The sequence below is a fragment of the Streptomyces sp. NPDC032745 genome, assembly GCF_055579465.1.
In genome coordinates, this window is the sequence record NZ_JBVING010000009.1 from 166044 (window position 1) to 277709 (window position 111666).

The 111666-nt window shown below is 69.9% G+C and carries 100 protein-coding genes, 15 pseudogenes and 2 riboswitches (1 of these 117 cut by a window edge); of the genes and pseudogenes, 54 read left to right on the plus strand and 61 right to left on the minus strand.

Translation table 11 applies throughout. From position 1 onward, the window contains the following. Window positions 1-239 precede the first annotated feature (239 nt). Window positions 240-614, minus strand: coding sequence for a hypothetical protein (locus tag ACZ5WG_RS23945; RefSeq protein WP_468725763.1), 375 nt, complete (start codon window positions 612-614; stop codon window positions 240-242). 733 nt (window positions 615-1347) lie between these two features. Beyond that, the gene (locus ACZ5WG_RS23950; protein ID WP_468725764.1) at window positions 1348-1515 is read right to left on the minus strand and encodes a hypothetical protein; all 168 of its coding nucleotides are present in this window, start codon (window positions 1513-1515) and stop codon (window positions 1348-1350) included. Here ACZ5WG_RS23950 and ACZ5WG_RS23955 point away from each other — a divergent pair. Together ACZ5WG_RS23955 and ACZ5WG_RS23960 are read left to right on the plus strand one after the other, a co-directional pair. Continuing rightward, a pseudogene (locus tag ACZ5WG_RS23955) lies at window positions 1484-1651 on the plus strand (pirin); the annotation flags it as partial. The gene ACZ5WG_RS23950 and the pseudogene ACZ5WG_RS23955 overlap by 32 nt on opposite strands. Window positions 1652-2871: 1220 nt before the next feature. Beyond that, entirely contained in the window at window positions 2872-3006 is a 135-nt protein-coding gene (locus ACZ5WG_RS23960) for a hypothetical protein (RefSeq protein WP_468725766.1), read from the plus strand. A gap of 67 nt (window positions 3007-3073) precedes the next feature. On the opposite strand, the gene ACZ5WG_RS23965 is transcribed toward ACZ5WG_RS23960, so the two are convergent. Genes ACZ5WG_RS23965 through ACZ5WG_RS23985 form a run of 5 tightly spaced genes read right to left on the minus strand, consistent with a single transcriptional unit; the run spans window position 3074 to window position 10445 of the window. Then, a complete protein-coding gene (locus ACZ5WG_RS23965) occupies window positions 3074-3889 on the minus strand; it encodes an ECF transporter S component (protein WP_468725971.1) in 816 nt (271 codons plus the stop codon). Window positions 3890-3942: 53 nt separating this feature from the next. Next, entirely contained in the window at window positions 3943-5598 is a 1656-nt protein-coding gene (locus ACZ5WG_RS23970) for an ABC transporter ATP-binding protein (protein WP_468725768.1), read from the minus strand. Continuing rightward, window positions 5595-6782, minus strand: a complete 1188-nt coding sequence (locus ACZ5WG_RS23975; RefSeq protein WP_468725770.1) for an energy-coupling factor transporter transmembrane component T — start codon at window positions 6780-6782, stop codon at window positions 5595-5597. Before ACZ5WG_RS23975 ends, ACZ5WG_RS23970 begins: the two co-directional genes overlap by 4 nt. A 4-nt stretch (window positions 6783-6786) precedes the next feature. Next, window positions 6787-7716 (minus strand): hypothetical protein, encoded by a 930-nt coding sequence (locus ACZ5WG_RS23980; protein ID WP_468725772.1) that lies wholly within the window; start codon window positions 7714-7716, stop codon window positions 6787-6789. Continuing rightward, window positions 7713-10445, minus strand: a complete 2733-nt coding sequence (locus ACZ5WG_RS23985) for a prenyltransferase/squalene oxidase repeat-containing protein (protein ID WP_468725773.1) — start codon at window positions 10443-10445, stop codon at window positions 7713-7715. Before ACZ5WG_RS23985 ends, ACZ5WG_RS23980 begins: the two co-directional genes overlap by 4 nt. A 358-nt stretch (window positions 10446-10803) precedes the next feature. Then, a riboswitch (cobalamin riboswitch) is annotated at window positions 10804-10937 on the plus strand. Between the two features lie 97 nt (window positions 10938-11034). On the opposite strand from ACZ5WG_RS23985, the gene ACZ5WG_RS23990 reads away from it, so the two are divergent. Further along, a complete protein-coding gene (locus tag ACZ5WG_RS23990) occupies window positions 11035-12447 on the plus strand; it encodes a prenyltransferase/squalene oxidase repeat-containing protein (protein ID WP_468725775.1) in 1413 nt (470 codons plus the stop codon). Between the two features lie 522 nt (window positions 12448-12969). Here the strand turns inward: ACZ5WG_RS23990 and ACZ5WG_RS23995 are convergent. The 4 genes from ACZ5WG_RS23995 to aceA all read right to left on the minus strand — a co-directional run bounded on the left by ACZ5WG_RS23995 (window position 12970) and on the right by aceA (window position 17785). Next, a complete protein-coding gene (locus ACZ5WG_RS23995; protein ID WP_468725777.1) occupies window positions 12970-13458 on the minus strand; it encodes a DUF4430 domain-containing protein in 489 nt (162 codons plus the stop codon). Window positions 13459-13898: 440 nt separating this feature from the next. Continuing rightward, window positions 13899-14765 carry a 3-hydroxybutyryl-CoA dehydrogenase gene (locus ACZ5WG_RS24000; RefSeq protein ID WP_468725778.1) on the minus strand — a complete coding sequence of 289 codons (867 nt, stop codon included), beginning with the start codon at window positions 14763-14765 and terminating at the stop codon, window positions 13899-13901. 23 nt (window positions 14766-14788) lie between these two features. Further along, window positions 14789-16387 (minus strand): malate synthase A, encoded by a 1599-nt coding sequence (gene aceB, locus ACZ5WG_RS24005; protein ID WP_468725779.1) that lies wholly within the window; start codon window positions 16385-16387, stop codon window positions 14789-14791. A 111-nt stretch (window positions 16388-16498) separates the two neighbouring features. Further along, complete coding sequence (gene aceA, locus ACZ5WG_RS24010; protein ID WP_468725781.1) at window positions 16499-17785, minus strand: isocitrate lyase; 1287 nt, start codon at window positions 17783-17785, stop codon at window positions 16499-16501. 374 nt (window positions 17786-18159) lie between these two features. Between aceA and ACZ5WG_RS24015 the strand changes: the two genes are divergently transcribed. Beyond that, a complete protein-coding gene (locus ACZ5WG_RS24015) occupies window positions 18160-19566 on the plus strand; it encodes a short-chain fatty acyl-CoA regulator family protein (RefSeq protein ID WP_468725782.1) in 1407 nt (468 codons plus the stop codon). A gap of 9 nt (window positions 19567-19575) precedes the next feature. Here the strand turns inward: ACZ5WG_RS24015 and ACZ5WG_RS24020 are convergent, their stop codons facing one another. After that, a complete protein-coding gene (locus tag ACZ5WG_RS24020) occupies window positions 19576-20490 on the minus strand; it encodes a cobalamin-binding protein (RefSeq protein WP_468725784.1) in 915 nt (304 codons plus the stop codon). Between the two features lie 48 nt (window positions 20491-20538). Next, a riboswitch (cobalamin riboswitch) is annotated at window positions 20539-20723 on the plus strand. Between the two features lie 194 nt (window positions 20724-20917). Between ACZ5WG_RS24020 and ACZ5WG_RS24025 the strand changes: the two genes are divergently transcribed. The 5 genes from ACZ5WG_RS24025 to ACZ5WG_RS24045 are packed head-to-tail and all read left to right on the plus strand — an operon-like array spanning window position 20918 to window position 26322. Further along, complete coding sequence (locus tag ACZ5WG_RS24025; protein WP_468725785.1) at window positions 20918-22417, plus strand: CoA-acylating methylmalonate-semialdehyde dehydrogenase; 1500 nt, start codon at window positions 20918-20920, stop codon at window positions 22415-22417. After that, window positions 22414-23568 carry an acyl-CoA dehydrogenase family protein gene (locus tag ACZ5WG_RS24030; RefSeq protein ID WP_468725787.1) on the plus strand — a complete coding sequence of 385 codons (1155 nt, stop codon included), beginning with the start codon at window positions 22414-22416 and terminating at the stop codon, window positions 23566-23568. Before ACZ5WG_RS24025 ends, ACZ5WG_RS24030 begins: the two co-directional genes overlap by 4 nt. Further along, window positions 23565-24650, plus strand: a complete 1086-nt coding sequence (locus tag ACZ5WG_RS24035; RefSeq protein WP_468725788.1) for an enoyl-CoA hydratase/isomerase family protein — start codon at window positions 23565-23567, stop codon at window positions 24648-24650. The genes ACZ5WG_RS24030 and ACZ5WG_RS24035 overlap by 4 nt, the downstream gene beginning before the upstream one ends. Continuing rightward, window positions 24647-25549: a 3-hydroxyisobutyrate dehydrogenase gene (mmsB, locus tag ACZ5WG_RS24040; protein ID WP_468725790.1), complete on the plus strand. Its 903-nt coding sequence runs from the start codon at window positions 24647-24649 to the stop codon at window positions 25547-25549. The genes ACZ5WG_RS24035 and mmsB overlap by 4 nt, the downstream gene beginning before the upstream one ends. Then, on the plus strand, window positions 25546-26322 hold the full coding sequence (locus ACZ5WG_RS24045) for an enoyl-CoA hydratase (RefSeq protein WP_468725791.1): 777 nt from the start codon (window positions 25546-25548) through the stop codon (window positions 26320-26322). The genes mmsB and ACZ5WG_RS24045 overlap by 4 nt, the downstream gene beginning before the upstream one ends. A 70-nt stretch (window positions 26323-26392) precedes the next feature. Here ACZ5WG_RS24045 and ACZ5WG_RS24050 read toward each other — a convergent pair whose 3' ends face one another. Together ACZ5WG_RS24050 and ACZ5WG_RS24055 are read right to left on the minus strand one after the other, a co-directional pair. Beyond that, entirely contained in the window at window positions 26393-26686 is a 294-nt protein-coding gene (locus ACZ5WG_RS24050) for a S1 RNA-binding domain-containing protein (protein WP_468725792.1), read from the minus strand. 62 nt (window positions 26687-26748) lie between these two features. Next, a pseudogene (locus ACZ5WG_RS24055) lies at window positions 26749-26958 on the minus strand (S1 RNA-binding domain-containing protein); the annotation flags it as partial. Window positions 26959-27538: 580 nt separating this feature from the next. Between ACZ5WG_RS24055 and ACZ5WG_RS24060 the strand changes: the two are divergent. Together ACZ5WG_RS24060 and ACZ5WG_RS24065 are read left to right on the plus strand one after the other, a co-directional pair. Next, window positions 27539-27766, plus strand: a complete 228-nt coding sequence (locus tag ACZ5WG_RS24060; protein ID WP_401197331.1) for a CbtB domain-containing protein — start codon at window positions 27539-27541, stop codon at window positions 27764-27766. A 14-nt stretch (window positions 27767-27780) separates the two neighbouring features. Next, window positions 27781-28611 (plus strand): CbtA family protein, encoded by an 831-nt coding sequence (locus tag ACZ5WG_RS24065; RefSeq protein WP_468725795.1) that lies wholly within the window; start codon window positions 27781-27783, stop codon window positions 28609-28611. Between the two features lie 85 nt (window positions 28612-28696). On the opposite strand, the pseudogene ACZ5WG_RS24070 reads toward ACZ5WG_RS24065, so the two are convergent. Then, a pseudogene (locus ACZ5WG_RS24070) lies at window positions 28697-29251 on the minus strand (helix-turn-helix domain-containing protein); the annotation flags it as partial. A gap of 382 nt (window positions 29252-29633) precedes the next feature. Next, window positions 29634-29999 (minus strand): hypothetical protein, encoded by a 366-nt coding sequence (locus ACZ5WG_RS24075; RefSeq protein WP_468725796.1) that lies wholly within the window; start codon window positions 29997-29999, stop codon window positions 29634-29636. Between the two features lie 447 nt (window positions 30000-30446). On the opposite strand from ACZ5WG_RS24075, the gene ACZ5WG_RS24080 reads away from it, so the two are divergent. The 7 genes from ACZ5WG_RS24080 to ACZ5WG_RS24110 all read left to right on the plus strand — a co-directional run bounded on the left by ACZ5WG_RS24080 (window position 30447) and on the right by ACZ5WG_RS24110 (window position 34945). Further along, window positions 30447-31433, plus strand: coding sequence for a hypothetical protein (locus tag ACZ5WG_RS24080; RefSeq protein ID WP_468725798.1), 987 nt, complete (start codon window positions 30447-30449; stop codon window positions 31431-31433). Between the two features lie 22 nt (window positions 31434-31455). Then, the gene (locus ACZ5WG_RS24085) at window positions 31456-32004 is read left to right on the plus strand and encodes a GNAT family N-acetyltransferase (protein ID WP_468725799.1); all 549 of its coding nucleotides are present in this window, start codon (window positions 31456-31458) and stop codon (window positions 32002-32004) included. 293 nt (window positions 32005-32297) lie between these two features. Beyond that, a complete protein-coding gene (locus tag ACZ5WG_RS24090; protein WP_468725801.1) occupies window positions 32298-32762 on the plus strand; it encodes a TrmO family methyltransferase domain-containing protein in 465 nt (154 codons plus the stop codon). Window positions 32763-32772: 10 nt separating this feature from the next. Next, window positions 32773-33348, plus strand: coding sequence for a flavoprotein (locus ACZ5WG_RS24095; RefSeq protein ID WP_468725802.1), 576 nt, complete (start codon window positions 32773-32775; stop codon window positions 33346-33348). Next, window positions 33345-33749: an NUDIX hydrolase gene (locus ACZ5WG_RS24100; protein WP_468725804.1), complete on the plus strand. Its 405-nt coding sequence runs from the start codon at window positions 33345-33347 to the stop codon at window positions 33747-33749. Before ACZ5WG_RS24095 ends, ACZ5WG_RS24100 begins: the two co-directional genes overlap by 4 nt. A gap of 130 nt (window positions 33750-33879) precedes the next feature. Next, the gene (locus ACZ5WG_RS24105) at window positions 33880-34128 is read left to right on the plus strand and encodes a hypothetical protein (RefSeq protein WP_468725991.1); all 249 of its coding nucleotides are present in this window, start codon (window positions 33880-33882) and stop codon (window positions 34126-34128) included. A 412-nt stretch (window positions 34129-34540) separates the two neighbouring features. Beyond that, the gene (locus ACZ5WG_RS24110; protein ID WP_468725806.1) at window positions 34541-34945 is read left to right on the plus strand and encodes a hypothetical protein; all 405 of its coding nucleotides are present in this window, start codon (window positions 34541-34543) and stop codon (window positions 34943-34945) included. Between the two features lie 64 nt (window positions 34946-35009). Here ACZ5WG_RS24110 and ACZ5WG_RS24115 read toward each other — a convergent pair whose 3' ends face one another. Then, a complete protein-coding gene (locus ACZ5WG_RS24115; protein ID WP_468725973.1) occupies window positions 35010-36983 on the minus strand; it encodes a putative Ig domain-containing protein in 1974 nt (657 codons plus the stop codon). A gap of 281 nt (window positions 36984-37264) precedes the next feature. Between ACZ5WG_RS24115 and ACZ5WG_RS24120 the strand changes: the two genes are divergently transcribed. Then, complete coding sequence (locus ACZ5WG_RS24120) at window positions 37265-38110, plus strand: TrmB family transcriptional regulator (protein ID WP_468725807.1); 846 nt, start codon at window positions 37265-37267, stop codon at window positions 38108-38110. Here ACZ5WG_RS24120 and ACZ5WG_RS24125 read toward each other — a convergent pair. From ACZ5WG_RS24125 to ACZ5WG_RS24135, 3 genes and pseudogenes are all read right to left on the minus strand, one after another. Further along, a complete protein-coding gene (locus ACZ5WG_RS24125) occupies window positions 38069-38473 on the minus strand; it encodes a hypothetical protein (RefSeq protein WP_468725809.1) in 405 nt (134 codons plus the stop codon). The genes ACZ5WG_RS24120 and ACZ5WG_RS24125 overlap by 42 nt on opposite strands. A 68-nt stretch (window positions 38474-38541) precedes the next feature. Continuing rightward, entirely contained in the window at window positions 38542-38781 is a 240-nt protein-coding gene (gene rpsR, locus ACZ5WG_RS24130) for a 30S ribosomal protein S18 (protein ID WP_468725810.1), read from the minus strand. 49 nt (window positions 38782-38830) lie between these two features. After that, window positions 38831-39559: pseudogene (locus tag ACZ5WG_RS24135) on the minus strand (GTP-binding protein); the annotation flags it as partial. A 13-nt stretch (window positions 39560-39572) separates the two neighbouring features. On the opposite strand from ACZ5WG_RS24135, the gene ACZ5WG_RS24140 reads away from it, so the two are divergent. After that, entirely contained in the window at window positions 39573-40718 is a 1146-nt protein-coding gene (locus ACZ5WG_RS24140) for a tyrosine-type recombinase/integrase (protein WP_468725812.1), read from the plus strand. Between the two features lie 30 nt (window positions 40719-40748). Here ACZ5WG_RS24140 and ACZ5WG_RS24145 read toward each other — a convergent pair whose 3' ends face one another. Further along, window positions 40749-41342 carry an immunity 21 family protein gene (locus tag ACZ5WG_RS24145; RefSeq protein ID WP_468725814.1) on the minus strand — a complete coding sequence of 198 codons (594 nt, stop codon included), beginning with the start codon at window positions 41340-41342 and terminating at the stop codon, window positions 40749-40751. A gap of 382 nt (window positions 41343-41724) precedes the next feature. On the opposite strand from ACZ5WG_RS24145, the gene ACZ5WG_RS24150 reads away from it, so the two are divergent. After that, entirely contained in the window at window positions 41725-42552 is an 828-nt protein-coding gene (locus ACZ5WG_RS24150) for an ATP-grasp domain-containing protein (RefSeq protein WP_468725975.1), read from the plus strand. A gap of 774 nt (window positions 42553-43326) precedes the next feature. Further along, entirely contained in the window at window positions 43327-44013 is a 687-nt protein-coding gene (locus ACZ5WG_RS24155; protein WP_468725815.1) for an ATP-dependent DNA ligase, read from the plus strand. A 509-nt stretch (window positions 44014-44522) separates the two neighbouring features. Here the strand turns inward: ACZ5WG_RS24155 and ACZ5WG_RS24160 are convergent. The 4 genes and pseudogenes from ACZ5WG_RS24160 to ACZ5WG_RS24175 form a co-directional block, all read right to left on the minus strand. Beyond that, on the minus strand, window positions 44523-45665 hold the full coding sequence (locus ACZ5WG_RS24160; protein WP_468725817.1) for a cytochrome P450: 1143 nt from the start codon (window positions 45663-45665) through the stop codon (window positions 44523-44525). A 727-nt stretch (window positions 45666-46392) separates the two neighbouring features. Next, window positions 46393-47298: a S41 family peptidase gene (locus ACZ5WG_RS24165; RefSeq protein WP_468725819.1), complete on the minus strand. Its 906-nt coding sequence runs from the start codon at window positions 47296-47298 to the stop codon at window positions 46393-46395. Between the two features lie 441 nt (window positions 47299-47739). After that, window positions 47740-48141 carry a GNAT family N-acetyltransferase gene (locus ACZ5WG_RS24170; protein WP_468725820.1) on the minus strand — a complete coding sequence of 134 codons (402 nt, stop codon included), beginning with the start codon at window positions 48139-48141 and terminating at the stop codon, window positions 47740-47742. 62 nt (window positions 48142-48203) lie between these two features. Then, window positions 48204-48482, minus strand: a pseudogene (locus ACZ5WG_RS24175) (TetR/AcrR family transcriptional regulator); the annotation flags it as partial. On the opposite strand from ACZ5WG_RS24175, the gene ACZ5WG_RS24180 reads away from it, so the two are divergent. Continuing rightward, window positions 48366-48767: a cupin gene (locus tag ACZ5WG_RS24180; RefSeq protein WP_468725977.1), complete on the plus strand. Its 402-nt coding sequence runs from the start codon at window positions 48366-48368 to the stop codon at window positions 48765-48767. The pseudogene ACZ5WG_RS24175 and the gene ACZ5WG_RS24180 sit on opposite strands and share 117 nt — an antisense overlap. Before the next feature lie 98 nt (window positions 48768-48865). On the opposite strand, the gene ACZ5WG_RS24185 is transcribed toward ACZ5WG_RS24180, so the two are convergent. From ACZ5WG_RS24185 to ACZ5WG_RS24210, 6 genes are all read right to left on the minus strand, one after another. Further along, window positions 48866-49468 (minus strand): hypothetical protein, encoded by a 603-nt coding sequence (locus ACZ5WG_RS24185; RefSeq protein ID WP_468725822.1) that lies wholly within the window; start codon window positions 49466-49468, stop codon window positions 48866-48868. 119 nt (window positions 49469-49587) lie between these two features. After that, a complete protein-coding gene (locus ACZ5WG_RS24190) occupies window positions 49588-50997 on the minus strand; it encodes an MATE family efflux transporter (protein ID WP_468725823.1) in 1410 nt (469 codons plus the stop codon). Between the two features lie 4 nt (window positions 50998-51001). Then, entirely contained in the window at window positions 51002-52030 is a 1029-nt protein-coding gene (locus tag ACZ5WG_RS24195) for a cysteine synthase family protein (RefSeq protein WP_468725824.1), read from the minus strand. 67 nt (window positions 52031-52097) lie between these two features. Continuing rightward, complete coding sequence (locus ACZ5WG_RS24200) at window positions 52098-53468, minus strand: Y4yA family PLP-dependent enzyme (RefSeq protein ID WP_468725826.1); 1371 nt, start codon at window positions 53466-53468, stop codon at window positions 52098-52100. Beyond that, the gene (locus ACZ5WG_RS24205) at window positions 53459-54484 is read right to left on the minus strand and encodes an ornithine cyclodeaminase family protein (protein WP_468725827.1); all 1026 of its coding nucleotides are present in this window, start codon (window positions 54482-54484) and stop codon (window positions 53459-53461) included. Before ACZ5WG_RS24205 ends, ACZ5WG_RS24200 begins: the two co-directional genes overlap by 10 nt. Window positions 54485-54515: 31 nt before the next feature. Beyond that, window positions 54516-55511 carry a TauD/TfdA family dioxygenase gene (locus tag ACZ5WG_RS24210; RefSeq protein WP_468725828.1) on the minus strand — a complete coding sequence of 332 codons (996 nt, stop codon included), beginning with the start codon at window positions 55509-55511 and terminating at the stop codon, window positions 54516-54518. 312 nt (window positions 55512-55823) lie between these two features. On the opposite strand from ACZ5WG_RS24210, the gene ACZ5WG_RS24215 reads away from it, so the two are divergent. The 4 genes from ACZ5WG_RS24215 to ACZ5WG_RS24230 are packed head-to-tail and all read left to right on the plus strand — an operon-like array spanning window position 55824 to window position 60743. Next, a complete protein-coding gene (locus ACZ5WG_RS24215; protein WP_468725830.1) occupies window positions 55824-57383 on the plus strand; it encodes an ABC transporter substrate-binding protein in 1560 nt (519 codons plus the stop codon). Next, window positions 57371-58390, plus strand: a complete 1020-nt coding sequence (locus tag ACZ5WG_RS24220; RefSeq protein WP_468725832.1) for an ABC transporter permease — start codon at window positions 57371-57373, stop codon at window positions 58388-58390. The genes ACZ5WG_RS24215 and ACZ5WG_RS24220 overlap by 13 nt, the downstream gene beginning before the upstream one ends. Next, complete coding sequence (locus ACZ5WG_RS24225) at window positions 58387-59244, plus strand: ABC transporter permease (protein WP_468725833.1); 858 nt, start codon at window positions 58387-58389, stop codon at window positions 59242-59244. Before ACZ5WG_RS24220 ends, ACZ5WG_RS24225 begins: the two co-directional genes overlap by 4 nt. A 53-nt stretch (window positions 59245-59297) precedes the next feature. Further along, a complete protein-coding gene (locus ACZ5WG_RS24230; RefSeq protein WP_468725835.1) occupies window positions 59298-60743 on the plus strand; it encodes an ABC transporter ATP-binding protein in 1446 nt (481 codons plus the stop codon). Window positions 60744-60764: 21 nt separating this feature from the next. Here the strand turns inward: ACZ5WG_RS24230 and ACZ5WG_RS24235 are convergent, their stop codons facing one another. Both ACZ5WG_RS24235 and ACZ5WG_RS24240 read right to left on the minus strand, forming a co-directional pair. After that, window positions 60765-61238 (minus strand): hypothetical protein, encoded by a 474-nt coding sequence (locus ACZ5WG_RS24235; protein WP_468725836.1) that lies wholly within the window; start codon window positions 61236-61238, stop codon window positions 60765-60767. A 120-nt stretch (window positions 61239-61358) separates the two neighbouring features. Then, the gene (locus ACZ5WG_RS24240) at window positions 61359-62033 is read right to left on the minus strand and encodes a DedA family protein (RefSeq protein ID WP_468725837.1); all 675 of its coding nucleotides are present in this window, start codon (window positions 62031-62033) and stop codon (window positions 61359-61361) included. 153 nt (window positions 62034-62186) lie between these two features. Here ACZ5WG_RS24240 and ACZ5WG_RS24245 point away from each other — a divergent pair, with 153 nt between their 5' ends. Further along, entirely contained in the window at window positions 62187-62558 is a 372-nt protein-coding gene (locus ACZ5WG_RS24245; RefSeq protein WP_468725839.1) for a BlaI/MecI/CopY family transcriptional regulator, read from the plus strand. Beyond that, entirely contained in the window at window positions 62555-63493 is a 939-nt protein-coding gene (locus ACZ5WG_RS24250) for a M56 family metallopeptidase (RefSeq protein ID WP_468725841.1), read from the plus strand. Before ACZ5WG_RS24245 ends, ACZ5WG_RS24250 begins: the two co-directional genes overlap by 4 nt. Before the next feature lie 39 nt (window positions 63494-63532). On the opposite strand, the gene ACZ5WG_RS24255 is transcribed toward ACZ5WG_RS24250, so the two are convergent. The 5 genes from ACZ5WG_RS24255 to ACZ5WG_RS24275 form a co-directional block, all read right to left on the minus strand. Next, window positions 63533-64147 (minus strand): response regulator transcription factor, encoded by a 615-nt coding sequence (locus tag ACZ5WG_RS24255; protein ID WP_468725842.1) that lies wholly within the window; start codon window positions 64145-64147, stop codon window positions 63533-63535. A 1-nt stretch (window position 64148) separates the two neighbouring features. Next, window positions 64149-64763, minus strand: a complete 615-nt coding sequence (locus ACZ5WG_RS24260) for a phosphatase PAP2 family protein (RefSeq protein ID WP_468725844.1) — start codon at window positions 64761-64763, stop codon at window positions 64149-64151. A 38-nt stretch (window positions 64764-64801) separates the two neighbouring features. Next, the gene (locus tag ACZ5WG_RS24265; RefSeq protein ID WP_468725846.1) at window positions 64802-65407 is read right to left on the minus strand and encodes a phosphatase PAP2 family protein; all 606 of its coding nucleotides are present in this window, start codon (window positions 65405-65407) and stop codon (window positions 64802-64804) included. Further along, on the minus strand, window positions 65407-66075 hold the full coding sequence (locus ACZ5WG_RS24270; RefSeq protein ID WP_468725847.1) for a DedA family protein: 669 nt from the start codon (window positions 66073-66075) through the stop codon (window positions 65407-65409). The genes ACZ5WG_RS24265 and ACZ5WG_RS24270 overlap by 1 nt, the downstream gene beginning before the upstream one ends. A gap of 454 nt (window positions 66076-66529) precedes the next feature. Continuing rightward, window positions 66530-67366, minus strand: coding sequence for an undecaprenyl-diphosphate phosphatase (locus ACZ5WG_RS24275; RefSeq protein ID WP_468725848.1), 837 nt, complete (start codon window positions 67364-67366; stop codon window positions 66530-66532). A 234-nt stretch (window positions 67367-67600) separates the two neighbouring features. Between ACZ5WG_RS24275 and ACZ5WG_RS24280 the strand changes: the two genes are divergently transcribed. Beyond that, window positions 67601-68005, plus strand: coding sequence for a BlaI/MecI/CopY family transcriptional regulator (locus tag ACZ5WG_RS24280; RefSeq protein ID WP_468725849.1), 405 nt, complete (start codon window positions 67601-67603; stop codon window positions 68003-68005). A 695-nt stretch (window positions 68006-68700) separates the two neighbouring features. Here the strand turns inward: ACZ5WG_RS24280 and ACZ5WG_RS24285 are convergent. Further along, window positions 68701-69042, minus strand: coding sequence for a HopJ type III effector protein (locus ACZ5WG_RS24285; protein ID WP_468725850.1), 342 nt, complete (start codon window positions 69040-69042; stop codon window positions 68701-68703). A 300-nt stretch (window positions 69043-69342) separates the two neighbouring features. Here ACZ5WG_RS24285 and ligA point away from each other — a divergent pair, with 300 nt between their 5' ends. From ligA to ACZ5WG_RS24325, 8 genes are all read left to right on the plus strand, one after another. Next, the gene (gene ligA / locus ACZ5WG_RS24290; RefSeq protein ID WP_468725978.1) at window positions 69343-71394 is read left to right on the plus strand and encodes an NAD-dependent DNA ligase LigA; all 2052 of its coding nucleotides are present in this window, start codon (window positions 69343-69345) and stop codon (window positions 71392-71394) included. Between the two features lie 672 nt (window positions 71395-72066). After that, window positions 72067-72300: a helix-turn-helix domain-containing protein gene (locus ACZ5WG_RS24295; protein WP_468725980.1), complete on the plus strand. Its 234-nt coding sequence runs from the start codon at window positions 72067-72069 to the stop codon at window positions 72298-72300. 114 nt (window positions 72301-72414) lie between these two features. After that, window positions 72415-72780 (plus strand): hypothetical protein, encoded by a 366-nt coding sequence (locus tag ACZ5WG_RS24300; RefSeq protein ID WP_468725852.1) that lies wholly within the window; start codon window positions 72415-72417, stop codon window positions 72778-72780. Window positions 72781-73462: 682 nt separating this feature from the next. Next, window positions 73463-73852: a GntR family transcriptional regulator gene (locus ACZ5WG_RS24305; protein ID WP_468725854.1), complete on the plus strand. Its 390-nt coding sequence runs from the start codon at window positions 73463-73465 to the stop codon at window positions 73850-73852. After that, the gene (locus ACZ5WG_RS24310) at window positions 73849-74739 is read left to right on the plus strand and encodes an ABC transporter ATP-binding protein (RefSeq protein ID WP_468725855.1); all 891 of its coding nucleotides are present in this window, start codon (window positions 73849-73851) and stop codon (window positions 74737-74739) included. Before ACZ5WG_RS24305 ends, ACZ5WG_RS24310 begins: the two co-directional genes overlap by 4 nt. Further along, on the plus strand, window positions 74736-75659 hold the full coding sequence (locus ACZ5WG_RS24315; protein WP_468725856.1) for an ABC transporter permease: 924 nt from the start codon (window positions 74736-74738) through the stop codon (window positions 75657-75659). The genes ACZ5WG_RS24310 and ACZ5WG_RS24315 overlap by 4 nt, the downstream gene beginning before the upstream one ends. A 215-nt stretch (window positions 75660-75874) precedes the next feature. Beyond that, window positions 75875-76087, plus strand: a complete 213-nt coding sequence (locus ACZ5WG_RS24320) for an alpha/beta fold hydrolase (protein ID WP_468725858.1) — start codon at window positions 75875-75877, stop codon at window positions 76085-76087. Between the two features lie 300 nt (window positions 76088-76387). Further along, the gene (locus tag ACZ5WG_RS24325; protein ID WP_468725860.1) at window positions 76388-76819 is read left to right on the plus strand and encodes a DUF4190 domain-containing protein; all 432 of its coding nucleotides are present in this window, start codon (window positions 76388-76390) and stop codon (window positions 76817-76819) included. Between the two features lie 441 nt (window positions 76820-77260). Here ACZ5WG_RS24325 and ACZ5WG_RS24330 read toward each other — a convergent pair. Beyond that, window positions 77261-78444, minus strand: a pseudogene (locus ACZ5WG_RS24330) (IS701 family transposase). Between the two features lie 66 nt (window positions 78445-78510). After that, a complete protein-coding gene (locus ACZ5WG_RS24335; protein ID WP_468725862.1) occupies window positions 78511-79062 on the minus strand; it encodes an IS5 family transposase in 552 nt (183 codons plus the stop codon). 241 nt (window positions 79063-79303) lie between these two features. On the opposite strand from ACZ5WG_RS24335, the pseudogene ACZ5WG_RS24340 reads away from it, so the two are divergent. From ACZ5WG_RS24340 to ACZ5WG_RS24350, 3 genes and pseudogenes are all read left to right on the plus strand, one after another. Next, window positions 79304-79869 (plus strand): annotated as a pseudogene (locus tag ACZ5WG_RS24340) (GNAT family N-acetyltransferase). 244 nt (window positions 79870-80113) lie between these two features. Continuing rightward, a pseudogene (locus tag ACZ5WG_RS24345) lies at window positions 80114-80293 on the plus strand (transposase domain-containing protein); the annotation flags it as partial. A 343-nt stretch (window positions 80294-80636) separates the two neighbouring features. Further along, window positions 80637-81380: a transposase gene (locus ACZ5WG_RS24350; RefSeq protein WP_468725864.1), complete on the plus strand. Its 744-nt coding sequence runs from the start codon at window positions 80637-80639 to the stop codon at window positions 81378-81380. Here ACZ5WG_RS24350 and ACZ5WG_RS24355 read toward each other — a convergent pair. The 3 genes from ACZ5WG_RS24355 to ACZ5WG_RS24365 form a co-directional block, all read right to left on the minus strand. Then, the gene (locus ACZ5WG_RS24355; protein ID WP_468725866.1) at window positions 81370-81609 is read right to left on the minus strand and encodes a transposase; all 240 of its coding nucleotides are present in this window, start codon (window positions 81607-81609) and stop codon (window positions 81370-81372) included. The two genes, ACZ5WG_RS24350 and ACZ5WG_RS24355, sit on opposite strands and share 11 nt — an antisense overlap. Window positions 81610-81681: 72 nt before the next feature. Then, window positions 81682-82191 (minus strand): GNAT family N-acetyltransferase, encoded by a 510-nt coding sequence (locus ACZ5WG_RS24360; RefSeq protein WP_468725868.1) that lies wholly within the window; start codon window positions 82189-82191, stop codon window positions 81682-81684. Window positions 82192-82616: 425 nt separating this feature from the next. Continuing rightward, complete coding sequence (locus tag ACZ5WG_RS24365) at window positions 82617-83174, minus strand: hypothetical protein (RefSeq protein ID WP_468725869.1); 558 nt, start codon at window positions 83172-83174, stop codon at window positions 82617-82619. A 541-nt stretch (window positions 83175-83715) separates the two neighbouring features. Between ACZ5WG_RS24365 and ACZ5WG_RS24370 the strand changes: the two genes are divergently transcribed. Then, on the plus strand, window positions 83716-84156 hold the full coding sequence (locus ACZ5WG_RS24370) for a hypothetical protein (RefSeq protein WP_468725871.1): 441 nt from the start codon (window positions 83716-83718) through the stop codon (window positions 84154-84156). A 32-nt stretch (window positions 84157-84188) separates the two neighbouring features. On the opposite strand, the gene ACZ5WG_RS24375 is transcribed toward ACZ5WG_RS24370, so the two are convergent. After that, window positions 84189-85757 carry an alpha/beta hydrolase gene (locus tag ACZ5WG_RS24375; RefSeq protein WP_468725873.1) on the minus strand — a complete coding sequence of 523 codons (1569 nt, stop codon included), beginning with the start codon at window positions 85755-85757 and terminating at the stop codon, window positions 84189-84191. 438 nt (window positions 85758-86195) lie between these two features. On the opposite strand from ACZ5WG_RS24375, the pseudogene ACZ5WG_RS24380 reads away from it, so the two are divergent. Then, window positions 86196-86300: pseudogene (locus ACZ5WG_RS24380) on the plus strand (hypothetical protein); the annotation flags it as partial. 263 nt (window positions 86301-86563) lie between these two features. Here ACZ5WG_RS24380 and ACZ5WG_RS24385 read toward each other — a convergent pair. The 4 genes and pseudogenes from ACZ5WG_RS24385 to ACZ5WG_RS24400 form a co-directional block, all read right to left on the minus strand. After that, complete coding sequence (locus tag ACZ5WG_RS24385; RefSeq protein ID WP_468725993.1) at window positions 86564-86857, minus strand: hypothetical protein; 294 nt, start codon at window positions 86855-86857, stop codon at window positions 86564-86566. Further along, on the minus strand, window positions 86845-87078 hold the full coding sequence (locus ACZ5WG_RS24390; protein WP_468725994.1) for a hypothetical protein: 234 nt from the start codon (window positions 87076-87078) through the stop codon (window positions 86845-86847). Before ACZ5WG_RS24390 ends, ACZ5WG_RS24385 begins: the two co-directional genes overlap by 13 nt. Before the next feature lie 121 nt (window positions 87079-87199). Further along, window positions 87200-88702 (minus strand): hypothetical protein, encoded by a 1503-nt coding sequence (locus ACZ5WG_RS24395; RefSeq protein ID WP_468725875.1) that lies wholly within the window; start codon window positions 88700-88702, stop codon window positions 87200-87202. Between the two features lie 147 nt (window positions 88703-88849). Next, window positions 88850-89208, minus strand: a pseudogene (locus ACZ5WG_RS24400) (glyceraldehyde-3-phosphate dehydrogenase); the annotation flags it as partial. Between the two features lie 2 nt (window positions 89209-89210). Here ACZ5WG_RS24400 and ACZ5WG_RS24405 point away from each other — a divergent pair. Further along, window positions 89211-89441: pseudogene (locus ACZ5WG_RS24405) on the plus strand (IS5/IS1182 family transposase); the annotation flags it as partial. A gap of 331 nt (window positions 89442-89772) precedes the next feature. After that, entirely contained in the window at window positions 89773-90105 is a 333-nt protein-coding gene (locus ACZ5WG_RS24410) for a hypothetical protein (protein WP_468725877.1), read from the plus strand. Window positions 90106-91134: 1029 nt separating this feature from the next. On the opposite strand, the gene ACZ5WG_RS24415 is transcribed toward ACZ5WG_RS24410, so the two are convergent. The 3 genes from ACZ5WG_RS24415 to ACZ5WG_RS24425 form a co-directional block, all read right to left on the minus strand. Next, entirely contained in the window at window positions 91135-92028 is an 894-nt protein-coding gene (locus ACZ5WG_RS24415) for a phenylalanine 4-monooxygenase (protein WP_468725879.1), read from the minus strand. Between the two features lie 505 nt (window positions 92029-92533). Next, window positions 92534-93559: a hypothetical protein gene (locus ACZ5WG_RS24420; protein ID WP_468725880.1), complete on the minus strand. Its 1026-nt coding sequence runs from the start codon at window positions 93557-93559 to the stop codon at window positions 92534-92536. Between the two features lie 506 nt (window positions 93560-94065). Next, entirely contained in the window at window positions 94066-94212 is a 147-nt protein-coding gene (locus ACZ5WG_RS24425; protein ID WP_468725882.1) for a hypothetical protein, read from the minus strand. 318 nt (window positions 94213-94530) lie between these two features. On the opposite strand from ACZ5WG_RS24425, the pseudogene mobF reads away from it, so the two are divergent. After that, window positions 94531-95868 (plus strand): annotated as a pseudogene (gene mobF / locus ACZ5WG_RS24430) (MobF family relaxase); the annotation flags it as partial. Between the two features lie 434 nt (window positions 95869-96302). Here the strand turns inward: mobF and ACZ5WG_RS24435 are convergent. The 3 genes from ACZ5WG_RS24435 to ACZ5WG_RS24445 all read right to left on the minus strand — a co-directional run bounded on the left by ACZ5WG_RS24435 (window position 96303) and on the right by ACZ5WG_RS24445 (window position 100749). Further along, the gene (locus ACZ5WG_RS24435; protein WP_468725883.1) at window positions 96303-98195 is read right to left on the minus strand and encodes a protein kinase domain-containing protein; all 1893 of its coding nucleotides are present in this window, start codon (window positions 98193-98195) and stop codon (window positions 96303-96305) included. 451 nt (window positions 98196-98646) lie between these two features. Continuing rightward, window positions 98647-98997, minus strand: coding sequence for a transposase (locus ACZ5WG_RS24440; protein WP_468725885.1), 351 nt, complete (start codon window positions 98995-98997; stop codon window positions 98647-98649). Between the two features lie 501 nt (window positions 98998-99498). Then, a complete protein-coding gene (locus tag ACZ5WG_RS24445) occupies window positions 99499-100749 on the minus strand; it encodes an esterase/lipase family protein (protein WP_468725886.1) in 1251 nt (416 codons plus the stop codon). Between the two features lie 683 nt (window positions 100750-101432). Here ACZ5WG_RS24445 and ACZ5WG_RS24450 point away from each other — a divergent pair. The 5 genes from ACZ5WG_RS24450 to ACZ5WG_RS24470 all read left to right on the plus strand — a co-directional run bounded on the left by ACZ5WG_RS24450 (window position 101433) and on the right by ACZ5WG_RS24470 (window position 103028). Further along, window positions 101433-101573, plus strand: coding sequence for a hypothetical protein (locus ACZ5WG_RS24450; RefSeq protein ID WP_468725887.1), 141 nt, complete (start codon window positions 101433-101435; stop codon window positions 101571-101573). Window positions 101574-101736: 163 nt separating this feature from the next. Further along, window positions 101737-101949 carry a hypothetical protein gene (locus tag ACZ5WG_RS24455; RefSeq protein ID WP_468725888.1) on the plus strand — a complete coding sequence of 71 codons (213 nt, stop codon included), beginning with the start codon at window positions 101737-101739 and terminating at the stop codon, window positions 101947-101949. Next, window positions 101946-102221 (plus strand): WhiB family transcriptional regulator, encoded by a 276-nt coding sequence (locus ACZ5WG_RS24460; protein ID WP_468725890.1) that lies wholly within the window; start codon window positions 101946-101948, stop codon window positions 102219-102221. Before ACZ5WG_RS24455 ends, ACZ5WG_RS24460 begins: the two co-directional genes overlap by 4 nt. Before the next feature lie 136 nt (window positions 102222-102357). After that, window positions 102358-102483, plus strand: a complete 126-nt coding sequence (locus ACZ5WG_RS24465; protein ID WP_468725891.1) for a hypothetical protein — start codon at window positions 102358-102360, stop codon at window positions 102481-102483. Then, complete coding sequence (locus ACZ5WG_RS24470) at window positions 102480-103028, plus strand: hypothetical protein (protein WP_468725982.1); 549 nt, start codon at window positions 102480-102482, stop codon at window positions 103026-103028. The genes ACZ5WG_RS24465 and ACZ5WG_RS24470 overlap by 4 nt, the downstream gene beginning before the upstream one ends. Before the next feature lie 133 nt (window positions 103029-103161). On the opposite strand, the gene ACZ5WG_RS24475 is transcribed toward ACZ5WG_RS24470, so the two are convergent. The 4 genes and pseudogenes from ACZ5WG_RS24475 to ACZ5WG_RS24490 all read right to left on the minus strand — a co-directional run bounded on the left by ACZ5WG_RS24475 (window position 103162) and on the right by ACZ5WG_RS24490 (window position 106842). Beyond that, window positions 103162-104466, minus strand: coding sequence for a M48 family metallopeptidase (locus ACZ5WG_RS24475; RefSeq protein WP_468725892.1), 1305 nt, complete (start codon window positions 104464-104466; stop codon window positions 103162-103164). Window positions 104467-104615: 149 nt separating this feature from the next. Next, window positions 104616-105772: pseudogene (locus ACZ5WG_RS24480) on the minus strand (helicase associated domain-containing protein); the annotation flags it as partial. 150 nt (window positions 105773-105922) lie between these two features. Beyond that, window positions 105923-106219, minus strand: a complete 297-nt coding sequence (locus tag ACZ5WG_RS24485) for a hypothetical protein (protein ID WP_468725894.1) — start codon at window positions 106217-106219, stop codon at window positions 105923-105925. 371 nt (window positions 106220-106590) lie between these two features. Continuing rightward, complete coding sequence (locus ACZ5WG_RS24490; RefSeq protein ID WP_468725895.1) at window positions 106591-106842, minus strand: CU044_2847 family protein; 252 nt, start codon at window positions 106840-106842, stop codon at window positions 106591-106593. A gap of 94 nt (window positions 106843-106936) precedes the next feature. Between ACZ5WG_RS24490 and ACZ5WG_RS24495 the strand changes: the two are divergent. Further along, window positions 106937-107567: pseudogene (locus ACZ5WG_RS24495) on the plus strand (IS5 family transposase); the annotation flags it as partial. Window positions 107568-107703: 136 nt separating this feature from the next. Then, the gene (locus ACZ5WG_RS24500) at window positions 107704-109722 is read left to right on the plus strand and encodes an outer membrane protein assembly factor BamB family protein (RefSeq protein WP_468725896.1); all 2019 of its coding nucleotides are present in this window, start codon (window positions 107704-107706) and stop codon (window positions 109720-109722) included. A gap of 551 nt (window positions 109723-110273) precedes the next feature. On the opposite strand, the pseudogene ACZ5WG_RS24505 reads toward ACZ5WG_RS24500, so the two are convergent. Then, window positions 110274-110773 (minus strand): annotated as a pseudogene (locus ACZ5WG_RS24505) (IS5 family transposase); the annotation flags it as partial. A gap of 66 nt (window positions 110774-110839) precedes the next feature. On the opposite strand from ACZ5WG_RS24505, the gene ACZ5WG_RS24510 reads away from it, so the two are divergent. Then, window positions 110840-111001 (plus strand): hypothetical protein, encoded by a 162-nt coding sequence (locus ACZ5WG_RS24510; protein WP_468725898.1) that lies wholly within the window; start codon window positions 110840-110842, stop codon window positions 110999-111001. 246 nt (window positions 111002-111247) lie between these two features. Here ACZ5WG_RS24510 and ACZ5WG_RS24515 read toward each other — a convergent pair whose 3' ends face one another. Further along, window positions 111248-111666, minus strand: the end of a protein-coding gene (locus ACZ5WG_RS24515) for an SAM-dependent methyltransferase (protein WP_468725900.1). 424 nt of this gene lie beyond the right edge of the window; the window shows 419 of its 843 coding nt (coding positions 425-843); its start codon lies off the right edge, out of view; it ends in the stop codon at window positions 111248-111250.

Genomic DNA, 111666 nt, shown 5'->3' on the forward strand with positions numbered 1-111666 from the left:
GATGTCCTCGCTTTGGGGGGGTGCTCCTCGAGGAGACCGAGGAGCACCATCACCGCCCGCGCCTCGTCTTCGCTGATCAGTTGTAGGCGCGGTGCCTTGCGATGCACCGCATCTGACGCCGTGCGCTGATCCACCAGGGATTGCGGGACAGCCCTTGAGGACTGACCGGGGGGCGGCTGTCGCTTCCCCGAGGCCCCCCGGTCACCCCCCGCCTTCGAGAGAGTCTCTGACTCGGGTGGTTATCCGGCGGCCGGATGTCCTTCAACGGGTTCGTCGAAGCGGACCGAGCGTACGAGGAGGCGGTCGGAGGCCTGACGGCCGTGGGGCTTGAGCCTCCACTCGTCGCCGTCGCAGTTGGTGTCCGTGTAGACGGTCACCCAGGCGTCGGTCTCGTTGTGCGGGGCGTAGCCGGGCGGGTACTTGTAGGAGTCGACCGCGTAGAGGTTGATGCACTCGCCGCTGCGCGGGTCGGGCAGGGTGACGCTCAGTTCGTCGCCGGCGGTGTCGCTGAACTTGTAGTGGAACTCGCCGGTGGCGGCCAGCGCCGATCCGGACATCGACACGGTGAGCGCGAGGGCGCCGAGGACGGCGGCGACGGCATTGCGGAGCTTCATGCAGGGTGGATCCCTTCTGAAGATGATCAAGGGGTCACTACGGGACCGACCTTAGGAGGGCCGCGCCCGGCGAATCGATCCGCCGCGGGCCGTCGACTCGGCGCGTCTCCCATGGCCACTCGTTCGGGTCAGGTCCACCGGAAGCGGACCGATCGCCCGCAGTCGGCTACCAGCAGGGCCCACGGGGAAAATGGCCGGGCCGCGCACGTGCCTGGCGGCGCTATCGGCGTACGAGTCATATCGCCGCAGACCGGTGGGATGGCCGGTCCAGCTTCGGTGGCAAACGGTCCAGGTTCGCTGTCACAGGACAGTCGGGACCCAATGCGTCGGACGGCCCGCCCGACGCAGTGTCGGTGCCTTGCGGCAGAAGCCACTGGCCGCACGCCCGCTCGCTCCGCGCCGGGATCTGGGCTCCAGACGGCCGGTCCGCCGCGGCGCCACTCGATCAGCAGCGCGTCGTCCAGGTGGACGTCGTAGGGTTCCAGGCCGGCTCGCCGTAGGAACTCGAGGATGTCGCCTGGGCCCAGGGCGACCGAGGAGTGCTAGCGGAAGATGAGCGTGCTACCGGACCAGACCGGCCAAGTAGCACGCTCAGCCACACGTATGGCCGCCCCGAAAGAGTCTGCGAACCGTCCACATCGGGAGTTGCGGCGGGAGGCTTGGCGGGCCCGGCCCGGCCCGGCCATGGCGGGGCGTGTGCCTGGCCATGGCTGCCGTCCTCGTGTCGGGCGGGTCAGGTGCGGTGGTCCATCACGTACGCCTGCCCGTTGTGGTCGGCGACCGCGACCTCGCGCCTGGGGTTGATGTTCAGACTGCGGCCACCCGTCCACATGTCCTGGGAGTCCAGGTAGCGGCACGTGTGGATGACGATGTTGTTCTGGAACTGGATCGGCCGGAGCAACGAGGAGATCGTACAAGCCCGCAAGGACTGGATGGAAGGCACCAGGTACGGCGAAGTGAAGGGCTACGACGGCCCCCCGATCCCTGCTCCGCAACTCCCGCCTGTCTCCCTGAAGGCGCGGGGTCGGGTGCGCTGACCTGCGCTTTCTTGCAGTAGGTCGACCGGCTGACAGCGGCCGAGGAGAGACCGCATCCCGTGCGGAGATCGTTCCGGAGAGGCCCACGACGGGAGGCCCCGGGAGGCCCTCTCCGGGCCCCTGGCGTTTCCCAGGTATGACCAGCTGGGGTCAGCTTTGCCAGGACCAATGCTGACTTTGATGACAGTTCGTCAGCTCTGTTGGCGTCCTGTTGTTGGGTCGCAGTGGCGATCGAGACCTGACGCTGCTCGGTGTAACGCTCTGTAGCAAGGAGTAGGGCTCGCCTCGCCGCGGAAATCGGGCAGCGTGGCTTGCAACAGACGGGCGCCTTCGCGATCAGAATGCCGAATCGAAGGCACGGCAGTGACGTCGTAGGCATGAGTGCGGCGCCTCGAACCCGCGAGCGAGTACTGGCCATCATGTGTACGGGGCGCGGACGTCGAGGTTGTAAGCAGGTTCTTCGTCTCCTGGTGGTACAGCAATCGCACCCACCCTGACTTGCTCAAACGGCAGCTTACGCGGCCATCCGGCGGCGGCTGGTCCGGAAATGGTCCGGATCTTGGTAAGTGCTGATCCGGACGGTAGGGGTCGGTCAGGAGCGGGATGCCGTGGGAGCGATCTGCAGCGGCGAGGATGCCCCTCGGGTAGCGAGCTGTCGCCTATGGCCGGTGGTCGTTGCAAAGCCATCCGGCGGGATAGAGGCGCGCGGTGCCCCGCATGGCTGTACTCCTGCACCGCACTTGCCTCGGTAGGCGATCGGTGGTGCCCCTGTCACGGCAGGCCTTGTGCTCGGGAGGGACTTCGGTGAGCGGGGTGCCGGGATGTAGGGGAGTGGCGCCGTCTCGTGGTCCGGCGTGGCCGGCGGCCGGACCCGGCACGTGGGGTCGCCGTCCTCCATGGGGCGCCGGACCTGCCGTTGCTTCTGCATGACGGCGGGCGCTTCGCCTGATGTCGCGTCGAGGTACGCAGTGTGATCGGTAGTGGGGGTCCAGAACTCGAACGCCGCCCGCTTCACCTTGACGGTCGCTCGTACATAGAGCCCGGAGGCGGCATCTCGGATGAATTCGTCGAAAAAGCGTTCCGCAGGTCGCGTGGTCGGATGCCAGCCTCCGCATTTCCCGGTCCGCTTCTTTGGGCACGGCCCTGGGAACCGCTCGTCGCATTTGGCGGGCTCGATACGTCGGATACCACCTCGGAAGGGGATGGGGGAGTCTCGCTTCATGATCAGTTCCAGGGGAACCCGGTCCGTACGCAGCCACGGAACCTTCGTGTCCCGCGCCATGTCGTGGCTCCGCTTGAGCAAGCTGCGGGCGCCGGGCGCCCATGGAGTAAGGGGAGTGTCGCTGCTGCTGTGACCCTTGCCGTGCTCCGGTCAGTGATGGCTGTGTTGCTCAGTGATCCAGCAGGCCGCGAGCACCTGAGTCAACTGGACGGCTGGTCATGAGGCAGCCTCGAGCCATCCGTTGTCTCTGTGTCGCCCGTAGCCCTAGACGCAGCGGCAGTGGGCTGGAAGCGGATGGGGGCCTGGAAGCGGGCCTTGCGGGCGGCGCGGCGGAAGACCGTGAGGACCGCCGGCCCGGCGAGGCAGATGCAGAGGAAGTTGGTGACGGCCCGGCCGGTGTCCCAGCCGAGGGAGGTGGCCAGGTCGAAGGCGAGGTAGCGCTGGAACTGCTCGGTGAAGGGGAGGCCGGGCAGGTAGGCGATCGAGCTGTTCGGGTCGAGGGAGAAGGGCCAGAAGGAGAGGTTCAGGAGGAAGCCGAAGAGGTAGCCGGAGATGGAGCCGTAGGTGGCCAGGAGGGCGACCTCGCGGCGGCCGGTGGCCCGGGGGAGGAAGCCGGCGAGCATGCCGACGAAGGCGCAGCCGAACATCTGGTACGGCATCCACGGGCCGACCCCGCCGGTGATGAGCGCGGAGGCGAACAGGGACGTGCAGCCGAGGGTGAAGCCGAAGCCGGGGCCGAAGACGCGGCCGGCCAGGACGAGGATGAAGAAGACGGTCTCGATGCCCGCGGTGCCGGCCCCCAGGGGGCGGATGGCGGCGTTGACGGCGGAGAGGACACCCAGCATGGCCAGGGCTTTGGAGTTGATGCCGCCCTCGGCGATCTCGGAGATCACCACGGAGAGGACGATCACGAGGAGGACGCCGAAGATGAGGGGCGGGGCGTAGTTCGAGCCGAACTTCCCCGGGGCGACGAGGAAGGGCCAGAAGAAGGCGACGATGCCCAGGAAAGCGGCCATGGCGATGACGGCCGCGGCCCGCGGCCGGATCTTGATGGCGGGGCTCAGTGCTGTCACGAGGCGGTGTCCGTTCCGGTGTCGTCGCCGAGGGCTGCGACCGCCTGGGCGACGGTGAGGTACGGGAGCGGGGAGAGGATCTTCGCGGTCTGCGGGGCGAAGACGGGGGAGGCGACGATGACCTCGGTGGTGGGCCCGTCGGCCACGATGTCGCCCTCGGCCATGACGACGACGCGGTCGGCGGCGCGGGCCACGAACTCGACGTCGTGCGTGGAGATCACGACGGCCCGGCCCTCCGCGGCGAGGTCGTCGACGATACGGATGAGCTGTTCCTTGGCCCGGTAGTCCAGTCCCCGGGTGGGTTCGTCGAGGAGCAGCACCCGCGGGGCGGCAGCGAGTTGGATGGCGAGGACCAGCGCCAGCTTCTGCCCCTCCGACAGGTCGCGTGGGTGTGTGGTGTCGGGGATGTCGGGTGCGAGGCGATCCAGAATGACGCGGGCCGATGTGCCGGTGGCGGTCACGGCCGATTCCGCGTCGGCCTGGTCGAGTTCCTGTTTCACCGTCTCCAGGTAGAGGAGGTCGGTGGGGGTCTGCGGGACCAGGCCCACGAGCTTGCGGGCCTCGGTGGCGGAAAGCTTGCGGGGGTCGGCGAGCTCCGCCGCGTCCGTCGGTATGCGTACGGTGCCTGCTGAACGGGGGCCCGAGCCCTGGAGGGCCCAGAGGAGGGACGACTTGCCCGAGCCGTTGCGGCCCATGAGGGCGGTGACCTCGCCACCGTGCAGGGCCAGGTCCACCTCGCGTACGGCCGGCACGCCCTGGTAGCTCACGGTGACACCGCGGGCGGTGAGAAGGCTGGGCCGGTCCGCGTCGAGTGGTGGGCGGGCCGGACCGGGGGTGGTGCCGGTCAGCCGGGTGCGCACGGGCGCTGCGGCCCGGCGGGCGTCGCGGATGGAGAGGGGGAGCGGATCCCAGCCGGCAGCCCGGCCGAGCTCCACGATCGGCGGCGCGATCGACGTCGTACGGAAGATCTCGGCGGGCGGGCCGGAGACGACGAGGCCGTCGCCGGGGAGGTGGATGACGCGGTCGGCGTACTGGACGACGCGCTCCAGGCGGTGTTCGGCGAGCAGGACGGTGACGCCGAGGTCGTGGACGAGGCGGGTGACCGCGGCGAGGACCTCCTCCGCGGCCGTGGGGTCGAGGGCCGAGGTCGGTTCGTCCAGGATGAGGATGCGCGGGTGGGCGGTGAGGACCGAGCCGATGGCGACGCGTTGTTGCTGGCCGCCGGAGAGTTCGTGCAGGGCGCGGTGGCGCAGGTCGGCGAGGCCGAGGAGGTCGAGGGTCTCCTCGACGCGCTTGCGCATGGTGGCGGCCGGAATCGCCAGCTGCTCCATCGTGTAGGCGAGCTCCTCCTCCACGGTGTCCGTGACGAACCCGTCCAGCGGATCCTGCCCCACGACCCCCACCACGTCGGCCAGTTCGCGTGGTGGGTGGGTGGCGGTGTCGCGTCCGTCGACGAGGACGCGGCCGGAGAGGGTGCCGCCGGTGAAGTGTGGGACGAGGCCGTTGACGGTGCCGAGGAGGGTGGACTTGCCGACGCCGGTGTGGCCGACGACCAGGCAGAGTTCGCCTTCCTCGACCGTGAGGTCCACATCGCGCAGGACCGGTTCGGCCGTGTCCTCGTACTGGACGGAGACCTGGTCGAAGTGGATCACTTGGGTTCCTCGGTGCGCTGTGCGGGGACGGTCGGTCGGGCGGGTGGTGCCGGGGGAGGAGCCAGGAAGCCCGCGGTGCCGGCCAGCAGGATCGCGGCCGCCGGGACCAGAGGCAGGGTCGGCCAGCTGAGCGGGTAGATGGAGGGGTTCAGCTCGGCCGCGTTGAAGCCGACGTTGGCGAAGAGGAGCACGGCGGACAGCACTCCGCAGCCGGCCACGGCCCATTCGGCGGCCCGCCAGGGGTCGGGCCGGTAGGTGGTACGGGTGATGCGGCGGCCGCCCAGGCGCAGCCCCGCGAAGCAGAGCAGGGCGCCCGCGCCCATGGTGGGAAGGCCGAGCAGTTTGGGGGCGGTGGCGTCGAGGAGTCCGTACGCCCCGGCGCACAGGCCGCACATGCCGAGCAGCATCAGAGCGCCGGTGGCCCGGCGGGAGCGCCGGGTGGCGGTGCCGGCGCGGCCGTAGCCGCGGGAGTCCATGGCGGCGGCGAGGCGCAGGGAGCGTTCCAGGGCGTCCTCGAGGACGGGGACGACGATGCCGCGCAGGGCCCGCAGCCCCTTCGAGCGGCCTGCCCGCAGCCGCTTGGCGCGGTGGACGCGCTGCACGCTCTGTACGAGCTGGGGGGCGACGCTGAGGGAGACGGTGACGGCGACGCCGAGTTCGTACAGGGCGCCGGGCAGGACGCGCAGGGCGCGTTTGGGGTTGGCGAGGGTGTTGGCGGCGCCGATGCAACAGAGCATGCAGGCCAGGCGTAGTCCGTCCGTCGCGGCGGAGAGGAGGGCCTCCAGGGAGACGGGGCCGCCGAGTTGGATGCCCGCGTACCAGTCGGGGGTGGGGATGTGGGGGAGGGAGAAGAGGAAGTGGTCGCGCGGGGTGATGCCGGTGGCGAAGATCGCGCGGAAGGTCACGCGGATCGCGACCACGGTGAGGGCGAGGTACAGGTAGTACTTGAACCCGCGGGCCCAGGGCGCCTCGGTCCGACGCATGGTGATGACGTAGCCGAGGACCGCGAGGACGAGGAAGAGTAGCAGTGGGTTGTTGGTGCGGCTGACGGCGGTGGCCAGGGCCAGCGCCCAGACCCACCAGGCGACCGGGTGCAGGGTGCGGGGCAGGCGGCGGCCGCCCGTGTCCGGCGCGGGGCCGGACACGGGCGGCTTCGGCGCTGCCGCCGTGGTGGTGCGTGGCACGCGCCTACTCCGTACGCCGGCGGCGCTTGGCTGCGAAGACCGCTGCTGCGCCGATCAGCAGCACCAGGGCCCCGGTGGCGACGGCGGGCAGGTACGAGCCGACATCGTGCTTCGCATCGGCGGCGGGCGCTGCTTCGACTACCTGGAGGCCGGGCGACGGGGCCGCCATGGCGGGTGCGTCGGTCGACGGTGATGCCGACGGGGTCGCGGCGGATTCGGTCGGGCTCGCCGAAGGGGACGGGCTCTGCGAATCGGTGGGGCTGGGAGGCGGGGTCGTTGCCGGCGCTCCCTGGGGCGGATTCTCGGGCCTGGGACCGGTGTTGACGTTCGGCGGGAGCGGTTTGGCGGTGCGGGTGTCCTTGGGTGCCGGGCCGCCGGTCGGTTGGGTGTTGTGGGCGCGGAGCTGATCGGGAGTGACGGTCGGCTTGCCCTCGGTGCCTTCGATGTTCGTCCCGCCGAAGATCCACAGGTCGACGCTGCCCGGCTTGGGCTTGTAGAGCATGGCGCCGAGCTGGCTGTACTCCCAGGTGTTCTGGCCGGGGTTCGCGTGCCAGTACGACCAGTAGGCGGAGGCCGGCGGGGTCAGGACGCAGTCGTCCTGCTGCGCGGTCGGGAACTGCTTGCCGCCTTGGTACCCGCTGTAGCCGATGCGGCAGATGAAGGCGGGTCCGTCGTGGCCGGTGCCGGTGGTGGCCCAGCCGCCCTGGTTGAGCAGCTCGTACCCGGTGGTGGGCGTCGTACCGCAGGAGCGGTACACCGGCCCGCCCCAACGACTGAAGTCTACGGCGAGCACCACGCCCGACGACGTGGTGCACTGGCCCATCGCCTGCGGGGCGGCGCCGGCCGGGGCCGCGGTGGCGGCGAACGCCGCCACCGTCATGCCCAGCGCGGAGGCCGTCCGGGCCAGGGCCCGTACGAATCGGCCGCGGCTCATCCCTCGCTCCCCGGGGTCGCGCGGCGGCGCTTCGCTGCGCGGGTGAGGCCCCAGCCGCCGAGGACCAAGGCCAGGGCCGCGGCGGCGAGCGTGCCGACCTGGGCGCCCGTGGAGGCCAGCGGACCCCCGCCGGACCCGGCCCCGCCGGTGCCGGTGCCGCCCGAGTCCTCGCCCGGGGTCACGATGACGGGGGTGCCGCTGCCTCCTGAGGAAGTGCCCGCGGACCCGCCGCTCGTGCCGCCCGTGGGGGTGGGAATGGGGTTCGGGGTGGTACCCGTGAGGTCGCGCTTGAGCAGGGCGAAGGAGGTGCCGGTGGTCCCCCCGGCGGCCTGCGTCGAGGCGCGGACGTCGGAACCGGGCTGACCGCCCTTGATGACGTTGAAGCCGCCGTCGGTGTTCTGCTGGGTGGCCAGGAACTTGCGGGCCTTGGCGATGTTGTCCGCGTACTTGGTGCCCTCCAGGGACATGCCCTGGATCGCGAGGGCGGCGGAGTTGACGGAGTTGCCGGAGGCGCCCGGGAATCCGCCGTCCTCCTTCTGCTGGGCCACCAGCCAGGCGATCGCCTTGGAGACAGCGGTCTGGGAGTCGGCGTCGGGGAGCAGGTCGACGGCCATGGCGGCCATGGCGGTGGAGTCGACCTCGGGCGCGCTCTTCTCGCCGATCAGGCTGGGCCAGGCGCCCGAGGATTCCTGGAGGCTCTTGAGGTAGGCCATCGGTTCGGTTGCCGCAGCGCTCTCGCCGGCGCGGAGCTGGGCGATGACGCCGAGGGACTGGGAGAAGACCGAGGTGGCGTACGTGTAGTTGCCCTTGGCCGCACACTGTCGGGGGGTGTCCGTCTTCGCGGTGCAGGTGCCCTTGGCGAGGGCCGCGATCAGGTCGTGGCCGCCGAAGGCACGCGGGTCGCGGCCGACCGCCTCGGCGAGCAGGGCCGTCTTTCCGATGGAGCCGCCGCCGGCGTACTTGGTGCCGATGAGGGTGTAGTCGTCGATGGTGCGGCCCTTGCCGTCCTTGCCGCCCTTGTCGAGGAAGTCGACGATGTTGCGCAGGGTGGCGTCGTCGCCTCCGGTCGCCGCCAGCGCGTAGGCGCCGTCGATGGTCATCCCGTAGTCGGCGAAGCCGGGGCTGCTCTCGTAGTAGCGGCCCTGGATCAGCTGCTTGGGGGCGGTGAGGTAGGCCACCGCCTTCTTCAGGTCGGGGCCGTCACCGGCCGGGGGCGTGGTCGGAGGATCGCTCTTCTTGGTGGTCAGCGCGACGAGGTCGCTCTTGGCGGTGGCGACGGCGACGGGGGCGGTGGCGAAGAGACGCGATTCGGTGTCGTCCTCCTCGAAGCCGAAGCCGCCCGCGGGGAACTGGTGGCGGGAGAGCCAGGAGAGACCGGCATCGGCGAATGCGTCGTCGCCGAGGGCGCGCAGGGCTTGGGCGGCCCAGGCGGTGGAGGCGGGGCTGCCGGTGGTCATGTAGGAGGCGGAGGGCCAGGCGCCGGTCACCAGTTGGGATTTCTTGAGGTAGCCGCGGGCCTTCTGGACGACGGCTTCGTGGCCGCCGGCCCGCTTGAGGGCCAGCGTGATCAGGCCCGTGGAGTTGGCGTCGCTGTCGCACCAGCCACCGGTGCGGATGAGGATGCCGGTGAAGCCGCCGTCCTCGCACTGGAGGCCGGTCAGCCGGTTCACGGCGTCGGCGGGCGGGGTGACGCCGCCGTTCAGCAGGGCGATGACGGCCATGGCCTGGGCGTCGGACTGGCCGGTGGTGCGGAAGTCGCCCTTGGTGAGGCAGCCGTCGACCGGGTCGCCGTCGCCCGCGTCCCGGGGGCAGACGTACTTCAAGAGATCGCCGAGCAGGTCGTGCCCGCCGAAGGCGTGCGGGTCCTTGCCCGTGGACTCGGCGACGAGCGCGAGTCGGGCGGCTGCGGTGGCGTCCGGGATGCCGTCCTTGCCGGCCGGGTAGGCGTACGCGTCGGTCTGCGCGGGCGTGGCCAGGAAGTCGGCCGCCTTCTTCGCCGCCGGACTCTTCGGGTCGGCGGACACCAGGGCGAAGACCGCCTCGGTGGTGAGGAAGTGGTTCGGGGCGGTCGCCCCGTCGTCGACGACGCGCTCTCCGTCCGTGAGCTTCCCGGTGATCCAGCGGATCGCGGCGGGCGCGTCGACCTTGCCTGCCGGCACGGTGGGCGGAGCCGTGGGAACGGTCGGGTCGGGCGTGGTCCCGCCTCCGGCCCGCACGTCGTCGGGGGAGAACGAGGGCTTGCCGGAGGTGCCGCCGACGTCCGTGCCGCCGAACACCCAGGCGTCGACGTCGCCGGCCTTCGGCGTACGCGCCATCGCGCCGAGCGGGCTGTAGGTCCAGTTCTTCTGACCGGGGGAGGCGATCCAGTACGACCAGTAGGCCGTGGCCTGCGGGGTGAGGACGCACTCCTCCTTCTCCGGCGTGGGGTACTGCGTCCCGGTGCCCTTGCCGATGCGGCAGATGAACCCGTCACCGTCGTGGACGGTGCCCTCCGTGGTGAAGCCGCCGGTGTGCAGCAGTTCGTAACCGGTGGTGGGCGTGGTGTCGCAGCCGCGCTCGACCTTCCCGCCGAACGGACCGAAGTCGACCGCGACGATGGCGCCCGTGGTGGCGGTGCACTGCTCGATCGGATCGGCCGAGGCGGGGGCGACTCCACCCACGAAGGCCACACTCGCGGCGAACGTCAGGAGTGCCGCCGATATGAGCGACAGCAGTCCCTTGCTGCGCATGCGTTGCTGTGATTGCTCTGCGGTCCCCACCACGGCCCCTCGTGTCGGCCGGGCGGACCTGTGCGTGGCAAAAGGGCTCTCGAAGGCGTGAGGTGACGGGAGAGCCGTTCGAACCACGCCGTAGTCCGCGACGGCGCTTCTCGCTGCAAAACCTGGCTCCAGGCATTCCGACTCGCCCGGGCGGTCCCGGGCCTACGGTTGCGGGTCAGCGCCGGATTTCGACCGGCTTCCCCTGGAGCTGAGTGCTTATCAGTCGGAGTGGAACACGTGGATAAAGACAGCGTCAAGGTGGCCTGCGTCTCACGCGGCACTGGCTCCAGTCCCGCACGACCGCCGGCCGCGTCGGCGGCTGGCGGACCTTTGATCGCTCGGGTAGCGTCCTGGGCTGCCACATGGGGGAACCTGGTGCGAATCCGGGGCTGACGCGCAGCGGTGTGGGACGGCAGGGGGCCGCTCCCGAGCCCGAATGCCCGTGCGGCGAGGCAATTCACAAGCCGTACCACGCGTTCGGACGGCCGCCACCGCGCTCCGGGCTGCCCGCCCGCACGAGCCTCGGTCAGGCCGGCGTCCCTCATTCCAGGAGCAGGCCATGTCCCGTACCCGTACCCCCCGCCGCCTCACGCTCGCGGTGCCCGCAGCGCTCGGCGCCCTCGTCCTCACCGCACTGCCGGCCTTCGCCACCTCGTCGCCCGCGCAGATCGCCACGTCCAAGACCAACGGTGTGGCGTATCTCAAGTCCCTTCAGGCCGCGGATGGTTCGTATGCCGGCTCCGGGCTGTCCAACGAGTGGGCCTTCAGCACCTTCGCAGCTGCCGGCACGGCCGTCGTCGACGTCTACCCCGGCGGCGACACGACCAAGAACGCCCGGACCGTCTACCGCAACCTGCTGTCGACGGCGGCCTGGCCCCAGGCCTCCCCGGTCGTCACCGACTACGAGCGCGGCACCCTGAACGCCTACGCCGCGGGCATCGACCCGGCCCGCGTCTCCGCCTCCCGCAACCTCATCGCGAACATCTACTCCTACTGGCAGACGGCCGAGGCGGGCTACTTCGGCCCGTCGGGGAACTTCAACGGCACCGTTTTCGCGGCCCTTTCGCTGGGCGGCGCCAAGACCCAGGGTGGCGCCAACCGTGTCCCGCAGGCGCTGACCGACTCCATGGTCACCCGCATCCGCGCCAACCAGCACGTGGACGGCGGCTGGACCTTCAGCAAGGCCGAGGGCAACTCCACCGTCCTGAACTCCGCGAGCGACGTCGACATGACGGGCGCCGCCATGGCCGCGCTGTGCGTCTCAGGGGTCCCGAACACCGACACGGACGTCGTCCAGGCGAAGAACTTCCTCAAGAGCACCCTCGTCTCGGGCACCGGCGCGTTCAACTCCCTGTACGGGGTCAACACCAGCTCCAACGGCTGGGGCGTCGCGGGCCTCAACGCCTGCGGATTCAACCCGCAGACCGGCGACTTCCTCACCGGCAGCGGCAAGACCCCGATCGACTTCCTCATCGCCAACCAGTACAACCCCGCCGGCGGCTTCAAGTACAAGCCCTCCGACACCACCCCCTCGGCCTACTCGTCGATCGACGCGCTGCGCGCGGTCGCGGGCGGCGGTTTCACCACCGCCCCGCCGGTCCCGGTCACCCCGGGCGCCCCGCAGTGGGTCGCCCAGTCGACCTTCACCTCCGGGACGGCCACCAAGTTGGCACTGACGGTCGACGACGGCACCGGAAACCTGAAGGTCTGCTCTGTGGCCTTCACTCCGACGGGTACGACCACCACCCTCGGTGATGTTCTGGCCGCCGCGACCAGCGCGGCCACGCCCTCGGGCTGCGTCACAGCCGTGACCCCGTCCTCCGGCACAGGGACCATTACCAGTGTCAACGGCAAGGCCAACAGCGGCTCGAACACTTGGAAGGTCAGCGTCGACGGCTCCTCCTTCGCCGGTGCGCTCCGGGAGAAGGCCATCAACGTGGGCGACACCATCGCGCTGCGCTGGGGCGCCTGACCATCCGATGCCGGTGAGGGTTGCGGGCCTCTGGGCCCCAACCCTCACCGCTGTGTCTCGATTGATAGGAAGAGTGCGTGAAAGAGGGCTGTTTACCCATGGCGCCGGGAAGGTCAGGATGACGAAGATAGTGCCACGCCATGTGGTCGTCGACGGGGTGCAGCTGCTCGCCTTGACAGCCCAGGAGTACGAGAGCCTCGCGGCATCGCGACGTCAGTTCGGTTCTCACGTGGTCCGGTTGCGCATGACCCGCGAAGCGCTCGCCTCCTTGACCCGGGCGGCGGAGGCGATGTGTTCCTTGATCCGGACGGGCAAGGTTCCGACGGACACTCCCACGACTGTTCCCCAGACGGCCAAGGGCCTGCTCAGCGGCTTGGAAGCCGCAGTGGAGCAGGCCCACCGAGTGATCGGAAAGCAGACGGGTGCACCCTCCCGTGCTTCTGGCGGACGTCAGCGCAGCCGTTAGAAGGTCCGGAGGAGTGCATACACCGTGGATGCCGGGCGTACGTCCGTCGAGGTGGACTAGAACGACGTCCAGGTGAAAGCGACCTGGTCGCCCGCGTTGATCTTGAACTGGCAGCCGCCGACGGGGGTGGGGGTGCCGTTGACGGAGATGCTCCAGTAGGCGGAGCCGCCGCCGCTGACGTTCTTGATGGTGTCGACGGAGTAGTCGTCGAAGGACGCGTACCAGGTGCCGTCCCAGCCGAAGTAGTTCAGGCGGGCCGCATCGTCGAGCGCCGCGGTCGGGGTGGGGACCTTGGACGGGTTGGCGCCGCCGTTGGTGCCGTCGCACTTGTGGGTGCCGCCGGTGGCGGTGGTGACGTCGTGGCCCTTGGTCTTGATCTTTCCCTTGAACAGAAGCCCGTTGGGGCCCTGGACGGTGAGGTTGACCTTGACGGCCGCGTTCGTGTTCGGCTTGGGGGCGGCCTCGGCCACGGCCGGAGCGGTGGCGAGCGCGAGGCCGAGAGCGACGGTGGTGATCATGGAGCGGCGGGCGAGTATCCGGCGCATGGAGTGCCTTCTTCCTCAGAGGGACGACGGGTCTGCGCCCGCGATCCCTCCGACCCACGTGCCGACCCCTTGCCCGCCTCCCTGGGGGAAGCGGGCAAGGGGTGCCGACCGGGGCTGGGGGCTTCGCGCTGCAGACCATGACAGTGAGAAGCAGTACGCATCGCACCCCGGGTACTCCGACTCACGGTGCGGTCAGCCCCGTTCACGGTTGCAGGTCAGCGCCGGAATCCCACCGGCTTCCCCCAGTCGTACGTGCATTCGGTTGTGAGCCCCCGCCGTGCGGGCCGGAGCAGAACGCATCGTACGGGGTGGCGGGCGGGTGCCGGAAGGAAACCCTTGAAGAAGGGCAGCGGGACGGGGCGTGACGACACCACTCGCCACGCCTCGTCGCTCCTCAGCTGCCGGGCACCCTCAGAACCCGGGCGGCGAACCGGGACTTCTCAGTCCCGGCCGTACGTGTGGAACCCGCGGCCGGTCTTGCGGCCGAGCAGCCCTGCCTGAACCATCCGCTGGAGCAGCGGCGGCGGGGCATACAGGGGTTCCTTGAACTCGTCGTAGAGCGCTTCGGCGATCGCGGCGACCGTGTCCAGGCCGATGAGGTCGGCGAGCCTGAGCGGGCCCATGGGATGGGCGCAGCCCAGCTCCATGCCCGCGTCCACGTCCTGCGCGGTCGCGAACCCGGACTCGGCCATGCGGACGGCCGAGAGCAGGTAGGGAATCAGCAGGGCGTTGACGACGAAGCCGGCCCGGTCCTGGGAACGGACGGCGGTCTTGCCGAGGGTGTCGCGGACGAAGGTCTCGACGGTGTCGGCCACACGTGGCGCGGTGTGCAGGGAGGACACGATCTCGACCAGCGGCAGGACGGGTACGGGGTTGAAGAAGTGCAGGCCGAGTACGTGGTCGGCGCGGCGGGTGGCCATACCGAGCCGCATGACGGGGATGGCGGAGGTGTTGGTGGCGAGGATCGCCTCCGGGTCCTCCACGATCTTGTCCAGGGCGGTGAAGATCTCGGTCTTGGCGGCGGCGTTCTCGGTGACCGCCTCGATGACCAGCTGGCGGTCGGCGAGGTCCTCCAGGTCACCCCTGAAAAGGAGCCGAGCCAGGGCGTCCTCCGCCGAGATCCGGTCGAGCTTCCCGCGCTGGACGGCACGTTCGAGGGATACGGCGATCCGCTCGCGGGCTGCCAGGGCGGCGGCTGCATCGGCCTCGGCGACGACGGTGTCGAGTCCGGCCCGGGCGCAGACCTCGGCGATGCCGGCGCCCATCTGGCCTCCGCCGACGATTCCGACCCGTTGGATGCGGCGCACGCCGTGAGGCTGAATCGGGGCGTTCACGCTGTCACCTGTGCAGGGGCGCGACGAACGAGGTGGCGGGAGTATGCATCCGGGGTGAAGAACGCCGGGAGCCGCCCCGAAAGGGCTCCGTCCACGAAGACCTCGCGTGCTTCGAGGGCCAGCGCCTGCGGATCCTCCGCCTCCAGGGCGGCGCATTCGGCGTCGAGGAGGTCGAGGACGGCGGCGCGTTCCACCCGGTCGTGGCGGAGCCACTGCCAGATCTGGACGCGGGCGATCTCGGCCGTGGCCGCGTCCTCCATCAGCCCGTAGAGGGCGACGGCGCCGTGGCCGCGCAGCCATGCGTCGAAGTAGCGCAGGGCCACGGCGATGTTCGAGCGAATGCCCTCGGGGGTGGGGGGTGCGGCGATCCGGCGTACCGAGAGCAGATCGGCAGCCGTGATCTCGACGTCCTGGCGTGTGCGCTCCAGCTGGTGGGGCCGGTTCCCGAGGACGCCGTCGAAGACCTCGCGGCAGACGGGGACGAGCCCGGGGTGGGCGACCCAGGAGCCGTCGAAGCCGTCCTCGGCCTCCCGCTCCTTGTAGAGGCGGACCTTCGCCAGCGCTGCTTCGTTCGCGGCCGGGTCCTTGCTGGGGACATGGGCGGCCATCCCGCCGATGGCGTGGGCGCCGCGCTTGTGACAGGTCCGGACGAGGAGTTCGGTGTAGGCACGCATGAACGGGGCGGTCATGGTGACGGCAGCACGGTCCGGGAGCTGGAAGTCCGTGCGATGGCCGAAGGTCTTGATCAGGCTGAACAGGTAGTCCCAGCGGCCCGCGTTCAACCCGGCGCTGTGCTCGCGCAGCTCGTAGAGGATCTCCTCCATCTCGAACGCGGCGGTGATCGTCTCGATCAGGACGGTGGCGCGGACCGTGCCCCGGGGGATCCCCAGCAGGTCTTGGGCCAGCACGAAGACGTCGTTCCACAGGCGGGCCTCGTACCGGTTCTCCAGCTTGGGCAGGTAGAAGTACGGGCCGTGGCCGGCGTCGATCTGCCGCTGCGCGCAGTGGAAGAAGTACAGGCCGAAGTCGACGAGCGAGGCGGGGACGGGCCGGCCGTCGATCTCCAGGTGTTCCTCGAGGAGGTGCCAGCCGCGCGGGCGGACCATGATCGTGGCGAGATCCGTACCGAGGCGGTACTCCTTGCCCTCGGGCGTGGTGAAGTCGATGCGCCGGTCGATGGCGTCGATGAGGGTCAGCTGGCCGCCGATGACGTTGCCCCAGGTGGGGGCGGTGGCGTCCTCGAAGTCGGCCATCCAGACCTTGGCCCCGGAGTTGAGGGCGTTGACGGCCATCCGGCGGTCCGGCGGCCCGGTGATCTCCACCCGGCGGTCGGTCAGTCCGGGCGCGGGCGGCGCGACCCGCCAGTCTGGGTTGGCGCGGACCGCGGAGGTGGCGCGGGAGAAGTCCAGGGGTGTCCCCGAGGCCAGGTTGCCGGAACGGCGGCGGCGCTCCTTGAGGATCTCCAGGCGCCGCCCTGCGAAGGCCGCGTCGAGGCGGGCGATGAAGCCGAGCGCCGCCGGGGTGAGGATCTCGTCGTGGCGCTCACCCGGTGTGCCGAGGACTCGGACACCGGCGGTCAGGGACGTGGATGACATGCGGTTCTGCTCCTCGGGGGTGGGCGGCCGGCGCCCGAGGGAGAAACCTCGGGCGCCTTCGGGCGACGACGGTCGGCGGCTGGGCGTGGCCGGATGGGGGGAAGGCGGTTCCTAGTGGAACTGCTCTTCCTCGGTGGAGCCGGCGAGAGCGGTGGTGGAGGAGGCCGGGTTGACGGCGGTGGAGACGAGGTCGAAGTAGCCGGTGCCGACCTCGCGCTGGTGCTTGACGGCGGTGAAGCCGTGCTGCTGGGCGGCGAACTCGCGCTCCTGGAGGTCGACGTAGGCGGTCATGCCGTGCTCGGCGTAGCCGCGGGCGAGGTCGAACATGCCGTGGTTGAGGGAGTGGAAGCCGGCCAGGGTGATGAACTGGAACCTGTAGCCCATGGCGCCGAGTTCGCGCTGGAACTTGGCGATCTGGTCGTCGTCCAGGGCGGCCTTCCAGTTGAAGGAGGGCGAGCAGTTGTAGGCCAGCATCTGGTCCGGGTACTGCGCGTGGATGGCCTCGGCGAACTCGCGGGCCTGCTCCAGGTCCGGGGTGCCGGTCTCGACCCAGATGAGGTCGGCGTACGGTGCGTAGGCCAGGCCGCGGGCGATGACGGGGGCCATGCCGTTGCGGACGTGGTAAAAGCCCTCGGCCGTTCGCTCGCCCGTGCAGAACTCCGCGTCGCGCTCATCGACGTCGCTGGTCAGCAAGGTCGCCGCCAGGGCGTCGGTACGGGCGATGATCAGGGTCGGCGTGTCGGCGATGTCGGCCGCGAGGCGGGCGGCGTTGAGGGTGCGGACGTGCTGGGAGGTGGGGACGAGGACCTTGCCGCCGAGGTGGCCGCACTTCTTCTCGGAGGCGAGCTGGTCCTCGTAGTGGATGCCGGCCGCTCCCGCCGCGATCATCGCCTTGGTGAGCTCGAAGGCGTTGAGCGGGCCGCCGAAGCCGGCCTCGGCGTCGGCGACGATCGGCGCGAGCCAGTCGGTGGTGTCGGTGCCGCCCTCGGCGGTGGCGATCTGGTCGGCCCGCAGCAGCGCGTTGTTGATCCGACGCACCACCTGCGGGACCGAGTTGACCGGGTAGAGGCTCTGGTCGGGGTAGGTGTGTCCGGCCTGGTTCGCGTCGGCGGCCACTTGCCAGCCGGAGAGGTAGATCGCCTGGAGTCCGGCCCGTACCTGCTGGACCGCCTGGCCGCCGGTGAGGGCGCCGAGCGCGTGGATGTAGTCCTGCTCGTGGAGCTGTCGCCACAGACGCTCGGCGCCGCGCCGGGCCAGGGTGTGCTCCTCGCGGACGCTGCCCGAGAGCCGCACCACGTCCTCGGCCGAGTAGGTCCGCTCGATGCCCGCCCACCGCGGGTCCGTGGCCCACTTCTGCTTGAGCTGCTCGGCGGCCGCCGTCGTGTTCGTGTCTGCCATGACCGTCACCGTCTCCATGAATCGCTTGGTCTGCCAACGCGCTCGTTCATCACGGCGAGCCGATGGCACTCTGTGCCGTGTATCGGGGTGGTGGCCGCCGGGCCCTGGGTGAAACTGAGCAATGTTGCAGGTCAGTCGAGCGTGGACTGCCGGGATCGCCGACGTCAGGGCGTGAGTCGTGCCTGGAGTGTCCGTCTCGACTGCCGGGATCCGGCGGCCGCAGGACAGACTCTGACAGCGGCACGCAGTGCCATCAATGAGGTGCGTAAGCCAACTTCTGTGAATCTTCTGCGGCCGCTTTGCCAAGGTTGCGAAGGTTGGAAATGGCAGGATCCTGCGTAACCTGGAGCCGGTCGAGGGCCGGAGGGGTTCAGGTGAGCAAGACGTACGCGGGGGCGCGGCTTCGGCGGCTGCGCGAGGAGCGCCGGATGAGCCAGGCCGATCTGGCCCGGGTCCTGGGCATCTCCCCGAGCTATCTGAACCAGATGGAGCACGACTCCCGCCCGCTGACGGTGCCGGTTCTGCTGCGGCTGACCGAGGCCTTCGGCGTCGACCCCGGGTTCTTCTCCGAGCGGGATACCAGCCGCCTCGTCGCCGACCTGCGCGAGGCCCTCGCAAGTGAGGTCGCCGAGGCCCGGGTCTCCCCCTCCGACCTGGCCGAACTGGCCACCCGGATGCCGGCCGTGGCCGCTGTTCTGCTGGACCTGGGACGGCGCAGCCAGCTCCTGGCGGAGCGGCTCGCGGACACCGCGGACGGACGCGACGGAGGTCCGGCGGCACTGCGCTCACCGCACGAGGAGATCCGCGAGTTCTTCTACCGCCGCCGGAACTACCTGCACGACACCGACCTCGCCGCCGAGGCCCTCGCCCGGGAGATCGGCATCCGCCCCGGGGAAGTCGTCCGGGTGCTGTCGCGCCGCCTCACCGAGCACCACGGACTCCGCCTCGCCGCCGACTCCGACCGCCTCCACCACTACGACGCGGGGGCGCGGGTCCTGCACCTGTTGTCCGGCCGGCTGCGGCCGGGCCAGCAGTCGTTCCGGATGGCCACGCAGCTCGCCCTGCTGGAGTACGGGGCGGAGCTGGACCGGCTGGCCGCCGAGGACTTCCCTCAGGGCTCCGCCGCACACGGCCTGGCCCGGATCGGCATCGCGAACTACTTCGCGGCCGCACTGATCCTCCCGTACGGCGCCTTCCACACGGCGGCCGAGGAGTTCCGCTACGACATCGAACGCCTCACCGACCAGTTCGGGATCGGCTACGAGACCGTCTGCCACCGCCTCAGCACCCTGCAACGCCCCAGGCTGCGCGGTGTTCCCTTCTCCTTCGTCCGAGTCGACCGGGCCGGGAACATGTCCAAGCGACAGTCCGCCACCGGATTCCACTTCTCCCGCGCGGGCGGCACCTGTCCGCTGTGGAACGTGTACGAGGCCTTCGCCGCGCCCGGCCGGATCCACGTTCAGGTCGCCGCCATGCCCGACGGGCAGCGGTACCTGTGGACCGCCCGCGCCGTGACCCGGCACCGCGGTGGCTGGGGCGAGCCCGGCAAGACCTTTGCGATCGGCCTCGGCTGCGAGATCCGCCACGCGCCCCGTCTCGTCTACTCCGACGGCCTCGACCTCGACAACGCTGCGGCCGCCACCCCCATCGGCATGGGCTGCCGCCTCTGCGAACGCCTCGACTGCCCCCAGCGCGCGGTTCCACCCCTCGGCCGCCCGCTCGCGGTTGACGAGAACAGCAGCACCTTCATCCCCTACCCGGTCGCCGACGACCGGGGGTGATCACCGGGCTCAGCCCAGTCGGCGCGCCTCCGCCTCGGTCACCGGGTCCCCCGCCCGCACTCCGTGGAGGACGTGGGCGAGTACCTCGGCGCCGCGGACCACGCGGGGGCCCGGCCGGTTGAAGTACGCGGGCCCGTCCAAGACCCACACCTCCCCCGCCCGCACGGCGGGCAGCTCGTCCCAGCCGGGCAGCGAGGTGAGCAGGTCAAGCTCCGTCAGGGTCCGCTCGGGCGGGAAGCCGCAGGGCAGGACGAGGACCACGTCCGGGCGCGCCTCGCGTACCGCTTCCCACGTCATCGGCTTGGTGTGCTCACCCGGCTCGGCCAGCAGCGGCTCACCGCCCGCCGCGGTGATCTGTTCGGGTACCCAGTGTCCGGCGGGCCACAGCGGGTCGAGCCACTCGACGGCCACCACCCGGGGCCGCGGCCGGCCCTCCGTACGGCGCCGCACCTCGGCGAGCCGGCCCCGCAGCTCGGCACGGCGCCGCTCGGCCCGCTCACGTACCCCGAGCAGGTCGCCCACGGTGACCAGGCAGTCCAGCACGTCGTCGAGGGTCTTCGGTTCCAGGCTCAGGACCCGGGGTCCGGCGTCCATGACGCGCACCGCCCGGGTGACGCCCTGGTAGGAGACGGCGCAGACCTTGCAGAGGTCCTGGGTGAGCAGGACTTCCGGTGCGAGCGCGGCGAGGGCTTCGGTGTCCAGGGTGTAGAGCGAGGAGCCGGAGTGTGCGGACCCGCCGACGGCCTGGGAGATCTCCCGGCTGCCGAGTGCGTCCGCGTCGAATTCGGCGCGGGTGACGACGGGTACGGAGGCCACCGCGGCGGGCGGCCAGTCGCATTCGTGGGTGCGTCCGACCAGGTCGGCGGCGAGTCCGAGGTCCGCCACGATGTCGGTGGCCGCCGGGAGCAGGGAGACGATGCGCATGCTCCGACTGTAGGCGCACTCGAGTGGCGGGTCTGGACTTACTAGGACGTCCAACTATATGTTCGTGGCACAAGGTCCGCGGTGCAGGGAAGCCGGTGCAAAACCGGCACGGTCCCGCCACTGTGACCGGGGAGTGTGCTGCCATCCACACGCCACTGACGAGGTCTGTCGGGAAGGCGGGCGGCGCGCGGGGATCCGGGAGTCAGGATACCGGCCGCGGGTTGTTCCGTGTTGTCCACGAGGATGGAGCAGACACGCATGGCACCGGTTTGTACCCACGACCCTGGTGATCCGGCGGAGCGCACGCACACCCCTTCTGTGCGCTCGTAGTTCTCACGGTTTTCCGTAGCGGTGCACCCCCATCCGGGGTGTCGTCCGCCGGTCTGCCGTGCCATCCCCGGATCCAACCTGACGAGAGCAGGCATCCATGGTCCGTGAACTCACCCATTTCATCGGCGGAAAGCACACCACCGGCACGTCCGGGCTCTTCGCCGACGTGTACGACCCGAACACCGGCACCGTCCAGGCGCGCGTGCCGCTGGCCGGCCGGGCTGACACCGAGGCGGCGATCGCCAACGCGGAAGAAGCGCAGGACGATTGGGGCCAGTGGAATCCCCAGCGTCGTGCTCGGGTCCTGCTGCGTTTCCTCCAGCTCGTCGAGGGCGAGCGGGAGAACCTGGCCCGGATGTTGTCGGCCGAGCACGGCAAGACCGTCGCCGACGCCCACGGTGATCTGCAGCGAGGACTGGAGGTGGTCGAGTTCGCCGCCGGTATCCCGCACCTCCTCAAGGGCGAGTTCACCGACAACGCCGGCACCGGCATCGACGTGCACTCGCTGCGCTCACCGCTGGGCGTGGTCGCGGGCATCACCCCGTTCAACTTCCCCGCGATGATTCCGCTCTGGCAGGCCGCACCCGCCCTGGCCTGCGGCAATTCCTTCATCCTCAAGCCGTCCGAGCGTGACCCGTCGGTTCCGCTGCGCCTCGCCGAGCTGTTCCTCGAGGCCGGCCTGCCGCCGGGCGTGCTCAATGTGGTCAACGGGGGCAAGGAAGCCGTCGACACCCTCCTCGAAGACCCGCGCGTACAGGCCCTCGGCTTCGTCGGATCCACCCCGATCGCCGCGCACATCTACGCCACCGCCGCCGCCCACGGCAAGCGCGCCCAGTGCTTCGGCGGCGCCAAGAACCACATGATCGTGATGCCGGACGCCGATCTCGACCAGGCGGTGGAGGCCCTCATCGGCGCCGGCTACGGCTCCGCGGGCGAGCGCTGCATGGCCATCGCCGTCGCCGTCCCCGTCGGGGAGGAGACCGCGAACGCGCTGGTGGCCAAGTTGAAGGAGCGGATCGCCACCCTGCGCGTGGGCCGCTCCGACGACCCCGAGGCCGACTTCGGGCCGCTGGTCAGCCGCGACGCCCTCGACCGGGTGAACCGCTACGTCGACATCGGAGCCACCGAGGGCGCCGAACTCGTCGTCGACGGACGCGGGTTCACCCTCCCCGGACACGAGGGCGGCTTCTTCGCCGGAGCCACCCTCTTCGACCGCGTGACCCCGCAGATGCGGATCTACCGCGAGGAGATCTTCGGCCCGGTGCTGTCCGTCGTACGGGCCGCCGACTACGAGGAGGCCCTGCGCCTGCCCACCGAGCATCCGTACGGCAACGGCGTCGCGATCTTCACCCGGGACGGCGACACGGCACGCGACTTCACCCGCCGGGTGGGCGCCGGCATGGTCGGCGTCAACGTGCCGATCCCCGTACCCGTGGCGTACCACACCTTCGGCGGCTGGAAGCGGTCCGGCTTCGGCGACCTGAACCAGCACGGCCCCGACTCGATCCGCTTCTACACCCGTACCAAGACCGTCACCTCGCGCTGGCCCTCCGGGGCCAAGGAAGGCGCGAGCTTCACCATCCCGACGATGGGATGAGCGCCGTGACCACCACCCTCACCGAGGACCAGCTCGCGCTCGCCGAGGTCACCCTCGACTTCGCCCAGGAGCAGCTCGCCCCGCACGCCGTGGCCTGGGACCAGGACAAGCACTTCCCCGTCGACGTCATCCAAAGGGCCGCCTCACTCGGCCTTGCCGGCGTGTACGTCCGTGAGGAGCACGGCGGTTCGGGCCTGTCCCGCGCCGACGGCGTCCTGGTCTTCGAGACGCTGGCCACCGGCTGCCCGTCCATCGCCGGATACCTCTCCATCCACAACATGGTCGCCTGGATGATCGACCGCCACGGGGACGCGGACCAGCGCGAGCACTGGCTGCCCGGCCTCTGTACCGCTGCGACCCTGGGCAGCTACTGCCTCACCGAACCGGGGGCCGGATCGGACGCCGCCGCGCTGCGCACGCGCGCCGAACGGCAGGGCGACCACTACGTGCTGACGGGGGTGAAACAGTTCATCTCCGGCGCCGGCGCGTCGGACGTCTATTTGGTCATGGCACGGACGGGCGAGCCCGGCCCGGGCGGAATCTCGGCCTTCGTCGTCGAGCGCGAGGACCCGGGGGTGTCCTTCGGGCCCAACGAGCGCAAGATGGGCTGGAACGCGCAACCCACCCGCCAGGTGATCCTTGACGGCGTCCGCATCCCCGCGGATCGGCGCCTCGGCGCCGAGGGCGAAGGCTTCCGCATCGCCATGAACGGCCTCAACGGCGGCCGTCTCGGCATCGCCGCCTGCTCGCTCGGCGGCGCGCAGAGCGCCCTGGACCGCTCGCTGTCCTACCTGGCCGACCGCGAGGCCTTCGGGGCCCGACTGCTGGACGCCCAGGCCCTGCAGTTCCGCCTCGCCGACATGGCCACCGAGCTGGCCGCGGCCCGCGCGCTGGTGCGGCAGGCCGCCGAGGCCCTGGACGGGGGAGATCCGCTGGCCCCGCGGCTGTGCGCGATGGCCAAGCGGTTCGCCACCGACACCGGGTACGCGGTGGCAGACGGGGCCCTCCAACTGCACGGCGGCTACGGCTACCTGAGCGAGTACGGCATCGAGAAGATCGTCCGCGACCTGCGGGTCCATCAGATCCTGGAAGGCACCAACGAGGTCATGCGCGTCATCGTGGCGCGCGGACTGACGGAGACCCTGCGATGACCAACGAAGCCCCTGAAGCTCACGACCACGTCCTCCTGCGCACCGAGGGCCACGCCGCGTACATCACCCTCAACCGCCCCAAGGCACTGAACGCCCTCAGCCACCCCATGGTGCTCCGCATCGAGCAAGCCCTCACCGCCTGGGCCGAGGACCCCGCTGTCGAGCTGGTCGTCATTGAGGGCGCCGGCGATCGGGGACTGTGCGCGGGCGGGGACATCCGCGCGATCCACGAGGACGCCCGCACCGGCGGCACCGCCTCGGCGGACTTCTGGCGGGACGAGTACCGGCTGAACGCGCTGATCGCCCGCTACCCCAAGCCGTACGTCGCCCTGATGGACGGCATCGTCATGGGAGGCGGAGTCGGCGTCTCGGCCCACGGCAGTGTCCGCATCGTCACCGAACGGTCGAAGGTGGCCATGCCCGAGACCGGCATCGGCTTCGTCCCCGACGTTGGCGGCACCTACCTCCTCGCGCTCGCCCCCGGGGAACTCGGTACCCACCTGGCATTGACCGGGGCCCCCATCGGTGCCGCGGACGCGCTGCTGTGCGGCCTCGCCGACCACTTCGTCCCGGTGGCGGCACTGCCCGCGCTGGCGCGGGAGCTGGCGGTGGACTCCGTACACGCGGTACTGGAGCGCCATGTGGCAGAGCCGCCGGCCGGGGGGCTGGAATCCGCGCGCGAGTGGATCGACCACGGCTACGCCGCCGACACCGCCGAGGAGATTGCCGCGCGGCTGTCGGCGTCGGGCGTACCCGCCGCGAAGGACGCGGCCGACACCCTGCGCTCCAAGTCCCCCACGGCGGTCAAGGTAACCCTGGCCGCGCTGCGCCGGGCCCGGCACCTCGGGCCGCTGGAACGGGTGCTGGAACAGGAGTACCGCGTTTCCTGCGCGGCCCTGTCCTCGCCCGACCTGGTCGAGGGCATCCGCGCCCAGGTCATCGACAAGGACCGCGATCCGCACTGGTCGCCGGCGGCCCTGGAGGACGTCACAGCAGCGGACGTGGACCGGTACTTCGCCCCACTCGACGCGAACGAGCTGCGACTCGTCGCGACCGCTTCGTCCCAGGAGGTCGTCTGGTGAGCAGCACCGTCGCATTCATCGGACTCGGCCACATGGGCGGCCCGATGGCCGCCAACCTCGTCAAGGCCGGCCACCGCGTCCTCGGCTTCGACCTCGTGCCGGAGTCGCTGGCCACCGCGGCCACCGCCGGTGTCGAGCCCGCGGCCTCCGCCGTCGAGGCCGCCACGGAAGCCGACGTAGTGATCACCATGCTTCCGGCGGGCCGCCACGTCCTGGCCCTCTACCAAGAACAGGGCCTCCTGGCCGCCGCACGGCCCGGCACCCTGTTCATCGACTGCTCCACGATCGATGTCGCCGACGCCCGCGCCGCCCACGAAGCCGTTGCCGCGGCCGGTCACCGGGTGCTGGATGCCCCGGTTTCCGGCGGGGTGATCGGAGCCGAGGCGGCCACGCTCACCTTCATGGCGGGAGGGGGAGAAGCGGAGTTCGCCGCCGCCGAACCGCTGCTCGACGCCATGGGCAAGAAGGCCGTGCACTGCGGCGCCGCGGGCGCCGGGCAGGCCGCGAAGATCTGCAACAACATGATCCTCGCGATCTCCATGATCGGCGTCAGCGAGGCATTCGTCCTCGCCGAGAGCCTGGGACTCGACCACCAGGCCCTCTACGACGTCGCCTCCACCGCCTCCGGCCAGTGCTGGGCCCTCACCGTCAACTGCCCGGTCCCCGGACCGGTCCCGACCAGCCCCGCCAACCGCGACTACCGGCCCGGCTTCGCCGCCCCGCTCATGGCCAAGGACCTCGGCCTCGCCGCCAACGCGCTGCGCTCCGGCGGGGTGGACGCCCCACTGGGCCTCAAGGCCGCCGAGATGTACGCCGCGTTCGCCGCCGCCGAGGGCGCCGACCTCGACTTCTCCGCCATCGTCCACACCCTCCGACCCCAGAACGGAACAACCGCATGACCGCGTACGAGACCATCCTGCTCGAGCGCAAGGGCCGCGTGGCCCTCCTCACCCTCAACCGGCCCGAAGCGCTCAACGCCTTGAACCTCCAGGTCATGAGCGAGGTCGTGGCCGCCGCGCAGGAACTGGACCGGGACCCGGACGTAGGCTGCATCGTCCTCACCGGCTCCCCGAAGGCCTTCGCCGCCGGCGCCGACATCAAGGAGATGCGCCCACAGAGCTACATGGACATGTACCTCTCCGACTGGTTCACCGCCTGGGACCGGCTCGGCGAGGTCCGCACCCCCACCCTCGCCGCCGTCTCCGGCTACGCCCTCGGCGGCGGCTGCGAACTGGCCATGCTCTGCGACATCCTGCTCGCCGCCGACACCGCGAAGTTCGGCCAACCCGAGATCAAGCTCGGCGTCATCCCGGGCATCGGCGGCTCACAGCGCCTGACCCGCGCCGTCGGCAAGGCCAAGGCCATGGAGCTGTGCCTCACCGGGCGCACCATGGACGCGGCCGAGGCCGAACGCGCCGGACTGGTCTCCCGGATCGTGCCGGCCGACGAACTGCTCGCCGAGGCCCTCGCCGTCGCCACGACGGTCGCCGAGATGTCCAAGCCGGTCGCGATGATGGCCAAGGAAGCCGTGAACCGCGCCTTCGAGACCACCCTCACCGAAGGCGTCCGCTTCGAACGCCGCCTCTTCCACGCCGTGTTCGCCACCGCCGACCAGAAGGAGGGCATGTCCGCGTTCGTCGACAAGCGCCCGCCGCACTTCACCCACGGCTGAGCGCACCCGGGTCCGGGGGGCGGCAGATCCTGCCTTCCCCGGACCCGGGTACGGGTCTGACCGGTGTTCGTCAGCGTGGCGGTCCACCGTCGTGCGGGTCCCGTGCGGACAAGGAGATCCGGTTGCGCACCAGGTCGACCGCCACGATCTGTACGGCGAGGTCATCGCCCTCACGGACGATGAGCCCCGGATGGTCGATGGGCTCGTCGGTCAGCTCGGTGTTGTGCACAAGCCCGTCCACCCCGTCGGTAGGGCGGACGAGGGCCCCGAACGGCACCAGAGCGGTGACCCGGGCCAACACGGTCTGGCCGACTCTGTCGACGAAGGGGACGAGAGGCTGCGGCTGGAGCGCCTTGAGCGACAACTGGACCTGCCCCGACGCGTGTCGACGTCCAGTATCTCCCCTGTGACACGCTGGCCGGCCGTGACCACGTCCTCCGGTCGGCGGTCCCAGGACCAGGTCAGCTCGGGCACGCGGATGAACCCCGTACACAGATCCTCGGGCTCGCCGTCGAGGTGCACGAACACGCCGAACGTGTGGACACTGCGCACACGACCCTCCTGGCTCGCTCCGAGCCGGAGGGCGAGGAGAAAGGCTCGCAGCGCCTGGTCCTCACAGGCAGCGGCAATCCCCATACGGTCCCTTGCTCGTGGTCGACGTAGAACACCTCGAAGGTGAGCCACTGACCGATCTCCACCAGTTCGGAGGGAGGGCCGGATGTCCGGCGCGAAAGGTCTCGGCCGGGAATGTGTCCTGTGATCGACTCGGGTCCGGAGAACCCTTCCAGTTCGACGAGCACCTCTTGCTCCGAGATGCCGACGACTCGACCTGTGCGGACTTCGCCGACGCGGATGGAGTCGAGGGACTTCCTGGCCTCCCGCTCGGATGGTGAATCGGTCACGACGATCACCTTACGGCGGGCGCACGTGGAGGCGGCCGGGTTTCCGTTGGGTGCGTGGCGGCCGAACTGCGCGCCTCTGCACCCGCTGTGATCAGGGACTCACGGTCTTGGCCGGGAGCCTGCCACGCGGTACCGTCAGCGCGACATAAAGACATAGCGACGACGGCGAGACGGAAGCCCGGTGTGAATCCGGCATGGTCGCGCCACTGTGTGCTGCGGTGACTTCCCCCGGGAGGTGTCGCGGCGAGTCAGACCCGAGGACCGTCGTCCTGCACCACCGTATGGGACGCGTTGTTCCCCGAGGAGGTTCCACCATGGCCGAGGCCGTCGCTTCCGCTGCCATACCCACCCCCGCCCTCTCCCCGTCGGCTCCGCTGCCCGTCAAGGCCGTCCTGCCCTGGGCACTCTTCGTCGGCCTGCTGATGCTGGTGGCCCTGTACTTCGTCGGCGCGGAGCAGGGTGCCACCGCCGTGTTCTCCGGCGAGGGCGTCCACGAGTGGGTGCACGACGGCCGTCACCTGCTCGGCTTCCCCTGCCACTGAGAGGTATACGCACCATGTACGCCTCCACTGTCAGAGGTCTGCTGGTCCGCGGCATGCTCGCGGGCCTGATCGCCGGACTCTTCGCCTTCGCCGTCGCCTACGTGGTCGGTGAGCCCCCGGTCCGCGGCTCCATCGCCGTCGAAGAAGCCACGGCCGCAAAGGAAGCCGCTCCCGCGGCCGGTCACGCCGGTCACGGCGGTGCCGCCGCCCCGGCCGCTGCCGAGGAAGAGGAAGAACTCGTCAGCCGCCCCGTGCAGTCCACCGTCGGCCTCGCCACCGGTGTGCTGGTCTACGGGGTCGCGCTCGGCGGCATCGCCTCCCTCGCCTTCTCCTTCGCCCTCAACCGCGTCGGACGCTTCAGCCCCCGGGCAACGGCCGCGCTGACCGCCGCGGGCGCCTTCACGCTGGTCTATCTGGTGCCGTTCCTGAAGTACCCGGCCAGCCCTCCGGCCGTCGGCAACCCGGACACCATCGGGCAGCGCACCACGCTGTTCTTCCTGATGATCCTGCTCAGCGTCCTGCTCGGCGTCGGCGCGATCATCCTGGGGCGGCGGCTGGCACCGCGTCTGGGCAACTGGAACGCCACGCTGGCGGCGGGCGGCGGCTTCGTCCTCGCCACCGGGCTGGCCTTCCTGGTCCTCCCGGACAACACGGACGCCGTGAAGCCCGAGTTCCCCGCGGCCCTGCTGTGGGACTTCCGGGTCGCGTCGGTGACCGTCCAGGTCGTGATGTGGGTCGTGTTCGGAGTGGTCTTCGGCGTCCTCGCCCAGCGGCTCCTGGCCCACCGCACCGATCCGGCGGGTGCGGAGACGGCTGAGCTCCAGTCGGCGTCGGCCCTCGGCTGATCTGCGCACAGCACCACCTACAGAGCCCTGTCGCCCCGGACATCCGGAGCGACAGGGCTCTGTCCGTTGCCCAGCCGGTGCCCCTTCAGTCCCGTCGACTGCCGTCGTCGACCGGGTAGGGGACTTGGCTGCTGCGGTCCGGGTCGACGGCCAGGCGGCCGCCGATCGTGGGACGGGCGCGCTGCGCGCAGTCGCGGCGTTCGCACATCCGGCAGCCCAGTCCGATGGGGGTGGCGCCGGCAGGGTCGTCGAGGGCCGTGCCGCGCGAGTAGACCAGGCGCGGGGCGTGGCGCAGTTCGCAGCCGAGGGCGACGGCGAACTCGGCCCGGGGTGCCTGGTGGCCGAAGCCGCCTCGGGTGACGGTGCGCGCGATCCAGAAGTACCGCTTCCCGTCGGGCATCTCGGCAACCTGGTGCAGGATCCGCCCGGGTGCGGAGAACGCCTCGTACACGGTCCACAGCGGGCAGGTGCCGCCGAGCCGGGAGAAGTGGAAGTCGGTGGCGGACTGGCGCTTGGAGATGTTCCCGGCCCGGTCGACACGCAGGAACGAGAACGGGATGCCGCGCCGTCCGACGCGTTGGAGGGTGCTGAGCCGGTGGCAGACGGTTTCGAAGCCGACGCCGAAGCGGGCCGAGAGTAGGCGGCGTCCGCCATGACGCTTTCGGGCGGCGGGGTCTGCCAGCGCAGGTCGAAGGAGCCGAACCCGCAGAGACGGGCGAAGGACTCCATCACGGCCGCCTGCCCTGAGGACAGGCCGTTGGTCAGCACCCGCACTGCGCTCTCACGCCGATCGGCCACCGGAAGGTGATCGGCGACCGATCCGAGCGTGACCAGGGCAGGTAACAGGTAGCGGGCGTCGACGCACATGCCGATCGCGTAGAAGGGGGTACCTCCAGATCGAGGTTGGACGGTGCCCGCGGCTGGTCCGGACCGGGGCAGGAGTGGCTACCTCCCCGCGGGTTCCGGGCAGGTGGAGGGCTTCCGGCCCCGGCGCCCTTCAGCAGGCCGGGACCGGAAGCGGTTCACGTAGACCGGAGGAGGTCCGTGTTGCGTGCGAGGTGGGCCACCGACTTGGCCAGCAGCCGCAGCGCTATTGCCAGATCGCTTCCGCTGTCTCGGGCGATCTTGAGAGCGAAGTGCACGATGTTTGCCGCGATGTCCTTCTCTCGGTTTTCCGGTAGCCGGTCCGCGTACCGCTCGGCGGGCACCGCAAGGACGCGGATGTGGCGGCGTAGACGTTTCCGCACCTGAATGGCCACCGCCCCGGTCGGGTGGTGGGCGGCGAGGATAAGCGCGGTCTCGACGTCCCCGGCGACGGCGGCTGCCGCGGAGACGGCCGTGGCCACCTCGCCCGGTACTGCTGCCACTTCGTGCACGAGTACGGCCACGGGTGTCTCCCATCCGCCTGCTGCCGGTTCGGCTGTGCGGACAAGTAACTCGCGTCCCGGTCTTGTTGGACATGACGAACCGGCCCGGTACTACTCGCGTGACCACTGACGAAAAGTCCCGATGCCCGCTACCTCGGAGTCCGGCCCAGCCCCTACCGTGACGGCATGGTGCGGAAGCGGAACACGGAGTTAGAGCTCTGGATGAAGGAACACGGGCTGAGCGCCGGCGCCCTCGCTGAGCTGGTCAACGACGCCATGACGGACCTCACTGGCGAACGTGGCTCGGTCACTGAACGGACCGTCTACCGATGGCTTTCGGGAGAGAACCGCTCGCCTCAGGACCGCCAGTGGCAGGCCCTGGAGTCCGCGTCCGGGCAGCCTGCGACTGACCTCGGGTTCGTGCCCCGTGCCCGCCCCGCAACGCCCCCAGCGTGCATGGAGGATTCTGTGCTTGGCCGTCGAGCCTTCATTTCCGTAGCCACCGGTGCCGCCGTCGCCTCGTCCACCGGCACCGCGACCGCAGCCACCCGCCCCACGGTCGGGCACTCGGACGTCGACCGCCTGCGCGGTCTGCTGGCCGAACTGTGGCTCCTGGACGACCAGAATGGCGGCGGCCCCGTACTGGAGAAACGCGCTGCGGACCTGGCCACCCGCACCATCAGCCTTCAGCAGCACGGCTCCGCCAGTCAGCGCGTCCGCTCACGCCTCTATGCCGTCGCCGCCTCCTTCACGGCCTTCGCCATGTTCTCCGCCATCGACGCCCGCCGGCTGGGTGAGGCCCAGCGCTACCTTGAGCAGGCCGTCACCCTCGCAGGGCTCTCCGGGGACGGCCAGGTCCAGCACCAGACCTGGCGGTACGCTGCCATGCTCGCCGGACAGCGCGGCCGGTACGCCGACGCCCTCGCCGCTGCCGAAGCCTGCACCGGCACCCGGGCGCACCGCACCGACCCCCTCTATGCCTCTCTGACCCACTCCCGCATCGCCCTGACCGCCGCCAGCCTGGGTGATAAGAGCAGGGCCCTCCGAGCCGTGGACCGGGCCCACTCCGCCTACGACCGCGCCGACCTCGCCGAGGCCCGTCCTTCCTCCGTCGCCTTTTATACCCGGGGGGAACTCCACGGCTTGACCGGCATCACGCACTACCGGCTCGGCGAACCAGAGAGGGCCGAGTTCCATGCCTACCGGTGCATCGCCGACCTCCGTACCGACCAGCACCGCAACCGCGCCTATTACCTGTCCCAGGCTGCCCTCGCTCAGGTCGCACAGGGTGACATTGAGCAGGCCGTGGCCACTGCCACCCGTGTCATCGCCCCGACAGGTGCCGACGCCGGCCGCGTCCCCCATCTGCTGGGCAGCTTCACCTCGGCCCTCAACCAGGCAGCCCCCCAGTCCGCCATCACCCGAGACTGGAACGACCGCACCCGCACCGCCTGAACCTCATGCGACAAGGAGCACCATGTCGGCCTCGAAGATCACCCTTCACCGCTACGGCACCGACCAGCTGTCCACCATCCGCCCCACCCTGGTCGGCTTGTACGCTGAGGTGTACGAGAAGGAGATCGACGAGGACCCGTTCTTCTCCGTCGACCGCTTCGGAGGTCGTCTCACCGGCCACTCCGCCCGCCCCTCCTGGGAGGCTGTAGTCGCTTACGACGGAGGTGAAGCCGCCGGCTACGCATACGCCGCGGCCCTGCCTCAAAACACAGGCTGGTGGGCTCACATGCTCGAACCCCTCCCCGTAGCCGACACTGCCGAGGACGGCACCCGCACCATCGCCCTGTTCGAGATCATGGTCCGCGCACCTTGGCGAGGAACCGGCCTGGCCCAGCGCATCCACGAGGAACTGCTGGTCGGCCGTACCGAAGAGCGCGTAACTCTCCTCGTAGAGCCGGACCATCCGAAGGTGAAGGCGCTGTACCAGAGTTGGGGGTACCGGCAAATCGGCGACCAGCAGCCATTCCCTGACGCGCCTATCTACGCCACGATGCTCCGCACTCTCGGGTAGGGGTCCGGTGTGCCACTGTCCCCCACACCGACGCCGTCGAGCAGCCCGGACTACGAGACCGTGGTCGAGGTCCTCGGCGCAGATCCACCTGGGTGGCAACGGGCGGGGACGCAGTCATGGCGACCTCCTCGGTGAACGGATGACCGTAGCAGTTACAGGCTCACGGGCGCGATCGAGCCGTCAGCATGGTGCGCATCAACTTCCGCCCCATCATTGACCGTTACGGGAGCGGCAAGGCCCCCAGCCATGCGCTATAGGTTGAGCCGGTGATGACGAGGCATGAGGAGGAGCAGATGACGCAGTCGCTGCAGATCACGCCGATCGGAACGGTGGTCGGGGGACGGGTGGAACCGACGGATGACCACTGGGGAGGTCCCGCGATCATCCGTCTGAACCAGGATTTCCCGGTGGAGGTCGTGCAAGGCCTTGCTGAGTTTTCGCACCGTCTCGTCGACTGGCACTTCCATAAGGCCTCGCCCGATGATGTCGCACTCCATGCGCGGAGCCCCCGCAACAATCCGGCCTGGCCGTCCACCGGTACGTTCGTCCATCGCAATCACCGACGGCCGAACCAGCTTGCGCAGTCGTTTCCCCGCCTGGTGAAGGTTGACGGCCTGGACCTGCACGTCGCTGACCTCGACGCGATTGACGGCACTCCCATCTACGACGTAGCCCCGTACTTCCAGGAAATGGGTCTGCGGGGTCAGGTCCGTGGACCGAGCTGGCCGGCGGAGATGCTTGCGGACTACTGGCGCTGAGGAGCACCGAGTGAGCGAGCCGCAGCGCAAGCCGTTCTTGTACGTGGTCGTCTGTGCCGCTGGGATTGCCGACGACACCGGCAGGCTGATCGCGGCGGCCCAGGAGCGGAACTGGGATGTCGGGGTAATTGCCACGCCGCATGCTCTGCCTTTCCTCGACGTCCCGGCGATCGAGGCGCGGACGGGCTTTCAGGTCCGTTCCGCGTGGAGGTCGCCGGGGGACGATCGGCCCCTGCCGCCGGCTGACGCCATAGTGGTCGCCCCGGCGACCTTCAACACGGTCAACAAGTGGGCCGCGGGTTTCGCCGACAACCTCGCGCTGGCGATTCTCTGCGAGGCGTACGGCATGGACATCCCGACCGCCGTCCTGCCGTACGTGAACTCCGCCTTGGCGGCGCACCCCGCATACAGGCGGAGCCTCGCTGAACTTCGGGAAATGGGCGTCCTGATGGGCAGCTACGAGCCACACCGCCCCAAGGCGGGCGGGGGAGCTGATCGTTTCCGCTGGGAGGAAGGCCTTGACCTGATTGCTCCCTTCGTCTCTCGTGCCGCAGATGCCAATCCGCCCCGGTGCGGGGCGTCGTGACCCACGCCCCGGTCGGACAGGCTGTGGCGGCGGCCGTTGTCGTATCGAACGGCCGTGTGCTCCTGGTGCGGCGCCAGGTTGCCGAAGGAGAGCTCTCGTGGCAGTTCCCTGCGGGAAAGGTCGAGCCCGGCGAGTCTCGTGAGGAGGCGGCCGTGCGCGAAACGCGTGAAGAGACGGGGTTGAGCGTCGCCGCCCACCAGCTCCTCGGCGAACGCATGCATCCGGCAACTGGCCGGCTGATCTCCTACACAGCCTGCCTCGTGCTCGAAGGAACGGTACAGGTGGCCGCACCACGAGAGGTCGCTGAAGTGGCCTGGGTACGGCACGACGAACTCCTTCGCTACGTGCCCCAGGGGTTCTACGCACCGATGCAGAGGTACCTCGACACCGAACTGCTCTGACTCCGCCTTGGTGCGGCTCGATGATCCCGACCAGCCAGTCCTCCTGCTGCCAGATGGCATGAAGAGAGGCCTTTCCGACATTGCGGTCACGTGAAGGCTTGGGCATGGTTGCTATACGAGGCCTCGCACTGTGCTGGTCACGCTCTTCGACGGAGTCGAGGCGCTGGACGTCACCGGGCCGCTGGGCGCGCTGGCCGGCGCAAACGTGTACCTCGCCGCCACCGCCCCCTGGTCAGACGGCGTACCGCATTGCCACCCGGGAAGTTGCCGCTGTGGCCGAACGGCATTGATGGGGTTGTCGCCGTCGGTGGTGGTGCCCCGGTTGGCCCGGTTGGGGCTGGACCCGCCGTCGACGGTGGCGTGGGCGGCGACGACATGAGGGCGAACGTGCCCGCGACCGCTGAGTCGATCGCGGCGCTGTTTCTGGTTCGGGCCGCGGGTCCTCATCTGCGACGAGATCACCTCCGGCCTCGACCCGGTCACCCGGCACGCCATCCTCGAGGTGCTCGCCCGGCTCCGGGAACGCACGGACCTCAGCTTGGTTTTCATCACGCACGACCTCGCGGCCGCCGGGATGCTGGCCGACCGGATGGCGGTCCGGGATGCGGGACGGGTGGTCGAGGAAGGGTCGACCCAACGCCTGATCACCGAGCCGCGGCACGCCTTCACCAGAGCCCTGCTAGGGGCTGTGGCACGGCCCGCACGGCCTCGGCAGTGAGATCACAGGGAACCCGGATCGTATGGACTACGTCCCATCGGTGACCGATGCTCCGGTGCGGGGAGGTCACGGGATGCGTGTATGGATCAAGACGGGGACGGTTCTCCTGGCGCTGCTGTTCGCGGCCGGTTGCGGCGGGGAATCCACGGACCCGGCGCTGGCTGCGGCCGACTGCGTGAACGGCGCGCCGGGCAAGGGGGGCGAGGTGACCGTCACCGCGGCGGACAAGGGCCTTCGGTTCTGCCTGGACCGGGACGGTACGGTCCGGGTGTCGCTGCCCGGCACCCCGGGGGCCCCGGTGACCGTGACCGGAGCGGCACTGGCCGAGGTCTCGGAACACGTCTTCCGGGGTGTGTCGGCCGGTACCGCCGTTCTGGCGTCCGCGGTCCGGAGCTGTCCGGAGCCGACTCCGACTCCGCCCGGCTCGTTGAGCTGTCTAGCGATGGTGGCCTGGCAGGTCACCGTGGTGGTGCGTTGACCGCCTCATGGGCGGACGGGCCCGGACCGATGCCTGCGGTCCGGGCCCGTCCTTCAGGTGCGGGTCAGGCGGTGTTCACGGCGGTGTCGTCGATCACGAAGGAGGTCTGGAGGCTGGAGTCCTCGGTGCCGGTGAACTTGATGGTCACCGTCTGCCCCGCGAAGGAGGACAGATCGAAGGTCTTCTGCGTGTAGCCGGTGTTCTTGTTGAGGTTGGAGTACGAGGCCAGGGTCGTGGAGTTGACCTGGACCGTCAGCTTGTCGTAGGCGGTGGCCGTGGTCGTCTCCGCCGTGTCGATGTGCAGGTAGTAGCTGAGGGTGGCGTGGCAGCCGGACGGGATCGTCACCGACTGGGAGAGCGAGTCCGTGTGCGTGGAGCCGTAGCCGTTGAGCCACGCCTTCCAGGAGCCGGAGTGGGCGGCCTCGCCGCTGCCGTTGTCGACGACCCCGCTGCTGGCGGTCCAGGGGCTGGCGCTGCCGGTTTCGAAGCCCGGGTTGCCGAGGAGCTGCGTGGCGCCGCAGCTGCTGCCGGTCGGGGTAACGGTCCAGGTAAAGGACGCGCTGCCGCTCGCGTTGGTGGTGTCCTTGGCGGAGACCGTCACGTTGTAGCTGCCCGCGGTGGTCGGCGCACCGCTGATCAGGCCGCTGGAGGCGTTGATCGACAGGCCGGCCGGGAGCCCAGTGGCGCTGTAGGTGAGAGTCTGGCCACTGGCAGAGTCGGTGGCCTGGATCTGCAGGGAGGCGGCCGTGTTGACGGTGGTGGACCGGCTGCCGGGGTTGGTCACGGTGACGGTGTTCCCGCCGGTGGAGCCGCTGGCGAAGGCGGCGGTGCCGTTGGGGGTGCCGAGACCGGTCGGGCCGTCGTAGCCGGATTTGGCGGTGCAGAGGTAGCTGCCGCTGCATGAGCCGTTGGCGCCGCTGGTCACGTCGTAGAGGGACGTGGTGTGGGCGTACGGGTACGACGACGGGTAGCTGCCCGCGGCCGGGGTTCCGGCGAGGGCGTAGACCGCCGCGATGATCGGCGCCGAGGCGCTGGTGCCGCCGTAGACGTTCCAGCCGCTCGCCTGGTAGCTGTCGTAGACGGCGAGGCCGGTGGCCGGGTCGGCGACGGCCGAGACGTCGGAGACGGTGCGCTTGGCGCAGCCGCTGTCGTGCTGCCATGACGGCTTGGTGGTGAAGCCCGAACAGCCGGAACCGGCGCCGTTGCCGCCGGAGCTGGTGCCCCAGACGGATTCGGACCAGCCGCGCGGGGTGCCGCCGGCGCGGGTCAGCGAGGTGCCGCCCACGGAGGTGACGTACTGGGAGGCTGCCGGGTACTCGACCCCGTAGCCGCTGTCACCGGAGCTGACGGTGATCGCGACGCCGGGGTGGTTGAAGTACGAGGCGTCGGAGCTCGGGTCGGTGGAGTCCTCGCCGCCGCCGTAGCTGTTGGAGACGTACTTCGCCCCCATAGTCACGGCGCGGTTGACGGCGGTGCCCAGGTCGGCCATGGACGGCTGGTTCGCCTCGACGAGCAGGATGTGGCACTGCGGGCAGACGGCGCTGACCATGTCCACGTCGAGGGAGATCTCGCCCGCCCAACCGGAGTCGGCGGTCGGGTAGCTGGTGCCGCCGTTCTGGTCGACCTTCTTGAAACAGCCGTTGGCCGTGGTGCAGGCCGGCAGGCCGTACTGGGAGCGGTACGTCGCCAGGTCCGACTCGGCGTTCGGGTCGTCGTAGGCGTCGATGATGGCGACCGTCGCCCCGGCGCCGGCCGAGGCCGACAGTGCGTACGCGCTCTGCAGGTCGGTGGGGCCGTAGCCGGACGGGAGCAGGTTGGGCGCGAGGCTCAGCTGCTGCTTGAGGTCGGTACGGGCCAGCGCGTGGCAGGCCATGAAGCCGGGCTTCGTCGGCTCCGAGCAGAGCCGCTCGGTGTGCGCGGCGGAGGCGGCGGGCGTGGCGGGCGCCGCCGAGGCTGCCGACGGTGAGGCGACGGCGAGTAAGCCGCCGGATATCAGGGCCGCAGCCCCGAGTATCGAAGTCGCGGCGTGGCGCGCCAGTCTTCCGGCGCGGCTGGTGGCTTTCGATTGCAATGAACTGCCCTCCATGGGGGGTTGGATCCCCGCGGCATGGGGTGTGGCCATGGCAAATGACAGGTTCATGACATGTCAATGGGATGGGATGCCGCGGAGTGCGAGTGGCACAGGTTCATTGGTGCTGACTGCCACCACGGTCAGTGGTGGCCATCGATGAAGGTAGTGAGAAGCAGGCCCAAGGGAATACCCGTCAAGGGCAAAGGATTGCTTTCGGTCAGCGATCTCCGCGTATACCGTGTCATGCCATGGAGTTGGACGACGGTGCCGTCAACGACCTTGTCGCGCTGGGCCTTTCGCGCTATGAGGCACGGGTCTACCTCACCTTGGTGCGGCGGGAGTCGTACACCGCGGCGGAGGTCGCGCGCGCCGCGGACGTGCCCCGCCAGCGGGTGTACGACGTACTCGACGCGCTGGTACGAAGGCACCTCGCCCTCCTACGCCCCGGACGGGTGGCCGCTTTCTCCGCCGTGGCGCCCGAGCTGGCCCTCACCCGGCTGATGACCCTTCAGAGGGAGTCACTCGAACGACTGGACCAGGCTTCGGCCGTGCTCGCCGCAGCGCTGACTCCGGTCTGGTCCGCCGGGCGGACCCACACCGACCCGCTCGACTACATCAAGGTGATCCGGGATCCCAAGCAGATCGCCGAACGCTTCGCGGGCATCCAGGAACAGGCCACGCGTGAGCTGCTCAGCTTCTGCAAGCCCCCCTTCGTGGCCCCGGCGGCCAACGACGAGGGGATCGAGGCCGTCCGCAGGCTGCGCCGAGCCGGGGGTACGGCCCGCGCCGTGTACACGCACGACGCCCTCGGCGATGCGGAGGTCCTGGAGAACGTCCGCCGATTCGGCGGAGCAGGCGAGGAGTCCCGCTTCGCCCCGCAGCTCCCCCTGAAGCTGATCATCGCCGACGCGTCGCTGGTCCTGTGCGACATGCCCGACCCGATGGCGGACACCCGGGCCACCACCGCGCTGTACATCGAGCACCCGGCGCTCGCGGCGTGCCTGCGGATGGCGTTCCTAATGGTTTGGGACCAGGCCGAGACGGTCGCCGCCTCAGCCACCGCGGACGCCGCTAGGGGACGAGCGCCGGGCTGACGGCGAGTTCAGTGGACGGTTGACCACGACATGGCTGTGGCCGAACTGCCAGACGGACCCGGCCTGAAGGAATCCGGCCTCGTGGAGCAACGCCACATGGCCTGACAGGGCCAGGTCGTTGCCTTCGCAGTGCGGGTGCCGGCCGAGGTCGTGACGGGCGAGGAGCGGCGCCAGTTCCGGGTCGTGGGCCGCCTCCGACCACCAGGAATCCCACGGTTCGGCGATCGGGAACGCGGCGGCGATGACGGCGTAGCCGGCGTTGGTCACCGTCTTCCAGCAGCCGATGAGTTCTCGTCTCGGCTCCGGGGTGACTTCCCCTCGGCGGGTGATCTGGAGGTACTCGAGGGCCTTGTGCACGGTCATGTTCGGCAGCAGCCTCCCAGAAGCACCGTCGAGGGGGAGTCACCAGGAGAGGACTCTCGGGCCAGGCCCTACCGGCTGGAACCGTACGGGAGCAGCGCCATTTCGCGGGCGTTCTTGATCGCGGCGGCGAGCCGTCGCTGCTGCTGGGCCGTGACGCGGGTGACGCGGCGGCTGCGGATCTTTCCGCGGTCGGAGATGAACTTCCGCAGGAGGTCGATGTCCTTGTAGTCGATGTACGTGATCTTTGCCGCGTCCAGTGGGTTGGGGCGGGACTTGACGGGCTTGCTGGCGGTGTGGCGGCGGGCCATGAGGATTCCTTGTGGGTCGTGAACGAGGGGGATTCTCGATTTCGGGGGGTCAGGAGACCGGGTCGAGGAGGGAGTCAGAGGCTGCGGGGAGCCGCTTCCATGCCTCGCGTCCCGCCGCATACTCGGCGTCAGTCAGCAGGCAGGACTCCAGGAGCTGCTCCAATCCGTGCCGGTCGAGGCCTGGTGAGGTGAAGACGAGGTGCTGGCAGCAGTCGCCGTGTTCCGGATGCCAGTCGAGCGAGGCCGCCGCCCGGCGCATCGGCGGCACCATCTCCCAGGCGGCGTCCGGCAGGGAGGCCAGCCAGGGACCGGCGTTCTCCACACACAGGGCGCCGCCCGCGGCGTCCCAGGCGAGCAGGGTGTCGGGGCGGTCGGCGAGCCAGGAGCGGCCGCGGCTGCGGGCGGCGGCGCAGCAGAGGTCTTCCAGCGCTTGGTAGAGGCGTTCGGGGTGGAAGGGGCGGCGGCGGTGCCAGACGATGGTGGTGACTCCGGCCTCGTCCGCTTCCTGGGGCAGCAGTGCGCAGGCCGGGTGCTGGGCCGCGGCTGCGGTCTCCGCGTCGAAGCCGGCGAAGGCCAGCTGGGCGAGCTCGCCGGATCCGGCGGGCACCCGGCGGGCGGTCGGGTGGAGCTGCGCGAGGAGTGCGCGGTCCTCGTCGTCGGCTTCCTCACTGTCGACGAGGGCGAGTACGGGGGCGTACTCCAGCTGCCGTGCCCAGGTGTCCCCGACGGTGCGCTGGTCGGAGGCCGCCGCGGCGAGACCTGCCTCGGCCAGGTCGTCGCGGCCGGGCACCGTGAAGAACGCCGAGCTGACGCTGCGGGAGTTCGCCCTGTTGGTCGCCGCCGAAGATACAGCCGTGACCTGCGTCGCCCAGCTCAAGCGGCGGCACGTCGAACGCTATCGGCAGTGGTTGCTCGAGCGGCCGGCCGCCCGCGGCGGACCACTGCACCGGCACACCGTCCGCGACCGCCTCAGCAAACTCCGTGGCTTCTTCCACCGGCTGGATGAGTGGGATGCCGCCGACCGGCCACCCCGCCAGCTGGTGTTCGACAGCGACTTCCCGATAGCGGACGAGCCGCTGCCCCGCTTCCTCGACGACGACGACGACGACGCCGCCGCGGCGGCCAAACTGCTGGCCGCCGCCCGTAAAGATCCCGATCCGTTCGCCCGGCTGACCATTGAGATCCTCGCCCGCACCGGGATGCGTCGCAGCGAGATGCTCGGCCTTACCGTCGACGCGGTCGTGCAGATCGGCTCCGCCTACTGGCTCCGCGTCCCGGTCGGCAAGATGCACACCGACCGCTACGTTCCCTTGCATCCACAGTTGAAGACCCTGTTGGACGACTGGCTGCTGCACCGGCCCGAGGTACTGCGCTCGAACCTGCTGTTCACCGACCACGGCCGCCCGGTCAACGCCTCCCGCGTCGAGGCCGCGGTCCGCAAAGCCGCCGTGCAAGCCGGCCTGAGCCGGGTCACTCCGCACCAGCTCAGACATACTCTGGCCACCCAGGCGATCAACCGGGGCGTGTCCCTGGAGACCATCGCCGCACTTCTTGGCCACCGGTCGCTGTCCATGACACGTGTTTACGCGCGGATCGCCGACCGGACCGTCGCGGACGAGTACTTCGCGGTCTCGGAGAAGGTGGAGGCCCTCTACGACGCCCCAAGCCACCTGCCGGCGGACGCCGAGGGCGTGGAGATGGCCAAGCTCCGCCGGGAGATGCACCGCCGGATGCTCGGCAACGGTTACTGCGCTCGCCCAGTCGAGATGGACTGCCACTTCGAGTCGATCTGCGAGTCCTGCACGTTCTTCGTCACCACGATCGAGTTCCGGCCTACACTCGAACGCCAGCGAGACGACGCGGCCGCCAAGGGACAGGTGGCCCGCGAGCAGATCTTCGACGGACTCCTCAGCCGACTCGAGGGAAAAGCCTCCTGACGTCGTATTCCCGGTGATGGGGACAGATCATCAGCTCTGTGGCCAGGGCAGAAGTTGGACCAGACCCACCGAGGTTTCCTCGTTTGTCGAGGTGTGGACCGCGCGGACTGTCCAGCGGCCGGGCGGAATCGGGACGGGCGCCTGCTCCGGCAGTCCGCCGCCATCGGGGTACTCGACATCCAGTTCGTTCCCGGCGGTGACAGAGTCCATGAGCATCGCAGGCCCGTCCGTCTCCCACACACCGCACTCTTCCCATTCGGTCGTGGGGTCGGTGAGGACGGCCCGGGCGGCGGTGATCAGATCGGCATCCGAGTTGGCTCCGAGCCAGCGGACGAATACTCGGTGTTCCGGCAGATAGCAGGTGGTGGAGGGCTCGTCCGCCAGGACAAGCCCTCGCCGGCCGTCTCCGCTGATGGCAATCACTCCCGCAAGCCCGTCCACCTCGCAAGCGCGGTCGTAGTCGTCCGGGACGTCCCCGTCGCCGTTGATCAGTCCCGACTCTGTGCAACCATGCCATCCGTCCAACACGGAAACCGGTACGACGATCAGCGGGCCGCCCATCGACTCGACCCATGTGAGGGAAGGCTCGGATGAACTGGCTGCGGTGGGTGAGGAAATCTTCATGGCGCCAGTGTCTCCCCGGCCACTGACAACGTTTCGTCGGGCTGCAAAACAACCATGACACCGACCCCCTGCCTCGGGCTCAGCACGACCAGTGGCTTGACATCGAGACCCGCATATTAGAGGTGTCCCGGCCCGACATATCCGCTATTACAACCTCAAGCCCGCTGTCCGCACCGTCTGCACCGGACGCAGCCGCGTGGAATCCGAGCGGTGGACCGCCTTCCGTTCGCACTACGGCTTCGACGCCTTCTACTGCCAACGGCCGATGTTCACCGCTCCGGGTAAGACCGAGCGCCAGTGACTCCTTTGGTCGGCTGGGTGGCCCTTAGGTGTGGGCCGGAATGCTGTGGACTGTTCGGCCGAATCGGTGGCATCGTCAGCGATCGTGACGAAGCATGGTTTCTTGGCGTTGGCGCCGCAATACACCACGACATCCGAGCTGCTCTCAACGTCGGCCCATCGGCGGGGGATGGATGTAGAAGTACTTCCCGCCCATGGCGGTGCGGGCACTGCCATGGGGAGGCGTGGTGGCCACTACTACGGCGGCCCCGCTTTCGCGGCACGCGTCGTGGATGCCCTTGAGGTCGCACTCTTGGAGCCGTCTGACGACTGGCTGGCCACATTGCCCTACGAGTACACCGGGCGGCGCATCGCCATGGCGACCCTGGGCGAGGCGCGCTGTCTGTCCCGACCGGCGTTCGTCAAGCCGCCGAGCGACAAGAGCTTCCCGGCCGCCGTTTACTCCAATGGTAGTTGCCTCCCGACAGGGCCGGAGCTGTCACTGGATGTGCCAGTACAGATCAGCGACGTGGTGACCTGGGCAGCGGAGTTTCGCCTGTACCTCCTGGACGGCGAGGTCCGCACAGGTTCGCAGTACGCCACCTTCGGCCGACTCGACGCCGAGCAGCTGGACGGGCATCGCTATGAAGACGCTGTCCTGGAGTTCGCGGATGATCTCCTGGCCACTTGCAGCGGTGGCCTGCCCAGCGCGGTGGTGGTGGACATCGGGCTCCTGGCCACACCCGAGCACAGCGCCGCCGACCAGTGGGCGGTCGTCGAGGCGAACATGGCGTGGTTCAGCAACAGCTATGCCGCCGATCCTGACCGGGCCCTGGACGTCGTCCTGCGCTCAGCCGGTCCGCGGACAAAGATGGCTGAGCGAGACCGCCGGTTCTGCCAGACCATCGAGGAGGCTCACCTCGCCGGCTGAAATGCCCGCGTGATCAGTGACAACAACCGCGCCGCCCCGACGATTGGTGCCCAGTGCCGTGCCGATCTGGTGACAACTACTGCGCTCCACCTGCGCAGATTCCGCAGGTCAGTATCGATCTTGGTGACAGCTATCGCGCCTCGGCACATTTGGGTGACTCCCCTCCGCCATGTCCGGTGATCCACTGCTAGGCCGGTTCCTCCTGCCCGGCTCCGTCCTGGCCGTGGCGGAGGATCGGGAGCAGGACTTCTGCGGTGTCGTAGCCGGTGCTCGCCGCTGTGCCGGGCGCGCGAGGGCCTGGAGTGCCGCCGTCGTGGTCAGTGGATGCGCGCGGTCGGTGGCGACCTGGCACCCCTGGGCGTGGACGGTTGCGGTGCGTCCTGTCCGTCCAGGAGCCATGCCCACCGGGCTGAGGGGGCTGTGATGGTGGGTCGACGGTGGGTGGGAAAGGCATCGAGGTCCACGCTGGGGATCGGGCGGAGCTGTGCAGCAGTCACCCACGTCTTGACTCGGCCGGCTCGACGCCGCCTGCGGCCGTCTGCTACACGGGCACGCCGATGCGGTACATCCACAGATCGGATTCGATCTGCCGGCGCTCGTAGAGCCGTACCCGCTCGATCGCCTGGCCGTCCGGGAGGAGCAGCGTGATCGGCACGGGCAAGCTGTGGTTCTGGGTCGGGCACGGGTCAGATCTGCGCGCGCAGGCTGCGGAGTCGGTGCCGGGCCCGGTGTGCTGGGCCCGCTGGCGTCTGAGCAGAAGTTCACCGGGCGCTGTTGTTCACCGCGGTCGCGCCGGGCGGGCGGGTGCTGGTGCAGACGGGGCGCGGTTCCCTGGCCCAGGACCGCTTCTCCGATCTCGTCGCGGCCGCTGAACAGCAGCTGCCCGGCGCCCTGGTCCTCGACGGCGAGCTGGTCGTCTGGGAGGTGGAGGCGGTCCGGTTGTCGTTCGAGGCGTTGCAGCGCCGCGCCTCCGCCCGCGGCCGCAGCGCTCCGACCCTGGCGGCCGCCTTGCCGGCCTACTTCGTCGCGTTCGATGCCCTCCAGGTCAACGGCACGGAACTCTTGGCACGCCCGTATCGCGAGCGCCGGCCAGCCCTCGAGGACCTCTTCGACACCCACCAGCTGACCGCGCCGTGCACGCTCTGGCCGATGACCACCGACCTCGCCAAGGCCAGGGAGTGGCTGGAGACCTGGACCGACGTCTCCGGGGTGGAGGGGATCCGGGTGAAGGGAATGAACCAGCGTTACCTCCCCAGGTCGAGAGGCTGGTTCAAGATCAGAAGACGGGACACCACGGAAGCGAACATCGGCGCGATCACCGGCACCCTCGCGCGGCCGCAGCTCCTCGTCCTTGGCCGCGACCACCACCACGGCCGCCTCCGCGCCATCGGCCGGACGGGCGGCGTGGCGGCACAGCCGGCGGCAGCCTCGCCCTCACCGCCGTACCCGCCCAGGCCATGAGACTGCTGTCCATCACCGGCGCGGGCACTGTCTTCACCCTCCACGCCGGCCCTGCCCAGGCCCTGGCCGATATCGCCGCCTACGGCCAACCCTCCGCTTGACGATGCGCCGCTCGAACGGCGGATCCCTGAACAAAGCCGGATCCGGCGCCCGGGGGAGGCCGCCCGCCGCTACAGCGCCGGGATCGCGTACCCGGGCAAGGGCTCGGGCAATCACCGCCGTCGACTGCCACCAGGCACTGCCCGCGGTCATCACCGAGCTGGAGCGGAGCACCGCCGCACCGGCGGGGCGTGCGGTGCGGTGTGGCGCAGGCTCGGGTGGAGCGCGAGGCCACCGGGCAGGAGGCGCAGAAGCCGGTGTGCACCCTCTGCGGGAGCAAGTTCACCGACGAACGCTGACAGGGATCAAGCGGCACTCGTGGGTTGGCGAGCATGCAGTGCCTGCCCACGGCGGTGGCTCTCTGCTGGAAAGTCGCGGATGCCCGCGCTCGGGATCTTCGCGTCCTTCGCCTACGACGGCACCATCGCGCGCAGCGACAGCCGTGCGTAGGCGGGGATCAACACCCCCCGCGCCGGGCGTCGCCCCGCTATCACCAGCTCCGGGAAGCCCCGCAGGACCCCGACCACCGCGCGGATCTCTGCCATGGCCAGCGGCATCCCCAGGCAGAAATGCGGGCCCGCCCCGAACCACAGCCGGCGCAGACCGGCGGTTTCAGCGGGATCCCGGTCCGGCGAGAACGGGCCGTACGCTCCGGTGCACAGCAGCGTGGCGATCACCACCCGCTCCCCGGCCTCCACCCGGACACCCCCGATCCGACCCGGCCGGGCCGCGCTGCGCAGCATTACCGGGGTTGGCGAGGTCACCCGCAGCGCCTCCTCCACCAGGGCGTCTGTGATCTCGTCCGGCCTCCGGCCCGTGTCATGGGCTAGTGCGACCAGCCGGGGCACGAAGGAGACCAGCGTCTCGGTGCCCGTCAGCAGGAACAGCCCGACCGCGCCCCGCGCCTCGGCCTCGTCCAAGCCGAGCGCGCGCAGTCGCCCCGGCACGGTGGACTCGTCGCCGGCCCGGTAGGCCGCCACCGCCGCCTCGCTCAGTCGGGCCAACGCCGCCCGGGCACGCTCTGTCTGACGGCTGGTCAGCGTCGTCCGCCACAGCCGTACGGACGAGATCACCGCGGCGGCCTCGGTGAAGTCCGCCTCGCCGGCGGGGAGCCCGACCAGCTCGCGGATCACTTCGGCGGCCCCGTCCCGGACCACCCGGACGAGGTCTACCTCCTCGCCCGCCGCCAGCCGCCGCTCCAGTTCGCCGAGCGGAGCACGTAGCACCCGTTCGCAGACGGCCGCCACACGCCCCGGTGTAAACAGCCCTCCCAGCCGCCTGCGCAGCGCCGCGTGCTCGGCGCCTTCCAAGGTGATCAGCACCCGCGAGCCGAGCACCGGGCTCCACAGCCCGGCTGCCGCGCCCGGCCCTGTCTTCGTGTATCCCTCGGTGTCCGTCAGCACCTCCCGGGCGAGGCGGGCATCGCTCACCACCACCCCGACCCGCGGCACCCGCACCACCGGGCCGCAGGCGGCGACCGCGCGCACCAGCCGGTACGCCATGGGGTGAGCAGCCGTCTGCACCCGCCGCTCCCAGCGCTCCCACTCCTCCATCCCGGCAAGGTAGCGCCCCCGTGGCCACAAGTGACGCGTCGCACCACGACTTGACCTGACCGCCGCGTAGCGAAGCCGCGCTGTGATCGCTTCTACAGCCCTAACCCCTGCATCTGCGGCAGAAAGGCCCAAATCTGATCTCTCTTGACCAGCCCTGGCAGGTGTACTTTCCGTCCCCTCACGTTGGTGAAGAGGTACTGGAGAGCGGCAACCGCCGACTTCGAACATCCGACCTTCAGCGACCCCGTCGAGCACAGGTGGCGCCAGCGCGACAAACAGTGCCCCCCCGTCGCCCCTGACACTGCCGGGATAGCGGCTCTTGAAGCGATCCACGACAGATTCGGCGCCGGTAGCGCAGGTGCTGGTGGACCTTCAGGACCCCGTAGCTCCATGCGGTGTGCTGCCGGGTCCCGGCCGGCGCCAACCAGCCGAGCGGTTCGCAGGCTGTCGGCGAGTAGCTCCTCGCATGCGGTGGCGGCGCCTGCGGCGTCGCCGGCATCACCCCGCAGCCGGGCGAGGTTGTTGCGGGTGCCCAGCGTGTCGGGATGGTCGGAGCTGAGGATCCTTAGACAGGCGGCGAGCAGTTCCTCGTACGCCGCGGCGGCGTTGGTGTGGTCGCCGGCCGCGCCACGGATCGCGGCGATGTCAGCGAGCGTGGCGAGGACGTCTGCGTGGTCGCGGATAGGGGTAGGCGCTGCGTGCAGCGCTGTCGATGACCTGGACTGGGTCAGCCTGCCAGTCGGGCGAGGGCCAGCGCGTGTGCGTGGGCGAGGGAGTCAGCCGCAGCGCAAGGGATGTCCGGCTGCACGCCGGTGCCCTCCCAGTTCGTGCTGGAGACGGGGTTGATGGCGCGGCCGACGGGGATGGTGGCTTCCAGGTGTGGGTGCACCGTCCAGCCCTTGCACGGATGCGCGCCGCCGCGGGTGGGCTCGCCGACGACTACGGCGCGGCCGAGCTGCTGGAGGTCGTACGCCAGCTCTTCAGCGGCAGAGAAGGTGCTGTCGCTGGACAGCACATACAGCGGCTTGCTGCCACCGAAGCGCGCGCCGGGAACGTGCGGCAGGCTCCAGGACTGCTCGCTGCGCTCGCCGCCGCGCCAGTGCATGGTGTTGAGGTGGGTGCGCTCATCGAGTAGGTAGCTGCAGACGAAGGCGACCGTGTCCGGGTCGCCGCCCCGGTTGGTGCGAAGGTCAATGATCAACGCCTGGGCGCGGGAGGCCAGGGTGAGCGCGGCGCCCAGCGGTTCGGCGGCCCACTCCAGCGGAAACAGCATCGGTGCCAGCTCCACCACGGCGACCCCTCCGTCGAGCAACTGCACCCGGGGCGCACCGCCCAGCGAGGTGTCGAAGTCCCGGCGCATGGAGTCCAAGGTTGCCGCGCCCTGCTGCGGGGACACCGGTTCGGCGTGGTGCTTCAGCCTCAGGTGTCGGTCGCCGTTGACGGACTGGAGGTCCGCGGTGACCAACCGGGCGAGCTCCTCGGCGCCGTCGACGTCGTAGGCGCCCTCGGCGAGGCGTCGTTGCAGCAGGCCGGCGAGCTGCTCGGCTATCTCGGGGAACACGTAGTGCTCGATCAGGAGCCGGGCCGTCTCGTCGATGACAGGGGTCGGCGGAAGCTTCGTTGAAGTCGTCATGGCAGGGAGTAGAGCACTGCCCTTGCTAAAGCGTCAAAGATCAATCTGGCCGCGGAGGCCCCCGACCCTTTCCCCGGACAAGAGTCGGGGGCCTCCGCGGGGCAGCGCCTCCTCAATGCAGAGTCCAGAGGGCGTCGTACTTGTCGAGGACTGCCCGGAGTTCGCGGGCCTTCCGAGGTGTCATGGCCAGGAGCCCGCGGTCGAGGAGCGCACGGCCTTCCAAGGGGCTGCCGCAGCATGACGAGTGCGCGTTGTCCCACTCGCGTTCGTCCCATGGTCCACCTGCACGAGGCGGCGTCCGGCCAGACCAAGGATCGCAGCAAGCACGCCCAGTCGGAGGCGGGCCTGCTTCATTGACATCGAGGGCTGCAAGGCCGGGACGCGGTCGAGCGCGGCGTCCACCGGCAGGGGCCGTAGCTGCCCGGTTCGAGGCGGCCGTCCTCATCGCCGCGATCGACCAGTGGCTGTGGAGTCCGTATGTTCGGCGTTGCGGTCAACGATGGCAAAGCGCAATTCGGGGCGTTCCCAAGTCACCTTCAGTGGCGAAGGAGAAACCTTCCCCACCGGCTCGGCACCCAGGCGCCGATGGAACTGCTCGGCTGCAGGGTGCGACACGACACGCACTTGAGCCAGGCCCGCTTCTTCGGCCTGATCGATCACATGTTCCACAAGGAGTCGGCCGACCCCCGCCCCCTGTGCCTCATCCGACACGAACGCCAGGTCCAGTTCCACCGGTTCCAGTACCAGGGCGTAGAAGCCCAGGAGCCTGTCGGTCGTGTCGGCCGCCGCGGAGGCCTGGTGCCGGTCGATGTAGCCAGCCGTGACCCGGTAGCCGGAGATCAACGTGGTGTTCGACCCCGTCCGGTCAGCGGCCAGGCCGCACCTCATCGGCGACGGAGGACCGTCTAGCGGACGGTGAGGAGGAGGCCATTCACCAGAGCTCGGAGCCCGTCCAGGTAGGTGTCCTCGCCGGTCAGCAGTGCCCAGCGGTCCGCGACCTGTGCCAACCGCGGCAGCTCATCCGGGTCGAGATCGCCGAAGACTTGCTCGCGGTAGGTTACGCGGTCATCGTCTGCGCGTCGCCGCGCCGCTGTCGCCCGGACCACGATCTCTCCAGCGGTGTAGTACCAGATCGCACGATAACCGTGCACGGCCCGCTCAGGGGACAGTCCGCATTCGATCAGATCGCGACTTTCCACGTGGAGACCGACGCCGACGTGCACGCCGACCACTGGGAGATGCACCCGGAGGCCGACGAGGCGGTGTGCTGCCTGACCGGCGACGTCCGTCTCTACTTCCGTTCCACCACGCCCGGCGGCGCCGAGGACACGGTCCGGTTGCAGGCAGGCACCGCCGTGATCGTCCCGCGCGGCCGCTGGCAGCGCCTGGAGCTGAACGCCCCCAGCGACCTGATGTCGATCACCCTTCGCCAAGGCACCCGCCTCGAAAGGCGCACCGACACTCACTGACCGGAAGGCGGCCCGAAGATTCGCTCCCTGGCAGGAGGGCGCCGACGTGTCACAGTCCGCGCTTGTCACGCAGACATCCCGCAGGATCGCTCTGTCGATCAGAGCTCTTCAGCTGAGGTGTCGGCGGCGTTGGGTTCGGCGCGGGTGACCAGGCGGTAGCCGGATGCGCGCCCGAGGCGTCGGTTCGAGCGCGGGCCGGCTTGCACGGTGCGCCCTTGCAGGATGGCGGCATCGAGGAGTTCGTCGACGGCGGGGTTGTTGCGGCGCATCCGTGTGATTTGATCGCGCCTCAGACCGACTGCTGCGGCGGCAGTGCCGACGTGGATTCCTTGGGCGATCGATTGCAGCAGGAGGCGGAGGCCAAACGCATTGGCCTGTCCTTGCGGCGTGACTTTGTGTGCGCCGGCCATGGCGGCGGCGGCGGACATCGCGGTGTCGAAGGTGGTGTCGTTCCTCCGCCAGTTGGCGAGGAGGGATTCCTTGATGCCGGCCGCGGCCGCGCATCCTGCCGGGCCCAGGCCCATGGCGGCCGCATGAAGGGCGTTGGCACGCCGATGGTTGGTCTCGGCGGTGTGGTCCGGGCGGCCGTGGATTGCGCTGATCAAGGTCTGCTCAATGTGGTCCGAGGATGTCAGCTGGGCGACCAGGTCCCCTGCCCATTCTCGAGGTCGGCCTGCTTCTTCCGGTTCCGGATTCTTCAATGGCTGCGAGCCTCCTGCCGGCCTGTCTCGGTCTCCGAGCCCATTGTGCAGGTGGGACCGGCCTGCTGGCAGGCCGGTCCCAAGGAAGAAGTCACTCGCGCGGGTTACATGGCGACGGGTTACGCGACGGCGGGTGCGGGGTACGTCTGTGCGTGGCGGTTCAGGGACTGGGAGTAGCGGCGCAGGAGGAGGACGGCGGTGGTGGCGAGGCCGGTGAGGAGACCGAGCCAGATTCCGAGGGCGTCGAGGTCCAGCGCGTAGGCGAGGAGCCAGGAAGCGGGCAGTCCGACGGCCCAGTAACCGATGAGGGTGATGCGGAAGCCGCTCTTGGTGTCGTCGAGGCCGCGCAGGAGTCCGACGCCGATGTTCTGGGCGCAGTCGAAGAACTGGAGGAAGGCGGTGACGATCAGGAGCTGGGTGGCGATGGTGAGGGCCTGCTCGGACCCGGAGTCGAGGAAGGGCGCCAGGATCAGCTGGGGAATCGTGAGGTAAAGCAGCCCGACGACGGCCATGACCGCGGCGGCGCAGGCCAGGGCGGTGTTCTTGATGCGGCGGGCGTCGTCGTGGTTGCCGAGCGCCAGTTCGCGGCTGACGTTGATGGACGCGGCGTGCGAGAGGCCGACGGCGACCTGGAAGACGATGTAGACGAGCTGGTTGACGGCCGTGTGCGCCGCGAGCGCGTCCGGGCCGAAGGAGCCTGCCATCAGGGCGGTGATGGAGAAGAAGCCGGCCTCGGAGCCGTAGGTGGCGGCGATGGGGATGCCGAGGCCGACGAGGCGCCCCACGGTGGCCCGGTCGGCCTTGGTGATGTCCAGGGTCAGGAGCGGTGCCAGCTCCTTGTCCTTCTTCGCGGAGAGGTAGAGGGCGAGGAAGGAGAGCAGGTAGACGCTGGAGGTGGCGATGCCGACGCCGGTGAGGCCGAGCTTCGGGAGGCCGAAGGTGCCGTGGATGAGGATCCAGTTCAGGCCCGCGTTGACCGCGATCGAGGCGATGGTGATCTGCAGGAGGGCCTGGGGGCGGCGCATGCCGACGGTGAACTGGCGGACGGCCTGGAACCAGAGGCAGGGCAGCAGGCCGGGGGCGAGGGCGAAGAGCATGGTCTGGGTGAGGCCGACGACGTCCGCGTCCTGGCCGAGCCAGGTCAGGGCCTGGCCGATGAGGATCATCAGGACGGCGCCGGCGAGTCCGGCGAGCGTGGCGACTGCCATGCTCGCCCGGACTATGGAGCGGACCTCGTCGTGTGCTTGTTCTCCTGCCGCGCTGCCGTCACCCTCTTCGGCCTTTCGCTCGGCGCGGGCGGCCGCGGCGGCTATCTGGTTGCCGACCGAGGTGAGCAGGCCGACGCCCATGGTGCGGATCTGGTTGAAGATGACGATGGCCAGACCGCCGGCGGCGAGTTCCGTGGTGCCGAGGAGGCCCATCATGACCGTGTCGGTGGTGGTCAGCGCCACCTGGGCGAGCTGGGTGAGGATCAGAGGCACGGCGAGGACGCCGAGGGCGCGGCTGTCGCGGAGGAGAGTCTTCAGCATGGGTCTATCGGTTCCCGCGGAGTTTGGTGAGTAGCTCGTCGATTTCCCGCTCGGCCTCGGCGTTGAGGAGATCGCGGTCCTGCAACCATTCGTCGTTGAAGACGGTGTCCATGTACTTCTCGCCACCGTCGTTGACGAGGGCGACCATAGTCGTGCCCGGCGGCAGGGTGGGCAGCCGGGTCAGGGCCTCGTAGACGACGCCGCCTGCGGAGCCACCGATGAGGAGCCCGGTACGGGCGACGGCGCGGCAGGTGGCGAAGGCCTCGACGTCGCCGACCTTGACGCCCTCGTCGATGAGGTCGAAGTCGACGAGCGCGCCGATCTCGGCACCCTCGGGCGTGCCGGTGCCGGACTGGTAGTAGTCGTGGGCGGGTCCGCCGAAGGCGATGGAGCCCTTGGGCTCGACGCCTATGACGGTGAAGCCGGACATGAGCTTCGTCAGCTCCCGGCTCGTGCCGCAAAGCGCTCCGCCCGTGCCGACGGCGCCGATGAGAACGTCGATCTTCCCGTCGAGGGCTTCGACGAGTTCGTGGGCGACGGGGAAGTAGCCGACGCCGTTGGCGGGGTTGTTGTGCTGCTCCGTGAAGATGGTGTTGTCCTGGCCGCGGGCCATGTCCTCGGCCAGTTCCTCGCGGGCGGCGGTGGCGAGTTCCTCGGTTCCGTCGTCGACGACGTAGACCAGTTCGGTGCCGAGCGCCTTCATGCCACGGAGCTTGTCCACGCAGGCGTGGTTGTCGACGACGGCGGTGAAGGTGTAGCCGCGTTCAGCGGCGATCACCGACAGCCCGAGGCCGGTGTTGCCGGAGGTGGACTCGATGATCCGGCCGCCTGGCCGCAGCTCACCGGACCGCTCGGCGGCGTCGATCATGGCTCGTGCCATACGGATCTTGGCCGTGCCGGTGGGGTTGAACATCTCGAGTTTCAGCAGCAGGCGGCTGCCGGTCTCGGTGGAGGCCAGTTCCAGCAGGGGGGTGTAGCCGATGAGATCGGACACGCGGGAGACCACGGCGGGGCGCGTAAGGGCTCCGGGCATCGGTAACTCCAGAAGGGTGTGGGAGGCGGCAGGCAGCAGGCGGAGGGATGCGCGTGGGCGCTGTGCGTCAGGTGAAGTGGCGGTCGAGGCGCCAGCGCGGGCGCGGCTGGTCGGTGCGATCGACGACGACCTTGGGCGGCAGGGCCAGGTCGTGGAAGGGGGACTCGTTGGAGTCCATCTGGTAGCCGGCCGTGTTCGGGTAGACGAGCAGGTCGCCGGTGTGCGGGCGGCGGGGGAAAGGAATCTTCCGCCAGGTGAGCATGTCTGATTCCAGGCAGGTGGCCGCTCCGACGCTCGCCGGGAAGACGCCCTCGGGGCTGCCCGGGTCCTGGGGGATCAGGATCGGGTCGGGCAGGTACTCGCTGTTGAACCACTGCTCGGACAGGCTCAGGCTCGTCCCGTCCACGGTCAGGATCCGGTATCCGTCACGCTCCTTGACGCCCTGGACCCGGAACACCGTCGCCCCTGCCTGGTGCAGCAGTGCCCGTCCCGGCTCCAGGAGCAACAGGACGCCCGCGTCCCGCACAAGCCGGGCCAGTGACTGCTCGTGGCCTTCGGGCTGGGTGGCGAGCAGTGCGGCCAGGGCGTCGGCGCCGGCCAGGGGAGAGTGGTACGGGTAGAAGTCCCCGGTGTGGAACGTCTTGCCCGCGTGGTAGTGGCTGCTCTTGTGCTCGGCGAGGAAGGTGTGCCAGCTGTCCCCGTCGGTGTAGCTGATGGGCAGACCGCCGCCGATGCTGATCCGCGAGGCCTCCAGCCCCTGGACGCGGGCCTTGAGGCACAACTCGACGAGGCGGGCTGCGAGGTCGGCCCGCGGCTGGAGGGCGTAGCCGGACAGATGGAAGCTGAACCCCTCCATCCGGATGGCGTCCCCGGCCTGGACGCACCGGTCCAGGGCTGTGGCCAGTTCGGCTTCGGTGAGTCCGAAGCGGCTGTGCGGCTGGGCCGGCGGCAGAACGCGCAGCAGGATCCGGGAGGGCCGGATCTGACCGGTCAAGGCGATGGTGACGAGGGTGTCGAGCTCGTCGAGCGAGTCCACGGCGACCAGTGCCCCGTGCTGGACGGCCAGCTGGAGGAGGGCCGGGTCCTTGGCGGGACCGGTGACGACGAGGTGCTCACCGCGCACGCCGTGGCCGAGGGCCTCGCGCAGCTCGGCCACGGAGGCTACGTCCACACCGGCCCCGCCCGCCGCAGCGCGCTCGACGAAGAGCGCGGCCTTGTTGGCCTTCTTCGCGAAGTACACGAAGCCGTCGACCCCGGCCGCTGCGAGCGCGCCCTGCATGGCCCGCAGGTTGGCGTCGAAGGCGTCGGGCAGCAGGAAGTGGAAGGGGCCGCCGAACGCGTAGGCCAGCTCGGGAAGCAAGCCGCAGGCAAGGACCTGATCGGTGGCTGCGTCGGGCAGCACCGGGAGGGTGGGCAGGGGGCGGCCGTTCACTGCCACAGCGCGACCTCGGTGCCCAGGCCCTGCGCGAGGGCGAGCTGTGCGAAGCGGTGGCCGAGGGCGATGTCGGTGACGACGAGGCCGCTGTTGTAGGCGAAGATCCGCTCGGCCGAGCCGGTGCGTCCGGCGCTCTCGCCCGCGAGGACGGGCGGGAACTCGGAGTCGACGGCCGGGAGTTTGCCCTCGGCGTCGGCCATGTCCGTGCCCGTCACGTTCATCTGCGCCTCGCTGGTGGCGATGACGCGGTCGGCCTCGTGCAGGGTGGAGGGCGCCAGACCATGGCCGACGAGGATCGACAGCGCGCCGGGCTTGAGCCAGGAGGCCTCCACGGCGGCCTGGGTGTGCCCGCCGGCGGTGGCGACGATGACGTCGGCATCCGCGGCCGCGGCCCGCAGGTCGGTGACGATCTCCACGTCCCGGTCGGGGAAGTACGTGCGCAGCTGTTCCCGGACCGCGGCGATGCCCTCGGGGTGCGACCCGGACAGCATCAGCCGGTCCAGGTCCGGCAGGGTGGTGAGCAGGAAGGGCAGCGCGAGCCGCCCCTGGGTTCCGGTACCGATGACCAGGGCGTTGCGGGCGCCGGGGGCGGCGAGTTCGCGGGCCAGTAGGGCAGAGACGGCCGGGGTGCGCAGGGAGCCTATGCGGGAGCAGTCCATCATCGCGACGGGCAGGCCGGTGACGTCGTCGTAGATCGTCAGCGCGGTGTAGTAGTGCTGCTCCTCGCGGCCCTTGTCGAGGCCGTGCTTGTAGGAGGTCTTGATCGCGACGACCTCGCGGGAGCCGTCGCGGCCGAGCATCGCGTAGGAGACCGAGTGTCCGTCCTGCGGCTTGACGGTCAGTTTCCGGGGGTTGTCGGACTGGCCGGCCTGGAGCGTGCGGTAGGCGCCCTCCACGGTGGCCACCACGTCGGCCAGGGATATGTCGATCCCGGCGAGGTCGGTGGTGGACAGGATGCGCAGGTGCTTGTCGTCGCCGGATACGGCGGCGTTGGCGGGGGCGGCCGAGGTCTCGGTCATGGTGGTCTTCCTCCGGGTGCGGGGCGGGTGGTCAGCTCGCGTGTGCTTCGAGGGCGCTCTGGCCGTAGCCGTGCTCGTCGGCCTCGGCCTCGGGGCGGGTGCGGCGGCCGGGTACGCGGACGGAGGCGCGCTTGAGCCAGCGGTCGCTGCCGTCGTAGCGGGCCCGGAAGGGCACGCGGCCGTGGACGACGAGGTCGTTGTCGACGACCAGGATTTCGCCCGGGCTGAGGCTGACGGCGACCGAGACACGGGCCAGTTCGTCGGAGAGGCGTCCGTATGCGGAGCGGTAGGCCTCGTCGGCGTCGTCCAGCGGGGTGTACGCGGGGTCGAAGCGCAGCGTCATGCCGTCGTCGGTCGCGAACAGGGTCGGCACCACGGGCGGGGCCTGGTCGGCGTAGCCCTGGGCCTCCTCGTAGGCGTCGTCGGGGAGGATCGGCAGCGTGGGCCCGGTGAGGAGATCGATGTCCTCGTCGGCGAGTTGGGTCTTTCGGATGCTGGCGGCGGTGGTGGCGATGTTGTCGTGGTTGCGCATGCAGCCGAGCATCAGGAGGTGGGCGCGGCCGGGGTGGAAGGCGTCCTCGGTGTGAGGGCTGAGAAGCACGGTGCTGCTGGCGCCGGTCTGTTCGGTCTCGTGGCCGGGGGAGGGGACGATGTTGTGTACGAAGCGTCCGTTCTGCTGGCCTTCCCAGGCGATGGGGTTGCCCATCACGGTGGCGAGAAGAAGCAGGGCGATGTCGTACACGGCGCCGCTGTCGCCGGCGCTGGCCCAGCTCGAGGGCGTGTCACCGATGGCTTCGTCGTCGACGTCGAGGCCGCGCAGGACGAAGAGGCCGTCGGCGGTGTCGACGGGGCGGCAGAGCTCGCGCAGGGTCTCGCTGAAGCCTTGGGCGACCTCGGCGACGCGGGCCAGGAGCTGGGGACTCGTGGCGGAAGTGCCGAACTCGGCAAGGATGTTCGCAGCGGCTTGGCGAAGTTCACCCACGGTCTGGGCGTCGAGCTCACGGACGGGTGCGGCTGCCGTGCTCATGGCGAAGAGATCCGTTTCGTCGGATGGCAGGGGGATCCGCGGTTCTCGGTACGGTCTCCCGCGATTGGGCGGCGGAAGTGCGTAACTAGCTAGATGCGACGGGTGGTTGGGGTCCTGTCGTGGATCTGCGGAACCGGCGAACGACCCGAACCGTAACATCAAACTGAGGTAAGGCAAACCTTACTCGTCGGTCATGCGAGGGCGATATTCGGACGTGCATCCCATTGCGGTCAGCGACTTGCGGTAATGGTTGTCATTAGGGTAGGCAACCCTAAGCATCTCCCCTGTTTCTTCAGTGGATCGAGGACGTAAGTGAACTTCAACAGGCGCCAAGTACTGTGGGCCGGCGGAGCGATGGGCGCGGCAGCGCTGCTCGCCGCCTGCTCTTCGGGGAGCGGTGACGCAGGCACCGACAAGGCGGCCGCTGGGGACGGAAAGCCGAAGAGCGGCGGCACGCTGCGTATCGGTGCGCTGGGCCGCGCCGGCGCCATCACCCGTGACCCGCACGGTACGCAGGCCAACGAGAGCGACTATCTGGTCATCGCCCTGGTTTTCGACACCCTCGCCATGCCCGGGGCGAAGTCCAACACCGTGCCGCGCCTGGCGGCCTCCTGGGAGCACTCGGCAGACCTGAAGACCTGGAAGTTCAAGATCGCCCAGGGTGCCACCTTCCACGACGGGACCCCGGTCACCGCCGAGGACGTCGTCTGGTCGCTGCGCCGCCTGCGCAACACCAAGTCGGGAGCCTCCCGCCTGCCGGGAGTCAAGGGCCCGGAGAGCATCACGGCCGAGGGCGCCGACACCGTCGTCATCGTCTCGGACTACGCCAACGCCGACTTCCCCCTCCTGACGCGGCTCACCACCTTCGTCATGAAGAAGGACACCGCCGACGACGCGCTCGACAAGGCCCCCGGCACGGGACCCTTCAAGCTCGACTGGTACCGGGGCGGCAACGCCCGCCTGGTCAAGAACGAGAAGTGGTACGGCGGCACCGTGCACCTCGACGCCATCGAGGTCACCATGTTCGAGACCCCGCAGGCGATGGCCAACGCCCTGCTCGCCGGACAGATCGACGTGGCCTCCAATGTGGGTGCCGTCGCGGCCCGTACCGCAGAGACCCGCAAGGACATCCAGGTCCTGCGCCGTCCCAACGACATGGCGATGCCCATCGTCATGCGCACCGCCGCCGGCAGCCCGTTCGCCGACCCGCGGGTGCGCGAGGCGATGCGCCTGGTCGTCGACCGCGACGCGATGGTCAAGCAGGTCCTCTCCGGCTACGGCACCGTCGCCAACGACATCCTGGGCACCGGCGACCCCGCCTTCGCCAAGGACATCCCCCAGCGCAAGCGCGACCTGGACAAGGCCAAGAAGCTGCTCGCCGAGGCCAACTTCGACCTGTCCAAGACCTACTCCCTGGTGACCACCGAGGACATCTCCGGACTCGCCGAGTCCGCGACCCTGTTCGCCAACCAGGCCCGCGAGGCCGGCATCAAGGTCGAGGTCGTCAAGCAGGAGTCCGGAGCGTTCTGGGACAAGACCTGGAAGACCGGCGACTTCTACACCACGTACTGGGGCACCAACGACTCGGTGATCTTCTTCGCTTCCAAGACCATGGCCAGCGAGGCCGGCCAGAACGAGGCCGGCTGGGCGGACCCCGGCTTCGACGCCGCCTACCGCAAGGCCATCTCCACCGCGGACGAGAAGGAACGCACCGCCGCCCTCAAGGAGCTCCAGCAGATCGAGTACGAGCGCTCCGGCTACCTGCTGTGGGGCATGGCCGACGGCATCGACCTGGCCGCCGCCAAGGTCAAGGGCCTTCCCACGCTGCCCGGTTACGGCCGCGTCCAGCTCGAGAACGCGTGGCTGGCTTGAGCCGCACGGCCCAGCAGCGCGCTGTGGGCGCCCCCGTGGTGACGGGGGCGGCCACAGCGCCGCGGCGCGCCCGCCTGCCGCTGCGTCTCGCAGCCGCCGTCGCCCGGCGCGCCCTCATGCTGGTCATCCTGCTCGCCGTGGTGTTCGCCGCCGTCGAACTGCTCCCCGGTGACGCCGCGAGCGCCAGCTCGGAACGCGGCGACAGTGTCGCGGACGTCGAGGCCCGCCGGCACCTTCTAGGCCTCGACCGGCCCGTCTGGGAACGCTTCGCCGACTGGATGACGGCCCTGCCGACCGGGGATCTCGGCACGAGTGCCCGTGGGCAGAAGGTCACCGACCTGCTCGCCGATCCCCTGCCCAATACCCTGATCCTCGGCGGCACCGCCTTCGTGCTCACCGTCATCGCCTCCCTCGCCCTGGGCTGCTGGGCAGCCACCCGTCCTGGCCGCCTCACCGACCGCGTCATCGGCCACACCTCCACCGCCGCGTTCGCGATACCGGAGTTCGTCGTCTCGGTGGCCCTGCTGCTCGTGCTGTCGCTGTGGACCGGCTGGCTTCCCGCCGTCACCCTCACCGGCGCTGACGGTTCGCCGGCCAGCTGGACGATGCTGATCATGCCGGTCCTGGCCTTGGTCATCCCACAGACCGGCTGGAACACCCGCATCGTCCGCGGGGCCCTCGCCGACCAGGCCCGCACCCCGCACGTGGAAGCCGCCCACCTCGACGGACTGCCCCTGGCCCAGGTGGTGCTCAGGCACGCGCTGCCCGGAGCGGTCCCCGCGATCGCCACAGGCGTCGCCACCTCCACCGGCATGCTGCTCGGCGGGGCCGTCGTCGTGGAGACCCTCTTCAACTACCCCGGCATCGGCGCGGTCCTGGCCTCCGCGGTCAGCAGTCGCGACACCCCGCTGATCGCCGGAGTCGTCGCGTGCGCCGGAGCCGCCATCAGCCTCGTTCTGCTGGCCGCCGATCTGCTGCGCGCCCGCATCCTGGGAGCACGCTCATGACCGCCGTCCCCGCCACCGCCGCTGCCGACAGCGCCCGACCCGCCCGCACCAGGGCTCGGACACTGTGGCGCATCGGACCCGGCCTGCTTCTGGTCATCCTGGCCCTGACCGGTCCGTGGCTCGCCGCTCACCCGCTCGACAAGCCCGTCACCGCGCCGTACGCGGCCGCCGGCGACGGAGCGGTGTTGGGCGGGGACCAGCTCGGGCGTGATGTGCTGAGCCGCCTCTTGCACGGCGGCACCGCGCTCATCGCAGGTGCCCTGCTGATTGCCGTGGTCGTCACCGCCGTTGCCACCGTGGTGGGCTGTCTCGCCGCCCTGCGGCCCCGGCTGGGAAGCGCCATCGAGCGCACCGCCGACGTCTTCATCCTCCTGCCGCCGGTCCTCGGCATCATGCTGATCGCCCTGGCCTGGCCCGGCGGCGGACGCTGGGCCGTCACCGCCGCCGCCATCGTCCTGGGCACCCCGTACGCCGTCCGGATCGTCGCCTCCGCCGCCGCGCCCCTGGCCTCCGCGGGGTACGTCGAAGCCGCCACCGCCCGCGGGGAGAGCCCGACGTACATCGCCCTGCGGGAACTGCTGCCCAACCTGCGCGCCACCGTGCTCGTCCTGTTCGGACTGCGGTTCGTCGAAGCCGTCTACGTGATCTCGATGGCCGGCTTCCTCCAGATCGGCCCCCAACCCCCGGCCGCCGACTGGGCCTTGATGATCCGTGAGAACGCCCCCGGCATCCTGCTCAACCCCTGGGCCGTCCTCGCCCCGAGCCTGGCCATCGCCGTCCTCGCCATCAGCTTCAACCTCGCCTCGGCCTCCCTCGCCTCCCGCTCCGCACTCAAGGCGGTCACCACCCCGTGAGCGACACCGCACCCGCCCCGGCCCCCCGATCCACCCTGGCCACGGACCCCCCTGTGGCAACGGCCGCCGGCCTCGAAATCGCCATACCCGGCGGACCGGTCCTGCTGCATCCGGCATCCCTGACCGTCCGGGCCGGGCAGATCACGGCCCTGACGGGACCTTCCGGCTCCGGCAAAACCACCCTGCTCCGCGCACTGATCGGCCACTTCCCCGATGGCGCGGCCGTCACCGCCGGAACCCTCGACGTGCTGGGCCACCGGCCCGACGTACTGGCACCAGCGGAGCTGCGGAACCTGCGCCGCCACCGCATCGCCTACGTCGGCCAGGACCCCGGCTCCGCCCTCAACCCCCGCATGAAGATCCGCAACATCGTCGCCGAGACCGCCACCGACCCGAGCGCCGAGGCCGTGCTCGGCCTCCTGCGCGAGTGCCGCCTCCCGGTCGACGACGGCCTCCCCGACCGGCGGCCCACCGCAATATCCGGCGGCCAGCAGCGCCGCGTGGCCCTGGCCCGGGCCCTGGCCCGCACCCCCGAGATCCTCCTCCTCGACGAGCCCACCGCCGGACTCGACTCCGCCCTGCGCGACGAGATCGCCGAACTGCTCCGCGACCTGGCCACGAGCCGGGGCCTGGCCGTCGTCATGGCCTGCCACGACCCCGAACTCGTCGAAGCCTGCGCGGACCATGTCGTTCGCCTCACAGCACCACAGGCCGCGCACCTGGCGTCCCAGCGGGCCGCCGGGCCCGACGCCGTTCCCACGGCGCCGGCCACCAAGGCGGACGGGGAAGGGCTGCGGGCACAGGGCGTCAGCGTCGCCTTCATCCACCGTGCCGGCCGCCACCAGGCTCTCGACGCCGTCGACTTCAGTGCCGCCCCCGGGACCGCCACCGGAATTGTCGGACCCTCCGGCTCGGGCAAGACCACCCTGCTGCGGATCCTGGCCGGACTCCACCCCGCCGACTCCGGCGACCTCACGCTGGACGGTCACCCGCTCGCCCTCACCGCCCGCAAGCGCCGGCGCGAGCACCACCGGCGGATCCAGCTGGTCCCGCAGAACCCCCTGGACGCCCTGAACCCCTCGCGGACCGTCGGCGACGCACTCACCAGGCCCCTGCGCCTGCACAGCGGACTATCCCGGCCGCAGATCGCAGGGAGGGTCGGCGAACTCCTGGAACAGGTGGAACTCCCCACTGACTTTGCCGCCCGCTATCCCGGCGAGCTCTCGGGTGGCCAGCGCCAGCGCGTCTCCATCGCCCGCGCCCTCGCCACCGATCCCGGCTACCTGCTCTGCGACGAGATCACCTCCGCCCTCGACCCCGAGACCGCAGTGACGGTCATGGACCTGCTGGCCCGCCTGAGCACCGAACGCGGTCTGACCACCGTGGTGGTCTCCCACGAGCTCCACCTGATCGCCGCGTACACCGACACCGTGCACCTGCTGGATGCCGGTCGGCTGACGGCTCGCGGGTCCACCGCCGAGCTCGTCTCCAGCCCGTGAGCGGCTGAGGTCATGCTGACCTCAGGGGTGCCGTGAGATCTCCCCGGCCACGGTTTTCAGTGCCTCGGTGAAGACGGTGACCAGTGCCCTGGGCATGGCGTAGCCACGGATGCGCCGGTCTTCGTCAGGGTGGGCGGTGGGTGTGAGGGGGACGTGGATACCGGCCGGCCACAGCCCGCGCCGGGCGCCGCGGGCAACGGCGTTCGCGAGCGTGATGTTGACGCCCTTCCAGGCCTCTTCGCCGTTGGGGCCGCGTAGCGTCTCCACGCAGGCCCAGCCGGAGCCGTCGACGACGTGACGCAGGACGTTGACGGCGCGGGCCGGCAGGTCACGCACCAGGTGGGCCGCACGCTCGGGGGTCCAGTCGCTCTCCATGAGCACGGTGGCGCCGTCGGTGCCGGGTGCAACGGGGGCGTGGCGGGCGACGAGCGCGAGGACGCCGAGGGCGATTTCACTGCCGAGGTCATCTGGGATGTCCTCGATGACGATCCGCATCGCCGCTCCTTCCTCAGTCGGTCTGGTGTCGAGGAGCGTATGTCACCGTGCGGGTCCGGTCGGGTCGGGCGTGGCTCCCGATGGACCCGTCGCCCATGCCGCCCTGCCGGCGAGCGGGCGTCAGGCGCTGCCGTCGGCGCGGGCACCGCGCCGGGAGCGCAGCAGCTCCAGGCCGACCGGGATGAGGGAGAGGGCGACGATGACCGCGATGATCGGGAGCAGGTAGTGGTCGACGTTGGGTACGGAGGCGCCGAGCGCGTACCCGGCCAGGACCAGGCCGATGGTCCACAGCAGACCGCCCAGGACCTGCCAGAGGGCGAAGGTGCGGGCCGGCACGTTCAGGATTCCGGCGAGGGGGTTCAGCACGGTCCGCACGATCGGCAGGAAGCGGGCCAGGACGATCGCCTTCGCGTACCCGTATCGCTGGAGGATCTCCGCGGCCCGGGCGGAGCCTTCGCTGATCTTGCGGGACTTGGTCCGGGTCAGGAACGCTGGCCCCGCCTTCCGGCCCAGCAGATAGCCGGTCTGCGCGCCGACGAGGGCGCCGGCCGCCGAGGCGAGGAGGACCCAGGGCAGTGACAGGTGCCCCGGAGAGGCGGCCGAGCCCGCGCACAGCAGTCCGGCGGTGAAGAGCAGCGAGTCGCCGGGGAGGAAGAACCCGAGGAGCAGGCCGGTCTCGGCGAACAGGATGACCGCGATGCCGATCGTTCCGAACGCGGCGAGCAGGGACTGGGCGTCGAGCACGTTCACGGCGAGGTGTACCGGCGGTGCTGCGGCGAGCTGAGTGAGGGGCATCGGACGGTCCCATCGATAATGGTGGTCGGGGTGGGGCTCACCGCCGCAGGCAAGAGACTGGGGACCGCCTCGGATGCGGTCCGCCTACTCTCTGTCTACGGGACAGTAGTCGGTCTACCTCACTGTAGACGATCTCCGTGAGAGGAAGGTTCCATGACCGACAGAGCGGGCGAACGCCGCCCGGCGGGCGAGCTGGAGGCCAGCGTCCTGGCAGCCCTGTGGGCCGCGGGCAAACCGCAGTCTGCGGCGCAGGTGAGGGAGGCGATACCGCAGCCGCTGGCCCGGACCACGGTGGCGACGCTCCTCGCCCGGCTGTACGAGAAGGGCGTCATCGACCGGAACCCGGGCGGGAGGGGCTTCCTGTACTTTGCGGTGGAGGACGCGCACGGCCTCACCGCTCGCCGGATGCACCGTGAGCTCGATCAGGACGGCGACCGCAGCGTGGTCCTTGCCCGCTTCGTCGAAGGGCTCAGCTCCGACGACGAGGCGGAGCTCAGGCGCCTGCTGGAGGGAGGCGATCGGTGATCGCGCTCCTGATCGTCCCCCTCCTCCTTCCCTGGATCCTGCCGCCGCTCGCCCGGCGCGCGGCCGGCCGGGTGAGGCCCGACGTCGCGCTGTGGGCGATCACCGCCGCCGCCGTGGCGCTTGCCGTCGGGGTCGTGGCGTGCCTGGGTGTCCTGCTGCTGCCGCTGGCTCTGACGATCCCGCCCGTGGCCGCCCTCGTTCACCTGATCCAGCCGCTCCAGGCGGGTCCGGCGCCTCTGACCCTGGGGGTCTCCGTACTGTCCGCCGGTATCGTCGCGATCACCGGCCTCACCGTGCTGCGGCGCGGATGGTCCGAGGCGAAGCGCCTGCGTACCGCCCACGGCGATGTCGCCCACCTGCCGCACGTCGGAGGGTTGTGCGTCCTGGACGACTCCCGCCCGGACGCCTACGTTCTGCCCGGTCTGACGGGCCCGGGTCGGGTCGTGGTGACCAGTGGCATGCTGCGCTCCCTGGACCTGCACGAGCGTGAGGCGCTCCTGGCCCACGAGCGCGCCCACCTGGCCGCGCGCCACCACCTCTTCCTCGCCGCGGCGCAGCTCGCCGGATGGTGCCACCCGGCGCTGGCCGCCGTCATCCCGCAGGTGTCGTTCGCCGCCGAACGCGCCGCGGACGAATCGGCCGCCCGTGCCACCGGCGACCGGACCCTCACCGCGCGGGCCGTGGGGCGTGCGGCGCTGGCCGCCACCCGTGGCGGCGTGCGGCCCGAGGGGTCCGTGCTCGCGGCGGGCGCTGTTACCGGACCCGTGCCCGCGCGGGTGAAGGCCTTGCTCGCCCAGGCGCCCGCCCGGCGCATGGCGCCTGCGCTGCTGGCGATGGCCCTGCTGTGCACCATGGCGGGCACTTCCTCCCTGGCCGGGGCGATCTGGCTGCACCGCGGGGTCGAAATCGCTCAGGGGGAGCGCCTGTCCGACTGAACTCCGGCCGGGCCTCGAGCCGTGGTCGGATCTCCGCCTCTACCCGTCGAGCAGGGCGTCCAGCGAGCTGCCGAGCCGGGCGAGTTCGTCGGGCCGCCGAGCATCGTGGGCTCCCTCGGGCCAGCCGGCCCGGACGAGTTCACGGCGGGTGACGAGGCCGCCCGCAGCGGCGATGAGCACCGCGAGCAGCCGGAACTCGGTCGGGGTCAGATCCACGGGGGCTCCCGAGACGGCGCAGGTGTAGCGGACCGGATCGAGCAGCAGGTCCCCTGTCGTGGCGGGGGGCCGCGGGCTCGCCCTCCTGAGGGCCGCCCGCAGGCGGGCCGCGAGCTCGGCGAGGTGGAAGGGCTTGGCGAGGTAGTCGTCAGCTCCGGCGGCGAACCCGGTCAGCCGGTCAGTGAGGTGGTGGTGTGCCGTCAGGAAAACGACGGGCCCCGGGAACCCGCGCGCCCTGAGGGCCTGGCAGACGTCCCTCCCGTCCGCATCGGGAAGGCCGACGTCCAGGACGACCGCGTCGAAGCCGTCCCCGGCCATCCGCAGGGCACGGGCCCCGTCCGGTGCGGGCGCCGGGTCGAAGTCCTCGTCGCGCAGACCGCGCAGAAGCACGTCCCGCAGCGCATGATCGTCCTCGACGACGAGGATGCGCTGCCGCACGTCAGCCGCCTGCCGCGGGCCGGTCACCGGTGCGTGACAGGTACGCGAAGGTGAGGAGGGACAGCCAGGCGGTGGCGAAGAGCCAGCCTCCGATGACGTCGGTGAACCAGTGGACTCCGAGGTAGACGCGCGTGAGGCCGACCACCGCACCCCACAACCCGATCAAGGCGACCGCGGTGCGGGGCACCCTGGAACCGCGCAGGAACAACGCGGCGATCAGGAGCCCCGCAGTCATCGCGCCGGTGCTCGTATGCCCCGAGGGGAAGGACCAGCCCGAGGCGGGCGTCGCCCAGTCCTCAACTACGGGGCGGGGGCGGGCGATCAACGTCATGACCGCATACCGCAGGGTCTGCCCCGCACCCAGGCACAGGAGCAGCGCGGCGGCCGTGATGGCGCGTTGACGGGTGGTGCGCCCTGCGTACAGGCCGGCCAGCACGAGCAGGACGTACGGGATGAAGCCGGTACCGGTGTCGGTGACGATGCGGGCCAGCGCCGATGCGACGGCCGGCCGGTGCTCCACGGACCAGCGGTGCAGGTCCACGTCGGCGGGCAGCAGATGATCCGGGGCGCGTACGACCCACACCGCCAGCAGGGCGAAGAGCACGGCGGCGGCCAAGGCCAGCCACCCGGCTCGGCGTCCGAGTCGGGAGCGGGTCACGTGGCGGCCAGCAGCGGACGCACAGGGCTGCTCTTCAGCCGGTCGGCCAGCATGTTCTGGTTGCGTCGGACGGCCCAGGCCGAGGAGGCGGCCACGAGTGCGCCGACGAGGAAGCCGGCCGTCACGTCGTGCGGGTAGTGGACGCCGACCCAGACTCGGGAGGCGGCCATCAGTACGGCGGCCACCACGGCGACAGCGCCGAGCCGACGCGATACGAAGAGCAGCGCGACGGCGGCCGCGGCTGCGAGGGCCGCGTGGTTGCTGGGGAAGGACCAGTCGCCCGGTGCGGGGCACACCTCCAGCGTGGGCACCCCCAGGGTCTGGCACGGCCGGTCCTCGCGGACGGCGAGCTTCACCAGCAGGTCGATGCCGAAGGCGAGGAGGGTGATCAGCGGAACCGCGAGGGCAGTGACCACGGCCGGAGTGTCGGCGCGGCGGGCCCGCCACCATCCCGCCAGCATCAGCAGGGCGAACAGGGCCAGGCCGTAGCTGGACCAGGTGGAGATCAGCGTATCCAGCCAGCCCGGCGCCCGGTGGGCGAGGTCGACCACGTCGGTGTAGGCGGAGCCGTCGACGCTCGAACCGTCGTACGCGGGGGTCATCAAACGGATCCGTTCCGGTGCTGGCCCGCCCGTCGGGAACGGAGCAGTTCGATCGCCAGGGGCACCAGGGACACGGTGACGATGACGGCGACGATCGGCAGCAGGTACCGGTCGACGTTGGGGATGGACGAGCCGAGCGCGTATCCGGCCAGGACCAGGCCGACCGTCCAAACGAGACCGCCGGCGACCTGCCAGAGAGTGAAGACAGGGGCCGGGATGTTCAGGGCGCCGGCGAGCGGGTTGAGGACCGTACGGACCACGGGGACGAAGCGCGCCAGGATGATCGCCTTGGCGTGCCCGTACTTCTCCAGCAGCTCCTCCGCACGCTGGGCGCCCTCATGGAGACGCTCCGACCGGCTGCGGGTGAGGAGGGCTCCGCCCGCGCGACGCCCGATGAGGTATCCGCACTGAGCGCCGGCCAGCGCACCGACCACCGAGGCGGCCAACACGGCAGGAAGCGACAGCGTGGCGCTCTTGTCCGCCGTACCCGCGCACAGGAGGCCCGCTGTGAACAGGAGTGAGTCCCCGGGCAGGAAGAAACCGACCAGCAGCCCGGTCTCGGCGAACAGCACCACCGCGATGCCGCTCACCCCGAAGGTGGCGAGGAGGGAATGGGCGTCGAGCAGGTTGACCGCGAGGTTGGTTGCGGCGTGGACGGAAGCGGCCATGCAGGTGGGGCCTCTCACAGGAGCCAGGCGGAAGGCGACCGGGCGGAACATCTAGGCGACCACCATCCCGCGATGGTCTACTTCACTGTAGACGATCGCGGGATAAGGGTGAGCTCAATGGCCGGGTCACCAGCCGACCGCAGACCAGCCGCAGAACTGGAGGTATGCGTACTCGCGGCGCTGTGGGGAGCGGCGGGGCCCCAGGCGACAGGGCCGGTGCAGCGGAGCCTGACGGAGGAGCTCGCGCGCACGACGGTGACGACCGTCACTCCCTTTCGCGAAGGGCGCCGTCACCCGAGAGTGACCGGACGCAGGGCGACCCTGACGGCTGACGGCCGCGGGCGGGGGGCTCGGCCGGACACGTTGCCGGTGATCGGGGTCAGACCCCGCTCCGAGGGGTGGAAGTCTGTGGGGTCCGGCCCGCGGCCGGACCCCACAGAAGCCGAGGCGGCTGTCAGGCGGTGAGGACCCCAGTACCGAGAAGGCCGAAGAGCAGGACTCCGATGGCGATCCGGTAGATGACGAAGGCGTTGAAGGAGTGCTTGGCGACGAACTTGAGCAGCCAGGCGATGGAGGCGTAGGCGACGGCGAAGGACACCACGGTGCCGACGACCAGCGGGAGGGTGTCCACGCCTGCGCCGACCGCGTCCTTGAGCTCGTACAGGCCCGCGCCGGTCAGGGCGGGGATGCCGAGGAAGAAGGAGAGGCGAGTGGCGGCGACGCGTTCGAGGTCGAGGATGAGGCCGGTCGACATGGTGGCCCCGGAGCGGGAGAAGCCGGGGAAGAGCAGGGCGAGGATCTGTGAACTGCCCACCAGCATGGCGTCCTTGAGGCCGGTGTCGTCCTCGCCGCGCTTGTGGCGGCCCATCTGGTCGGCGGCCCACATGAGGCCGCTGCCGACGATCAGGGAGCCGGCCACCACCCACAGGGAGGCCAGCGTGCTCTCGATGAGGGGTTTGGCGGCCAGTCCCACGACCACGATGGGGATGGTGGCGTAGATGACCCACCAGGCGAACTTGTAGTCGTGGTGGTACCGCTCCTCGCGGTCGACCAGGCCGCGCCCCCACGCGCTCATGATCCGCACGATGTCCTTGAAGAAGTACACCAGGACCGCGGCGATGGCTCCGACTTGGATGACGGCGGTAAAGGCGACGACGGCCTTGTCGTCCACCGGAATGCCCATCAGCCCCTCGGTGATCTTCAGGTGTCCGGTGGAGGAGACCGGCAGGAATTCGGTGACCCCTTCGACGACGCCGAGGATCGCCGCCTGTCCGATGCCGATGGTGCTCAATTCGTCAGCCCCTGAGGTTGGTCCGATGTGTTGGTGGTGAAGCGTCAGGCGGGGCCGTGGCCCCGGCCGGTGCACGATCCGGTCGCAGCGGTGGAGGCGGTGGAGGCGGTGGAGGCGGGGGAGTCGGGGGAGTCGGGGGAGAGCGGCCATGGCACACTCGGGGAAGACCTCACCGTCTACACGCGTGTAGAAGCCGAGGGTGACTGTAGAGGATGAGCAAGGAGGCAGCCAACAGTGGACGGGCATGACCACCCCGGTCCCGTGCACGAAGGGGACCGCCGCCTGGCCAACGGGATGCGGGAGGCCGAGGCGCTTGCCGTGCTCCGGTCGGCCTCCGGACCGCTCGCGCCCCGGGGGGTGTTGGATCGCATCGGCGGCGACCTGGCGTACAGCACGGTGGTGACGATTCCGACCCGCTCGTACGACAAGGGCATGCTCACCCGGGCGGCGCACGGCCGGGCCTTCGCCTATGCCCCCACTACGGACGAACAGGGGTTCGCCGCACGGAAGATGCGCCGGGCGATGGAAGAGGCACAGGATCGCGAGGGGGTACTCACTCGCTTCGTCGACGACCTGTCCAGCGGAGACGAGGCATTGCTGCGCCGACTGCTGGGCGGCGACCTGGACACGGGTCGGTAGGGGCGAGGTCTGCCGTGCACCTGGCCGTCTGTCTCCCGCTGCTCTTGCCTCTGTTCGCCGCTCCAGGGGCCCGTAGGCTGGCGGATCACCTGGAGCCGCGTCCGGCCACGCTGCTGCTGACGGCGGGTGCGGTGGTGCTCGCCGCCGGCAGTACCACGGTGCTGGGACTGCTGGCCCTGGCGGGTCTGGTCCGCATTCCACTGATTGGAACGCGTCGACACCAAGATCCAAGAGGTGCGGGAAGCAGAGGCCGAAGTCGCGCGCCGACGGCCGCCCCCAGAACCGTCGCGGTGGTGGATCGAGTACGGGATCGGCGTCCAGCGGCAGCCGACCCGCGTCCACACCAGCGACTGCCGCCCGGGAACCCGCTCGCGCTCTGGGCAAGGCTAGGGCTACGCAGCCCGCATGATGCTGCGGGCGATGCGCGGCTACGAGACCTTTACCTGGGGCCACCCCCCAGTCGCACGACGGGAAGCGGTTCTTCAGCTCCACGATGAAGTCCAACCGCGCTGCCGTCACACCGCCGGCCGACGCTGCGAGCACATGCTGGCCGTGCGCGGCGCTGGCCTTGACAAGCCCCGGCCCGAACCCGCGCCGCCGCTGTAGGCAGTGCTGCCTGCGACTGCGGCACGAGGCGGGGCCTTCAGGACGGGGTGGTGGAGGTGACTTTTGCTGCTCGCCCGGATTTGGCTGTTTCAGCTCTTGCGGGCCAGCGGTTGCCCGGCGAAGCGCACCCCTGCCAGGCCATGGGCCATGAGGTTGCGAATGTTGCCGTGATCAGTGTCGTTCGGCGTCGCCAGCACACTGCGATAGTGCTCACCGAATGCCAGCAGCGCCTCTTGGTCGCTCAGCCCTTCCAGCAGGGCCAGTCCCAGCGACTTGCAGGAACCTTCGTTCTCACCTGCGGCATTTTCCAGTTCCCCGTTGCGGAACGCCTGCGGCTGATACTCGTAATGCGCGGCGACGAAGGCCAGGGTGTCGGCGAACTCGTGCTCGCCGGACGCAAGGCTTGCCCGCAGCGAGTTCAGGTCAGTCATGGTGGTTCCCCTGGGTTGAGCGGACGATCCGATGGTTGTCCGTGACCGGACGACCATACCCCCCTCATGGCCAGCCGGCCGGATTCGCGCCACATGTCGGAACGGCGGCATCTCCGCAGGTCACGGCGTGCGGCTGTGCGACCCGCCGAGAGCCGTCTTCGGTCCGGGCGATCGATCGGCCGCGAGGGCGGTGCTGATCAGCAGACCGTTGCTGTTCCCACCCGCTGCCCCGGGGCGGTTCGGTTGCGTGCCGCGGCAGGGCGGGGTCGGGCGGTGGCGTTGTCAGTGCGGGGCAGCATGATGACCTTCATGACCGAAAACAGTGCCCTGCTCTCTTCTGCCGCCTACGTGGAGGCCGTGACCACCGCCGTGGCGGCGTCGGCCGCGTACTACGGCGACGGGACCACCCCGCTCGGTGACGACGAGTACGACGGGCTGCTGGGCGCAATCGCGGCCTACGAGGAGGCCCACCCCGACGAGGTGCTTGCCGAGTCGCCGACCGGGAAGGTGGCGGGCGGGGCTGTGCAGGGTGACGTGCCGCACTCGGTGCCGATGCTCTCCCTCGACAACGTCTTCGACGCCGACGAGCTCGCCGAGTGGGCGGCAGGGCTGGAACGGCGTCTCGGGCACCCTGTGGCCGGGTGGTGTGTGGAGCCGAAGCTCGACGGTCTCGCGGTGGCCGCCCGGTACCGGGGTGGCCGGCTCGTTCAGGTCCTCACCCGCGGCGACGGCTTGGCCGGCGAAGACATCACCCACGCCGCCGACGCCGTCCTCGGCCTGCCGCCGGTACTCACCAAGCCGATCGATGTCGAGCTGCGCGGCGAGGTGCTGCTGACGACCGCGCAGTTCGAGGAGGCCAACCGGATCCGGCTCGCCCACGCGGCCACACCCTTCGCGCACCCGCGCAGCGGAGCGGCCGGCACCCTGCGGGCCAAGGACCGCCCCTACCGGATCGAGTTGACCTTCTTCGCCTACAGCGCGATCGGCATGGACGACCTCGACCACGTCGCTCTGCTGGAGAACCTGGCCGCGCTCGGCGCGAACACGGCCGCCAGCACGGCCGCCGCCCCGATGCGGTGCGAGACCGTGGAGCAGGTACAGGAACGCATCGACGTGATCGCCGGCCTGCGCGCAGACTTGCCGTTCGGGATCGACGGTGTCGTCGTCAAGGCCGACACGGCCGAGGACCAGCGGCAGGCCGGCAACGGCTCGCGCGCCCCGAGGTGGGCGGTGGCCCGGAAACTGGCGGCCGAACACAAGGTGACGCGCCTGCTGGCAGTGGAGTGGAACGTCGGCCGGACCGGAATCATCGCCCCGCGCGCCGTCTTGGAGCCCGTGGTCATCGACGGGGTGACGGTCACCTACGCCACGCTTCACAATCCGTCCGACATCACCCGCCGCGGGCTCATGATCGGCGACCAGGTGTTCGTGTACCGGGCCGGCGACGTGATCCCCCGGGTCGAGGCACCGCTGGTCGACCAGCGCACCGGCGCCGAGAGCCCGATCGTCTTCCCTGAAGCGTGCCCCCGCTGTGGCGACGCGATCGACACCTCCGAGCAGCGGTGGCGGTGCGTGCGCGGCCGGAGCTGTCAGGCCGTGGCCTCGGTGATCTACGCGGCCGGCCGGGACCAGCTCGACATCGAAGGTCTCGGCGGCACGCGCGCGATCCAGCTGGTGGAGGCCGGTCTGGTCAAGGACGTCGCCGACCTGTTCACGCTGACCCGCGAGCAGCTCCTCGGTCTGGAGCGGATGGGCGAGACCAGCGCCGCCAACCTCCTGGCCGCGATCGAGACCGCCCGCGGGGCCGCATTGAGCCGCGTGTTCTGCGCCCTCGGTGTCCGCGGCACCGGGCGCACGATGTCCCGCCGGATCGCCGCCCACTTCGGCTCGATGGCCGCGATCCGGGCCGCCGACGCAGACATGCTGGCCGGGGTCGACGGCATCGGCACCGAGAAGGCCCGCGTCATTGCGGCCGAACTCCTCGAACTCGCCCCGCTCCTCGACAGACTCCAGGCCCAGCAGGTCGGCACGCAGGTCACCGAGCCGCAGAAGCCCGCGACCGACGGAGACGACGGCGAGTACCCGGCGGGCGGCGGCCCGCTGGCCGGACAGGCCGTCGTGGTAACCGGCTCCATGACCGGCCCCCTTGCGGTGTTGTCCCGGAACGAGATGAATGAGCTGGTCGAGCGGGCCGGCGGAAAGGCATCGTCGTCGGTGTCCAAGCGCACCACCCTCGTGGTGGCGGGCGAGAAGGCCGGCTCCAAGCGCACCAAGGCCGAAGAACTCGGCATTCGCATCATCGACCCCGAGGAATTCGCCGTCCTCGTCGCCGGCCTCCTCCCCACTACTTAGTACGCATCAGACAACGTTCGCCCCGGTCCCGCTGTGGCCGGGGCACGTACGCTCGCGGGATGCGCTCTCATCTGCCCTTCGAGAACCCGCCCGCGCTGCCGCACCTGCCGCATGAGGCGGTGGCCGAGACGCTGGAGCGGGCGCTTCGCGACCGCTCGCAGGAGGGCGAGGTGGCGCGCGTCCTGGTCGGGAGTGCGTTGAACGATGACGATCGGGAGTTCGTCGAGCGCTGGTGTGTGCAGGTCGGGACGCGGGCTGTGCCGGGCAGCCCTTTGCGGATCTGCTGCCCGCCGCCGAGGCAGCCCGCTGGACATCGGACCTGCTCCGGCCGCTGGACGCGCTACCGCAGCGGACCAGGGACCAGTTTCTGTCGACGGTGGGCCTGGCGCTGAGGTTCACCGCCGTGAGGACGGCGAAGATCATGGGGGTCAGCCGCAACACCGTACGGTCACGGATGGCGCGGGCGGGTCAACTCCTGGGCGCGGACCTGGACGACGTACGTGTACGCACCGCCCTGTACGTCGCCCTGCAACTGCGGGACCGGCCCACGGCACCGGGCTGCCACGACCCGGGAGCGGACTTGCCCGCCCTGATCGGCACAGATGGCGGCCGGGCAGGGGCCCGGGACTCCTGGGCCCGATCGCGGCCGACGCCCGCGATCTGCACCGCACGCTGGGGACCTGGATCTGCGCCAACTGCGGGGTCGAGGCGACGGCGGAGCGGCTCGGCCTGCACCCCCAGACCGTCCGCGAGCACCTGCGGAGCGCCGAGGCGCTGCTGGGCAAGGAGCTGACGGCTGGCGGGCCGGACGTGTACGAGGTCGTGCTGGCCTTCCTCGCGCTGTACGGGACGCAGCGCCCTGTCGAGCAGGTGTCCCTCGCGGTGAGCCCGACCGTGCAGCCGTGACTGCCGACTGCCCCGCAACCGTGCACGGATGAGATACCGAGGGGTGTGTGCCCGTCCATAGGTTTGCGTTCGTGGAGGCCGGCTCCAGTCGGCTCACCGGACGGAGGAACGGACATGAAGAGGAATCGATTCGCCCGTCTCGGCCTGATGGCCACGACCATGGCTGTCGTGGCCATCGGTGTCGTCGCCTCGCCCGCGAGCGCGGCGAGTGCGACCTGCGAGAGCTGGGGCGGCACGGTGTGCACCAGCGGCAGCATCCCGGCCAACGGCAACCACCGGGTCTGCTTCGGCGGCACGCACAAGGCCCTCGGCTACTGGGGCCGCGCCGAGCTGTGGGACGCCGACACGGGCGTGATGGTCGGCTCCATCGCCACCAACCCGTACCGCTACCAGCAGACCTGCGTGGGCGGCCTGTTCGGGCAGCGTTACTACGAGCGGGGCACTGGTGGCAACTTCAAGGGCGACGTCTGGAACGACTGACACCGCAGCGTCACCAGGTCCCGGCGGGGAGAAATGCCCCCTCCGACAGCGTGGGCACGCCCAAGGCGAACTTGGGCACGCCCGCGTTGTCGGCGGCGTCTGGGACCTGGGCAGGGACGAGGAACTGCTGCGCTGCCGAGTCTCCCGCAGCAAGTGCAACTGCGGACCGTCCGGGTTCCCAGAGTTTCGCGACTGCCGGGGTCTACCTGGTCCGGGAAGTGGGCTCGTTAGCGGCAGCCGAACACTGACGGCCGGAGGCAGGCGAGAGCCTAGCCCGCCCGGCGGGACACGGCACGAAGTCGCCGGGCCACCCGTCGGGACGCGGCCGACGAGCACGTCCTGGAGGTGACGGGGAGGGGCGAGCGTGCAGGGGCCAACCCCGAGTACGGAGGCCCCGCATGGTTCAGCCGATCCCACCGCACCTCTCGCCGCAGCTCCCGGAGCAACTCACCGACGCGGTCGGGCTGCGAGCGGCGCTGCACCCGGCCCTGAACCCGCCGCTTCGGCGCCGCTCCCGGCGGAACCCCGGCGGCCGGCCGAACCCGCGCGCCGACAGGCTCGACGGGTCGAACCCCGCTTCCACCGACCGGTGGAAGCGGCCGGGCCGAGCGGGACGAGTTGACAGGCGACCCACCCTTGCACCACCCTTTCACTACTTACCTAGTGAAAGGGTGGTGTTGGCGTGCTGGAATACCGCATCGACCGGCGTAGCGGCATCGCCACGTACCTGCAGATCGTCCAGCAGACCAAACAGGCCCTGCGCCTCGGCCTGTTGGAGCCCGGCGACAAACTGCCGACCGCACGCGAGGTCGTGGAGGCCACCGCCATCAACCCGAACACCGTCCTCAAGGCCTATCGCGAGCTGGAACGCGAAGGGCTCGTCGAGGCGAAGCGGGGCCTGGGCACCTTCATCCGGAAGTCGCTGGGCAGCGCCCCGGCCGACTCCCCGCTGCGCGACGAACTCGCCGACTGGGCACGGCGGGCACGGGACGCCGGGCTGGAACGGGACGACGTGGCCGCGCTCTTCACATCCGTACTGGAACGACACTTCAAGGGGGACTGCGACGCATGACGCAAACCGTGATAGAGGCGGAAGGCCTCGGCCTGCGCTACGGACGCCGGGGAGGCTGGGCGCTGCGCGACTGCTCCTTCCGGCTGCCCGAAGGCCGGGTGTGCGCCCTCGTCGGCCCCAACGGTGCCGGAAAATCGACCCTGCTGATGCTCGCGGCCGGGCTCGTGCTCCCCACGGAGGGCACCCTGCGCACGGCGGCGTCGCGCGAGGCGCTGGCCTACGTGGGCCAGGACAAGGCCCTCTACCCGCAGCTCACCATCGGCGAGACCCTGCGCATGGGCCAGGAGCTCAACCCCGGCCGCTGGGACGCCGAGGCGGCGCAGCGGATCGTCGACGCCGGGGCACTCGACCCGCACGCGAAGGTCCGTACGCTATCCGGCGGCCAGCGCACCCGCGTCGCCCTGGCCCTGGCCCTCGGCAAGCGCCCCGACGTGCTCCTTCTCGACGAGCCGATGGCCGATCTCGACCCGCTCGCCCGGCACCAGCTCATGGGCACGCTGATGGCCGACGCCGCCGAGAACGGCACCTCGGTGGTGATGTCCTCGCACATCCTCACCGAGCTGGAGGGCGCCTGCGACCACCTCCTCCTCGCCGACGGCGGCCGGATCCGCCTCTCCGGCCCCATCGACGAGGTCAGTGCGGCCCACCGGCTGCTCACCGGCCCCGTCACCGCCTCCGCCGAACTCGCCGCGCACACCGTCGTCGAGTCCCGGACGACGGGCCGCCAGCTCACCGCACTCGTGCGTCTGCGGGGCCCCGTCGACAGCGGGACCTGGCAGACGACGCACCCCTCCCTGGAGGAGCTCTTGCTCGCCCACCTGCGTTCCCCCGACGCCCCGCCGTTCGACGCCGAGGGCTCCCCGGCCACCGCGGAGGTGCGGGCATGAGCGCGCTCACCCTGAAGGGCCCGTACTGGGTCACCGTCCGCCAGCACCGGCTCGCACTGTGGACCGTGCCCGCCCTCGTGGTGGCCGGCCTCGCCGCGGTGCTCGCCCTGCGCGCGTGGGCCTCCGACCCCCACGACGGCGCCCTGTACTCGAACCACGCCTACAGCGCCCTGCGCCTGTTCATGGAGTTCGCAGGCAAGGGCCTGGTGTTCCTGCCGCTGCTGGTCGGGGCCTTCGTGGCCGGCCCGATGACCGCCCGGGAGCTGGAGAGCGGCACCTGGCGGCTCGCCCTCACCCAGTCGTTCACCCCGAAGGCCTGGCTCGGCGCGAAGGTCCTCGTCGCCGCGACGGCGGTGGCGCTCGGCTCGGCTGCGCTGGTCGGCGTCTACCGCCTCGGCTGGGTCCGGGTGTCCATGACCTACCAGTTCCACTGGGCCGACCGCGGAGCGTACGAGGCCACCGGCCCCGTCCTCGTCGGATACTGCCTGCTCGGCGTGGCCCTCGGAGTCCTCGTCGGCCAGCTGGTACGGCGTACCCTCGCCGCCATGGCGGTCACCGGTCTCCTCACCGGCCTGACCCTGCTGGCCCTGGGCGCCCTGCGGTGGTCGTTCCTCCCCACGGAGACCGGCACCGTGCCCTACCCCGGAAGTCCCGTGCACCTGATGCCGAACTCCGCCTTGCTGATGGACACGGGATACCTCACCGCCTCGGGCGAGCGCCTGCCCTATGACGCCTGTTTCGGGCGGACCCAGGGCGGCGGCGACTGCCCGGCGGACATGAACATCATCGCCCGGTATACGGATTACCACCCGGCCTCGCACTACTGGCCGACGCAGCTCATCGAGACCTCCATCGTCCTGGCCTTGGCCGCCGCGGCCCTCTACGCCGCCTTCCGGCTCGTACGGGTCCGTCGCGGCTGACCACCCACCGGCACCGCGGACACGGCCGAGGCCGGCACCCTCTCCGGGTGCCGGCCTCGCGCCGTGGAACAGTGTGTGGAGGCCGCGACAGCCAGTTCTGCCACCCGTCCGGTATCGGGGCGAAAGCCGGCACAGACGGACAGGAGATCCTTGTCGTTCAGGTAGCGCAGGGCTGCGCGGGCGTCGTCCGGGGCGGTTGTGACCACCGCCTTGATGTGGCGCACGAGGTCGACGCCGTCCTGACGGCCAGGGGCGTGGACCGGCCGGTCCTGGTGGGCTGGTCCTACGGCGCCATGCTCGCCGTGCACTGGGCCGCCCGGAACCCGGACCGCGCCGCGGGGCTGGTGTCCGTGGACGGCGCCATGCCGCGCACAACTGGCAGGGCGACGCCGCCCGGGCCCAGATCCGCAAGCTGTTCCGCCGGATGAGCCCGCTGTTCCCGATCGCCCGCCGGCTCGGCCTGGCCGCGCGCATGAGCGCCGCGCAGCACGCCGAGATCAACGCTGGGTGCCGCCCCGGGTCAGCTGTCGGTGCGACAGCATGCCCGAGTACGTGGAGCCGCGCAGCAGCGGCCGGAGCCCCTTGATCGTAATCGGCCCAGTATGACCGGGCAGCTCACCGGTGGCCTCCCCCGATCGAGGGAGCACCTTCTCCCGCCTTCCCGCGATGCGCATCCGCGACCCCGGAAGCCAGGATCGTGCCCTGAACAGTTGACCGGAGGACGTCTGATGAACACGCAAGGACTGGAGATGTCGCCGAATCACACGGCATCGGCTTGGGCCGCTGAGGCGGACCCGTATTCCCCCGGCTCTCAAGCCCGCGGCTACGGCATGCGGCCTCCGGGCGGCAGCAACGGCCTGGCCGGGGCCGCCATGGTGCTGGGCGTCATCGGCTTGAGCACGTCGGTCGTCTTCATCGGCGGCCTGTTCGGCGGCATCGGCCTGATCCTGGGCATCGTCGCCCTGACGACGGCCAAACGGACCGGTATCGGCCGAGGCAAGGCCATCATCGGCGTGGTGATGTCGACCATCGCGATGGTGGTGTCCGTCCTGGTCGCCGTCTTCTTCGTCTGGTACGCCAACAAGACGCAGGAGTGCTACCAGCCCGACAGTTTCCAGCAGTACACGCAGTGCGTCCACCAGCAGCTCACCGGGAATTGACCGGCGACGGGAGCCTTCGAGTCCTCGTTGGCCTCGCCAACGTTCCGTGCCCAAAAGGGCTGAAGGGCCAGTCAAGAACACGCCGTCCTGCGCCATGACCGCATCGCGCTCATGCTGTTCTGGTACGCCCACAGAGCGGACCGCGACGAGGCCTCGCCGCCGACGGGTGTGATGGATTGGCGCCCGGCTCGGTTGTCGGGGCCGCCCCCCTTCGCTCAATCCGTGAACGCGGAGACGTACCACGGCTTCCGGATCTTCTGTGACCCGCACCCGCGGCCTAGTACTGCAACGGTGTTTGCCGTGATGGTTGGGCAGTTTCTGGTGGTGTGTGGCCGCGTCGTTTGTAGTGGCTGACGCGGGCCTGGAACTGTCGTCGCCGACGCCAGTGTGACCAGTGCAGGATGTGGTCGATGGTCGGGCGGGGCCGGGTGAGCCGGCTGATCAGGCGTCGGAGTTCGGGGAGGGTGAGGGGTATGAGCTGGGGGGATCCGTTTCTGCTTTCCCGGTGTCGAGTTCGCGGGCTCGCAGGACGGTGAGGCAGGCGTGTGCGGCCATGGCCAGGGTCATGTGGCGGTGCCAGCCGTCGTAGCGGCGGACCTGGTAGTCGTCCAGGCCGCACTCCTGCTTCGCGGTCTGGAAGCATTCCTCGACCGCCCACCGGCTTCCCGCGACGCGGATCAGCTCGTCGAGTGTGGTTTCGGCCGGGCAGTAGGCGATGTAGTAGGAGATCTCGTCGGGCCTGCGGACACTTCGGCGGGCGATGACCCAGTGCCGGCGGTCCTCGCGGTGCCAGGGCCTCACCTCGACCTCGCCCAGTCGTAGACCCGCGGGCCATGGGCACCGTTCCCGCAGGAACGGCGTTTCCATTTCTGCCGGGGCAGCCCGGGAAAGAGGTCGTGGACGGGGTGGTCGATCGCCCAGCGGGTGACGACGGTGTCGTGCCGGGTGGTGGCCATGACGTGGAAGACGTCGGCTTGCTCGAGCTCGGTGCGCCAGCCCTTGGAGAAGCCGTAAGCGGCATCTGCGGTCACCCACCGGAACGGAATCCGGCCTGTGATCGCCTGGTGGACCATGGCCTTGGCCATCACCACCTTCGTCTCGAAGGCGACCGTGTCCTCAATGCCGGCAGCCCGGCACCGTTCCCGGTCTTCCGTCCATGAGGTGGGCAGATACAGGCGGCGGTCGATCAACGTGCGGCCCCGGCCGCCGGCATAGGCGAGGAACACTCCGATCTGGGAGTTTTCTGTCCGCCCGGCGGTTCCGGAGTACTGGCGTTGGACCCCGGCAGAGCGGATGCCCTTCTTGAGGAATCCGGTGTCGTCCACGATCAGCACCGCTTCCGGGTCTCCGAGGTGCTCGATGACGTAGTCCCGCACGTCGTCCAGGACCTCATCGGCGTTCCAGTCGATCCGGTTCAGCAGCCGGTGGATCCGGTCCGGACCTGCATGCCCGGCCTCCTCGGCAAGCGTCCACCCGTTCTTCCGCTCCAACGGAGCCACCAGCCCCCGCATATAGGCAAGAGCCGACTCCCGCGGCTCCGACCTGGAGAAACGATGCACGAACCGCTCATGCAAAGCCTTCAGTTCACCAGCCCACAACCGGGCATCAACAAGTTCCCCACCCATGAACTGAACAACGACCGAACTACCCAACCGTCACTGCAAGCACCGTTGCAGTACTAGGGTCCGTCTTCAAATTGATCTAGCCCAGAGCAGGAGCGATGCGAGGGTGACGACAGCTTCGTAGGAGGCGGCGGTCTTCTCGTAGCGGGTTGCGATGCCTCGGGAGCCTTTGAGCTGGTTGAAGCAGCGTTCGACTGTGTTGCGGCGGCGGCAGATCTCGATGTCGAAGCCTGCCGGTCGACCACCTCGCCGGCCTGGGTTCCGGCGGTGCTTCTTCTGGTCGCTCTTCTCTGGAATGGTGTGTCCGACGCCGCGGCGTCGAAGGTAGGCGCGGAATCCGCGTGAGCTGTAGGCCTTGTCTGCGATGACGTGGTCCGGGCGGCAGCGGGGCCGGCCCAGGCCGACTTGGGGCACTCGGATGCGTTTGAGCAGGGGGCGTGCACAGATGCCGTCGTGACGTTGGCCCGGGGTCAGCAGGGCGGCGAGGGGACGGCCGCGCCCGTCGCAGGCGAGGTGGACTTGGTGGTCAGGCCTCCTCGAGATCGACCGAGAGCGTGATCGTCCGGTTCGTCCGCCCGGTAGGTCCCCCTTTTCGGCCGGTGGCGGCGTGTTGGTGGGCACGGACGATGGTGAAGTCGATCTGGACGAGCCAGTCGATGTCGCGGCGGCATCCGCTTGAGCCTGGATCTCTTGCTGGGCCCTGAGTGAACACGCCTTTAGTCCAAGGCCGTGAAATTACGGTTGCGCTGCTGGTGGCAAGGGGGTTAGAACGGCGTTGTTGCCCAAGATGAGTCGTTGGGAGGTCCGCGGTCCGGTCACTCAGGCTGGCGCGGTAGCCCCCGGGGGGAGAAACACCAGATCGATGACCATACTCTCGCTGCCCTTCAGCACCGAACGACTCCTTTTGCGTATGTTCACGCCGGACGACCTCGATGACTTGTACGCGTACCAGGGCCTCCCCGAAGTCGCTCGCTACCTCTACCGGGAGCCGCTCACTCGTGAACGGTGCGCGCAGAGCCTGACGAGGCGCGCGCTGGCACGGCGTGGGCCGAGGACGGCGACGACCTCGTGGTCGCCGTCTGCCCGGTCGGCGAAGCAACGGTCGTCGGCGAGGTTGTCCTGAAGCTCACGAGCGCGCGAGCACGCCAGGTGGAGATCGGCTGGATCTTCAACCCAGCGTACGGCGGCCGGGGTTACGCGACCGAGGCCGCGCGTGCGACCGCCGCGCTGGCTTTCGCCGAGTTGGGCGTCCACCGGCTCTTCGCCCGCCTCGACGTACTCAACACCGGGTCGGTGCGCGTGTGCGAGCGCCTCGGCATGCGCCGGGAGGCGCACCTTGTCGAGAACGACCTCGACAACGAGCGCTGGGGCAGCGAGTACGTCTATGCGACGCTTGCCCGGGAGTGGAAGGCCGATCGGGCTCAATGAGAAGTTTAGGCAGTGCTGCTTGAGGGGCTTGGTCATAGGTCGGCCGTTCCACCAGGTGGTTCTGGCGGACCACCTGACGTGGAGAGCGGAGCCCCGGTAGAACGACGTTGTCTGCTCAGACGAGTCGTTCACCACGGGAGCTCCGCTGTCCGGTCAGTGTGTCATCAGCCGCGAGATCGCGGTAGCCGAAGGTGTCTTCGCTCCTGGTCATCTGGGTGAGTTGACGCAGATCGTGCCGTTCGAGATGGTCGATGAGGTCCTCGCCGAGTGCGAGGCGGTGCAGCAGCGGCTGCGGAAGCTGCCCGCCCGGGTGGTGGTCTACCTGCTGCTGGCCGCGGCGCTGTTCGAGGAGTGCGGCTACCTCGCGGTGTGGTCCAAGCTCAACGCTGGGCTGGGGTCCCTGCCGGTACCCAAGGTCACCGGCACTGCGCTGTGGCACGCCCGTGCCCGGCTCGGGGTGCGCCCGATGCGCGCGCTGTTCGACCTGGTGCGTGGGCCGGCGTCCGCGATCCGCACCACGGGCGCCCGCTGGACCGGGCTGCTAGTGGTCGCCATCGACGGCACCTATCTCGATGTCCCCGACGACCCGGCCACCCGGGCTCGCCTGGGCAAGACCTCCAACCAGTACGCCGCCTCCGGCTACCCCCAGATCCTGCTGGTGGCTCTGGTCGCCTGCGGAACCCGCGCCGTCATCGACGCGGTCTTCCCCCCGTACCCGTGGCGAGACCACCTACGGCAAGCGCCTCGCCCGTTCCCTGCAGGCTTCGATGATCGTGCTGCTGGACCGCGGCTTCTCCTCCAATACCTTCCTCGAAACCGTGGCCGGCACCGGAGCGGCGTTCCTGGCCCGCCTGTCCGCAGCCCGCAAGCCACCAGTCCTGCGCCGTTTGCCCGACGGATCGTTCCTGTCGCGGATCGGCACGCTGGAGGTCCGCATCATCGAGTGCGAGATCACCATCGCCACCACGGCCGGACGCACCACAGGGGTCTACCGGCTGGCCACCACGCTCCTGGACCACCGCCGCCACCCCGCGTTCGAGCTGGTCAAGCTCTACCACGAGCGCTGGGAGGTGGAATCCGCCTACTTCGCGATCAAGAAATCCATGCTCGGCCGCCGTGTGCTGCGGGCTCGGACCATGGCCGGTATCGCCCAGGAGGTCTACGCCCTGCTGACCGTCTACCAGCTGATCAGGATCGCGATCACCGACGCCACCGACACGATCCCCGACGCCGACCCGGACCGGGCCAGCTTCAGCATCGCCCTGCAGACCGCCCGTGACCAGGTCATACAAGCCACGGGCGTGATCGCCGGCACCGTCATCGACCTCGTCGGCGCCATCGGATGCGCGGTCCTGGACCGGGCCATGCCCGCCCGCCGGCTCCGCCTCAGCCCCCGCGCGGTCAAGCGCCCCCTATCCCGCTACGCGTACAAGAGCCTGCGCGTCGACCGCCGCACCTACAAGGCCACCTTCAGCATCGACATCCTGTTGACAGAGCCAATCAGCCCGTAACTTCACGGCCTTGGCCTTTAGTCGCGTAGCGGCGGAAGCGGGTGTAGACCGTCTTCCATGAGCCGTAACGTTCCGGCAGGTCACGCCGGGGGACCCCGGTCCGGATCTTGTAGACCATCGCATTGAGGACCTGGCGGTCGTTTACTCGCGGACGGCCTGCCCTAGCCTGTGGCGGCAGCGGTGCCAGTAACTTCCACTCGTGATCGGCAAGTTCGTGACGCTGGTGCACACGGGATCATGATCTCGGAAGTGTCAAGTGATGGGGACAGCTCCCTGCCCCTCCAGTGCACGCCGTGCTGGCCTACGCAGGTGAGGCGACAGGCCAGGTGTACTCGAGCTCGGGCAGCTCAAATCCTTGCTCGAACCGGCAGACGCGTTCGTCAGTACGGAGAGCGCCGTGCCGCTCGTAGAAGGCGATGGCGCGTGTATTGGCGCGCAGCACTTCCAGATAGACCGAGCTGCCCGGGTGTTCATCGGCCGCCCATGCCAAGGCGTGCGCCAGCAGCCGGCCGCCAATCCCGGACCCGGTGCGGCCCGGCCTGGCGTGCAGGTTGTCCAACAAGAGCCGACCGTCAGATTGAGGGATCACATACGCGAAACCCACTATTTTGGCCGCCTCCTCAACCACGAACAGCGCCGCCCCTGGGTGCGGCTCGTCAAGTCGGCCGAACCAAAGCTCCAGGCGATTTTCGAGGAGAGGGCCAGCCAAGAAGCTGCTGGGCATGATTTCCGCATACGCCTTACGCCAGCTCTCGGCATGCAGCGCCGCAACCTCGGCCGCATCGCTCCTGCGGCCCGTTCTGATCTCCATGGGTTCCAGCCTCGCCCATGAGCATGAGCGATGCCACATCAGGGCAGGTGAAACGGCTAACAGTGCCATTCGAAGACGGACCCTAGTGCGATCAGCGCACCGGTACCCCACCAGCGCGCCCTCGCCGCATACTTGACCCGGGCGCGGCGCCTTTTGAGGGGTGCGGGGGACGGTAGGCATAGCGGCGTGTCTGTAATGCGCCGAGCCGACGGCCGCGCGGTCGGCCAGCCGGTGCCGGTAGGTGGCGCAGTCCAGGCCGACGTCGAGGAGGGCGGCCGGAGCCGCGCCGGGCAGGCACGAGAGGGCGTTGAAGAACGCCGAGGATGCCGCCCGGGTGGCCACGCGTCGACTGCATGGTCTTGTCTTTGCCGTCCGGCGGGTGGTCCGGGAGGTCTGCGTGGACGATGCCTACGTTGTCCAAGCTTCTAGCGTCGCAGGAAGGTCCCGCCGTCGATGACCCAGAGGCTGGCCGGAACCGCGCCGCACTTGACGACTTCGGAGTGCGTCTGGGGGTTGGTCCGGTTCCAGCCGACCCGGCGCTGGTTCTGCTCGTCGGTCGGATAGAAGGTGAGGCCGGCCTCGGGGTGCTGGCCCTCCTCGAAAAGGTACGGATCGCCCCCGAACGGGGTGACCACGATCTGCGAGATGGGCCCGGTCACGGTGATGGCGCCGCTCCCGTCGACGGTCAGGCAGTCGACGTCGAACTCGGCCCGGGTAGTGCCGGTCTTCTCGAACACGTGCTGCACCACGACGTGCCCCCGGGCGTGGCCGTCGACCGTACGGGCGCTGACCCACGCGGTGAGCCGCTCGCCTGGATTGGGGCCCGGGCCGTGCTCGTTGAGCAGGGTCCAGCTGTGCAGTGCGAGGTGCTGGGCCTGTACGGGGGTGGCCGGCGTGGGCGCGGCCGCGGCGGTGCCGGCCACCCCGGCCGCGAGGGCCACGGCTGCAGTCGTGAGCGCGATGGCGGTGGTGAGCTTTCGCATGGTCAATCCTCACTGGGGAGAGGGGAGTCGGGCTGTATCCCGACTGCCTCCAACCTCCCACCTCACCGCCGGTCGCGGCCTCCGCCGCGAGTAGGGACCGGGTCCCCCCGGCGGGGGACCCGCTCCTCCTCCGCCCGACTGACCGAGTGGCTTGTCACCGCGCGGCGTGGCGTATCGCGTCCAGGGAGAGGCTGGCCGCGGTGGTCGCCGTGGATCGGGCGCTCGCGTTCCGGCCGGCGGCCGGAGCGGCGCCGGGTGGGCCGTTGGTGCGGCCGTCGGAGGAGGTGCAGCGGCACGCCGCCCGCGAGGCCGCCGGCCTGCTCGGCCCCGGTCCCGGGCCCGGGCCCGGTCCCGGGGTGAGCGTGGAGGGTGTGTTCCATGGTGCGTTCTGTCCGTGTGGTGTACGACGAGTACGCGGCTACGGGTCGGGTGCCGGTGCCGGTGCCGGTGCCGGTGCCGGTGGCGGCCTGGCGGCCTGGCGGTGGGCGGCCGGCTCCGGGTTGGTTCCGCCAGCGGACGCGGGCCGGGGGAGTGGTCGCGTGTGGTGGTGGGGGCCGCCGACCCGGAGGCGGTCCGCGCGGCCCTGCGTGGCCCGGTCGGGGGCGGGGTGGGCGGCGGACCGCCTCACGGAGGCCTCGGCGTGCCGCTGCCGCGCTGCCGGCCGCGGGTGACCGCCTCGGCGGTCGGACGCCTCGTCCGGGTCGGCCTCCTGGTCTACCTCGGCGGCGATGTCGAGTTCCCCGGCGTCCACTCGGACCAGGTGGACGGGCTCGGCCGCCGCCGGGGTCTGCCGACGCTGCTCGACCGGCACGTCCCTCTCGGCCCGGACCAGGCCGCGGTACGCCTCGGCGTCCGCCGCACGGATTTCGACCACGTGGTCTGGCTTGTCCACGTGTCCTCGGTCGCTATGCCGGAGGCGGATTGGGGGAAGTCGGACGGGGGCGTGGTCCGTGTCCATCCCGTACGTGCCCTGCGCGGGTGATGGGATCGCGCGGCGGCCCGGATTCAGAACGATCAGGAGAAGGGCTGTTTGTCCGGGCGGCAGGTGGTCCCGGGCGGTGGCAGTGTGCCGTTGACGAAGTAGCGGCTCTCGTATGTCTTAACGCAGTTGCTGGCGTTGTTGAACAGGGCGGTGTGGCCGTACCCGTCGTGGGTGAGCAGGCGGGCGTTGGCCAGTTCCCTCGCCATGGCCTGGGAGTCCGCGTACGAGGTGGAGGGGTCGTACCTGGTGCCGACCACGAGGACGGGGTGCGCGGTCGGCTTGTTCCACGGTCCGGCGTACCCGTCGGCGGCCCGGGCCGGCCAGGTGGCGCACGGCTCTCCGGCCCAGGTCCAGAAGCGGCCTGCGTCGCCCGCCCGTCTGGCGCTGTTCTCCTCCAGACCGTGGTAGGCGGCGGGATCGCGGGGGTTGGGGCTGTCGCCGCACCACACGGCCATCGCCTGTTCATCGCCGAGGTACGGATCGGGGTTGGCGACGGGCGGCGGGGGCGGGACCGTGGCCTGCTTCGGGACCCGGCCCTCCCACAGGTCCTGGAGGCGGCGGGCGAGGTCCGCCCAGCCCGGGTCGACGATGTAGAGGCCGTTGACCGTGTCGGCGACCGTCCTGGCGTACGTCCACGTGTCCACCGGGTGGACCCTGAGGCGCTGCATCAGCTGGTCGAACTTCGCGCGGGTCGCCTTCGGGCTGCCGGCCGAGAAGGCGCAGCGGCCCGTGGTGGCGGATCCGCACAGGTCGAGGAACCGGTCCAGGGTGGCCGCCGCGCTGCGGTCGGAGCCCATGCGCAGGAAGGTGGGGGTCCGGGCGTCCGCCCGGCCGCCGTTCGTCCATGTGGAGGGCGCGATGTTGCTGTCCAGGACCATGGCGCGGACCTTGCCGGGGAACAGGTTGGCGTAGGTGGCGCCGAGGATCGTGCCGTAGGAGACGCCGAAGTAGTTGAGCCGTGAATCGCCCACGGCCTGCCGGAGCAGGTCGAGGTCCCGGGCGGTGTCGGCGGTCGACACGTGGCGCAGGAGGTCGGCGTCGCGCTTCTCGCAGCGCTGGCCGAGGTCCTCGTAGGCGTCTATCCAGGCGGTGCGCTCCTTTTCCCCCACCGGGAAGCCGGCCGGCTTGGAACGCCCCCACGCCTCGGCACCGTCGGTGCTGTCGAAGCAGTTCACCGCTGTGCTGTTGCCGATGCCGCGAGGATCCCAGCTGATGATGTCGAACCGCTCCCGCAGCTCCTTCGGGAAGGAGCCGTAGTTCTGCGGGACCTGCACCGTCCCGGGGCCGCCGGGCCCGCCGGGGTTCACGAAGAGGGTTCCGATGCGGTGCGCGCCGTCGGTCGCCTTCCTGCGGACCACGGCCAGGTCGATCGTGCGGCCGGCGGGGGCGGAGTGGTCGAGGGGGACGCGGGCGGTGGCGCAGTCGTACGGGCTGCCGGGCGTGCAGGGGCGCCAGTCCAGTCGGGGGATGCCTGCCGAGGGCGACGGTGTGTCCTGGGCGGCGCCGGATCCGGGGCAGCTGAGTACGGTCGAGCAGACCGCCGCGGCGACGAGCGCCGCCGCGCGGTGGCGGCGGCCGCCTGCCGGTCCGGACAGGGGCATGGTCGGCCCTCCTCCGTTGCGTCGGGGTCCTGCCGACCGCGCAGCCGCGGCCGTGGTACGACGAGGGGCCCTGGAACCACGAAACCTCGGTTTACCGGCCCACGCGAGCTGAGGGCCCGGACCCGCCGCCGGCGGCACCCCGGCCAGTGCTTTTCCGGCACCGCCCTGATGCGATGGGGCGCTTCCCCAATGGACTCCTGGTGGATATCGGTGCGCTTGGTTCCCCGAGAGCCGATGTGCATGCGTACCGAAGAGAACCGCCCGCATACTGGCGGTCGCCATCCACCTGGCCTGGGTGGATCTGGTGGTCTTCGACCGCTCCCCGTGGCCAGTGCACGGCGTCACAGAGCGATAGGCGTAAACGGCCTCACCACGGGAGTCTCCAGCCTCACTGGTACCTTCGGCTAGCCCGGCGGCCGGTGCAGTGTCCGCGCCGACATGGTGCGCTTCGCGCCGGGGGCGGGGCTGCCGCTGTCGTTCGTGGAGGTCGACAACGGCACCGAAAGCCCCCAGATCCTCGCCGAGAAGATCCACCGCTACCGACGGTTCCTCGGCCGCACGTCACCCAGGGCGGCCGCGACCAGTAGATCCAGCGGACTTCAGGAACGAAGCCGCCGCGCCCGCGACGTGGGCGCGGACGGTCAGGAGTTCCGTGAGCGACTTCTGACGCCCTGGCGACGTCCCCTGTGTGCCACCAGTCGCTCCCCTGGTCGCGCGCTCCGCCGGCGTGACAGTGCAGGGGCCTCGGCCTCTACGCCGTCGCCGCGGTCTTGGCTCGGTAGCGTTCCAGCAGCGCTCCATACCGGTCAAGCCAGCGTCCGGACCGAGCTGGCGGAGTCGTCCACCTGCTCTTGGCGCTCGGCGGCGATACGCAGGTCCAGAGCGGGGTTGGCACGGAAAATGCCTCCGTGCGACGCACCGCCCTCCGGAATTTCCTGGAGCCCCTGCTCGTGGAGGAGGTGCCCTACCTGCCGGCTCGCGACGAGGTGGAGCTCACGCGGCTGCGCCACCAGGACGGTGTCGATGTCTGTGATGCGGGCGAGTTCCGTGACAACGCTGATGTCGACGGCGGTCTTGAACTCCAGGGTCAGGCTCTCCACCAGCGCGCGTCCGTCGGCCAGGATCCCGTGCCGGCGATCTGCTTCACGAGCCTGAACGCCTCACGGATGGGGACGGTGTCCCCATCCGGGTACTCGTCGTCCTGCCCGCTGGAGAGGACGAACCCGTCGCTCGACCCCTGAGCCCCGGAGTCCACGGCATGCTCGCCGGGATCGCCCTCCCCTTCGAGCAGCATCACCATCGCGCGTTCGGCGTTCGTCACGAAGGCCAGCGACCGTTCGGACGCAGTGGTCAGCCACGTCTCAAGCTGCCCGCTGTCGATCCTCGACCAAGGGCCTCCAGCACCACCTCGAATGACACAGGGACAGGGCTGTCGTCATGGATCACCCAAGACAGGGCTGCAACAGGGCCTCCCGGACGGCGTCGATGCCGAGGGCCAGGTCCGCGTGGAAGCTCTGGTGGAGATCGAAGTTCCGGGTCATGTCGACGTAGTAGCCGTCCGGCAGGGTCGACTCTGCACGCGAGAGGTCGCTGTTCAGTTCGTCGAGCTGGTGGATCATCCGGTGGGTGTCGCTCAGGGACTGCGTGAGGGCCTCGGCGAGCGAGCCGCCGGACTGAGGGGAGGTGTCCGCACCGGGCCGGTGCAACGCGCGCAGCGCCGCCCGCACCGCCGCGCGCCGGAACTGCGCCAGGGCGAGGGACGCTTCGATCCCGTCGTAGGAGACCTCGTTCGTCCAGGGGTCGTCATGGGCGAGGCCCGCCGCCAGGAAGCCGACGCGGCGCGGGACGTCGAGGTCCTTCACCGCGTCGAACATCGGCGCGGCGAGCGCGGCGTCCTGTGCCAGTGCGACCGCGAACACCCGGGCGTCCTCCCTCCGGAACTCGTCCCTGGTGGCCCGTGTCCCGGACCTCTCGGCCTCCCGCCGGAATCGCTCCACCTGAAGGGCGAGCACCGCTCCGAGCCGTACGGCCGCCAGCTCGACCGCGGGAAACCCGCCGAGCGCAGCCTCGCGGCCCTGCGCGTCGCACCGGGCGAGGCCGGCCGCGTACGCCCGTACCCCGGATGGCGCGGGCTCGGCGAACGAGTGCAGCACGGGTGCGCCGAAGGGCGGCACGGGGAGCGAGGGGCCGAAGTTCCACAGCGGCGGTACGGGGGCGCGGCGAGCGGTGGTCCCGTCCGCACCAATGGAGCCGCTCACCTCGTCCAGCCCGGCTCGCAGGTCGAGTACGGGATCCAGCGCGGCGGCCAGCTCGCCCAGCAGATCCGCGAACCTGACGTCTGCCTCCGCGGACCCCTCGGCCGCCCCAGACCCCTCGGCCTCCCCCAGCGCCTCGGCACCTCTGGCCTGCCGTGCCCCCGTCTCCGCTTCGAGCAGCTTGCCGACGTGGCGCAGGGTGCGGTGCACCTTCGGCATCGACAGGCCCAGCTCGTACCCGATCGCTCCCGGCGCACAGCCTGCCAACCGAAAGGCAGTGACGTTGAGTTGGCGCTCGTTCAACTCTCTCAGCGGGGCGAGCGCCACGACCGTCCGGACCTGCACCAGGGCGTCGGTGCTGCCCTTCCCCAGGAGGGCGGGCAGCGTCCCGTGCGCTGGGCGGAGCGCTCCGCAGCCGCCGCCGACGGTCATCCGGCACGTCCAGGACCGCAGGGCCTGCGCGGTGACCACGGGGGTCCTGGAGTCCTTCGCGGCCCCGACCACGTTCGCGACCAGCAGGTCCATCCACCGCCGCGCCACTGTCATCGAGTCCTGGGCGAGTCGCGCCGCCTCCACCAGGTCCGCGCCCCGCAGCAGCGACAGGGCGACGAGCGGCCCCGCATGCGCCCGGTAGTAGTCCCCGAACCCGACCCCGCTGACGGACACCGTATCCGCCGGATCTGTCGCCACTAACCCAACTCCCCTGCCCTTGCGTCCACTTGTAATTCCGTCGGAGTTCAAGGTAGAGGCTCGACGCGGGGTGACGGAAACTGCCCCGCCCCCTGGAGCGAGGGCGGGGCAGTCGCGTGGGCGGTGCACGGCGCAGCGAGACCCGGGTCAGACCACCGGGGATGGGCAGGCCGGGTACTCGAGGCCCGAGACGTGCTGGACCACGCGGATGGCCTGGCAGGAGTAGCCGAAATCGTTGTCATACCGGCGGTAGAGGATCGCGGCGTCGCCGTCGACCTTGAGCGCGCCCGCGTCGATGATCGACGCGTGGCGGGAGCCGATGAAGTCGCTGGAGACCACGTCGGGTGCACTGGTGAAGCCGATCTGTCACTTGAGCGGCGAGTTCAGAGCGAGATATCACGGAGGTGGTCGACGACCTCCTCGCGAGTGGTTTCCCGGACGAGCCACAGGTTGAGGATCGCGATCGAGACGTTGGAGATCCGGGCGTTCAGGTCGGGCAGTGCCTTTAATCCGCGCGGTCATCCCACAGCCGTCCGACCAGATCGGTCACCGCCAACAGCGAGGCCGTCACGGCGGGCGCCCGCCGGGCTTCGACCGCGAGGCCTACAGGCAGCGGAACACCATCGAGCGGTGGATCAAACGTCTTAAACAGTGGCGCGGCCTGGCCACACGAACGGGCAAACTCGCCATCGCCTACCAGGCCGCACTCCACATCGTCGGCATCCTCATCTGGACCCGACGCTGGCCAAGAGACAGGACCTTGTCCCGCCAGGCACAGCCTGAGGATCCCGTATTTGAGCACCGTAGTTGGCCAGTCGGGCCAAATACGGTGCTCAGTCACAGCTGTGACTGAGCGCTTCACTTGGCGGGTGAGCGTTTGAGTTGGCGAGTGTCCTGCGAAACGGGATCTCGACTGGTTCCAACTCAAGGTTGGCCACAGCCCGCAGCTCCCTGGGACGGCCCGGTGCTGACGCCTGGACGGCTGCCTGGGCAGGATGAGTACGAAGACCTGCCGACCCTGAGTACGCCCGCGCAAGCGAACCGGCGGCCGGAGCCGCTTGGCTGTACCCATGCACGAGACGACTCCCTTCCTGACCACCGACCGCGCCGCCACGACCCCTGTCACCGACGTGGTGTTGCGGTGGGTCACGACCTTGGCGCTTGCCCTGATTCCGATGGCGTTTCTCTTCGGGGCCTTTGCCGGGATGGCCGCGGACGTTCATCCTCAAACCGTGGCGGTCGTCACGGTCTGCTGGTTTGGGTCCTGGACGGCTACTCCACTGCTCGTGGTGGCCTTCTGGCTGTGCCGGCGCCACCCCGCCCTGGCCAGGGCGGGCCGCTGGGCGGGGTGGGTCGCACCGGTCCCGCCGACGGTCACGATCCTGCTGGCCCTTGGCCTGTAAACGGCGGCCTTGCAGCGGGCGCGCATTGCCGCCCGCCGGTTCGTCAGCGAAGACCGGCCGTCTCGTGGGCGTTGCCCTTTGCTCACGTCGCCAAGTGAGCCGCTCACCCGCCAAGTGAAGCGCTCAGTCACAAGTGCCGTGGCCGATCGGCAACGGAGCATCCCTCGGGAGTCCCCGGGATGCGGCGATTGGTGTTGTGCACCGGTGCGGGCAGCGTATGGGCGGTAAGGGCCCTCAGCGAAGCGGATGCGCCTGCTCCAGATGTCGTCGATGCCCCTGAACGTGCTCTTCGCTTGGCTGGTGAGCAGGAGCCGGTCCGTGAAGCGGGCTTCCCGGCTGCTGGTCCTGGAAGGAGGCACGGCACGCCTGGAAGGGCCTCTACGAAGTGGACGGTGTCGCCGTCAGTGCCTGCACAGGTGTGACTGAGGTCCGTGCATGAGACGGATGTTTGGCGGCGCAGCGGGGCCGGGGGTTGCGCGCGTTGAATGGCGCCCTCAACGGCGGGTTCTGCCGCTGAGGGCGCCATTCGATGCGGTTTACGGGGCGGTGGCGTAGTCGGCGGCGATGGGTTCGAGGGTGACGACGTCGTCTTCGGGGCCGGCGACGAGGTCATTCCAGTCTGCGGGTGGGGTGTCTGGCGCTGTATGCGTCGGGGTGTTGGTGTGGTGGGTCGTTGCTTGTGGTGCTGGCTTCTGTGGTGCGGGCTGGGTTGGTGGTAGCAGGGTGACGGGCTGAGGCGGGGAGTAAGGACCGTGGGCTGGCGTTGGAGTACGCCGTGGGGTGGGACGACAGCGATCTGGTGCGCTGGTGCGCTGGCGGGTTCGACGGGCGGGTTCCCAGCCAGGAGGAGTGAGAGCAACACGGTGGTGGACTGGTCGGAGAGGATCTTCGCGGCGTTGTCCAGGCGGTGCAGCTGGTCGGCGGGCAGGGACAGGGCGAGCGCGTCTGCATGCTGCCAGCCGCCAGTTGGCTTTGTCGTCTCCCAGTGGCCTGGCGTCGGGGGCTTGTGCGCCGGTCGGTACCCCGGCATCAGCCGCCGTGCTGCGCTCGGGTGGTCGGTGTGCGTCCGAAGCGCGGTGCGCTGTCGTCGTCGAGCTGTTCGAGGAAGCGGCCCAGGGTGTCGGTGACCTCGTCCAGGCAGCGGGCGCTGAAGAGCACTGGCTGGTAGCCGCAGATGTCGTACTCGGTGGCGAGTATGGCGGGGATGTTCAGCGGACGGATCCGGGAGTGCCGCAGCCGGCGGATCTCCCCGTAGGACGAGAGCAGGGCCGCGCCGTACGCCTTGGGTTCCCCGCCTTCGTCGAGGATCCCGTATTCCAGGGTGAACCAGTACACGTCGCTGATCATCTGGAGGACGTCTTCGTCCTCGACCCGAATAGCCGCCTGCCCGATGAGGCGGTAGATGTCGGCGAAATCCGGCGAGGCCAGGTGGATCCCGTGACCGAAGACGTCATGGATGACGTCGGGCTCGGGCGTGAACAGCGGCACGGCAGGGTGGCGGACGAACTGCACGGCGTGGAAGTATCCGTCTGCCATCGACCCCAGGAAACGCTTGTTCTCGACCACGCCTCCCGCGAGGGTGAAGTCGAAGCCCGTCAACCGCCGCAGATGTGAGCCGACTTCGCCATGCTGCGGGATGTGGTCCGCGGGGATAGGGGCCTGACCCCTGGCGTCGAGGACGGCACGGCACGCGTGCTCGCGCTGGGCGGTCCACAGCGCCTGATGGACGATGCCCCAGGTCCGCTCCTCGGCCTCCGTGTAGTTCACCGGCGGTGACGGATCACCGACCCGGTGACTGCGGGCCCGAGCGGTGATGGCCCCGCGCCGCCGCAGGTAGCGGGGATCGCTGAGCCCGGGGTGCTCCACGGCCGCGCCCAGCCGGCCATCGGCCGCGACGGGCGTCCTCAGATGAACATCACTCACGAACCGATTGATTTCCATCGGCACGAAACGGCACACGCGGGAGCTTGGCCCAGCCGGCATCGCCCCTGCCGTGAGCGCGGATGGCCGAGAAGCGCTCCTTGACGGACCGATCGCCTGCCCACGACGGCGGAACCCAGCCGCGGGGCGGGACCACCGATTTCGCGCCTGGCCTGCCCAGACAGGACGCGGCCCGGATCGTCACCGCGATGACCCCGCCGTCCTGTGGACGCACCCTTGGCCACCGCTGGCAGCGGCGAGGGCCGCCGGTGGATCTGGAGCCAGCCGGTCATCACGTAACTGCCCTTCGTCCGCGGGAGAGTGCCTTGACCGGTTGATGTCGCCATCGTTTGACGACGGACGTGCGGGGCCGGCCCTGGGGTTGTTTTGAGGGCGTTCAGACTCTGCTGCGCAATTCCCGTAGGTCATGAGCTGATCACATCGCGAGGTGCCCCCTGGGAGCGCTCGGTCACTCACACGGGTCTGAGTGGCCGCACTCGTGCACGTGTCATGCCGGGGGCTTCTGCAGCCAGTCTGCTTCGGTGGTCCAGAACATTTGGCGCGCACCGAGGTAGTCGTGGGCGAATTCCGTGAACCGTTCGCGGGTGTACGGCTTACCGGTCTTGGGGTCTTTGGCGTTGATGTCGGGTTCCTGGACGGCCATCGCGACGAGGGGAAGGGCATCCTTGTATTCGTGGAGGAACTTGTAGGAGTTCTCCATCTGGTACTGCCGGTCCGGCAGGGTGTCCGGTCCTCCGATGCCGATCTTCTTGTCCCTGGCGAGGTCGAACATCTCCTTCATGCGCTTGTGGTCGTCGTCATCCGGCAGGAAGTTGATGTACTGGATGAACTGCGTCTTGGTGAAGACCTTCCTTCCGTAGCGCATGTTGTCGATCTCGGCATCGATGTAGGACTTCGAGGTGTACTTGGTCTGATCTTTCTTGGTGTCCACCTCGACCGCGGTCTCCGGAAGGTTCACCCCGGCGAGCTTGCCGTCGAACTTCTCCGCCATCGCCTTCAGCATGGCCTGGAAGTCTGCTCGCACGTCTTTGTTCCACTGCGCGGCCATGGCCCCATGGGTGGTGGGGTTGTCAGGGTTCTCATCGACCGTCGGCGCGACCCCGCCCTCGTCCTTCACATATTGGGGAACGTTGGCGTCCTTCATGGCTAGATCGAAGAACCGATCCTGAACCTGGACGAACAATTTCTTGTGGCGTTCCTGGAGATACTTCAGGGCATTGTCCAGCCGCGACCACTTGTACTCCCCCTTCTTCCCCTCAAGGGCCTTCCAGGGCACCACCACCTGTACGCCGCCGATGTCCGTACGGTCAATCATGGCCTTGCCCTTAGGGTCCTCGCCGGACGTGGCATCCTCGAATGCGCCGAGCGACATGTACAGATTGTCGGTCATCTTGCCGTGGGACACCGAGGCGGCCTTGTCTGGGGCGGAAGCCGCGACGGCCACCCCGACGGTGGCCGTCAAGGCCACGGCCGTGAGGACAACAGATCCGACTGCACCACGTTGCATCATCATGAACGAGACGCTAGGGGCACGTTCTAAGTGAAACATAAGAGCGTCCGTCGTCATCTGCCCGTTCCGCGCCTACACCGCCTACCGCGAGCGACTGGTCGCCGAGCACGGTCTTCGGTGGGCCGACTCCTCCACCCCGGCCTTCGTCGGCATCGACCGGCACGGCCGCATCACCGGCGGCCTGGTCCCCGACAGCGTCACCCGGGCCGTCAAACGCATCTCCGCCCGCGCCGGGGTGGCGATCTCCTGGACCTGCCACTCCCTGCGCATCGGCCTTGCCTCCACCGGCAGGAGGAAAGGCAAGGACGCCATCGCCATCGCCGATCAGGGAGGCTGGGCCCGCCACTCCCGCTCCATGTTCGGCTACATGCAGCGCGAGGACGGATGGGACGACAACGCCTCCGCCGGCCTGACCCGAGCGAGGCACCTGAGAAAACACAGATCAGCCGGGGTCGGACCTGTTGGCCCCAACAGGTCCGACCCCGGCCGATGGTGGTTCGACGACCCGCTCAGCGGTCGTAGCCGACGCGGAACGGGGGAAGTTCCCGCAGTGCCGCCGGGAGGTCGACGATCCCGTTCTGCAGGTACCAGACGTATACCCAGCGCAGGACCACGTTGCGGCGCAGCCTCCAACGGTCGCAGAACTGCGACAGCACGTCGCTGCCAGAAGTCCTCCCGCACCGAGACGAGGACTTTGCTCTCCGGGTAGGCGCTGAGCCCGATGCCGCACCCGTCGGGATCGCCCAGCTCCAGGGCGTCCGCGAGGATCAGCGCGGCGGCCCGGCTGGTGCCGCCCCCGTTGTAGCCCCACCCAAATCCACCGTCGTCCGGCTCGGGCAGCTCGCGGAGCAGCTGGACGTTCTCCCGCTGCGTCGGCCCGAACTCGGGCCTCTCGACGAGAAGCCGGGCCGGCTGCCACTCGGCGTCGAGGTCCGTACTGGACTCCGGCCCGTCCTGGATCCCGTGGTACGTCCGCACAGATCGCGTGGGCTCTCTGCGATGACAAGCACCGCATGGTGCTGGAGCCGTGTCAGGACATCGCCCGGGACAAGACGCTGGCGTGGCTGGAGGAGGCGGTAGCGGAGATCCGCTGGGGGAGTGGCGGCAAGCACAGCGCCCGGATCCAGGGCGGGCTGATCGTCGCCGTGTTCCGCCACTACGAGTCCCGATCCCGCGCATCACGGCCGTTCCTCCATGACCATGCGGTGGTGTCGATCCGGGCCCGGCGGCCGGACGGGAAGTGGGGGAACCGGTATCAGGACCGGATGCAGGCGCACATCGTGGCGGCCGGCACCCTGTACTCCCTCTACTTCATGGAGGAGGTCTCGGCCCGGCTCGGGTGGGCGTGGGAGCCGCGCGAGGTGACCGCAGGCAAAAGGCCGGTCATGGAGATCGCCGGGATCGACTGGGGGCTGACCGGCTGGCAGTCGACCCGCCGTCAGCAGATCGCGGACGCGGTGCCCGTCATCCTCGCCGACTACGAAGAGACGCAGGGGCACCCGCCGGGGGAGCGCGCCGCGTACGCGTTGAACCGGCAGGCCGCCGACCGGACCCGGCCGCCGAAGTGCAAGGAGCTGCGATCCCTGACCGAGCTGCGCGGCGGCTGGCGGAAGCCGGCGATCCGGGCGTACGGCGCCGACGTTATTGACCGGCTGGCGGAGCGGGCCCGGGTGGCGGCCGCAGCGGTGTGGGCGCGGGTTCGCCCGGTCGTCGACATAGCGCTGGCCGCCGTCGACGTCGCCGTGGTGTACGTGATGCGCGGCGCGTTCAAGCATCACCACCTCCTGGTCGAAGCCCGCCGCCACCTCGCCTATGTCATGCGCGGCCGGCCCCACCAGCCCGGCCTGGACGAGCAGATCGTGCAGACCGTCGTCGACGACTACACCCGCCCTGCCGGCCGGGGCCGGATGATGACCGCTGACCTGCGCGCCCTGTACCCGGACGACACCGAGGACCAGGCCGTGCTGCGCCCGCTGACCCGCGCCCGCACGAAGTCCCCGTACGAGCGGGCCCGACTTGCCGCCGGGGCGCTCACCGCCCGGGCCCACGCGGTACGCCGCGCGGATCGCCTGAACGTCCGTGCCCGGCCGCACACCCTCGAGTACCGGATCGACGGCCGGGCTGAAGTGGCCCGGCTCATCACAAGCCTGCTGGACCACCAGACGTACCCGGCTGAGGAACTTGCAGCGCTCTATGCGCGGCGGTGGGAGATCGAGCTGGTCTTCGACGAGACAAAACCCACCAGCGGGACAGGCCGGTCCTCAGGTCGCAGACCCCGGACGGGGTGCGTCAGGAGATCTTCGCCCACCTGACCGTCCACCACGCGACCCGGGAGCTCCTGGGTGAGGCGGCCCGCCTCACCCAGAGTCCTGCCGAGCGGACGTCATTCGTCCGGGCCCTGCATGTCGTCCGCCGCTCGGTGATCGCACCGTGCGGCTTTTCCCCCGCGGCCCAACGACGTGACCGCCGGCTCGGCCTCGCCGCGATCGCAGCAGCTCTGCTGCCACCACGACGCTCACATGACTGCCCGCGAAGGATCAAGTTGTGCATCACGCACTTCGCCAGCAAAGTGCCCGGTGAGCCAGCCAGCAGCCGACGAGCCCCAGTCGTGGTCACACTGCGCCACCGATGGCACGACCACTAACGCAACGGCATTGCCATCACTTCGACAGGGGGAGAAAATCATGCAACTCCGAAGGCCGGGCGCCCCATTGCGGGGCAGCCAAAACGGTAATGGGGGGCGGGGTCAGGGCCGGCCGGACGAGATCCAGACCTTCACCGTGCCGCCGGGGCTGATCCGAGCGAGGCTCGACGGCTCCTGCCGGACGACCTGCCCGGCGGGCCAGAGCGAGTCGGGGCCGGTGTGCTCCTCCAGCTTCAGGCCGGCGATCTCCACGCAGGCCCGGGCGTTCTGGATCGTGAGGAGTTCCAGCGAGGGGACCTTCGGCTGCTCGCTGGTGGTGTACAGGTCGCAGCCGGCCAGCTCGCCCACCGCCCTCGGGTCGCCGCCGGAGGAAATCCACACGGTGACTGTGCTGCCGATCAGCACGTCCTGGGACACCGGGTCCTGCTTGGAGACCTGGCCGGCCGGGGTGAGCGGGTCCTGAACGGTGCCGGCCTCGCGCAGCTGGAGGTGGGCGATCTCCGCGCAGACGCGCGCGTCGGCGGCGGTCCGCTGCTTCAGCCAGGGGATCGAGATTTTGTCGTGGTGCTTTTCGACCTCGCAGTTCTCCAGGTCGCCTTTGGCGCGCGGGTCGCCGCCGGTCGACACCCAGACCGTGACGGTGCTGCCCCGCTCGACCGACTTCGCGGTCACTGGTTCCTGGCGGTTGACCGTGTCCTTGTCGTATTTCGTCCCCGTGGTCGACTTCTGGTCGAGCTTCAGCCCGGCGATCTCGGCGCAGGTCGTGGCCTCGGCCGCTGACATGCCGGTGAACGACGGGGGATTGAAGTGGCCGCTCCAGGATGCGACCGGGTCGCACGAGGAGTACGGGCCGGTGGCGCGCGGATCCGACGTGTGCCCGCCGCCGCCAAACGAGAACCAGCCGCCGAGCGTGCTCGCCGCGACCACCATCGCCACTGCGGGGAAGGCGCCCCAGGCGAAGATCCGGAGCCTGCGGAGGGTCAGGATGTCGTGGGCGGAACGCGGGTGAACGGTCCAGCGGGTGGTTGTCGTGGGCCCGTCCGCGCCGCCGTTCGTCGTGACGGCTGGGCCGCCGGTACGGTCGGAACCGCCCAGGTCGGCGGTGACGGTGGGTGCGTTGTGCGTGCTGCCCGTGGTGTCGGTGGGCGCGGTTGCATCGACCGTAGTGGCAGTGGCAGTGGCAGTGGCGGCGAGCGTGGCCGGGCTGCCGGGGGCGGAGGCGATCCGGCGGACGTCCTCGGCCATGGCGGAGGCGCCCTCGTACCGGTCGGCGGGGTCCTTGCTCAGCGCGCGGGCGACGATGGCGTCCGCGGCGGCGGGAAGAGACGGATTGAATGAGGACGGCGCCGGCGCCGGCTGCTGCACATGCTGGTAGAGGATGCTCATCGTCGACTCGCCCTCGAACGGCGTACGCCCGGTGACCAGTTCGAACAGCATGCAGCCTACTGAGTACAGGTCGGAGCGGGCGTCGGCGGGCTGGCCGAGCGCCTGCTCGGGGGAGAGGTACTGCGGTGTGCCGAGGACGGTGCCGGTCCGGGTCATGGCGGTGCCATCCGACTGGAGCGCCCGGGCTATCCCGAAGTCCATCACCTTGATCGTGCCGTCGGCGGTGGTCATCACGTTGGCGGGCTTGATGTCGCGGTGGACGAGCCCCTGCCGGTGGCTGCAAGCCAGCGCGTCCAGGACGGCCGCGGTCACCGTCAGGGCCCGGTCCAACGGGATGCCACCGTGGGGCGCGTGATCTCGGATCAGCTCGCGCAGCGAGCGGCCCTGGACGTACTCCATCACCATGTACTGGACCGGCCCGTCCGGACCGCTGTCCTCGCCGCTGTCGTGCACGCCGACGATGTTCGGGTGGCTCAGCGCGGCCACCGCGCGGGCCTCGCGGCGGAAGCGCTCACGGAAGGAGGGATCGCGGGCCAGATCGGCGTGCAGCGTCTTGACCGCGACGGTGCGCCCCAGCACCGTATCGTGCGCACGATGGACGGACGCCATCCCACCCTCGCCCAAGGGAGCCCGCAGGACGTAACGGCCCTGTCCGACGGAATGGATAGGCCCGGTTTCGTGCACGTTCTCGGTCTCCTCGACGTCTCTCACCCACGCCCCCCGGCGCTGCCCCGTCCGGGCTCACCACGCGGGCGCGGGCCGTGCCGCCTCGCTGCGGTAATGCTCCTCAGCAGCTGTCACTTCCGCTCAGGGGCTGTACATGACAATACGACCGTACCTGGGGAGCGGGCGCCGCGTCGAATGCGTTCCGGGCTAGGTCTGTCAATCGAACGGCGAATCCAGGGCGGCGGTCTCGTTCGGGGAGTGTCCATGGGCCGTGACCGCTCGCCGAATGAGGCGTCCCCGGAGTGTGTGAGACACCCGGACGACCCGGCATATCCGCTGGACGCCGAAGGTCTCGGCGCGGGCGGAGACGAAGTCCCAGCGGTGGGCCTCCACTTCATCTCCTTGGCGAAATAGGCCGCTGCCCGGCGTAGGATCTCCCGCTCGAGTTCCTCTCCTTCTCCGCCTTGCGCAGTCGGCCGTTCTCCGCGCGCAGCCGGGCCAGTTCCTCGTCACGGCTCCCCACGCTCTGCTTGGGCGGGCTGTGATCGCGGCCCGCGTGGTCGTCGGCTTGGCGCACCCAGCTCCGCAGCGTCTCACCGGTCACCCCGACATCCGCCGCGACCGCCGCATATGTGCGCTTCCCGCCCGCTGCGCGATACAGCGCGACAGCGTCGTTCCTGAACTCCGCCGGATACGGAGACCTACGTCCCACCAGGACACCTTCCCGTGGATCAGCAAGATCCATTGTCGGAGCACACCACGGGGGTCGCCTCACCCTCCGTCACCACCGAATGTGAGACAGAGCCGTTCCTTTTGCAGTCCCCAAACGCAGCCTGAAACGGCACTAGGCACCGGTCACTGCTGGGGGCTGGGCAGCCTCGGGTCGTCGGGCGCGAGGGGTGCCGGCTGCTCCGGTCACGCCGAAAGCACGACGTCGGCTTCTTCGAGCACCATGACCGGTGTTGTCCTGTCCTGCGTAAGAGTGACCAGTCAGTGAAACCGGGTGTCAGCTGGTATCGGCCACGGATTGGATGGGGGACGTGGCACCCGGACGGCAGGTGTCTTCGAGCGGCGTCGTCTACTTCGGCGCTGAGGACGGCAATGTGTATGCGGTCGCTCCCTTGCACTCGCCGGACCGGTGCGCACGGCCACGTAGCTGTGACGGCGGCCGGACGGCTCGGTGACCGGATCCCGGGTCCCATCGGTCGTGCCAGGACCGGGAGCCGGTCATCGTCGTGGCAGGGGGCTATTCGCCCTGGAGCTTGGTCAGGATCCACTCGCCGAGTTCCTCGGTCATCAGTGTGTGTCCCTCGTTGTCACTGGCGCACATGAAGGCGTCGAGTTCGCTGTCGGCGGGGTCGATCTTGCTGTAAAGCGTGTCGTGGTCGTCGATGTCGCCGGCCGCCACTGCGCTGACGCTCGGGACGAACGTGCTCGTGTTGTAGGTGAGTTCGGCCGGCTGACCTTCGAGAAGCCCGGCCAGGAAGGCGGCGGTTCCGAAGTTTCCGGGGTGGCCCGGGAGGTTGTGCGCTTCGGGGAACAGGCCGCCGGGAGCGCCGTCGATGTCGGGCAGGCCGCTGGTGGTGATCTGGATCTCGGTGGTTCCGGCCTTCTTCAGGACGGCGACGACCTGTTCTCCCATGTTCTGCGTGTCCAGACGGGTGTCCGTCAGCTCCTGACCGGTGGTGCGCATCGCCGTCACGCCGGCCGGGATGTTGTTTCCGGCGCCGGTGCCCGCCCCGTTTCCGACACCGAGCCGACGTACGCCCTCGGGCCAGCTGCCGACCCGTTCGAGTTCGTTGAGGAAGTCGATGCGGGCCTGGTCCTGGCGGGCCTCGGCGCCGACGGTACCGATGTGCCAGCGCAGCAGTTCTCGGGCGGCCGGGCTGTTGACCAGCACGGAGAAGCTGCCGAGGAGTTCGCCGAACCCCGGGATCGAGCCCCAGTTGTCCTTCACCCAGTGCGCGAACGCCTGTACCCCGATGGGCAGCCAGGCGCCGCGGTGAGGGGTGTCGTAGGAGAGATAGGTCGAGGTCTGGTGGTCGTCACCGTCGTGATGCATCTTCGCGAGGGCGTAACGCGTGACCAGCCCACCCATACTGAAACCGCCGACCGTCAGCTTGGCGGTCCCTTCGCGGTCGTCGATCGCCTTCTTGATGCACTGGATCGCCACGCCGGCGTTGTCGATGATGGACGCGGACCGCTCCTCGAAGCCGAGAAGAACCAGGTCGAAGCCGGCCTCCCGCAGCGAGGAGACGAAGGGGTACTCGCCGTTCTCCAGGGCGTACCACAGGGCGTCGGGATCGCTCTTCCCGGCGGAGAAGCCGTCGGAGAGGATCACCGGCTTCCTGACCCGGCTCTGGCCCGGCGTGCTGTAGAACACCCAGGCGGTTCCCCCTTCGAGTGGCCACGTGGCGTCCCACGGGGAAGTCCTCGGGTACGCGGGCTGAGCGCCAGGCATGGCGTTGTCCCAGATGCTCACAACAGGCATGGACATGAATCCAGCTCCTTCCTCTCGTGGTGCGGCCGGGCTGCGCCACCCGTGAGGCCGCCGCTTTCAGGCGAAAGCGGAACCTATAATTGCGAGGCTGAGATCCCGCTACCAGCGAATCCACACCACTTCACTCTTTCGACCCGACGCCCTTTCCGTGCAGGTCACAGGGCTGACAGGGAAGAAACGATGATGCGGGCCCGTGGCCCGGGAGCATTCGGCCGGGCGTGAAGCACGGCTGAGAGACGGCTTCGAGCGCCCCACGGCATTACGGGCATATCGTGATTCTGGTCAGCCGTGGGCGTCTACCAGAAGAAGGTGACCGCGATGCGCATAGTGGTCAGTGGCCGGGTGTGCACAAGGCATTGTGGTCAAGGGCGCGGACCAGCCCTACCGGCCCTCGGTGCGCGGCTGGTACAAGATCCGCCGCCGCGACACCACCGAAGCGATCATCGGCGCCATCACGGGCGTCCTGACCCGCCCCCAGCTCCTCGTCCTCGGCCGCCACGACCCCGCGGGCCGGCTGCGCGCGGTCGGCTGGACGGTACCGCTGCGCCCGGACTCGTCCCTGCAGGTTGCCGAGCACTTGGCCCCGGGCGGCCCCGGGCATCCGTGGACGGGGGTCCGCTTCGCCGCGGCGTGGGGCAGTCGTGACGTCCCGGACGCGGTCTTGGTCCGACCCGGACCTAGTGGCAGAGATCAGTGCCGACCGGGCCGTCGACCACAGCGGGGTCTTCCGCCACCCGCTGCGGTTCAAGCGGCTGCGCCTGGACGTGACGATGGAGGACGTGCCGGGTTTCGGGGCCGGTCCGGCTGCGGTCGCCGGGTGAGCGGTCGGCGGATGCCGGCCGGGCTGCTGCGCGGAGGCTGCGGCAGAAGTCTGCCGAGGGGCCGGGGTTTCCGCGGCCGACCTGGGTCCGCCGCCCTGACACCGACGAGGACGACATCCCCATCCGGCGCCTGTACGTCCTCCAGCGCATCGGCGCCACCGTCGTGGTCGCCGACCTCGACCTCGACGACGACCCCGGCGCCTGCACCAACGACGGCCTGCAGCGCGACCACCTGGGCCTCGGCGACGAAGAGCAGGGCGCCGTGGTCGACGTCGACCTGCTGAACCTGTACGACCTCACGGCGTGGGAGCCCTTCGAGCACCTGCTGCCCGCCGCCGCCATCCCGGCCGCCGGCGCCAGGGGGGTGGGGGAGTGACCGCCGCCGACCTCGCCCCGTGGCCGCGGTTGACCGGCAGCGAACCGTACCGGGCGCCGCCGGCTGACCCCGAGGACTGGACCGGGACCCCGAAGCAGCGACTGAACGGCCAGATGGCCTGCCTCAGTGCATGCCCCGAGGCCACCCGCAAGCAGTGCCTGGCCTGGGCCCTGGACCACCCGAGCCGCGCCGGATCCGGGATCTGGGCCGGCACGACCCTCAGCGACCGCCGCCGGCTGCGCGCCGAGCGCCGCGCCGCCGCCACGGCCTAACGGCCAGCACCCCCCGCTCACCGTCCGGTACAGGGCCTCTCCCCGTACCGGACGGACGGCACCCAACCTCTCCCGCACACCCGGGCACACCCGGCCCCGGCCGGCAGTCCGCCCGCACGCTCGGAAGGGAGCACCGATGAGGCTCCGTACGGATCTCGCCCCGCTCGCGGCCGCCGTCACCGACGCCGCCCGCGCCCTGCCCGCCCGGCCCCCGTCCCCGCCCTCGCCGCGATCCGGCTGGACGCCACCACCAGCGTCCTGACCGTCGCCGCCTTCGACTACGAGACCAGCGCCCATGCCACTGTGGACGCCGAGATCACCACGCCGGGTACCGTCCTGGTCTCCGGCCACCTCCTCGCCGACATCACCCGCACGATCAAGGGCACCCACCCGGTCGACCTTGAATTCGACGGCGCCCGCCTGCTCCTGACCTCCGGACCCACCCGCTACACCCTGCACACCCCCCCGCTGGAGGAGTACCCCACCCTGATCCTCGCGTCGCGGGTCCAGCTGACCGCGGCGCAGACGATGAGCGAACTGCACGACCTGATCGCCACCACCACACGCGGCATCGACTTCGACGCCCGAATTATCGGCCCCGACATCGCCCTGGAGGTCATGGTCGGCAAGCGCCGAGACCTGGCCCTGCACGATGACCACCTGACCGGCCTGACCCGGCTCCTGCTGGACGTCGGCGAGATCATCGGCACGTCCGGGATAGCCCGCTCGGGACACTGCGCGCATTGCGGCGGGAGTGGGGAGGCCCGCCCTCTGTGGGGCGCTGAAGGCCGGGCAAGCCTAAGGTGAGCCTGGGCAAGCCACCCGCGAACGGCGGCTTGCCCACCTCACGCGCCCCTCGATGCCAGCTGGCGCGTCCTCTTCGACGTCGTCCTCGCTGCCGGTGCCCGACCCGCCGGTGGTTGGGACGCGGTCGGCAGGGTCAGCCTGCGTAGTCGCGAATGACGCGGCGGGCCAGGGCGGCGCGGGCCGGGGCCAGTTCCTGCGCCACCGCCGCGGCACGGTCCTCGTCGTGCGTGACCTGCGCCGTGTACGGGCCGCCCGCCGCGGCACACCGGCGGCGCAGGTGGGTCGGCGGGTGCGTGCTGTCCACGCTGTGCCCGCGCCGGGCCGCGACCCGGCGCAGCCGCTCGTACTCGTGCTCCGGCACGGCGGCCATGCGCGCGGCCAGCCGCTCCCACAGCCCGCGTTCCGCCGCGTCGCGTGCCTCGCGGCCGGCCGAGCCGCCCTGCATCTGGGCGGCCACCGACTCCCGGCGCAGCTCGGGGCCTACCGCCTGACTGACCAGCACGCGGTCCAGCAAACCGACGGCTGCTTCCGTGGACCCGGCCCTGGCCGCGCTGACGTCGGCCAGGTACTCGGCGCGCTGCGAGGCGCGCAGCGTCAGGTGGTCGAGGAGTATGAGCAGTCCGTACGTTGTCCACCGGGGCAGGAACGTCACCGCGTTCACGAACCGGTCCATCAGCCTCTTCGGCCGGCTCGGCGCCAGCATGTAGAACCAGGTGGACAGCGCGTGCAGCGCTCCGCCCGTGACGATGCCGCGCCGGGTGTCCCCGTGGGCGAAGTGCCCCAGCTCGTGGCCCAGCAGCGCCACCCGTTCCTGTGGCGGGAGGATCTCCCACAGTCCGAGGCCCAGGATCATCATGCGCCGCGCCCGCAGGCCGTACGTGGTCACCGCCGCGTTGGCCTCGGGGGTCACCACCACAGCGTGCACCCCGGCCGTCCCGACGGCGGTCCCCACCTCGTCGATCAGCTCGAACAGCCGTGGCGCGTCGGCGCGGTACAGCACCGGCGCGTCCTTCGGGAGCCGTGCGGGGCGCGGCCGCAGCACCGCCGCGAGCCCGAGCAGCAGCGCGCCCACCACGGGCTGCACGCCGGTGTCCCAGCCCAGTACCACCAGCAGTATCCCCGCCACTGCCAGCACCACAGTCACCCCGTGCACCACCAGGGAGAGCCCGAACGCCGCCAGGGTCGCGGCATCGCGCCCCACGGGCGCGCTCCGGCCCCCGCCCTGCTCCATCTCGGCCGCGAGCTGCTCCCCGTACTCGTGTGCCAGTCTGCGCCGCGCGGCCGGGATCCGGCCCGGCTCGGGGTCCTGTGCGCCCGGATCCACGTTCCAGTCGCCCGCGGCGCACCAGTCGACGTACCTCTCGTCCACCGGAACCGGTGCCCGGCACTCCGGGCACTCCCGAACGGACGTCGCCTCTGCGGCGCTTCTGCTTTCCACGGTTCCCTCCCCTCCACGGACCGGAAGGCCCGCGGTCCGGGCAGGATAGGACGCCCGCGCCCAGCCCGCGCAACTCAGGCTGGCCTGCACCGTTTACGCGCGCGAGCGTGGTGATCTTGTGCCCAGCCCTTCGACGAGGTGGAGAAGCGCTATCCCGCCCATTCCACCCCGAGTTCAAGGAGCGAGGTGCGCTGCTCGGGAGTGAGTTTGTCGCGGCGGGTTTGGGTGTTGGTGGTCCACACGCCCAGCTTCACGAGCGCCGGGGTGTCCTCGCCTTCGACCATGATCTGTTCTGTGTGGCTGCGGGGGATGCGGTGGTGGCCTTCGCGGGCGATGTACTGCGCGAGGGCAGTCAGGCCTCGCTGGAAGGCTGCTGACGTCTTCCCTCCGCCTCCGGACGTCGTGGCCGCAGCGGGCCTTTCAGCGGGCTTGATGCCCAGCGCCGTCAGTCGCTGCGTCTGCTGCTCCTTCGACACCCGGCCCAGGGGTTCGCCTGTCGCTGGAGCCGGCGTCCGAGGTCGTCGCGCTCGAAGAGGACGCCGGGCTGGATGTCGGGGAGCACTCCGCTGGCTTCGGTATCGGCCAGGGCGGCGAGGATCCGGTAGTGCCGCTGCCAGTCCAGCGGCCAGGGGCATTTCCAGTCCTTGTCGGTTGCAGCGAGCTGCGCGGCCCAGGTGGTCGCAGTCTCTTCGCTTATGCCGAGGCCGCCGGTACGCCGTAGGTTCGCCATCAGCTGTCCGATCGCGAGTTGCTCGCCGTCCTCACCCAGATGACGGCGTGTCGGCGAACGACGGCTTCGACTCCGCGCTCGCCGGAGATGTCGACGCCTTCCCCGAGGATGCGCACGGAGGCGAGGAACGCCCGGTGCACGAGGTGTCCGGTCGCGTCGAGGCCGTTGGCGAACTGGCGGAGGACCTCGCGCCGCTCGGTGACGAGGTGGTTGCCAGACAGCCACGCGGACCAGACGCGGTTGGGCGGGACGTGGCGGCCCGCTTCCAGCTTGTAGAACTCGGCGTCGATTGACGACTTCGGCAGCGTCTCCGCCTTCGCCAGCTCCGAGTCGGAGGCGTCGGTCAGATACAGCTCGGCGGTGGTGCGGCAGCTGGTCCGCGAACGCGCGGGCCTCCTCAGCCTTCTGGTGGAAGGTCATGACGGTACGCACGGTGCGCGCGGCGGCGTGCTCCAGGAGTGCTGTCTGCAGCAGCGCGAGGCGCCGGCTCCGCAACGCCTCCTCCGACAGCCCGAGCACGGGTGAGGAGTCGCGGAACTCGAGGACGTCGATCTCGAACCCGGCGAGGATGCCCTGATGCCGATCTCGAATTCTGGCTCTGACCGTGGTTTCGTGAGCAGTCTGACGGCGGTGAGCAATCACGTACGAGGACAGGAAGGCGCAAGCCTCTTGGTCGACCTGCCGCAGACACTTCCTGTGCTCGCCCATGCCGGTCAGTCTTCGTGTCTACCACGCGTTCCAGAGCCCGCCGTGACGGTGGCGCACCGGAGGGATATCTGCGCCGTCAAGGTCGTGGCCGGCGTGGTGCAGTCCGCGGATTCGCTGAGCTTCGAGTCGACCCTGGAGCCGAGCCCGGCCTTCAGCCGTAGCGATCTCGGTCGAGAGCGAGGCATCTCTGCAGTCGAGCACCATCCACTGCCAGGAGGTGATCTGGCGCAGCGTCTTCGTCGGGACAGGACGACGGCCTTCGCGGGCGGCCTGGGCCAGTTCGGCGTGCGTGTAGCGCAGGTCGTACAGGGACATGGACTCCGAAGAGCCGTCTTGGACGCGGAGTTGCCTGGGAGTCGTGCGGACGGTTCGGGACATCGAGAGCCTCCGTAGGGCCCTCTGGGCTTTCCAGAGGTACCTACGGGGGGTGCGTAGTGGTCAGCACGACTCAGCCCCCTCGTCGGTCGGACGATCTACCCGCAGTACAGTAGCCGCGCGGAGGCCTGGAGGCCGGGATTTTCACCAGCACCCTGGCCCAACCAGCAACTCTGGTCGCCGCGGTCTCCGTCCGGGGGCGTGCCGGTGATGTCCATGGGATCAGTCCGCGTGCGAATCCGCATCAGGGTGGCTGCTCTTCCTCCACGCCATCGTCACGCGGCGGTGCCAGTTGGCACTGCTCTTGGTAATCACGGCCCCGGCCTCGAACGCGAGGTCGACGCGAACTCGACCGTGATCGCGTCGGGGCCTGCCTTGCGTAGCTGGTCGAGCATGGCACTCGCGGCCTCCGTCACCGGACCAAGGGCCGCTTGCAGGTTGCCGGGGATTTCGTGGATGCGGTCGCCGACGAGGCCGGCCTTCACTGGCCCGTCTGCCGCCGCCGGAGCCTCCACCAGCAGGGAGCCTCCATTCGCCAACGGAATCCGAGCCAAATGGGTCAAGGCTCCTCCCGTCTCCCGCTTTCCCGTGGCCTCACTGATCGTTTCAGAATGAGTTGAGCTGTGGGTCTTGCGCTCGGTGATCTTGGTCGGCAGGGTGTTCCGAGTTCATGCTGATCTTGTTCCGGATGACCTGTGGGAGCGGGTGGCTCCGCTGCTGCCGTCCGCTCCCGAACGGCGCCGTCGCTACCCGGGTCGACTTCGGGTTCCGGACCGGGCGGCCCTCGCGGGCGTCATGTACGTGCTGCGGACCGGTGTCGCCTGGCGCGATGTTCCGGCCGAGACCGTGGGCTGCTCCGGGGTGACGGCCTGGCGCCGGCTGCGGGACTGGACCGAGACCGGCGTCTGGCCACGCCTGCATCCCGCCCTGCTGGCCGAACTGCGCCGCGCTGACCTTCTAGGCCTGGACGACTGCTGGACGGGTCGCATGTCCGGGCCCTGAAAGGGGGGATCACGTCGGTCCCTCGCCCGTCGACCGTGCCCGTCGCGGCTCCAAACACCATCTGATCGTCGACCGCCACGGCACACCGCTTGCTGTCACGCTCACCGGTGGGAACCGACATGACGTCACCCAGTTGCTGCCGCTGCTGGACGCCGTCCCAGCGATTCGGGGCCTGCGAGGACGCCCCCGCCGCAAGCCCCGGCGTCTGTATGCCGATCGGGGCTACGACTTCGACAAGTACCGTCGTCTGCTGTGGCCCTGCCACCGCCTCCGGCATGTCGCCCCTCCTCCGGATCTCATCTTGAAACCATCGGTTAGGCGATTGCCTCGTCCTCACCCACGTGAGGTCCCTCCCTTCCCGTCGCTTGATGCGCGCGCGGCTGGGGGATCCATCATTTGGCGGACGGCGTCCCTGAAGGTGAATGAGGCAGTGCCGGACAGCAGCCCGTGACGGGCTGCAAAGGGGGTATGGGGTGGCAGCGTTGGAGGCATTGAGGCCGGGAGACCCGCAGCAGGTGGGGCGCTACAAGATCGTGGCTCGGCTAGGGGCTGGAGGCATGGGCCAGGTGTACCTCGGGCGCTCGCCCGGCGGACGCCCGGTCGCCGTGAAAGTGGTGCGTCCCGAGCTGGCGAGGGATGACGAGTTCCGGCGGCGCTTCAGGCGAGAGGTGACGGCAGCTCAGCAGGTCAACGGGGCTTTTACCGCTGGCGTGGTCGACGCTGACCCGGACGGTTCGCCGGCCTGGCTGGCCACCGTCTACGTACCGGGTCCCTCCCTGGGTGAGGTACTCGCTGCTCACGGGCCGTGGCCGCTTCACTCGGTACTCGCCCTTGCCTCAGGACTGGTTGAGGCGCTCGGGGTCATCCACGCGGCCGGGGTCATCCACCGTGACCTCAAGCCGTCCAACGTACTCCTTGCTGCAGACGGGCCGAAGATCATTGACTTCGGCATCTCGGTGGCTTTGGAGGCTAGTACGTTGACCCGGCCTGGCGTGCTGGTCGGCACTCCTGGCTATATGTCTCCCGAGCAGATCCTCGGTCAGCGGGTGAGCCCGGCCAGCGATGTCTTCGCCCTCGGGGCGGTCCTGACCTACACGGCCACCGGCGTCAGTGCCTTCGGGCCCGGCAGCTCGAGCGCGCTGTGTTTGCGCACCGTCCATGAGGAGCCAGACCTCGGTGCCCTCCCGGGCGAGCTTCGTGATGTCGTTGCTGCCTGCCTGGCAAAGGATCCAGGTCAGCGCCCGACCGTCGACACACTGCTCGACCAGCTGACCAGCTCACGCGTCACTGAAGAAAACGGGCAGGTCCTCAACCCAACACTTCTCATGACAAAGCCGAGCTGGATGCCTGACCGGGTCGCCCAGCTCGTTCAGGAGAGCGCTCCCTCCTCACCTGCGCCTGGCACGCAAGCCACGGCGACTAGGGGAGGCAAACGGGGTACGAAGAATTGGTCCTACGCCTGTACGCCCACGGGCTTCTGGATCACCCCTCAAGCCAGGTACCGCGGCTCAGCCGTGGCTGACGGTCTCGTGTTCTACAGCGGCGGGGCTCTGTATGCGGTGGATTCGACGAGCGGGGACCTGCGCTGGGCACACACTCCGGAAGGAAGGGTTTGGTCGTCACCTGCTGTGGCCGGCGGGGCCGTCTACTTCGGCTGTGACGACGGCAGGCTGCATGCGGTGGACGCGAGGAGCGGTGCGAAGCGCTGGTCCTTCTTGACCGCGGGAAAGGTGCGCTCGTCGCCGACCGTGGCCGACGGCGTAGTCTACGTAGGCAGCGACGACCACGGACTCCACACCGTGAACGCGGACACCGGGGAGCCGCGCTGGTCCTTCGAAGCCGGCTTCGATGTGCGCTCGTCTCCGACGCTGGTCGACGGCGTCGTCTATTTCGGCAGTGACGACGGCAGCCTGTACGCGGTGGACGCGAAGAGCGGTGAGAAGCGCTGGTCGTTCTCTACAGGCAGGAAGGTGCGCTCGTCGCCAACGGTGGTCGGCGGCGTTGTCTACGTAGGCAGCGACAACGGCAAGCTTCACGCGCTGGACACGACCACCGGACGACAGCTCTGGTCCTTCCACACCAAGGCCCGGTTGCGCTCATCGCCAGCAGTAGCCGCCGGCATCGTCTACGTCGGCGCCGACAGTGTGCCGAAGATCTTCGATGTGGATGTGCCGCCCAAGCTGTACGCCATCGATGCGGCCACGGGACGTGAACGCTGGTCCTACGTTCCCAGCCCTTCTCACGGCGGAGAGGTACTCTCGCCTGCGGTGGCCGGTGGCATCGTCTACGCCGCGACCCGTGTAGGGCTCTGGGCGTTGCAGGCGGATACTGGGCTGCAGCATTGGGTTCTTTCTATGAGCGCGTACACGTCGCCGGTGGTCGCCGACGGCGTCGTGTACCTCTCCGATAGTTCCAACGCCCTCCATGCCGTCCAGACATGAAGCGACCACGGCGCTGAAGGTCACGGCTATGCCATTGACGGCTGTCTCGCAGGCACCGGCTTGGCCTTGGCTGCGCAATCGTCAAAGGCTGCCGAAGAAGCGGTGCCACCAGGTAGGTCGCTGAACATGCCAGGACAGCTGGCTCGGCCCGACGTAGTCGCTCTCCAGTAGCTCCTCGGGAACGGTTGCGTTCCCGAGGTTGGCCAACGTCCCCTTGACCTTGTCCAGGTCCGCAGCGTCCAACTCGCCCGCGGCTTGTGCTTCCCCAATGCCCAGGGAGGTGCCGGGTTGTCGGCGCAGACCAGTGCCAGGGAGCCGAACTTGCTCACGCAGACAACGATCCGGGTTCCGCACACAGTCGCATCAGCCGGCACGGTGACCCGCCCGTACTCACTGGAGTCCTGCGTAACCCGCTCGCTGACACATGCCGCGGCGAAGTCGTTCCTCGAGCCGCGCCACCAGGACGATAAACAGCGCGCCAATCTCGCCACGGTCGTAGCCCCGGAGCCGCTCCAGCCACTCGGGATCACCGAGCTCGCGCAACAAGGACACCACTGGCCAGGCGTGATAACAAACCCGAGTGGGCGGCGCGCCCACCGTCATCAGCAAGGTGGATCTTGCAAGTCAGCCCGCCTCGCGAGCGTCCCAGAGCCTCATCAGAGCGGTGACGCGTCGGTTCCCTTCGCTGACCGGGGATCTTCGGGGTGTGAGTGGAGGCACCGGCCGCGTGCTGATGAGCGCGGCAGGTCGTGGAGCCGACGCTGACCATGCTCCAGTCGATCCGGCCTCCGGCATCGGCGTCGGCCTGGACAGTCCGCAGGATCTTCTCCCACGTGCCGTCCGCCGACCACCTGCGATGACGGTCGTGAACCGTCTTCCACCTGCCGAAGCGGGACGGCAGATCACGCCATGGGAGGCTCATGCGCTGCCGGAACAGAATTCCGTTGATCACACGACGGTGGCATTGCCAGTGTCCACCCCGCCCGCGATTCGCCGGCAAGTGCGGCTCCAGCCGAGCCCACTCTTCATCCGAGAGATCCCCCCGCCCCATGTCTCACGGAACGAGTTCCCAGGCGGAGTGTCACGCGACCCACGACCCATCGGACAGGACCTAGTCATGTTCCTCAACCAGCTTCGCCGGCCAAGCCAGGACTTCGGCGCTCTCGGGCTTGGCCAGCTGAGAAACCGGCTGAACTGCCTGACGTTGCGGATGTATTGCCGGGAAGCGGGCTCGATTGGCGTGCAGCGCGAGCGCCGCTGCGGGAACTACCGAACCTGAACGCGGCGACAGCCTCCCAGCAATGGCACTTCACCCAGTAGTAGCCCTACCGGCCACCGCTCCGGCGCGAGCCGTGCAAAACCCGCGCCGGGGGCGGAGCCATGACCGCAGCCAGGCGCGTTCCGTCCCAAGCCGTGGTCGGCAGGCGTCGGCCGGCCCCGGCTCCTCGTCGTCGGCGGCCACGACCACTGCGGCCGGAGCACAGTGTGGCGTCGGGGTTTTGCGGTGGGGGCTCTGGTGGTGTGGTCAGGGACGGTGGGAGTGGAAGATTCCCCAGCTGGTCAGGTTGTTGCGACAGGCGTCTACCCAGAGCGGCAGGTTCTCCAGAAGAGCTTCCAGGTAGGCGGGACTGATGAGGTCCTGGAGTTCTTTTGCTCGCTGCCGTGTTTCTTCGGTGAGGCGAAGGTAATGGGTGAGCATCTGCCTGCTGCGGTCGTCGAAGTCGATGGAGGTCAGCCCGAGGTCGGTGAGCTGTTGCCGGTAGAAGGCCGGGGTGGCGAATTCGTTCACTCCGAGGCGGCCGATGACCGCCCGCAGAGCTTCCGCGGGGGTGGTGTCGGCTGCCATCAGGTCGGTGAAGACCAGGTCACCGCGGGGGTGCAGGACGCGGACGGCTTCGGCGAGGAGGCCCGGCCGGTTTCCGCTGTGGCAGAAGGCCTCCTGCG

What these genes read in the sequence shown, in the direction of transcription:
- ACZ5WG_RS23945 (WP_468725763.1), bottom strand. Translation starts at nt 614, where the DNA reads ATGAAGCTCCGCAATGCCGTCGCCGCCGTCCTCGGCGCCCTCGCGCTC.
- ACZ5WG_RS23960 (WP_468725766.1), top strand. Translation starts at nt 2,872, where the DNA reads ATGATCAGTTCCAGGGGAACCCGGTCCGTACGCAGCCACGGAACCTTC.
- ACZ5WG_RS23965 (WP_468725971.1), bottom strand. Translation starts at nt 3,889, where the DNA reads ATGGCCGCTTTCCTGGGCATCGTCGCCTTCTTCTGGCCCTTCCTCGTC.
- ACZ5WG_RS23980 (WP_468725772.1), bottom strand. Translation starts at nt 7,716, where the DNA reads ATGAGCCGCGGCCGATTCGTACGGGCCCTGGCCCGGACGGCCTCCGCG.
- ACZ5WG_RS23985 (WP_468725773.1), bottom strand. Translation starts at nt 10,445, where the DNA reads ATGCGCAGCAAGGGACTGCTGTCGCTCATATCGGCGGCACTCCTGACG.
- ACZ5WG_RS23990 (WP_468725775.1), top strand. Translation starts at nt 11,035, where the DNA reads ATGTCCCGTACCCGTACCCCCCGCCGCCTCACGCTCGCGGTGCCCGCA.
- ACZ5WG_RS23995 (WP_468725777.1), bottom strand. Translation starts at nt 13,458, where the DNA reads ATGCGCCGGATACTCGCCCGCCGCTCCATGATCACCACCGTCGCTCTC.
- aceB (WP_468725779.1), bottom strand. Translation starts at nt 16,387, where the DNA reads ATGTCATCCACGTCCCTGACCGCCGGTGTCCGAGTCCTCGGCACACCG.
- aceA (WP_468725781.1), bottom strand. Translation starts at nt 17,785, where the DNA reads ATGGCAGACACGAACACGACGGCGGCCGCCGAGCAGCTCAAGCAGAAG.
- ACZ5WG_RS24020 (WP_468725784.1), bottom strand. Translation starts at nt 20,490, where the DNA reads ATGCGCATCGTCTCCCTGCTCCCGGCGGCCACCGACATCGTGGCGGAC.
- ACZ5WG_RS24025 (WP_468725785.1), top strand. Translation starts at nt 20,918, where the DNA reads ATGGTCCGTGAACTCACCCATTTCATCGGCGGAAAGCACACCACCGGC.
- ACZ5WG_RS24030 (WP_468725787.1), top strand. Translation starts at nt 22,414, where the DNA reads ATGAGCGCCGTGACCACCACCCTCACCGAGGACCAGCTCGCGCTCGCC.
- ACZ5WG_RS24035 (WP_468725788.1), top strand. Translation starts at nt 23,565, where the DNA reads ATGACCAACGAAGCCCCTGAAGCTCACGACCACGTCCTCCTGCGCACC.
- ACZ5WG_RS24045 (WP_468725791.1), top strand. Translation starts at nt 25,546, where the DNA reads ATGACCGCGTACGAGACCATCCTGCTCGAGCGCAAGGGCCGCGTGGCC.
- ACZ5WG_RS24060 (WP_401197331.1), top strand. Translation starts at nt 27,539, where the DNA reads ATGGCCGAGGCCGTCGCTTCCGCTGCCATACCCACCCCCGCCCTCTCC.
- ACZ5WG_RS24065 (WP_468725795.1), top strand. Translation starts at nt 27,781, where the DNA reads ATGTACGCCTCCACTGTCAGAGGTCTGCTGGTCCGCGGCATGCTCGCG.
- ACZ5WG_RS24085 (WP_468725799.1), top strand. Translation starts at nt 31,456, where the DNA reads ATGTCGGCCTCGAAGATCACCCTTCACCGCTACGGCACCGACCAGCTG.
- ACZ5WG_RS24090 (WP_468725801.1), top strand. Translation starts at nt 32,298, where the DNA reads ATGACGCAGTCGCTGCAGATCACGCCGATCGGAACGGTGGTCGGGGGA.
- ACZ5WG_RS24110 (WP_468725806.1), top strand. Translation starts at nt 34,541, where the DNA reads ATGCGTGTATGGATCAAGACGGGGACGGTTCTCCTGGCGCTGCTGTTC.
- ACZ5WG_RS24120 (WP_468725807.1), top strand. Translation starts at nt 37,265, where the DNA reads ATGGAGTTGGACGACGGTGCCGTCAACGACCTTGTCGCGCTGGGCCTT.
- ACZ5WG_RS24125 (WP_468725809.1), bottom strand. Translation starts at nt 38,473, where the DNA reads ATGACCGTGCACAAGGCCCTCGAGTACCTCCAGATCACCCGCCGAGGG.
- rpsR (WP_468725810.1), bottom strand. Translation starts at nt 38,781, where the DNA reads ATGGCCCGCCGCCACACCGCCAGCAAGCCCGTCAAGTCCCGCCCCAAC.
- ACZ5WG_RS24145 (WP_468725814.1), bottom strand. Translation starts at nt 41,342, where the DNA reads ATGAAGATTTCCTCACCCACCGCAGCCAGTTCATCCGAGCCTTCCCTC.
- ACZ5WG_RS24160 (WP_468725817.1), bottom strand. Translation starts at nt 45,665, where the DNA reads ATGGAGGAGTGGGAGCGCTGGGAGCGGCGGGTGCAGACGGCTGCTCAC.
- ACZ5WG_RS24165 (WP_468725819.1), bottom strand. Translation starts at nt 47,298, where the DNA reads ATGACGACTTCAACGAAGCTTCCGCCGACCCCTGTCATCGACGAGACG.
- ACZ5WG_RS24190 (WP_468725823.1), bottom strand. Translation starts at nt 50,997, where the DNA reads ATGCTGAAGACTCTCCTCCGCGACAGCCGCGCCCTCGGCGTCCTCGCC.
- ACZ5WG_RS24195 (WP_468725824.1), bottom strand. Translation starts at nt 52,030, where the DNA reads ATGCCCGGAGCCCTTACGCGCCCCGCCGTGGTCTCCCGCGTGTCCGAT.
- ACZ5WG_RS24205 (WP_468725827.1), bottom strand. Translation starts at nt 54,484, where the DNA reads ATGACCGAGACCTCGGCCGCCCCCGCCAACGCCGCCGTATCCGGCGAC.
- ACZ5WG_RS24210 (WP_468725828.1), bottom strand. Translation starts at nt 55,511, where the DNA reads ATGAGCACGGCAGCCGCACCCGTCCGTGAGCTCGACGCCCAGACCGTG.
- ACZ5WG_RS24225 (WP_468725833.1), top strand. Translation starts at nt 58,387, where the DNA reads ATGACCGCCGTCCCCGCCACCGCCGCTGCCGACAGCGCCCGACCCGCC.
- ACZ5WG_RS24235 (WP_468725836.1), bottom strand. Translation starts at nt 61,238, where the DNA reads ATGCGGATCGTCATCGAGGACATCCCAGATGACCTCGGCAGTGAAATC.
- ACZ5WG_RS24240 (WP_468725837.1), bottom strand. Translation starts at nt 62,033, where the DNA reads ATGCCCCTCACTCAGCTCGCCGCAGCACCGCCGGTACACCTCGCCGTG.
- ACZ5WG_RS24245 (WP_468725839.1), top strand. Translation starts at nt 62,187, where the DNA reads ATGACCGACAGAGCGGGCGAACGCCGCCCGGCGGGCGAGCTGGAGGCC.
- ACZ5WG_RS24265 (WP_468725846.1), bottom strand. Translation starts at nt 65,407, where the DNA reads ATGACCCCCGCGTACGACGGTTCGAGCGTCGACGGCTCCGCCTACACC.
- ACZ5WG_RS24270 (WP_468725847.1), bottom strand. Translation starts at nt 66,075, where the DNA reads ATGGCCGCTTCCGTCCACGCCGCAACCAACCTCGCGGTCAACCTGCTC.
- ACZ5WG_RS24285 (WP_468725850.1), bottom strand. Translation starts at nt 69,042, where the DNA reads ATGACTGACCTGAACTCGCTGCGGGCAAGCCTTGCGTCCGGCGAGCAC.
- ligA (WP_468725978.1), top strand. Translation starts at nt 69,343, where the DNA reads ATGACCTTCATGACCGAAAACAGTGCCCTGCTCTCTTCTGCCGCCTAC.
- ACZ5WG_RS24300 (WP_468725852.1), top strand. Translation starts at nt 72,415, where the DNA reads ATGAAGAGGAATCGATTCGCCCGTCTCGGCCTGATGGCCACGACCATG.
- ACZ5WG_RS24310 (WP_468725855.1), top strand. Translation starts at nt 73,849, where the DNA reads ATGACGCAAACCGTGATAGAGGCGGAAGGCCTCGGCCTGCGCTACGGA.
- ACZ5WG_RS24315 (WP_468725856.1), top strand. Translation starts at nt 74,736, where the DNA reads ATGAGCGCGCTCACCCTGAAGGGCCCGTACTGGGTCACCGTCCGCCAG.
- ACZ5WG_RS24325 (WP_468725860.1), top strand. Translation starts at nt 76,388, where the DNA reads ATGAACACGCAAGGACTGGAGATGTCGCCGAATCACACGGCATCGGCT.
- ACZ5WG_RS24350 (WP_468725864.1), top strand. Translation starts at nt 80,637, where the DNA reads ATGATCGTGCTGCTGGACCGCGGCTTCTCCTCCAATACCTTCCTCGAA.
- ACZ5WG_RS24360 (WP_468725868.1), bottom strand. Translation starts at nt 82,191, where the DNA reads ATGGAGATCAGAACGGGCCGCAGGAGCGATGCGGCCGAGGTTGCGGCG.
- ACZ5WG_RS24365 (WP_468725869.1), bottom strand. Translation starts at nt 83,174, where the DNA reads ATGCGAAAGCTCACCACCGCCATCGCGCTCACGACTGCAGCCGTGGCC.
- ACZ5WG_RS24375 (WP_468725873.1), bottom strand. Translation starts at nt 85,757, where the DNA reads ATGCCCCTGTCCGGACCGGCAGGCGGCCGCCGCCACCGCGCGGCGGCG.
- ACZ5WG_RS24410 (WP_468725877.1), top strand. Translation starts at nt 89,773, where the DNA reads ATGCACGAGACGACTCCCTTCCTGACCACCGACCGCGCCGCCACGACC.
- ACZ5WG_RS24420 (WP_468725880.1), bottom strand. Translation starts at nt 93,559, where the DNA reads ATGATGATGCAACGTGGTGCAGTCGGATCTGTTGTCCTCACGGCCGTG.
- ACZ5WG_RS24435 (WP_468725883.1), bottom strand. Translation starts at nt 98,195, where the DNA reads ATGGCGTCCGTCCATCGTGCGCACGATACGGTGCTGGGGCGCACCGTC.
- ACZ5WG_RS24440 (WP_468725885.1), bottom strand. Translation starts at nt 98,997, where the DNA reads ATGGATCTTGCTGATCCACGGGAAGGTGTCCTGGTGGGACGTAGGTCT.
- ACZ5WG_RS24445 (WP_468725886.1), bottom strand. Translation starts at nt 100,749, where the DNA reads ATGTCCATGCCTGTTGTGAGCATCTGGGACAACGCCATGCCTGGCGCT.
- ACZ5WG_RS24465 (WP_468725891.1), top strand. Translation starts at nt 102,358, where the DNA reads ATGAGGCTCCGTACGGATCTCGCCCCGCTCGCGGCCGCCGTCACCGAC.
- ACZ5WG_RS24485 (WP_468725894.1), bottom strand. Translation starts at nt 106,219, where the DNA reads ATGTCCCTGTACGACCTGCGCTACACGCACGCCGAACTGGCCCAGGCC.
- ACZ5WG_RS24500 (WP_468725896.1), top strand. Translation starts at nt 107,704, where the DNA reads ATGAGGCAGTGCCGGACAGCAGCCCGTGACGGGCTGCAAAGGGGGTAT.
- ACZ5WG_RS24510 (WP_468725898.1), top strand. Translation starts at nt 110,840, where the DNA reads ATGTTCCTCAACCAGCTTCGCCGGCCAAGCCAGGACTTCGGCGCTCTC.